At 43.0% G+C, this 115,343-nt stretch carries 102 protein-coding genes (2 of these 102 cut by a window edge); 39 read left to right on the forward strand and 63 right to left on the reverse strand.

Annotated features, from left to right (window positions below):
• Positions 1-638, forward strand: the 3' portion of a protein-coding gene (locus U0035_RS03175; RefSeq protein ID WP_114792895.1) for an endonuclease/exonuclease/phosphatase family protein. It extends 202 nt beyond the left edge of the window; 638 of the gene's 840 nt are visible here — the last part of the coding sequence; its start codon lies beyond the left edge, outside the window; its stop codon occupies positions 636-638.
• A 203-nt stretch (positions 639-841) separates the two neighbouring features.
• Here U0035_RS03175 and U0035_RS03180 read toward each other — a convergent pair whose 3' ends face one another.
• Complete coding sequence (locus U0035_RS03180) at positions 842-1,078, reverse strand: hypothetical protein (RefSeq protein ID WP_114792896.1); 237 nt, start codon at positions 1,076-1,078, stop codon at positions 842-844.
• 265 nt (positions 1,079-1,343) lie between these two features.
• On the opposite strand from U0035_RS03180, the gene U0035_RS03185 reads away from it, so the two are divergent.
• The 3 genes from U0035_RS03185 to U0035_RS03195 all read left to right on the forward strand — a co-directional run bounded on the left by U0035_RS03185 (position 1,344) and on the right by U0035_RS03195 (position 2,940).
• A complete protein-coding gene (locus tag U0035_RS03185; protein WP_114792898.1) occupies positions 1,344-1,595 on the forward strand; it encodes a hypothetical protein in 252 nt (83 codons plus the stop codon).
• Positions 1,596-1,856: 261 nt separating this feature from the next.
• Positions 1,857-2,258, forward strand: coding sequence for a VOC family protein (locus U0035_RS03190; protein ID WP_114792899.1), 402 nt, complete (start codon positions 1,857-1,859; stop codon positions 2,256-2,258).
• Between the two features lie 79 nt (positions 2,259-2,337).
• Entirely contained in the window at positions 2,338-2,940 is a 603-nt protein-coding gene (locus tag U0035_RS03195; protein WP_114792900.1) for a 5'-methylthioadenosine/S-adenosylhomocysteine nucleosidase family protein, read from the forward strand.
• Positions 2,941-2,950: 10 nt separating this feature from the next.
• On the opposite strand, the gene U0035_RS03200 is transcribed toward U0035_RS03195, so the two are convergent.
• The 3 genes from U0035_RS03200 to U0035_RS03210 all read right to left on the reverse strand — a co-directional run bounded on the left by U0035_RS03200 (position 2,951) and on the right by U0035_RS03210 (position 6,432).
• Positions 2,951-3,745 carry a LytTR family DNA-binding domain-containing protein gene (locus U0035_RS03200; RefSeq protein ID WP_114792901.1) on the reverse strand — a complete coding sequence of 265 codons (795 nt, stop codon included), beginning with the start codon at positions 3,743-3,745 and terminating at the stop codon, positions 2,951-2,953.
• A gap of 365 nt (positions 3,746-4,110) precedes the next feature.
• Positions 4,111-4,968, reverse strand: coding sequence for a class D beta-lactamase (locus U0035_RS03205; RefSeq protein WP_114792902.1), 858 nt, complete (start codon positions 4,966-4,968; stop codon positions 4,111-4,113).
• 87 nt (positions 4,969-5,055) lie between these two features.
• Positions 5,056-6,432 (reverse strand): sulfatase-like hydrolase/transferase, encoded by a 1,377-nt coding sequence (locus U0035_RS03210; RefSeq protein ID WP_114792903.1) that lies wholly within the window; start codon positions 6,430-6,432, stop codon positions 5,056-5,058.
• Positions 6,433-6,816: 384 nt separating this feature from the next.
• Here U0035_RS03210 and U0035_RS03215 point away from each other — a divergent pair, with 384 nt between their 5' ends.
• The gene (locus U0035_RS03215; protein ID WP_114792904.1) at positions 6,817-7,266 is read left to right on the forward strand and encodes a hypothetical protein; all 450 of its coding nucleotides are present in this window, start codon (positions 6,817-6,819) and stop codon (positions 7,264-7,266) included.
• Positions 7,267-7,446: 180 nt separating this feature from the next.
• On the opposite strand, the gene U0035_RS03220 is transcribed toward U0035_RS03215, so the two are convergent.
• Positions 7,447-7,608, reverse strand: a complete 162-nt coding sequence (locus U0035_RS03220; protein WP_162818005.1) for a hypothetical protein — start codon at positions 7,606-7,608, stop codon at positions 7,447-7,449.
• A gap of 142 nt (positions 7,609-7,750) precedes the next feature.
• Here U0035_RS03220 and U0035_RS03225 point away from each other — a divergent pair, with 142 nt between their 5' ends.
• The 4 genes from U0035_RS03225 to U0035_RS03240 all read left to right on the forward strand — a co-directional run bounded on the left by U0035_RS03225 (position 7,751) and on the right by U0035_RS03240 (position 15,344).
• Positions 7,751-10,759, forward strand: coding sequence for a SusC/RagA family TonB-linked outer membrane protein (locus tag U0035_RS03225; protein ID WP_211316546.1), 3,009 nt, complete (start codon positions 7,751-7,753; stop codon positions 10,757-10,759).
• Between the two features lie 12 nt (positions 10,760-10,771).
• Complete coding sequence (locus U0035_RS03230) at positions 10,772-12,460, forward strand: RagB/SusD family nutrient uptake outer membrane protein (RefSeq protein ID WP_114792905.1); 1,689 nt, start codon at positions 10,772-10,774, stop codon at positions 12,458-12,460.
• A 78-nt stretch (positions 12,461-12,538) separates the two neighbouring features.
• Positions 12,539-13,513 (forward strand): metallophosphoesterase, encoded by a 975-nt coding sequence (locus tag U0035_RS03235; protein WP_114792906.1) that lies wholly within the window; start codon positions 12,539-12,541, stop codon positions 13,511-13,513.
• Positions 13,488-15,344 (forward strand): alkaline phosphatase, encoded by a 1,857-nt coding sequence (locus U0035_RS03240; protein WP_114792907.1) that lies wholly within the window; start codon positions 13,488-13,490, stop codon positions 15,342-15,344. The genes U0035_RS03235 and U0035_RS03240 overlap by 26 nt, the downstream gene beginning before the upstream one ends.
• Before the next feature lie 38 nt (positions 15,345-15,382).
• Here U0035_RS03240 and U0035_RS03245 read toward each other — a convergent pair whose 3' ends face one another.
• The 3 genes from U0035_RS03245 to U0035_RS03255 all read right to left on the reverse strand — a co-directional run bounded on the left by U0035_RS03245 (position 15,383) and on the right by U0035_RS03255 (position 17,560).
• Positions 15,383-15,886, reverse strand: coding sequence for an anthrone oxygenase family protein (locus U0035_RS03245; protein WP_114792908.1), 504 nt, complete (start codon positions 15,884-15,886; stop codon positions 15,383-15,385).
• Positions 15,887-15,896: 10 nt separating this feature from the next.
• On the reverse strand, positions 15,897-16,712 hold the full coding sequence (locus U0035_RS03250) for an NmrA family NAD(P)-binding protein (RefSeq protein WP_114792909.1): 816 nt from the start codon (positions 16,710-16,712) through the stop codon (positions 15,897-15,899).
• 80 nt (positions 16,713-16,792) lie between these two features.
• A complete protein-coding gene (locus U0035_RS03255) occupies positions 16,793-17,560 on the reverse strand; it encodes a helix-turn-helix domain-containing protein (RefSeq protein WP_162818006.1) in 768 nt (255 codons plus the stop codon).
• A gap of 191 nt (positions 17,561-17,751) precedes the next feature.
• Between U0035_RS03255 and U0035_RS03260 the strand changes: the two genes are divergently transcribed.
• On the forward strand, positions 17,752-18,591 hold the full coding sequence (locus U0035_RS03260; protein WP_114792911.1) for an SDR family NAD(P)-dependent oxidoreductase: 840 nt from the start codon (positions 17,752-17,754) through the stop codon (positions 18,589-18,591).
• Positions 18,592-18,659: 68 nt separating this feature from the next.
• Positions 18,660-19,586 carry a helix-turn-helix domain-containing protein gene (locus tag U0035_RS03265; protein ID WP_114792912.1) on the forward strand — a complete coding sequence of 309 codons (927 nt, stop codon included), beginning with the start codon at positions 18,660-18,662 and terminating at the stop codon, positions 19,584-19,586.
• 24 nt (positions 19,587-19,610) lie between these two features.
• On the opposite strand, the gene U0035_RS03270 is transcribed toward U0035_RS03265, so the two are convergent.
• Complete coding sequence (locus U0035_RS03270) at positions 19,611-20,180, reverse strand: hypothetical protein (protein ID WP_114792913.1); 570 nt, start codon at positions 20,178-20,180, stop codon at positions 19,611-19,613.
• A 234-nt stretch (positions 20,181-20,414) separates the two neighbouring features.
• Between U0035_RS03270 and U0035_RS03275 the strand changes: the two genes are divergently transcribed.
• Positions 20,415-21,350 (forward strand): alpha/beta fold hydrolase, encoded by a 936-nt coding sequence (locus tag U0035_RS03275; protein WP_211316547.1) that lies wholly within the window; start codon positions 20,415-20,417, stop codon positions 21,348-21,350.
• Positions 21,351-21,543: 193 nt separating this feature from the next.
• On the opposite strand, the gene U0035_RS03280 is transcribed toward U0035_RS03275, so the two are convergent.
• Entirely contained in the window at positions 21,544-23,928 is a 2,385-nt protein-coding gene (locus tag U0035_RS03280) for a PAS domain-containing sensor histidine kinase (protein ID WP_114792914.1), read from the reverse strand.
• Positions 23,929-24,131: 203 nt separating this feature from the next.
• Between U0035_RS03280 and U0035_RS03285 the strand changes: the two genes are divergently transcribed.
• From U0035_RS03285 to U0035_RS03310, 6 genes are all read left to right on the forward strand, one after another.
• Entirely contained in the window at positions 24,132-24,947 is an 816-nt protein-coding gene (locus U0035_RS03285) for a helix-turn-helix domain-containing protein (protein ID WP_114792915.1), read from the forward strand.
• Between the two features lie 92 nt (positions 24,948-25,039).
• Positions 25,040-27,493 carry a TonB-dependent receptor gene (locus U0035_RS03290; protein WP_114792916.1) on the forward strand — a complete coding sequence of 818 codons (2,454 nt, stop codon included), beginning with the start codon at positions 25,040-25,042 and terminating at the stop codon, positions 27,491-27,493.
• Positions 27,494-27,578: 85 nt separating this feature from the next.
• Entirely contained in the window at positions 27,579-27,911 is a 333-nt protein-coding gene (locus tag U0035_RS03295) for an ArsR/SmtB family transcription factor (protein ID WP_114792917.1), read from the forward strand.
• A gap of 29 nt (positions 27,912-27,940) precedes the next feature.
• The gene (locus U0035_RS03300) at positions 27,941-28,402 is read left to right on the forward strand and encodes an SRPBCC family protein (RefSeq protein WP_114792918.1); all 462 of its coding nucleotides are present in this window, start codon (positions 27,941-27,943) and stop codon (positions 28,400-28,402) included.
• Between the two features lie 10 nt (positions 28,403-28,412).
• Complete coding sequence (locus U0035_RS03305) at positions 28,413-28,793, forward strand: DoxX family protein (RefSeq protein WP_114792919.1); 381 nt, start codon at positions 28,413-28,415, stop codon at positions 28,791-28,793.
• Between the two features lie 11 nt (positions 28,794-28,804).
• Positions 28,805-29,383 carry a YdeI/OmpD-associated family protein gene (locus U0035_RS03310; protein ID WP_114792920.1) on the forward strand — a complete coding sequence of 193 codons (579 nt, stop codon included), beginning with the start codon at positions 28,805-28,807 and terminating at the stop codon, positions 29,381-29,383.
• A gap of 369 nt (positions 29,384-29,752) precedes the next feature.
• On the opposite strand, the gene tnpA is transcribed toward U0035_RS03310, so the two are convergent.
• On the reverse strand, positions 29,753-30,220 hold the full coding sequence (tnpA, locus tag U0035_RS03315; protein WP_114792921.1) for an IS200/IS605 family transposase: 468 nt from the start codon (positions 30,218-30,220) through the stop codon (positions 29,753-29,755).
• 39 nt (positions 30,221-30,259) lie between these two features.
• Between tnpA and U0035_RS03320 the strand changes: the two genes are divergently transcribed.
• On the forward strand, positions 30,260-30,823 hold the full coding sequence (locus U0035_RS03320; RefSeq protein WP_114792922.1) for a DUF4256 domain-containing protein: 564 nt from the start codon (positions 30,260-30,262) through the stop codon (positions 30,821-30,823).
• Positions 30,824-30,888: 65 nt separating this feature from the next.
• Here U0035_RS03320 and U0035_RS03325 read toward each other — a convergent pair whose 3' ends face one another.
• The 3 genes from U0035_RS03325 to U0035_RS03335 all read right to left on the reverse strand — a co-directional run bounded on the left by U0035_RS03325 (position 30,889) and on the right by U0035_RS03335 (position 32,866).
• A complete protein-coding gene (locus tag U0035_RS03325; protein WP_114792923.1) occupies positions 30,889-31,644 on the reverse strand; it encodes an SDR family oxidoreductase in 756 nt (251 codons plus the stop codon).
• Between the two features lie 71 nt (positions 31,645-31,715).
• Positions 31,716-32,288, reverse strand: coding sequence for a Crp/Fnr family transcriptional regulator (locus U0035_RS03330; protein WP_114792924.1), 573 nt, complete (start codon positions 32,286-32,288; stop codon positions 31,716-31,718).
• Positions 32,288-32,866, reverse strand: coding sequence for a Crp/Fnr family transcriptional regulator (locus U0035_RS03335; RefSeq protein ID WP_162818007.1), 579 nt, complete (start codon positions 32,864-32,866; stop codon positions 32,288-32,290). Before U0035_RS03335 ends, U0035_RS03330 begins: the two co-directional genes overlap by 1 nt.
• A 379-nt stretch (positions 32,867-33,245) precedes the next feature.
• Here U0035_RS03335 and U0035_RS03340 point away from each other — a divergent pair, with 379 nt between their 5' ends.
• Positions 33,246-33,614 carry a response regulator gene (locus U0035_RS03340; RefSeq protein WP_114792926.1) on the forward strand — a complete coding sequence of 123 codons (369 nt, stop codon included), beginning with the start codon at positions 33,246-33,248 and terminating at the stop codon, positions 33,612-33,614.
• A 55-nt stretch (positions 33,615-33,669) separates the two neighbouring features.
• On the opposite strand, the gene U0035_RS03345 is transcribed toward U0035_RS03340, so the two are convergent.
• Entirely contained in the window at positions 33,670-34,050 is a 381-nt protein-coding gene (locus U0035_RS03345; RefSeq protein WP_114792927.1) for a response regulator, read from the reverse strand.
• 621 nt (positions 34,051-34,671) lie between these two features.
• Positions 34,672-34,881, reverse strand: coding sequence for a hypothetical protein (locus U0035_RS03350; RefSeq protein WP_114792928.1), 210 nt, complete (start codon positions 34,879-34,881; stop codon positions 34,672-34,674).
• Positions 34,882-35,064: 183 nt separating this feature from the next.
• Here U0035_RS03350 and U0035_RS03355 point away from each other — a divergent pair, with 183 nt between their 5' ends.
• From U0035_RS03355 to U0035_RS03405, 11 genes are all read left to right on the forward strand, one after another.
• Entirely contained in the window at positions 35,065-35,652 is a 588-nt protein-coding gene (locus U0035_RS03355) for an RNA polymerase sigma factor (protein WP_245957827.1), read from the forward strand.
• Entirely contained in the window at positions 35,636-36,916 is a 1,281-nt protein-coding gene (locus U0035_RS03360) for an outer membrane beta-barrel protein (RefSeq protein WP_114792929.1), read from the forward strand. The genes U0035_RS03355 and U0035_RS03360 overlap by 17 nt, the downstream gene beginning before the upstream one ends.
• Positions 36,917-37,024: 108 nt before the next feature.
• Complete coding sequence (locus U0035_RS03365) at positions 37,025-37,387, forward strand: cytochrome c (protein WP_114792930.1); 363 nt, start codon at positions 37,025-37,027, stop codon at positions 37,385-37,387.
• 17 nt (positions 37,388-37,404) lie between these two features.
• Positions 37,405-37,821, forward strand: a complete 417-nt coding sequence (locus tag U0035_RS03370; protein ID WP_114792931.1) for an OB-fold protein — start codon at positions 37,405-37,407, stop codon at positions 37,819-37,821.
• 14 nt (positions 37,822-37,835) lie between these two features.
• Entirely contained in the window at positions 37,836-38,384 is a 549-nt protein-coding gene (locus U0035_RS03375; protein ID WP_114792932.1) for a YceI family protein, read from the forward strand.
• 2 nt (positions 38,385-38,386) lie between these two features.
• On the forward strand, positions 38,387-39,319 hold the full coding sequence (locus U0035_RS03380; RefSeq protein ID WP_245957828.1) for a DUF5777 family beta-barrel protein: 933 nt from the start codon (positions 38,387-38,389) through the stop codon (positions 39,317-39,319).
• 45 nt (positions 39,320-39,364) lie between these two features.
• Complete coding sequence (locus tag U0035_RS03385) at positions 39,365-39,754, forward strand: COG4315 family predicted lipoprotein (protein WP_245957829.1); 390 nt, start codon at positions 39,365-39,367, stop codon at positions 39,752-39,754.
• Between the two features lie 101 nt (positions 39,755-39,855).
• Positions 39,856-40,077 carry a hypothetical protein gene (locus U0035_RS03390; RefSeq protein ID WP_114792933.1) on the forward strand — a complete coding sequence of 74 codons (222 nt, stop codon included), beginning with the start codon at positions 39,856-39,858 and terminating at the stop codon, positions 40,075-40,077.
• Between the two features lie 1,030 nt (positions 40,078-41,107).
• Positions 41,108-41,677 carry a TlpA family protein disulfide reductase gene (locus tag U0035_RS03395; protein ID WP_114792935.1) on the forward strand — a complete coding sequence of 190 codons (570 nt, stop codon included), beginning with the start codon at positions 41,108-41,110 and terminating at the stop codon, positions 41,675-41,677.
• Positions 41,678-41,695: 18 nt separating this feature from the next.
• Positions 41,696-44,914: a SusC/RagA family TonB-linked outer membrane protein gene (locus U0035_RS03400; protein ID WP_114792936.1), complete on the forward strand. Its 3,219-nt coding sequence runs from the start codon at positions 41,696-41,698 to the stop codon at positions 44,912-44,914.
• A gap of 17 nt (positions 44,915-44,931) precedes the next feature.
• The gene (locus U0035_RS03405; protein WP_114792937.1) at positions 44,932-46,311 is read left to right on the forward strand and encodes a RagB/SusD family nutrient uptake outer membrane protein; all 1,380 of its coding nucleotides are present in this window, start codon (positions 44,932-44,934) and stop codon (positions 46,309-46,311) included.
• Positions 46,312-46,353: 42 nt separating this feature from the next.
• Here the strand turns inward: U0035_RS03405 and U0035_RS03410 are convergent, their stop codons facing one another.
• From U0035_RS03410 to U0035_RS03430, 5 genes are all read right to left on the reverse strand, one after another.
• Positions 46,354-46,806 (reverse strand): hypothetical protein, encoded by a 453-nt coding sequence (locus U0035_RS03410; RefSeq protein WP_114792938.1) that lies wholly within the window; start codon positions 46,804-46,806, stop codon positions 46,354-46,356.
• Positions 46,807-47,097: 291 nt separating this feature from the next.
• Positions 47,098-48,087: a helix-turn-helix domain-containing protein gene (locus U0035_RS03415; protein WP_114792939.1), complete on the reverse strand. Its 990-nt coding sequence runs from the start codon at positions 48,085-48,087 to the stop codon at positions 47,098-47,100.
• A 47-nt stretch (positions 48,088-48,134) separates the two neighbouring features.
• A complete protein-coding gene (locus U0035_RS03420) occupies positions 48,135-48,842 on the reverse strand; it encodes a response regulator transcription factor (protein WP_114792940.1) in 708 nt (235 codons plus the stop codon).
• A 30-nt stretch (positions 48,843-48,872) separates the two neighbouring features.
• Positions 48,873-49,613, reverse strand: a complete 741-nt coding sequence (locus tag U0035_RS03425) for a sensor histidine kinase (RefSeq protein ID WP_114792941.1) — start codon at positions 49,611-49,613, stop codon at positions 48,873-48,875.
• Positions 49,614-50,240: 627 nt separating this feature from the next.
• Complete coding sequence (locus U0035_RS03430) at positions 50,241-50,597, reverse strand: hypothetical protein (RefSeq protein ID WP_114792942.1); 357 nt, start codon at positions 50,595-50,597, stop codon at positions 50,241-50,243.
• A 165-nt stretch (positions 50,598-50,762) separates the two neighbouring features.
• Between U0035_RS03430 and U0035_RS03435 the strand changes: the two genes are divergently transcribed.
• The 5 genes from U0035_RS03435 to U0035_RS03455 all read left to right on the forward strand — a co-directional run bounded on the left by U0035_RS03435 (position 50,763) and on the right by U0035_RS03455 (position 52,747).
• On the forward strand, positions 50,763-51,056 hold the full coding sequence (locus U0035_RS03435) for a helix-turn-helix domain-containing protein (protein WP_114792943.1): 294 nt from the start codon (positions 50,763-50,765) through the stop codon (positions 51,054-51,056).
• Positions 50,996-51,307: a hypothetical protein gene (locus U0035_RS03440; RefSeq protein WP_162818009.1), complete on the forward strand. Its 312-nt coding sequence runs from the start codon at positions 50,996-50,998 to the stop codon at positions 51,305-51,307. The genes U0035_RS03435 and U0035_RS03440 overlap by 61 nt, the downstream gene beginning before the upstream one ends.
• Positions 51,308-51,614: 307 nt before the next feature.
• Positions 51,615-51,857 carry a helix-turn-helix domain-containing protein gene (locus U0035_RS03445; RefSeq protein ID WP_114792968.1) on the forward strand — a complete coding sequence of 81 codons (243 nt, stop codon included), beginning with the start codon at positions 51,615-51,617 and terminating at the stop codon, positions 51,855-51,857.
• 173 nt (positions 51,858-52,030) lie between these two features.
• Positions 52,031-52,264 (forward strand): N-acetyltransferase, encoded by a 234-nt coding sequence (locus U0035_RS03450; protein ID WP_114792945.1) that lies wholly within the window; start codon positions 52,031-52,033, stop codon positions 52,262-52,264.
• An 81-nt stretch (positions 52,265-52,345) separates the two neighbouring features.
• Positions 52,346-52,747, forward strand: coding sequence for a hypothetical protein (locus U0035_RS03455; protein ID WP_114792946.1), 402 nt, complete (start codon positions 52,346-52,348; stop codon positions 52,745-52,747).
• Positions 52,748-53,255: 508 nt separating this feature from the next.
• Here U0035_RS03455 and U0035_RS03460 read toward each other — a convergent pair.
• From U0035_RS03460 to U0035_RS03470, 3 genes are all read right to left on the reverse strand, one after another.
• Complete coding sequence (locus U0035_RS03460) at positions 53,256-53,966, reverse strand: 3-keto-disaccharide hydrolase (RefSeq protein WP_114792947.1); 711 nt, start codon at positions 53,964-53,966, stop codon at positions 53,256-53,258.
• A 10-nt stretch (positions 53,967-53,976) separates the two neighbouring features.
• A complete protein-coding gene (locus tag U0035_RS03465) occupies positions 53,977-55,401 on the reverse strand; it encodes a Gfo/Idh/MocA family protein (protein ID WP_114792948.1) in 1,425 nt (474 codons plus the stop codon).
• Between the two features lie 222 nt (positions 55,402-55,623).
• A complete protein-coding gene (locus U0035_RS03470) occupies positions 55,624-56,724 on the reverse strand; it encodes a Fic family protein (protein WP_114792949.1) in 1,101 nt (366 codons plus the stop codon).
• 626 nt (positions 56,725-57,350) lie between these two features.
• Here U0035_RS03470 and U0035_RS03475 point away from each other — a divergent pair.
• Both U0035_RS03475 and U0035_RS03480 read left to right on the forward strand, forming a co-directional pair.
• Positions 57,351-59,657 carry a TonB-dependent receptor gene (locus tag U0035_RS03475; protein WP_114792950.1) on the forward strand — a complete coding sequence of 769 codons (2,307 nt, stop codon included), beginning with the start codon at positions 57,351-57,353 and terminating at the stop codon, positions 59,655-59,657.
• A 3-nt stretch (positions 59,658-59,660) separates the two neighbouring features.
• Positions 59,661-60,809 (forward strand): PepSY-associated TM helix domain-containing protein, encoded by a 1,149-nt coding sequence (locus U0035_RS03480; RefSeq protein ID WP_114792951.1) that lies wholly within the window; start codon positions 59,661-59,663, stop codon positions 60,807-60,809.
• Positions 60,810-60,877: 68 nt separating this feature from the next.
• On the opposite strand, the gene U0035_RS03485 is transcribed toward U0035_RS03480, so the two are convergent.
• Complete coding sequence (locus U0035_RS03485; protein ID WP_114792952.1) at positions 60,878-61,102, reverse strand: hypothetical protein; 225 nt, start codon at positions 61,100-61,102, stop codon at positions 60,878-60,880.
• Positions 61,103-61,466: 364 nt separating this feature from the next.
• On the opposite strand from U0035_RS03485, the gene U0035_RS03490 reads away from it, so the two are divergent.
• The gene (locus tag U0035_RS03490; protein WP_114792953.1) at positions 61,467-61,784 is read left to right on the forward strand and encodes a GIY-YIG nuclease family protein; all 318 of its coding nucleotides are present in this window, start codon (positions 61,467-61,469) and stop codon (positions 61,782-61,784) included.
• Between the two features lie 223 nt (positions 61,785-62,007).
• Here the strand turns inward: U0035_RS03490 and U0035_RS03495 are convergent, their stop codons facing one another.
• From U0035_RS03495 to U0035_RS03680, 38 genes are all read right to left on the reverse strand, one after another.
• Positions 62,008-63,213 (reverse strand): acetate/propionate family kinase, encoded by a 1,206-nt coding sequence (locus U0035_RS03495; RefSeq protein WP_114792954.1) that lies wholly within the window; start codon positions 63,211-63,213, stop codon positions 62,008-62,010.
• 27 nt (positions 63,214-63,240) lie between these two features.
• Positions 63,241-65,325 carry a phosphate acetyltransferase gene (gene pta, locus U0035_RS03500; RefSeq protein ID WP_114792955.1) on the reverse strand — a complete coding sequence of 695 codons (2,085 nt, stop codon included), beginning with the start codon at positions 65,323-65,325 and terminating at the stop codon, positions 63,241-63,243.
• Positions 65,326-65,355: 30 nt separating this feature from the next.
• The gene (locus tag U0035_RS03505; RefSeq protein ID WP_211316548.1) at positions 65,356-66,513 is read right to left on the reverse strand and encodes an alpha-hydroxy acid oxidase; all 1,158 of its coding nucleotides are present in this window, start codon (positions 66,511-66,513) and stop codon (positions 65,356-65,358) included.
• A gap of 196 nt (positions 66,514-66,709) precedes the next feature.
• The gene (locus U0035_RS03510; RefSeq protein ID WP_114792957.1) at positions 66,710-67,591 is read right to left on the reverse strand and encodes a sugar phosphate isomerase/epimerase family protein; all 882 of its coding nucleotides are present in this window, start codon (positions 67,589-67,591) and stop codon (positions 66,710-66,712) included.
• Positions 67,592-67,687: 96 nt separating this feature from the next.
• A complete protein-coding gene (locus tag U0035_RS03515; protein WP_114792958.1) occupies positions 67,688-69,157 on the reverse strand; it encodes an alpha/beta hydrolase family protein in 1,470 nt (489 codons plus the stop codon).
• A gap of 7 nt (positions 69,158-69,164) precedes the next feature.
• On the reverse strand, positions 69,165-70,721 hold the full coding sequence (locus U0035_RS03520; protein ID WP_114792959.1) for a sodium:solute symporter family protein: 1,557 nt from the start codon (positions 70,719-70,721) through the stop codon (positions 69,165-69,167).
• Positions 70,722-70,808: 87 nt separating this feature from the next.
• Positions 70,809-71,939: a four-carbon acid sugar kinase family protein gene (locus tag U0035_RS03525; RefSeq protein ID WP_114792960.1), complete on the reverse strand. Its 1,131-nt coding sequence runs from the start codon at positions 71,937-71,939 to the stop codon at positions 70,809-70,811.
• A gap of 173 nt (positions 71,940-72,112) precedes the next feature.
• A complete protein-coding gene (locus U0035_RS03530) occupies positions 72,113-72,910 on the reverse strand; it encodes an IS3 family transposase (protein WP_162818026.1) in 798 nt (265 codons plus the stop codon).
• An 11-nt stretch (positions 72,911-72,921) separates the two neighbouring features.
• Positions 72,922-73,314, reverse strand: a complete 393-nt coding sequence (locus U0035_RS03535) for a transposase (RefSeq protein WP_114793349.1) — start codon at positions 73,312-73,314, stop codon at positions 72,922-72,924.
• 73 nt (positions 73,315-73,387) lie between these two features.
• Positions 73,388-74,431, reverse strand: a complete 1,044-nt coding sequence (pdxA, locus tag U0035_RS03540; protein WP_114792765.1) for a 4-hydroxythreonine-4-phosphate dehydrogenase PdxA — start codon at positions 74,429-74,431, stop codon at positions 73,388-73,390.
• 5 nt (positions 74,432-74,436) lie between these two features.
• Positions 74,437-75,342 (reverse strand): dihydrodipicolinate synthase family protein, encoded by a 906-nt coding sequence (locus tag U0035_RS03545; protein WP_114792766.1) that lies wholly within the window; start codon positions 75,340-75,342, stop codon positions 74,437-74,439.
• A gap of 56 nt (positions 75,343-75,398) precedes the next feature.
• Positions 75,399-76,556, reverse strand: coding sequence for an iron-containing alcohol dehydrogenase (locus U0035_RS03550; RefSeq protein ID WP_245957822.1), 1,158 nt, complete (start codon positions 76,554-76,556; stop codon positions 75,399-75,401).
• A 33-nt stretch (positions 76,557-76,589) separates the two neighbouring features.
• Positions 76,590-77,543, reverse strand: a complete 954-nt coding sequence (locus U0035_RS03555) for a dihydrodipicolinate synthase family protein (protein ID WP_114792767.1) — start codon at positions 77,541-77,543, stop codon at positions 76,590-76,592.
• Positions 77,544-77,695: 152 nt separating this feature from the next.
• Positions 77,696-79,264, reverse strand: a complete 1,569-nt coding sequence (locus U0035_RS03560) for a sodium:solute symporter family protein (RefSeq protein ID WP_114792768.1) — start codon at positions 79,262-79,264, stop codon at positions 77,696-77,698.
• A gap of 204 nt (positions 79,265-79,468) precedes the next feature.
• Positions 79,469-80,587 (reverse strand): sialidase family protein, encoded by a 1,119-nt coding sequence (locus tag U0035_RS03565; protein ID WP_114792769.1) that lies wholly within the window; start codon positions 80,585-80,587, stop codon positions 79,469-79,471.
• A gap of 7 nt (positions 80,588-80,594) precedes the next feature.
• On the reverse strand, positions 80,595-81,260 hold the full coding sequence (locus tag U0035_RS03570) for a DUF3826 domain-containing protein (RefSeq protein WP_114792770.1): 666 nt from the start codon (positions 81,258-81,260) through the stop codon (positions 80,595-80,597).
• Positions 81,261-81,278: 18 nt separating this feature from the next.
• Entirely contained in the window at positions 81,279-84,029 is a 2,751-nt protein-coding gene (locus tag U0035_RS03575) for an alpha-L-rhamnosidase (protein ID WP_114792771.1), read from the reverse strand.
• Positions 84,030-85,136 carry a PDDEXK nuclease domain-containing protein gene (locus tag U0035_RS03580; RefSeq protein ID WP_114792772.1) on the reverse strand — a complete coding sequence of 369 codons (1,107 nt, stop codon included), beginning with the start codon at positions 85,134-85,136 and terminating at the stop codon, positions 84,030-84,032.
• Between the two features lie 6 nt (positions 85,137-85,142).
• Entirely contained in the window at positions 85,143-87,899 is a 2,757-nt protein-coding gene (locus U0035_RS03585; protein ID WP_327138723.1) for a glycoside hydrolase family 2 protein, read from the reverse strand.
• 65 nt (positions 87,900-87,964) lie between these two features.
• The gene (locus tag U0035_RS03590) at positions 87,965-89,416 is read right to left on the reverse strand and encodes a sialate O-acetylesterase (RefSeq protein ID WP_114792774.1); all 1,452 of its coding nucleotides are present in this window, start codon (positions 89,414-89,416) and stop codon (positions 87,965-87,967) included.
• A gap of 46 nt (positions 89,417-89,462) precedes the next feature.
• Positions 89,463-90,995 carry an MGH1-like glycoside hydrolase domain-containing protein gene (locus U0035_RS03595; RefSeq protein WP_245957823.1) on the reverse strand — a complete coding sequence of 511 codons (1,533 nt, stop codon included), beginning with the start codon at positions 90,993-90,995 and terminating at the stop codon, positions 89,463-89,465.
• Between the two features lie 3 nt (positions 90,996-90,998).
• A complete protein-coding gene (locus U0035_RS03600) occupies positions 90,999-92,483 on the reverse strand; it encodes an FGGY family carbohydrate kinase (RefSeq protein ID WP_114792775.1) in 1,485 nt (494 codons plus the stop codon).
• 43 nt (positions 92,484-92,526) lie between these two features.
• Positions 92,527-93,498: an ABC transporter permease gene (locus tag U0035_RS03605; RefSeq protein ID WP_114792776.1), complete on the reverse strand. Its 972-nt coding sequence runs from the start codon at positions 93,496-93,498 to the stop codon at positions 92,527-92,529.
• Between the two features lie 4 nt (positions 93,499-93,502).
• Positions 93,503-95,008 carry a sugar ABC transporter ATP-binding protein gene (locus tag U0035_RS03610; RefSeq protein ID WP_114792777.1) on the reverse strand — a complete coding sequence of 502 codons (1,506 nt, stop codon included), beginning with the start codon at positions 95,006-95,008 and terminating at the stop codon, positions 93,503-93,505.
• Complete coding sequence (locus tag U0035_RS03615) at positions 95,008-95,634, reverse strand: DUF2291 domain-containing protein (RefSeq protein WP_114792778.1); 627 nt, start codon at positions 95,632-95,634, stop codon at positions 95,008-95,010. The genes U0035_RS03610 and U0035_RS03615 overlap by 1 nt, the downstream gene beginning before the upstream one ends.
• A 32-nt stretch (positions 95,635-95,666) precedes the next feature.
• A complete protein-coding gene (locus U0035_RS03620) occupies positions 95,667-96,617 on the reverse strand; it encodes a D-ribose ABC transporter substrate-binding protein (protein WP_114792855.1) in 951 nt (316 codons plus the stop codon).
• A 47-nt stretch (positions 96,618-96,664) separates the two neighbouring features.
• A complete protein-coding gene (locus U0035_RS03625; protein WP_114792779.1) occupies positions 96,665-97,627 on the reverse strand; it encodes a transketolase family protein in 963 nt (320 codons plus the stop codon).
• A gap of 29 nt (positions 97,628-97,656) precedes the next feature.
• Positions 97,657-98,481 carry a transketolase gene (locus U0035_RS03630; protein ID WP_114792780.1) on the reverse strand — a complete coding sequence of 275 codons (825 nt, stop codon included), beginning with the start codon at positions 98,479-98,481 and terminating at the stop codon, positions 97,657-97,659.
• 28 nt (positions 98,482-98,509) lie between these two features.
• Positions 98,510-99,925 carry an L-fucose/L-arabinose isomerase family protein gene (locus U0035_RS03635; RefSeq protein ID WP_114792781.1) on the reverse strand — a complete coding sequence of 472 codons (1,416 nt, stop codon included), beginning with the start codon at positions 99,923-99,925 and terminating at the stop codon, positions 98,510-98,512.
• 4 nt (positions 99,926-99,929) lie between these two features.
• On the reverse strand, positions 99,930-101,762 hold the full coding sequence (locus U0035_RS03640) for a sialidase/neuraminidase family protein (RefSeq protein ID WP_162817999.1): 1,833 nt from the start codon (positions 101,760-101,762) through the stop codon (positions 99,930-99,932).
• 62 nt (positions 101,763-101,824) lie between these two features.
• Positions 101,825-102,751, reverse strand: coding sequence for a glycoside hydrolase family 43 protein (locus U0035_RS03645; RefSeq protein WP_114792783.1), 927 nt, complete (start codon positions 102,749-102,751; stop codon positions 101,825-101,827).
• Between the two features lie 120 nt (positions 102,752-102,871).
• Positions 102,872-104,254 carry a glycoside hydrolase family 140 protein gene (locus U0035_RS03650; protein ID WP_114792856.1) on the reverse strand — a complete coding sequence of 461 codons (1,383 nt, stop codon included), beginning with the start codon at positions 104,252-104,254 and terminating at the stop codon, positions 102,872-102,874.
• A gap of 182 nt (positions 104,255-104,436) precedes the next feature.
• Positions 104,437-105,864, reverse strand: a complete 1,428-nt coding sequence (locus tag U0035_RS03655) for a RagB/SusD family nutrient uptake outer membrane protein (protein WP_114792784.1) — start codon at positions 105,862-105,864, stop codon at positions 104,437-104,439.
• Positions 105,865-105,894: 30 nt separating this feature from the next.
• The gene (locus U0035_RS03660) at positions 105,895-109,071 is read right to left on the reverse strand and encodes a SusC/RagA family TonB-linked outer membrane protein (protein WP_114792785.1); all 3,177 of its coding nucleotides are present in this window, start codon (positions 109,069-109,071) and stop codon (positions 105,895-105,897) included.
• A gap of 67 nt (positions 109,072-109,138) precedes the next feature.
• A complete protein-coding gene (locus tag U0035_RS03665) occupies positions 109,139-110,158 on the reverse strand; it encodes a LacI family DNA-binding transcriptional regulator (RefSeq protein WP_114792786.1) in 1,020 nt (339 codons plus the stop codon).
• A 118-nt stretch (positions 110,159-110,276) separates the two neighbouring features.
• Positions 110,277-111,920 carry an alkaline phosphatase PafA gene (pafA, locus tag U0035_RS03670; RefSeq protein WP_114792787.1) on the reverse strand — a complete coding sequence of 548 codons (1,644 nt, stop codon included), beginning with the start codon at positions 111,918-111,920 and terminating at the stop codon, positions 110,277-110,279.
• A 122-nt stretch (positions 111,921-112,042) separates the two neighbouring features.
• Positions 112,043-113,800, reverse strand: coding sequence for a RagB/SusD family nutrient uptake outer membrane protein (locus tag U0035_RS03675; RefSeq protein ID WP_114792788.1), 1,758 nt, complete (start codon positions 113,798-113,800; stop codon positions 112,043-112,045).
• A 162-nt stretch (positions 113,801-113,962) separates the two neighbouring features.
• Positions 113,963-115,343: the end of a SusC/RagA family TonB-linked outer membrane protein gene (locus U0035_RS03680; protein WP_211316539.1), read on the reverse strand. Its footprint extends 1,937 nt past the window's final position; 1,381 of the gene's 3,318 nt are visible here — the last part of the coding sequence; its start codon lies off the right edge, out of view; the stop codon is at positions 113,963-113,965.

The following is a 115,343-nucleotide window of genomic DNA, read 5'->3' on the forward strand; positions in this document are numbered from 1 at the left end:
TGATCCATCAACTGGAAGATATCAGCAAGGCACTACCCGAGTTTGCACGTTATGGCAAGGGGCGTGACGATGGTAAAGAAGGCGGCGAACACTCGGCCATCTTTTACAAAAAAGATCGTTTTAAATTGCTGGAAAGCGGAGACTTCTGGCTATCTGAATCTCCCGATCAACCGGGTAAAGGCTGGGACGCTACCTGCTGTAACCGTATCTGCTCATGGGTATACCTGGAGGATTTGAAGACGCAGAAAAAGTTCTATGCATTTAATGTGCATTACGATCACCAGGGTGTAATAGCCCGTCGTGAGAGCAGCAAGCTGATCCTGAAAAAGGTCCATGAAATAGCGGGTAACCATCCTGTTTTGTTAACCGGCGATTTCAACGGAAACCGTGAAAGCGAGTGGTATCAATACCTGGCTCATTCAAAGATATTGACGGACATTTACACCCAGGTAAAATTTCCATATGCCAATAACTCATCGGCCAACGGTTTTAGAATACCGCGTGGAAATGCCGTTATTGATCATATTTTCATGACCCAACAGTTTAAGGCCAGCAGATGGGGTATTTTAACCGACACTTACTTCGGTAAGTTCCCTTCCGATCACTTTCCCGTATTGGCTGAGGTTGCACTAAAGTAAGATGATACAGTAAACAAAAATAGTTCTCCCGGGCATTAGTCCGGGAGACTTTTTATACCCGCATGAAGTTCACCAGCATCAGGTAACCGACCCGCTTTAGTATTCCGCATTAAATAACCAACCAGGTATGGCTATACACGTAAATGTTCCCCACCTGTATACCTGGTCGAGAACATAGAATTAGTTCAAATGCAAAGTACGGACTATCTACCCAACGAGTCATTGGCAGCACCTTCGAAAGTACTGGTATCTCTACCCGAACTCTGAGTGGTATCCATCCCCGGAGTCGTGCTCATATCACCCGCTCCCGGTGTGGTAGTATTCATGTCGCTGCTTCCCGGGCTCATCGTGGTCGTGTCTCCCATTTCAGCATCCTGATTGCTTTCATTATTACAACTGGCTAAGAATGCCAAGCTCAAGGCTAGGAATAAAATTTTCATAAAATAAAATTGATGGTTTAGAAATAAAGTAAGTTGGTCTCAAATTCCGTACCGCTCCGTTCTTACGTTCATAATTACATGATCCTTTTTATGAAAGGACCGTATTACGGGGAATTAAAGCAACAATGTGGAAGATTCAGCACATCGATAACCTGCCTGAAAACCAGTTACAGGCATGACCAGGATCATACCTTCATAACCGGCACTCTTTTAATTTACACCACTTTCAGAAAGGCTTTTTATAATCATTATTTAAACCACGGTCATGAATTATCCTGCAAGTATTCAAAATGAATTAAAATATATCAACAGCGCTGATTTCAAACTGGGAGCGTACATATACATGGGCATGGGAAAACTCAATGGCAGAACTGTATGTATCGCGGTCGCCTACAAGATCGACTACTGCATCAAGAAGTCTGAACAATTTGTAAAAGATGATCCCAATATAACCTTCGATCATATCAACAAGGTGAGAACGGGCGAACTAACGGCCTGTTGCAGGTTTGAAGTATAAATTCGGTAAAGGGTTGGCTGAACAGGTCAGGCCAGGTGAGTATCCGTTTCAACAAATGCCAGCGTTCCTGCTACAGCCGGCGCTCCCACCGGTTGTGATCGATTAGTTATGTTCAAACGGATGGCTTACCACCCGATAGCCTCAACAGGTTTGATTCTTAAAAGAACCGGTTTGTATCCGTTTCAATACCAGTATTTTGGCCCGGGATTTGTTACGTTTTGGAAAATTGTTTAGCCGAATCCTTCTATTAAACCAATATATATGCAGCTGGAAATTACAAACTGGATCACTATACCTGTAGATAACAGGCAAAGAGCCGGCCATTTCTATGCCCAGGTCTTACAATTATCCGCTGCCCAAACACACAGCGGAGATGTCAATGTCGTTTACTTTCCGGATACCGTCAACGGCGGCTATTGCGGAAGTATGATAGAACGCAATACCGCAGCGGAAGAACTGAAACCGGCGCTAATTTACATTTATGCTTTTGGTGACGTAGACGAGGTAGCCAGCCGTATCACGGCTTCCGGGGGCCATATTCTTTCTATAAAAAATGATGTTTATCCGGAAGACAGCGTTTTTATCATTTTTGAAGATACCGAAGCCAATAAAATAGCGTTTGTAGGCTTGCGTGCCGCGCGAGCCCAAAAACATAGGGCCTGATCTGATAAAACGCGATCATTTGACTTGTCTTAATTTTTGTTAGTTTCGCCTGACTTTAAAAAGTAACAGGCGACAATAAATGATTAAAATAAATTCCACTTTGTCCTACCCCGCAGAAAATGCGGTATTTTGTTTTGCATTGGCTTCTGAAGCGGCTGAAGTATTTACAGGACATCCGGTGCTGATTACCGGTATCGGCAAAGTGAACGCGGCTTATGAACTCACGAAAACTATTTGTTCCCGCAAGCCCGATCTTATCGTAAACCTGGGATCTGCAGGAAGCAGTCATTTCCCTAAAGGCAGCGTAGTATGTTGTACCCAATTTATACAACGCGATATGGATGTAAGAGGATTGGGATATGAATTATATGAAACACCGTTATCCGATATGCCCGTTGTTCTGAAATACGGACTGGCCATGGAAGGCCTTCCTGAAGCAGTTTGCGGAACAGGAGATAATTTCGAAATGGGACATGCGGCTACTATTTATAATGTGGTGGATATGGAAGCCCATGCGTTGGCTATGATAGCCATGAAAGAAAACATACCTTTTCTCTGCCTTAAGTATATCTCGGATGGTGCAGATGGAGATGCTGCAGAAGACTGGACGGTACAGGTACATAAAGCGGCGATGGCTTACGGAGCTATCTTGAAACTAAAAGTGAAAACACCGGCTCCGTAACTCAACCCCACTACCAGGCAGCTCTGCTATCATGTCCGTTACGATCCTGCCCCTTTATATTTACTGAACTGTTTTTTTGTGGGAAGATCTTGTAAAGGCTGCTTAATGCAACCTTACTTAAAGGCCTGCTGATCTCACTGCCATTATTCAATCGCAGCAGGCATTCTCCGCCCTTGATATCTTCCCCCAGATAAGTGATTCGCGACAAATTGATAATGGTGTTTTTGTCTACTTTCAAAAGTTCTCTTGCTTTCAGGTGTTGCTCAATACCCAGGATTCCCTCGTTTACGGTTTGACATTCACCATTCTTCAGGGTTAACTTGGAACTGTTCCTTTCGGACTCTATAAAAACGATATCCAGTTCATTCAGATAAAGCATCGACTGGTGCGATTTAAAGCTTACAAACTGTCCCGGCGTCGGCTTTTCTTCTTCAGCATTGATCTGGTCAACTACTTTCGCAACAGCTCTTGTAAAGGGATTCTGCTGAACAGGTTTCATCACCAAAGCGCTGATGCCTATTTCAATGAATTGCTGTATAGCTTCCATACTTTCTTTGGCCGCCAGTACAATAACCTTTGTTGGGTTTCTATTTAGCTTACCGGCTGTGCCGCTACTAAAATTATTGGAAACAGAGAGGTCGATCACCAAAATATCGGGCTTGCCGGATAAAAATATTTCACCTGCATCATCCGGAGCGACATAAGGCAAAAAAATAAATTTATTAAAGGCGGTGTTTTCAATCCAGTATTTTATCAAATCATACGCCGCTCTGCTTTTTTCAACGATCTGAACACTGATAGCCATCTTATTCCGTTTGGTTTATTGTTCTGTTAGCCAGGTTTCAGTTCTACAGTATTCCCCCAAAAATGTGTTGCAACCTAGGCCCGGGAGAACTGCATATTTTCCAAAAACACAGGCTAATTAAGATAGCCATGCTTCTCTCAAACAACTACAAAATAAAGGACAAAACAGCAATTACACAAATAAATAACCGTTTCGTCCTTTTAAAAAATCATTTGAGCACTCATCTCATTCAGCTACTATGGTAGGAATGTGCCCAAAAGAGAAGACAAAACGGAGAAGAATAATAGCGTAGGATTATCAGGCAGCCAGCCTGTCTTAAATTGTAACAGGCTTCCGGAACTGTTAAAAGATAGCAATATAAGTAGTTAGTTTATTAGCTGCAGATCCTTCAGAACAGCCCTGGTAATGTCTTTACGACAGCGTGAAAAGTCTGCACGGTTATTTTTACGGTCCTGCAACAATTGGGTAGCAAAAAAGTAAACATTGCCTTTTTTCTTGAGGTAACCGATCCACCACCCCGTATTGATGCCGCCGGCCATGGTCCACCCTGTTTTAGCGTGTATAGTGCCTGACGGATTTTGTTCAGTAATCATTACCCGTTTTAGAATATCTGTATTACGCTTTGAGAAGGGCAATTTTCCATCATAGACATTCTTAAGCAACTTTACCTGTTCGACCGGGGAGACACCCAATGGGCCAAAATTCCAAAAATCAGCTTCTTTAAAGGAAACATTGGCATTACCATAACCACAGCGAACCAGGTAATCTTTATATACGCTCCGGTCGATTTTTTTTGCCGTTTCAATAAAAGCCCAGCCTGCGGATACCTCAAATGCTTCTTTCACACTAATATCATGATAAATATCGGGGCGGTAACCATATTTCACAGTGTCCGTAACGCCCGGCCATTTAACGATATAGCGTTCATCTGGAATTGTTTTGGTTTCCAGGAAAATCAACAGATTAATAATTTTAAAGGTAGAAGCAGGTAAATAACGGGAGTTAATTTGGTTAGTGTCCGAAACGGTCCACTGCCGTTTTGCATTATCATAAATAACCACAGAGCCGGTTACGCCACATTGATCAAAATAGCGTTGAATGTCGGACCGGACAATCACTCTTTCTGTTGGCCCATCAATTTTCGCAGACTGAGCCAGCAACTCAAAACTATTAAAGATTATAATGAAAGCAATGCCTGATATTAGTTGAAAAACCTGTCTCATTTTTTACTTTAAATCAACTGCCGGTTAAATAATGCCTGTAAATTTCAGTTATCCCGGTCATTCTGCAAATTAATTAGCCGGTTCATTTTATAATGAGGGAAGCTGTTTGCGCCACAGCAACAGTTTCTTCTTCAATTCTTTGGCTACAGCCGGAAATTCGGTGGCAACATTGTTCATTTCATTGGGGTCTTTTAGGATTTGATACAATTGCAGATGGCCACCATCGTCATTGACCAATAACTTCCATTGCCCCGAACGGATAGCCAGGTTAGGGCTTCTATCCCTGCCTTTGGGATAAGCGTAAGCCATTTCATTCCTGCCATACTCCCAGTACATATCGGCTTTTCTCAGCGATGATTTCCCTTTGAAAACGGAGCTCCGGTCAATGCCATCCCCCTTATAGTTCTTGGGCAATTTTAGTCCGATCAGTCCGAATAAAGTGGGCAAAAGGTCAATACCTGTTATCATCGACGAGGTATCCGTTGTTCCTGCTTTTATTTGTGCCGGCCAGCTTACGATGAATGGCATACGAATACCCCCTTCAAAAAGTGATAGCTTCGTACCCCTTAATCCCGCAGCTCTGCCGGCCTGGAAACTGGGTAAAGGCCCGTTGTCGCTGGTAAAAATAATAATGGTATTTTCTGCAATGCCCATTTCTTGAAGGCCATCCAACAAATGACCGATCTGTAAATCATACTCTTTTAATACCCGTTCAAAAGCGGGTTTTCCCTGCCTGTTTTTAGGATAAGTTGAAGTATCACCTTCGGGCCGTGGTACCCAGGGCGTGTGCACATCATCGGGCCACAAATTGATAAAACAAGGCTGATCGGAATGCTTCGCCAGAAAATCCAATGTACGGTCCACAAAATAGGCAGACCTGTCCCAGCGTTTGATGCTGTCTTTATCCGACCATATCCAATTAGTTGCAGTTAACAGATCGTCCGGCTCGGGACTTTCATAAGTGCTGGCATATTCATCGAAGCCATAACTTGTAAACCCCGGCGCGTTTTTTACATCTCTTCCGCCACCCAGGTGCCATTTCCCGAAATGGCCCGTAGCATAGCCGGCATTTTTAAAGAAACGGGCTATGGATGGTGCATCGGGGTCCAGGAAATCGGCTTGTTCTGCATCACGGTTGTGTTTCTTAGTATCCAGGAAAGTACAGAAGTTCCAACGGCCGGGATAATTTCCCGTAAGAATGCCGGCCCGGGATGGAGAACAAATAGGCGCCGCGCTATAATACCGGGTTAGCTTCAATCCACTTTGTGCTAATCTGTCAATATTGGGCGTTGTGATCAACGAACTATTAAAAAAGCTGCTAACATCTCCATATCCCATATCATCCGTCAGGATAAGTATTATATGAGGAGGACGTTTAACCGTCGCTGTTTGAGCGGCTGCTCCTGCAAACAGCAATAAAGCAAATGTGATTGACAATTGTAACCTGGCAATTAAATAATACATAAACAATGTTTAGAATGACTATTGTATATTAACTGTATTTGCCTTACAAAATAGTGGTTTCCGTCCTTATATGCAAAACAGCTTATCCGCTCCGTTCCGGCACAACAACCCGTTTCCTTAAATAATTGTTAAGCACCATTAATATCTGTTATCAACTGTAACATCTTGACCGTTTGCGCGAATAATAGATATACAACATTTGACGAATGAATATAGCAAATCAACCAGGCATAATAAATGAAAGTAAAGTTGCTGTTCGCCCGGGCAAAACTGCTGTTCGCCGGTAATATGGCAGCGGTTCGTCCTTTTGCTATTGCGCCCGGGCAGTATAGCGGTGTATGTTTGTAAAACAAATAATCAATAACTATCAAAAAAATAAATACAATGAAAAATTTAATCCTCTCTGCCGCAGTAATCCTTTCATTAACCTTTAATGCTGCAGCTGCAATAGCAAAGCCGGTTAATGATAAAGCTCAGAAGACTTTTGACCTGCTTTTCAAAGATGCTGACAATGTAAAGTGGAGCGAATCCAACAGCAATTATGAAGCTTTTTTTGACAGCGAAGGTATCAAGACCCGTGTAACTATCGATGCAAAAGGAAACCTGCTGCAAACCATCCGTTATTATGGTGAGAGCAACTTACCGGCCAATGTGCTTTACAATGTAAAAAATGACTATAAAGGTAAAGAAGTGTTTGGTGTGACAGAAGTAACCAATAAAAACGGTGTGAATTACCGTATTGTATTAAAAGATGACAAGCACTATACTCATATCAATGCCAATAACAGCGGCGATACAGAGTTAGTATCCAAACATAAAAGAGGCGATAAATAAGCGCCCTATATTTTTCTCATGTAAAACAACGGAGGGGATTTTTATCTTCTCTTTTTTTATGTTCAGCCGCGCAAAGCTATTCGCAGCACATTTATTTAAGATTCAGCTGTCACCTGCTATATAGGATATATAAAAGCTCCGGGCTTTCGACCGGAGCTCCAGGTATTATCTTCAAAACAGTTACTGATTATCGGCCTTTGCTTCAAGCTGGTTTTCAATATTGGCAGATAGGGCAGACAACAGATCATAGCCGGTAAGCAGCTCAATCTGGTCTACCGATACCCGGTATTGTTTCCAATCTGCATTTACAGTATTGGTATTTGGGGTGTTGATGGCAATCACGCATTTACAACCAAAAAGTCAGATTTCCTCAGGACTTTCAATTCTTTACAATTAATTCTTTTTTACATAACAGTTCGATAACGCTGTTTAAACATCATTTCGCCGCCAATAATGAACCTTTGGCCCTTTAAAAAAAATGAAGATGATGTTTAAAGTTTTTAAAGGCCGGATACCCGCCTGGTTCTTATTTGCATGGTGTAGTATCATGTGGGTAACCAGTGCCGCACAAAAGGGTCAACCCTCAGTTAAAGGAACGATCACAAATGAGCAATCGATTCCCGTTGCCAATGCTACTGTTGTCATCTCGGACAGTACCAATACCTATAGTAAAACCACACAAACAGATGCGGATGGAAGCTTTTCATTTTTTAACCTGCCTCATAACCGCTACCAGTTGGTAATTTCACATGTAGGTTTTGCTACCAGAACGGTGAGTCAGCAATCTTTCGCCGGCGCCACATTGTCATTGAATGTGGTGCTTGAACTTAGCCAGGGCGCTACCGAAGAAGAGGTAGTGATTGTGGGATACGGCAAATCTAAAAAACAGGATCTTACGGGATCCGTAAAATCGGTAAAAGCTGCTGAGTTCAACCAGGGTATTATCAACTCCCCTGAACAACTTTTACAGGGTAAAGTATCTGGTGTTAATATTACCTCGGCAAGCGGCGAACCCGGTGCCATACAGAATATAACCGTACGGGGACCCGGTGGAATCAGAACCGGTAATACACCACTTTATGTAGTAGACGGGTTAGCGCTTGATAATTCATCGGTTGGAGGCGCCATTAACCAATTGAGCTTCTTAAACCCACAGGACATTGAATCAATTGACGTATTGAAAGATGCATCGGCTACAGCTATTTATGGTTCCCGGGGCGCCAATGGTGTAGTAATCATTACAACCCGTAAAGGCAAATCAGGGTTTAGCTCTCTTAATTACTCGTTTACCGCAGGGGTCAGCAAACTGGCTGGCAAATTACCGGTATTCGATGCGGAACAGTATAAAAAAGAAGTGGTGGCTTTAGGCGGAACACTTGAAGATTTCGGGGGCAGTACCGATTGGCAGGAAGAAGTAACACGCACCGCTTTTACACAAAACCACAACCTGGCCTTATCAGGCGGTAATAACGGCACCACCTATTATGGATCGTTTGGTATGCAGTTACAGGAAGGTGTTCTTAAAGGTAACGATCTGAAAAGATATACGGGCCGGTTAAATATCTCGCAAAAGTTACTGAACGACCGCCTGGTAATAGATGCCAGCATCAGTGCCAATAACACAGCCAATCTGCGACCTAATATCGGTGGATTGATCGGTGGTGCCCTGTCTACCAATCCTACCATACCTGCTTATGGTGAGGATGGCAAGCCGTTTCAATTTGAAAATGGCATCAACCCATTGAAAGTACTGGAACTGGAAAAGGATAAGACTATTAACAACCGTATCATAGGAAACCTGGCGGGTACATTGACCATTTTAAAAGGACTGACGTATAAGGTCAACTTTGGTGTTGATAATTCCAACGCTACACGAGATATACAATCGCTGCCTAATACAGTACCGTTAAGAGACGGTCGCCTCGAAACTTATACCACGCATAATAAAAACTACCTGATAGAAAACTACCTCACCTTTAACCGATCGTTTGGCGACCACCAGTTTACCTTGCTGGCAGGTCATTCTTACCAGAATATATTTATTCAGGGCCGGGGCAATAGTGTCAACAAGTTTCCAATATCCAGTGTAGAGCCTATCTATAACCCGGGCATTGGGCAAGAGCTAACCCTTGCCGGAAACCGTCCGTCGGGTTATGCTTTTGAAAATGAATTACAGTCGTTCTTTTCCAGGCTAAATTATCAATACAAAAACCGTTACTTATTCACGGCAACCTTCAGGGCAGACGGATCATCCAAATTTGGTGCGAACAATAAGTATGGTTACTTTCCCTCCCTTTCGGGCGCGTGGGTAGTGTCTCAGGAAGATTTTTATAACAGCAGTGTCTTAACCAACCTGAAGTTAAGAGCCGGCTGGGGACAAACGGGTAACCAGGAAATTCCGCCCAAAATTACACAGGCCCTGTTTACCTCAACGCTGGAAGCCAGTTACCCCTTGTATACTTCAGGCGCCTACCCGGGCGGAACTACTTATGCAAGGCTCTTTAATCCCGATCTGCAGTGGGAAGTTTCTGCTCAAACCGATATCGGTATTGATTTCGAATTATTGAACGGGAAAATAGGTGGTACGCTCGATTATTTCCGGAAGGTAACCAACAACATCTTGCTGGAAGTAATACCTGCCGACCCTATTCAACCGGCGCCCAGCGTATGGAATAATGTACAGGATATGAAGATCACCAACCAGGGCTTTGAAGTAGACCTGTATTATAAAAATACTTCTGCAGGTGGTTTATCCTATACGATAGGCGGAAATACCACTTTCATTAAAAACAATGTAACCAACTCGCCTTATACAGTGATAGCTACGGGTTCTGCATCAGGTTCGGGGCTTAGCTCAGCTACCATTAACGGCTATGTCAACAACCAGCCGATAGGTACTTTTTACCTGCTGGAATTTATTGGTTTTGATGAAGAAGGTAAAAGCAGGTATAAAGATGTAAATGGTGACAATGTAGTAAATGATAAAGACCGCCAGGCATTAGGAACTGCATTACCAAAGAATATGTATAACTTTTATGGTAACCTGGCTTACAAAGGGATTGATTTTGCTGTTAACTTCAATGGTGTTACCGGCAATAAGATCTACGATAATACAGCCAACGCCAGCTTTTACAAATTGCTGTTATCGAAAGGAGTCAATACCACGTCTGAGGCTATACAATATCCCGAAGAAGATGTCAATAATGCAGCGCCGGTATCTTCAAGATTTTTAAAGAGCGGTGATTTCTTTCGACTGAATAACCTGTCTCTCGGATACACATTTGATGCCAGGGCCCTTGGCTTTGCCAACTGGATCAAAGCCATGCGCATTTCACTTACCGGTCAGAACCTGTTTGTAATAACACCTTATAATGGTTTTGATCCGGAAGTCAATACGGAACGTTCCGTAAACGGGTTTTTGTCCTATGGCATCGACTATCTCAGTTATCCCAAGCCCCGCACCTTTCAGGTGGGACTAAACATTACTTTATAAATCACTTTATATATGAAAACGATTATTTCTACAATATCACTGTGTGTTATTACTGCTGCATTGCTGTTGGCCGGATGTACCAAACTAAACGAAAATATCCTGGATGAATCGTCAGCAGGCGGACAGACAGAAAAAGAAACCGCCGAAGGATTCATTGCACCGGTTTACGCGACATTACCGAACCTATTTCTACACACCAATTACCTGGCAGTGCAGGAGATCTCTACCGATGAAGCCATACTGCCTTACCGCGGCGGCACTGACTGGGGCGACAATGGTATCTATATTGCGCTGCACTCCCATAATTTTGGCACTACCGATGCTCCCGGACGCAATACCTGGAACTTTTTAACCCAGGGCATCTCGCGCTGTGTCAGCGCTATCAGCGTTCTACCTACCTCTACTTTTGCATCAGCCAAAACCTTCCTGGCAGAAGCAAGGGCTATGCGCGCCTATTACTCTATGGTAATGCTGGATATATTTGGCGTGGTCTTCATCAAAGAGAATCCCAATGATTTCTCCCGTGTAGCAAGAGGGGCTGAAGCTTATGAATACATCAAAAGCGAATTTCTTGCAGCAGAACCCGATCTGGCATCAGACGTAACGCACGGCCGTTTGTCGAAGGAAGCGGTTTGGGGACTGCTGGCCAGACTTTACCTGAATGCGGCGGTTTACCGTGATGTGTATGGAACCCCGGACTTTCAAAGGGAAGATATGAACAAAGTGATCGAGTATACGGATAAAGTGATCGCCTCTGGTAAGTATGCTTTATCGCCTGAATACTTCGCTATTTTTGATGATAACAACGATACCAACAAAGAAATCATTTTCGCGGTGGATCAACGCGCTGATCTCAACGGGCATAACCGCATGGCTTATTTTTCTCTTTCCGGCGACCAGTTCCCGCTTCCGCAATATGTTGCAGCCAATGGCACCGATGGCCCGGCCATTACTTCCGATTTTTACCGTAGCTGGGTGGATGCCTATACACCTGCAGATCCGGTAATTGATCCCCGTTTTTTTAAAGACAACCTGAAGATCAGGCCAGGTTCGGGTGATACGTGCATCCCGGCTGCTCAGTTTCATATCAATCGGGGTATCTTAAGAGGTCAGCAGTACGGCCTGATCCGAAGAAGTGGCGCTTTTGTAAAATGTGCCAATGGCGATATGCTCGTGAGCCGGCTGGCCCATGATACCCGCAACCGTCCCGATCTGCCCGTAAACTTCACCGAGCAGGTAGATTTTACAACTGCGGGTAGTAATTATCCTTCAGGCTATCGTGTTTCCAAGTATGAGTTCAGCAGAAAATCGGTAAGCGGCCGTAATTTTGGTGAAGCCAATATTGTTATATTAAGACTGGCTGATATTTACCTGATGAGAGCAGAGGCAAAGCTGCGTGCCAACAATGATGCTCCGGGCGCATTGGCAGATGTGAATACGGTAAGAGCAGCGCGTACGGCCCGTATGGCGCCACCAGCATTAAATGTCATGAACCTTGACCTTTTATTCAGGGAGCGGGGATTTGAATTATACTGGGAATGCCTGCGCCGTACCGACATGATCCGTTTCAGTAAATATGAAGATAGCTGGACAGAAAAAAGCAGTACGGATAAGCAAAAAAGGATCTTTCCTATTCCACAAACCGCTATTGACGGCGCCAGTAATGTACCGGGGTACCTTGTACAAAACCCGGGATATTAGTGCATGCGCATCACTTTATTTTTTAATATTCCTGGTATTGCCTGATAGCTGCAGCCAGGTTTATTCTATACTTACATCATGAAAAAAATTATACTAGTTATTGGCATCCAGCTGTTGGGATTACTCGGTTGGGCACAGGCGCCATTGGTGGATGACCTGGGCTACGCAGGCGGGTCTATAAAAGGTTTGAAGAAAACGCCCGGAGCCCTTGATTTTATTGTAATGGGCGACTGGGGCCGCAACGGTGAAAACTACCAGAAACAGGTAGCAGCCGGTATGGGTAAAGCGGCGCACGATCTCGATGCTTCTTTCGTGATAGCTACCGGTGATAACTTCTATCCCTACGGCGTACAAAGCACGCAGGATTATCACTGGATCAGCTCATTCGAAACCATCTATAACGCCCAATCGCTGCATGTAAAATGGTTCCCGGTACTGGGCAACCACGATTATGCCAGTAACCCCGATGCACAGGTAGCTTACAGCGCTATCAGCAGCAGGTGGCATATGCCGGCCCGATACTACAGCCAAACTTACAAGGCCGACACCAGCAAAGTCTTACTTTTATTCATTGATACAGACCCGATGGAAAAAGAAATGAGGGGTGAGCGATACGATGGTATCAAATATGTACAGGGTGCGGTAAAAACGCAATTGAACTGGATCGACAGCATGCTGACCAACAGCAATGCCCGCTGGAAGATTATAATAGGTCACCACCCCTTGTACACCGGGGGCTGGCGGAAAGACAGGCAGGATACGAAAAACATGCGCCATTTACTGGAACCTGTGTTCCGTAAACATAAAGTGAACATTTATATAGCAGGCCACGAGCACCACCAGGAATACATTAAGCCCGATGGCCCCACCCATTATATTATTTCGGGTGCTGCATCGGAAGCCAGGCCTGCAGGTTTATATCCAAAATACGGTAAGTTTGTTTCCACGGCACAGGGCTTTGCCACATTTTCGATAACTCCCGAAAAAGCAATCATACAGTTTATTAATTATAAAGACGAAATCATTAATGAAACGGTCATTCCTAAACAATAAGGTAGTTAGTTCTGGCTTGCTATGCCTGGCACTCAACTTAATATTCCTATCACCGGCCATAGCACAAAAAAAGCAACCCACTCCTACTACAGCTGCCGCGCATTCACATAACGATTACCTGCAGAAATTCCCCTTCTGGCTGGCATACCATGAAGGATTTGGCTCTATTGAAGCAGATGTCTTTCTGAAAGAAGGTAAGCTGATGGTGGCACATACCGCCGGGGAGATAGAAAAAGAGCGAACACTGGAAACCCTTTATTTGAAGCCGCTGAAAAAAGTGATTGATCAAAATAATGGACGGGTATATGCCGGTAGTTCACGCATCCTGCAATTATTAATCGATCTGAAAACAGAAGCGGTTCCCACGCTAAAAGCATTGCTGGATGAATTATCGCAGTATCCTTCATTGACGGGGTCTAAAACATTGCATATCGTGATCACCGGTAACCGTCCACCCATTGAAAGTTATAAGCAGTACCCATCATGGCTGTTATTTGATGGAGACCTGACAAGTACTTATAACCCGGATGCTTTAAAAAAAGTAGCGCTGTTCAGCGACAATTTTGCCCGCTACTCAAAATGGAATGGTAAAGGGCGATTGCCTGAAGCCGAAAAGCTGAAACTGGAGGCCGCAATATCGAAAGCACATGCACAACAAAAAAAGATCCGCTTCTGGAATGCCCCCGACATCGTCAACAGCTGGTACAGCTACCTGGATATGGGCGTAGACTTTATCAATACCGATCATATAGAATTGCTATCTCAATTCCTAGAAACGCTGCCCAACCGTTATTATGTGGCAGATGCAACACATGTGGCTTATCAGCCTGCTTACCGTAATGACGGCCTGGATAAGCCGGTAAAAAACCTGATTATTTTGATCGGTGATGGTACCGGGCTGGCACAATGGTATGCGGGCTATACCGCCAACAACCAGTCATTGAATGTATTTAATATGATGCAGATCGGGTTATCCAAAACCAGTTCTTACGATAACTATATAACCGATTCTGCGCCGGGCGCCACGGCAATATCTTCAGGTTACAAGGGTAATAACCGTTCCGTAGGCGTAGATCATACCGGTGTAGCCCGTCCTTCCTTAACAGAACTGGTTGCCAGGCAGGGATGGAAAACGGGCATCATCACCAGCGGGGATATGCGGGATGCAACGCCTGCAGCTTTTTATGGCCATCGCGCCGAGCGCAGCAACTTCCCCGGCATGTTGCAAGACCTGGTTAATGCGCCGGTAGATATACTGGCAGGCGCGGGTGCCATTCAAAAAGATCCGGCCTATACCGACTTAGTCAAAAAATTCAATGTGTCAACCTCCCTTGCCGGCACCGGCTGGTCACAAACTAAACCGATCATTATTGCGGATAGTATTGCAGCAATACGAACATCGAAAGGCCGTAAAAATTGGTCATTACAGGTTTTTGAAAAAAGCCTGCAACGTTTGTCGAAGAATAAAAGCGGATTCTTATTGATGCTGGAAGGAGCACAAATTGATCATGGGGGACATGCCAATGTATTGCCGGATGTGGTTACAGAACTAAAAGACTTTGATCAAATAGTAGGCGCCGCCATGCGCTTTGCCGACAGCAATGGTGAAACCCTGGTAATTGTAACAGGCGATCATGAAACCGGCGGCCTTACATTAACCGCAGGCGATTATAACCGCAACTTTATCAGCGGGCAATTTTCTACGGGCGATCATACAGCGATACCGGTTCCGGTTTTTGCCTACGGACCACAATCGCAGTTGTTTCGCGGCGTGTATGAAAACACTGCTATATTTCATAAAATACTCAAGGCGCTCAGCTTTGATAAATAAGTACCTGATGTTTTGGTTTAAAACGCAACTGGCGGCAACTAAATAGTTGCCGCCAGCTTTTTGATGCAGGGTATGATCAACGCCATAAAAGCGAGAATAGCCCCTATGGTACGTACCAGGTTCAGCCTGTTCCAACGCACTTCAAATTTTTGGCGGAACTGCTCCAGTTCAGCTCCCGTAGCAGTTGTAAGATCCAGCCGTGCCAGCTCCTCATTCAGGGGGACATTACCTGCTGCGGTTACTGCAAAAACACCAAGGGCATAAATGATCAATGCGGTAACCAGGTAGGGAAGCAGGTCGCTGATGCTATTATACCAAACCAGGAGCGCCGTCAACACTAACAAGAGCAGACTACCTATAAAGCTGGCAAAGAATACAGGGTTAAGAATGGCTTTATTAATCCCCTGGAAAGACAGGAGGTATTCGCGGGTGGGTAAAACACCCAACCCATTTATTACAGAGCATTGATAGCTGTAAAACAGTCCGGCTGAAAGACCCGTCAACAGCAGGCATGAACCATATAATATGAAATAAATGTTCATAAGAATTTATTTAATGTTTCAACCATAAACCGGCTGCCAATGTCTTTTGTACATATTTGTCAAAACTGCCTGCCGGGCGGCCCAGTACCTCGTTTATATCCTCTTTTACTGATGCATTTCTGCCGTCAAGTGTAGTGGTAAACAAATAACCGATCAATGCTATAATTTCCTCCGGTACCTGGTGTTCCTTCAAGACGATAATGTAGGTTTCCAGCGGAACCTGCTTCAATTGTATATCCCTTCCCGAAGCATCAGCAATTCTAGCAACAGCTTCATTAAACGAAAGCAATTCAGGTCCACTTAATTCATACACTTTGCCCTTGTGACGATCGGTGATGAATGCTTCCACCACTACAGCGGCAATATCATCAGCATCTACAAATGCCTCCCTGGTTACCACTTCCGGCAGCACCAGCTCACCGTTTATAATACCGTCAGTCCAAAATCCTTCGCTGAAATTCTGCATAAAAAAGCTGCAACGTACAATGGTCCAATCCATGCCTGATTGTATCACAATTTCTTCGCAGGCTTCAGCCTCAGGTTCTCCCCTACCCGATAACAGTACAAGATGTTGAATGCCGGCTATCCGGCAGGACTGTATAAAGCAGTTGATAATGTCCACTGCACCCGGCACTGCCAGGTCGGGCTGAAAGCTAATATATACTTTGCTAATACCGGCAAGAGCCTGGGGCCAGGTGTGTTCGTCATACCAGTCAAAAGGAATAGGGCTGTTGCGGGAAGCAGCTCGTACATCAGCGCCTGTATTGGTAAGTGCCGTATATACCCGGCAGCCTGTTTTGCCGGTTACTAAAATTCTGTTGCTCATATTTACTGTTTTTAAATTGATGCAACAAAACTATTTACGCTCCGCCGACGGAAATTGAACAAATGCGACAAAATAAGCCGTTAAAAATAACGGAACCCCCTGGGTGTTTTACCTGTAAAAGCTTTAAATACTCTTATAAAATGAGATTGATCGGCAAAGCCATTAGTATAAACAATATCTGTAAGTTTAGTAAATTGTTTTTCGGCCAGCTGCTCGAGCGATTGCTGGAACCGGGTGATCTGGATAAAATCTTTGGCAGATAAGCCTACTGCTTTTAAAAAACGCCGCTCCAGCGAGCGGGGCGTTAGAAACAGCGCTTCGCAGATCTCTTTTACGCTGATCTGCGCCCTACGGTCCAGTATTAATCCGATGGCCTTCCCTACTTCGGCATCGGGTGCTTTCTTTTTATTACTGACCAGTCCGGAAACGAATTCCTGTATTATACAGATCTGTGCAGTTACATCCTGATTGGATAAGCGTTGTGCAAATGGGGACCAATGATCATGCTGCTCCAGGTTATAGCAGTCATTATTCAGCAGCTGTGGATCTACATTAAAAAGACTATTGAGCACGAAGGGATACAACTGAAATACCATAATACGGTAAGCCCCTTTCAGATGAATATCAATGGGATGGATTGTTTGCCCGTAAAGATAGGCAGGCGGCATTTTTTTATTCTGCGGCTGCACGCACATGCCACCGCGGGTTTCGTGGTACATCAGGCCCGGATAACCATCAGCATAAAATGATAGTACGTTGTCATCCCTGTCCTCCACCTCTTCAAAGATCAGGATCGCTTTTACAAATAAAGCTACGGATGGATCGGGTGATATCTTATTCCATTTCATTGGGGGGACAATATTGATTTGAGCCGGCTTTTCCAGGCAAATGTAAAACGCTCCGGGAAAATATAAGATCAGTTTTTCCGGATCCCGGGCGGCAGCTTTGAACGATCCGCAATTTGAACACAAAGTACCGCAATTAGCTTAGGTACAATTTTATGGCAAAGGCCACCTTTGATCTCTAAATAATAATTAATATGACAGCAACAACAGGTAAAGTATGGTTCATCACCGGTGCCTCACGCGGTTTTGGCCGGGTATGGACTGAGGCAGCTTTAGAACGTGGTGACCAGGTAGCAGCCACAGCGCGCAACGTGACCAGCATCGCCGACCTGAACGAAAAATATGGTAACCGGGTATTAACGCTGGAGCTGGATGTAACCAATGCGGAGCAGGTAAAAACAGTAGTGCAACGGGCTCATGCTCATTTTGGCAAACTGGACATCATACTCAATAATGCAGGTTACTCCCTGGTGGGCACGATTGAAGAGGCTCAGGCCGATGAAATACGCGCTTTGTACGAAACCAATGTACTAGGACCGGTAGCGGTGGTCCAGGCAGCGCTCCCCCTGCTGCGTGAACAGGGCTACGGGCATATATTAGGCACATCCAGCAACCTGGGACATGTAACCCTGCCGGTCATCGGCTATTACTGCTCATCCAAATGGGCTTTCGAAGCAATTCATGAAAGCCTGGCCGAAGAGGTAAAGCCTTTTGGCATTAAAGTAACTATTATTGAGCCGGGCGCCTATGCGACCGAATTCGGCAGCCAGCAGTCCTTAAAATTTGCCAGGGGTATGGATATCTATACCGGTCTGAAGACCAGTTTTGCAGAAAACCTCCAGCATTTAGAGAAGGGCGATCCAGCAGCCACACCCGAAGCTATATTTAAAATAGTAGACGCCGATCAGCCGCCTTTGCGTTTTCTGCTGGGTAACCAGGGCTTGCCCTGGACCCGTGGCGCTTATGAACAACGCCTGGCAGAATGGGAAGCCTGGGCCGAAGTATCGGATGCCGCACAGGGAGCAGCGAAATAATTAATCCGTTTAAACAATAACCGGCATTTAAACCTGTTGCCGGTTATTGTTGTTATATAGTTTAATAAATGAAAAAGGAAGAATTCAGTCACCAGCAGTTTGCTTCAATACCAGAGGCACACCGGCTGATGGGATTGCCGCAGCCGCGGCACCCATTGATTAGTTTGATCAACGGAAAACATTTACCTATTTGTTCGCATGCTTTAGGCAGCTCGCATGTGCTCGGCTTTTACAAAATATCGTTTAAGCCTCCCATAAGTGGCAAGCTTCGATATGGGCAGGATTATTACGATTTTAATGGTGGCGGTTTGATGTTTGCTGCTCCACACCAGGTTATTGGCGGACACACCGCGGCAACCGAGCCTGCGGGCGATTGTTATTTTACCCTCTTGATTCATCCTGATTTTTTCCTGGGACATCCGTTGGCACGCGCTATTAAACAATACGGTTTTTTTTCTTATACTGCTAATGAAGCACTCCATTTGTCTGATGAGGAACAAACGACCATCTTCTCGCTATTCGATATGATGGATAAGGAGCTAAAGAGTCGTATTGATGACTTCAGCCAGGAGATTGTGATCGCGCAGGTGGAGCTATTACTCAATTTTGCCAACCGCTTCTATAAACGGCAGTTTATTACCCGGAAGGCAGCACATACCACCTTATTAGAAAAACTGGAAACCCTGCTTGAAACTTACTTTAACAGCGATGCAGCTTTAAGCAAGGGCCTGCCAACCGTAGCTTATCTCGCCGGCCAGCTCCATCTCTCTCCCAGCTACCTGAGCGATATGCTACGTGCGCATACGGGCCAAAATGCCCAGCAACATATACATGCCCGGCTGATTGATAAGGCAAAACAGATCTTATCTACAACTAATCTGTCGGTAAGCGAAGTAGCCTATTCATTAGGATTCGAGTATGCTCAATCTTTCAGCAAACTTTTTAAAAGCAAAACCAGTCTTTCACCATTAGCATTCAGGCAGCAGTTTAACTAGCATATTCCCTGAACCTATAGTGTGTTATGAAGCCGGCTGCGCAAGCCCCGGGTTTTTGGCCGCATGAAACAAAAGGCCGGACAATAAGAAAAGTGCCGCAAAAAATGCCCCCACTGATACTATTTCGCTGGAGGAACTGCCGGGATAATGATTCATTCCGGAAAGTAAAGCAATCCCGGTTAGTATTATTAGTGACGATACCATCGCATACATAGTGCGTTCCATACCCGAAGACCTGAGCCGTGAAAACAGGATACCAATTACTACCACCAGCACTATGGCAGCATACATAATATTGCCGGCATTAGGCCCGCTGCCAATAAGACCAACAGCCATATTAGCCCAAATCATCAAAAATGTAGTACCCAGCGCAACGATAATTGCTATGCGATACACCCAGTTGGGTGCGAACCGGTTAATTAATACATAGGTGAGACCCGTGCCGGATATCAGGGCACCCATGATTAAAAAATCTGCTACGCTCCAATTGACCTCGCTGGTAAATTGCATCGCCACAAAAGGTATCATTAGTATAGTAACAGTGACCAATGCAATGGTCATCAAAGAACGAGAAAGTTTTACCTGCTTTTTCATAACTATCTTTTTAATGAACTTTACTTAATTTAAAAGCACTTTGAATTACAAAGCAAAAATAAGCATTTATCGGTTAAAAAAAAATATTTTCAATTATAAGCAGCTATTTCTTTCTGTTGAGCTCTAAACTGCCTATTTAGTTGACATGTCGCATTCAACACCAATGATTGTCGCTAACCACCAGTTCTTTTATATGCAGAGATGCTGAGCTTTGTAAGATCAAAAATGTTTTATATGAAAAAGCCTTTTCTAAACTTTTATTGTGCTATGGCATTGGTTGTATCAGTTATAGCCTGTCGGCAGCCGGTTCCAAAAGAAACAGCCGGTAAACAGTCTTCAGATAGTAGCAGCCAGCAAATGCCGGTACCAAAAGACACGGGTTATGCCGATGTAAATGGGTTGAAACTTTATTATGAAGTATACGGGCAGGGACAACCTATCGTGCTACTACACGGGTCTTTTATGACCATACCACTAAACTGGTCACATATTATTCCGTTGCTCGCGCCGAACCGCCGGGTTATCGTAGCTGAAATGCAGGGTCATGGAAGAACCCGCGATATATCCCGTGAATTCGGCTATGAAGCTATGGCGGATGATGTATCCGGCTTGCTGAAGCATCTTAAGGTGGATAGTGCTGATGTATTGGGTTACAGTATGGGAGGCGGCGTGGCTTTCCAGATGGCAGTGCGGCATCCGGCGCAGGTACGACGCCTGATTATATTATCAGGAACCTACGCACATGATGGTTGGTGGCCGGATGTAGAAGCCAGTTATGCCGGGATTAATGCCGAAATGTTCAGAGGAACTCCCATTCAAAAACAGTATGACAGTTTGGGTAACGATCCCGCACATTTTTCCGAATTTGTAAAAAAGGTAATGAGCATCGATCTGAAGCCATACGATTGGACAGCAGCTGTGCAACAAATAAAAGCGCCGCTATTTATGGCAATTGGCGATGCGGATGGTGTGCGTTATGAACATGCGCTTGAATTGTTTCGTGCGAAGGGAGGCGGAAAAATGGGTGACATCCATGGCCTGCCGCAATCCCGTTTAGCTATTCTGCCCGGCACCACTCATATTGGTATGATGCAGCGAACAGACTGGCTGATACCTATGATCAATGAATTCCTGGATGCGGATTTGACCGCTCCTCCTCCGACATTTTAGGTTCAGTTATTGTGCTTTGAAAATCGCCTGCAAATGATCTCACCTCCATTGGGTTAAACGTTTATTGCAAGCTGTTAACAACAAAAAGGCAATAACAACAAGCGTAAAGGCTGACGGCGAACCTGCATCAAAATTTGGAAAGACTGGAACAATACCGGGCTTTTCGCGCGGGAGCCTGTCATAAAATAAAACGCTAAGCAATTGAACTACCTGTATTTTCGAACGGCAGGAAAAAAGAAAAAACAGAGCCCTCTCCTTTTTTACTCTCCAGCGTAAAATGTCCTCCATGGCGATGGATAATTTGCGCAGAGATATATAAACCAAGTCCCATGCCTGGCGCCAGATGGGTATGCCCGTCTGTTGTGCGAAAGAAACGTTCAAATACTTTTTGCTGATCTTGCTCTGCAATGCCCTCTCCCTGATCTTTTACGCTGACCCTGATGCCATTGGCCTGAGTGGCGGAACCAATAGTTATTAATGTGTCGGGCGACGAATATTTAATAGCATTAGATAACAGATTGGTTATTACCTGACCAATCCTTTCCCGATCCACTTTTATCAGCGGAAGGGGCTCCGGGTGTAATACAAAATAGCTGGAAGTTGTGGGCTGTATTTCTTCAATGCGCTCGTGCAGTAATTCGTTGATATCTGTATCTTCAGTATGTAGCTGCAACTTTCCTTCCTGCACTCTTGTGAGATCCAGTAATTGATTGATGAGACTGATCAACCGGTCCACCTGTCCGTTTAACCGTGCAAGTAAATTGGCGTTCTTATGATCTCCGGCCCGCTCCAGATTGGCCTGAACCAGCTGACCATATGCCTTGATGCTGGTTACAGGTGTTTTAAGCTCATGGCTGGCAATACCTATAAAATCGTCTTTTTGTTTCAGGAGCTGTTTTAATTGACGTTCACTCACCTTCAGCTCTTCTGTCGTTTTCTTGAGCTCATTAATATCTGTAATAACGGAAATAAAGCCCAGCACAACCCCTTTATCGTCTAAAAAGGGAATGGAACTAACCCGCGCCCAGATGGGATCAGCATCATCACCGAGATACTGCATTTCAAGAAAAGGCAGAATGGGGTCGCCTTTTAAAGCCCTGGTCCCCGGGTAATCATAGGGTTTTATCCTGCTCCCATCAGGTTGAAAAGCCAGCCACCGGTCAACATTTTTTTTATCCCGGGAGGGCATCATTCCGGTGGGTAAAAAGCGCCGCATCTCATCGTTCAACAAAACAGCCTCTCCCCTGGTATCGAAAAAACCCAGGCCGACGGGTGAAGCTTTAAATATGCTGGCCAGCAGCGATTCGCTTTGCTTTAACTGATCTTTAGCCTTTTGGGCTATCTGATCTTTTAGTTCCAACACCTGCCGCTCCCGATTCCTGCGTTCGGTAATATCCTGGCCAATCATCAGTACCTGGGAGACATTGCCGAAGGCATCTCTTTTAAATACTTTCCCCCTTACAGACAACAATACCCATTCGCCATTACTTTTTCGCAGCCTGTATTCTACTTTATTCTCTTCCTCGTCGGTAAGCGAAATGAAACGTTGATAATATTTCTCCAGAGCCGGCAAATCTTCGGGGTGAAATAAACGCCTACGTTCTGTATAAGAAATAGCAACCCTTTCGTCATCAAACCCCAGGGTAACCAATGCATCACGATTTGCATATATAATATCCCTCGAAGGTAAAGCTACCACCGACATCATATCGGGCATCACATCTGTAACGGCTTGTATTAAACGGGCTTGCTCCTGTAGTGCCTGTTCCGATTGTTTCCGTTCTGTAATATTATCACACGAAAACATCACGCCATCGTCAAGCTTTACAATTTTATAATACAACCACCAATCATATCCTTCCGCAGCATAATGAAGTTCGGTTTGCTGCATTGCTCCTGTTTCAGATGCTTTTACCATCAGCCCGAATAAGCCACTGATTCGAGCGTAAGGAAAAGATGCCAACAGGCTTTTGCCAGCCTTATCAATGCCCATCCGGATAGCTGCATCATTAAGCCATTCGTATATAAAATCGATGATAATTCCTTCCCTATCCCTAACTGCAACCAACTTAGCCAGCGCTATAGCCGAAACGTTGATCACTGCCTCCAGGCGCCTTTTTGCAGCCAGGGTTTCTAAATGATCCTTTTTTTGCGCCGTAATATCCCTGGTTGTCATAGTTACCCCATCCCCCTGTCTGACCAACGCCTGGTAAAACCACTGATCTTTGAATTGTTCATGGTAGTAAAACTGTTCCTGCTCACTGGGTATGCCGGTTTCTACCACCTTAACCATACGCTCAAAAATACCTGACAACATTACACCCGGATTGTGCTGCAGAAGGCTTTTGCCTATTACATCGCCATTCTGCTCAAGCCCTTTTTTATTCTGTACTTTCCATATAAAATCAATGATACCGCCCGATTGATCCCTCACCGCATCAAATGCCTGGATGATGTCAAGAGAGGAGTCTAATACAGAAAGGAGCAAAGCTTCGCCTCCCTGCCCGTGCTCACGGACGCTTACTTCATCAGATTTTTTATCCGAATAGTTCATTTGCTGAGGATCACCAGGGTTCATAACTGTTAAAACGGAATAAGGTGCCGCTAATTTAGTAAACTCTGCTGAACCCTAAATACGTTACCTTAAAAAAACAATTCAACCCGCATCTTTAAAAATCACCTTCTCCCATTTTATACATGTAATAACCTCTCATGCTGGAAACTTTTTTGTATTTTTCAAAACTTCAGTACTGCTCCATATACTGGCCATAAATATAAATAATGAGTTACCCCATTGAGATCAAGGACAAAGCAAAGAATACAAAGGGTATTAAGATAGAAGCCTTCAGAAAAAATGTAAGAACAACGGCGCCACACAAACACCATAGCTATATCGAACTGGTTTATTTATCCGCCGGTTCGGGCAGGCATACAATTGATGCAGACACTTTTATTATCATACCACCGGTTTTACATATCATTCAACAGGACCAACTGCATTTCTGGAATATAGATTCCGATCCGGCAGGCTATGTATTGATACTAAAAAAAACATTTGTCGACCAGTATTTTGATTATGAGCTTAACTATTTGCTATCCAGGGTCAGCACTTGCAGCGCTCTGAATATAGATCCCGAAAAAGCACCGGCTATAGAGTCGTTATTTGAACTGTTAGTGCAGGAAAATAAAGGAATTGAAAAACAAAACGCTGTTTTGATACACCTTATGAAAGCCTTACTTACAAAATTGTTGCAACAGCTACCCACTTCAGTAACAAAATCACCGGGAAATTTATACTTTTCATTTTGCGAACAGCTCTCTGCTTCAAAAAGCCTGATCAATAATGTTGCCTATTATGCCCGTCAGCTGCATACTTCGCCGCAAAACTTAAATGCCGCGTGTAAAAGACAAGCGGGCAAACCTGCTTCTGTAATCATATCAGCTCATATTGTATCTGAGGCATCCAGACTCCTGCTATACACCCAACAGTCCGTTTCAGAAATTGCCTACCGGTTGGGGTTTAAAGATAACTCCCATTTTACCAAATACTTCAAAAAGCATACAGGCTCTACGCCATCGCAGCTCAGACTTCCCTGAAGCAGGGATGTTATACCAATGTATTTTCAAATAGACCATTTTTTGATGTCCTGATTCTTAAATTTTGCTGGTACAGCGAAATTTAAAACATAATGACACGGGTTACTCTTCTTTTTTCAGCATTCCTTGCACCGTTATTTTGCCTGGCTCAAACCATTACTATCAAAGGCATCCTTCTTGACAGCTCCGACCAACAACCCATACGCAGCGTTACAATACATATTGTCGAAAAATCATCAGTTATTGTCGCAGGCGGCACAACTGACCAGCGCGGCACTTTTTCTATAAGTTTAACGGATAGACGGCCCGAAAAAATAAAATTCAGTCATGCTTCTTACAAGGATGTTGAAATAACATTCCCATCCCCCAACGGTTCAATAGCGAATATAGGGACCGTTCAACTGGTTCCACGGGTACAGTCGCTGGCTGCAATAATAGTGGACGGTCGTAAGGCCCCATCCTCATTTAAGATCGACCGGCAGGTATACCAGGCATCGCAGTTTGGCAATGCGGCCAACGGAACCGGAACAGATGTACTGAGAAATTTGCCTTCAGTATCCATTAATGCCCAGGGCGAAATTGCATTCAGAGGCTCGGGTAGCTTTCTACTCTTATTAAACGGCAAACCAACTCAGACCGACCCGGCCCTGGTGCTGGAACAATTGCCGGCTGGTTCCATTGAGCGGGTTGAAGTGATCACGAGTCCGGGTGCAGCCTACGACGCCGATGGAAAAAGTGGTGTTATCAATATCGTCACCAAAACCGGTGTAGAAGACGGATGGATGGTACAAGCCAATATAATGGGTGGAACTCCGCCATTAAATGATTTTGATAACAAACGATACAATAATCCCCAACGCTATGGGGTAGACCTATCCACCAGCTATAACAAAAAGAAATGGAACTGGAACCTGGGACTTAATTACCTGCGCAATGATATAGCGGGTTATCGGGAAGGAGATGTATATACTATAAGAGATGGCATAAAAACAAGCTTCCCCTCTTCAGGTGAGCGCAGTTTCCAACGTTATAATTATGGTGGAAGATTTTCTGTGAATTTTAAACCGGACACCCGTAATAACTTCACTGCAGGTTTTTATACCGGAAAAAAGTTCCAGAGCCGGGTGGCTGATCTTATCTACCACAATACCCGGCAAGATCTGAATACCGGCGATTGGTCGTCTCATACCTATTATAATGAGAATACACAAAACAAGGAAGGCATTTTTACTTTAGCAAACCTGGACTACAGCCACGATTTTAGTGAAGGATCGAGGCTGAGCTTTTCAGGGTTACTTGAGCGGGCGGATCTTTCGGGAACCACTTATAACCTGAATGTTCAATATCCATACATTAAGGACACCATCCAGTATACCGTCAATCCCAATACCAACCCGCTTAATGCTTACCGGGCCAAACTTGACTATCAGAAAAAAATAGGGAGCGGAAACCTTCAAACAGGCTACCAGTTCCGGTACGATCACCAGCAGGGCAATTTTCTCTACCAAACCCGGATCAACGGAAGCAAACAGTTTGAAACAGATCCCCATTTCAGCAGTTCGGTTCGGGTAGAGAACCGTATTCATGCGGGTTACATTCAATACAACGGTTCGTCAAAAGCATTCAACTATGCCGCAGGATTAAGACTGGAACATTCGGAAAGGGATTTGTTACTATCCAATACAGGTCATCAAAACCAATTGCAGCTCACCAACCTGTTTCCCTCTCTTCTGATAAGATACACTCTTTCAGAACATAGCGTTTTGAAGGCAGGCTATAATAAAAGGGTTAAACGTACTAATAACTTTGAACTGAACCCGGTACCCGAAAGGGAACACTCCGAAACCCTGGAGCAGGGTGATCCAAACCTGTTACCGGAGTTTACCGGCACTTATGAAGCGGGTATTGAATACAGTTTTGGAAAGAATACATTATTTGCAACCTTTTATCATCAAAGCATTGACAATCCCATTCAAAGAGTGAATAGTGTATTTGCAGATACGATACTCAACCGGATATTTACCAATGCCGGCCGCGCTTTACAAACCGGCCTGGAAGCTAATCTGAACATTGCGCTAAGTAAAATGTGGCAATTGGTGTTGGGTGGTAATTTGTACGACTACCAGATTAAAGGAAAAATTTTCAACGGGACGTTACCGGTGCAAAACCGCAGCCTGGTATACAGTATCAACAGTACCCAGTCATTTAACCTGTCTCAAAACTGGTTGCTCCAATTCAGCTTGAATTATATTTCCCGGCGGGCTACCGCCCAGGGTGAAGACGGCGCCTTCATCACCCCCCATTTCACTGTCAAAAAAACAACTGCAAATAAGCGATGGTACTTCCAGTTGCAGTGGCTGAATATGGATGGGGGTTTAAATATTTCCAACCGGCAGCGCATCACCACCCGGGGTAATGATTTTTACACCACAACCCATTATATCTATGAGCCCGACCAACTACAACTTTCGGTAGGATTTAATTTATCGCGCAAAAACCGGAAAATAGTACTTCCCCAAAGTGAGATGGGAGAAAAAGAATTTTAACCTTCTGCAGATTCAGGCAAACTTTTCAAAATAAATTTGAGTAGTCAAATAACTACATATATATTTGTAGTCAAATAGCTACACAATGAATCTGAGAAGAGATGTATTTCAAGCCATTGCCGATCCTACCCGAAGGGCCATATTATTATTATTAACAGCCGCTCCGTCGCTTACAGCCGGTGCAATTGCAGCCAACTTTGATACAGCAAGACCGACAGTATCTAAACATTTACAAATACTTACTGAGTGCGAACTCCTGCAGTCGCAACCGAACGGCCGTGAGATGTATTATCAACTAAATCCGAAAAAAATGAAAGAGATTGATGACTTCATTGAACCTTTCCGGCAAATGTGGGACGACCGTTTCAATAAGCTGGAAGCCATTATGAAGCAACGCGGAAAGAAAAAACACGATTAAACAAGCACCCTTAAAATAAACCATTACCGATGGAAAGAAAGACAAAAATACATGCCGAAAATGGCAGGCAGGAATTAACCATAACCCGGGAATTCGATCTGCCGGTTGAATTACTATTTGAGGCGCATACGGATGCCCGAATTATAGAACAATGGATGGGTAACAAGGTCTTAAAATTTGAAGCGAAGCCACATGGAGGGTATCAGTTTGAGACAACTGATCCGCAAGGCAATGTGTTGTTTAAAGCTAATGGTGTTATACATACGTTGATACCCGATCGAAAGATGATACGCACTTTTGAAATGGAAAACGCTCCTTTTGATGTTCAGTTGGAATACCTGGAATTTGAAGCATTAACGGATGATACCAGTAAACTGACCATGCAGGTACTATACCGCTCGGTGGAGCTTCGCGATCAGCAATTAAAAATGCCTTTTGAATACGGTATCAATATGGCCCACGACCGCCTGGAAGCGATTTTAAAAAAATAAAAAAAAGGTTATGCCAAAAAGAAATAAGATCATTTACTGGATTGCCACCATTTGGCTGGCATTAGGCATGTTGTCAACCGGTATCGTGCAGCTTATTCAGTTAGAGGAAGAGACAGAAATGATGAAGAGGTTGGGTTATCCCTCCTATTTATTGGGTGTTATTGGAATATGGAAGATACTAGGTGTAGTGGCTGTTCTGATACCCAAATTTCCTTTGCTGAAAGAGTGGGCCTACGCCGGGTTCTTCTTTGTAATGTCAGGAGCCGTACTATCACATTTTGCAATAGGCGATGGTGCAAAAGAGTTCTTTGGGCCGGTATTATTGTTGGTACTTATATTTATATCCTGGTATTTCAGGCCCGTTAACAGAAAGCTTGTTTCGTCCACTTAATAAACACCTATATGAATCCGAAAGTTGATTTCTTTTTTGATAAGGATGGGCCATGGCGGGCTGCATTTGAGCAGATGAGAGCACTTGCCCTGGATTGCGGGCTTACTGAAGAACTCAAATGGGGGCAGCCCTGCTATTGCCTGGGCAAAGCCAATATTGTTTTGATACATGGTTTTAAAGAGTATTGTGCGCTCCTGTTCTTTAAAGGCGCTTTGTTGCAAGACCCGGAAGGTATATTAATTCAGCAAACAGAAAATGTTCAGTCGGCGCGGCAATTACGATTTACCGGTTTAGAAGAAGTAAAACAAAAAGCAAAGGCGATCAAAGCTTATATTTACGAAGCGATAGAAGTGGAAAAAGCAGGATTGAAAGTGCCTTTAAAAAAAACCGCCGCTTTCGAAGTTCCTGAAGAATTTAAAACAGCATTAGATAAACAACCGGCATTGCAAAAAGCATTTGAAGCGTTGACTCCGGGCCGTCAAAGGGCCTACCTGTTTTATTTTGCTCAGGCGAAGCAGTCCAAAACCAGGGAGGCCCGGGTGAAGAAATATATACCCAAAATCATGGAAGGAATGGGATTGGATGATTAGGGTTTGCGGGCCTACGGCACGCAGAACATCTATCAACATTTTGGGCTACCAATAGATGGTTCCTACGGAACAAAACCATCCTGTTAAAATTCTCTTGGACGCCATTGTTCTTTTCAATAAAGGAAAGAATAGGATGAAAACTTATAAGACCCTATCAAAAAAGGCAGCAGATAAAAACGAAAAAAAAGCCAAAGGCATTATAGTAAGTAAAAGTCGATGATGATACCTACGGCATACGAAACATTTGTCAACATTATAGGCTATAAAGAAAAGCGAAACAATGCCGGAGGCATTACCTGTTTATAGATATATAGCATAAAAATCACGTGTTGCCGCATAGCGGCTACCCGTTAATTTCAAAGTAAGGCTCTATTCGTCTTTGGGATCATGAAAAATAAATTGTTTATTATAGTCAATCTTATATTTTTTCAACATATCTGCATATTCGTCCCGAAACCTGGTATTGACATGATGTTGTTTCTGATTCATAATGTATTTAGCAACAGCATCAATTTGTGAACGGCTATTACTGAAGGTTCCATGCCCTTCCTGCCAGTAAAATTTATGTTTTATAAAATTTTTCTTATTGATAAATTCACTGCTATCGCCTTTTACCTGCCGCATTAAATCAGAAATAGATTGTACACGATTTAATCTGATGAATAAATGAAGATGATCACTAGCAGCATTAATAGCAATAATTTTATGACCATTATTTTGAACAATGCCTGTAATGCATTTGTGCAACTGATCTTCCCAGGCCTGTTCGATCGCAGCCCGCCGGTAACGAACCGCAAATATTATATGGATGTAAATCCGGGTGTAAGTGTTAGACATAGGTTATTTTTGATCAACTTACTAAAATAATTATTCAGTATGAACAATAAAAAAGAACTATCACCTTCTGTAAAAGACGAGCTTCTGGGAATATTGAAAACCCGGTTTGAAAAAAATAAAAACAGGCATAAGGCTATTGACTGGGATAAAGTACTGACCCGGCTTGAAGCGAACCCCACCAAACTATGGTCTTTAAATGAAATGGAAATTACGGAAGGCGAACCAGATGTAGTTGGTTACGACAAAAAAACGGGGGAATATATCTTTTATGATTGCTCAGCCGAAAGTCCAAAAGGCCGCAGGAGCATTTGCTATGATGGCGATGCACTAGCCTCAAGAAAAGAGCATAAGCCCAAAGACAGTGCATTGGGCATGGCAGAAGATATGGGTATTGATATACTTACAGAAGTACAATACAGGGAGCTACAACAATTGGGAGCCTTTGACCTGAAAACTTCCAGTTGGGTTCAAACGCCTGCTGCTATAAGAAAACTAGGCGGCGCTCTTTTCTGTGACCGGAGATATGATACTGTATTTCTCTACCACAATGGTGCAGAGTCTTATTATGGCGCAAGAGGATTCCGGGGTTATTTAAAAGTATAGTTACAACAATAAGCCCGGCGTTTTACAACCGGGCTTACTTATCTTACAACTGAAACTCAGCTAATCTAGCGCTGGTTTGCGGGATCAGCAATCCATTCAGCGTAATGGCTGGCTCCCAAATAAACGGCCGATTGTGGCGCTAACGTATCCTTTTCTAACGGCGCCCCGGAGTACAAGGCTTGTACATCCGATACAACTTGTAAATCCTTACCAGTTGCTTTTGCATATTGACTGATCCAAACAGTCATGTCGAATTTTTCAGGTCCGCCTATCTCTAGTATCGAATTTGCAGGTTGATCCACTGCCGTTTTAGCGAGGAAGCTCACCACATCTTTACTTGCGATGGGTTGAATATTGGCATCAGGTACACTTACTTTCCCGTCAACCGTACTCATTTGTACAATTCCTGCAGCAAACTCAAAGAATTGAGTGGCATGAACAATCGTATAAGGTATGCCCGAAGATTTGATCATATCTTCCTGCACTTGTTTGGCACGAAAATAACCACTTGCCTGTAGCTGGCTGGTACCTACTACCGATAAGGCAATATGATGCTTCACCCCAGCTTCTTTTTCTGCAGCCAACAGATTTTCGTTAGAGGTTTTGAAGAAATTCATTACCGCTGTTGCTTCAAATGAAGGTGAATTAGAAACATCAATGACTACATCTGCATTCACTAAAACTTCTTTTACGCCTTCACCGGTAAGTGTATTTACACCCGAGCTGGGAGAAGCTGCAATAACTTCGTGGTTGGTTTGTTGCAGCTGATTTACTAACTGACTACCAATAAGGCCGGTACCGCCGATAATAACTATTTTCATCTTTGTTTTTTTAGAGGTGATTTGTATAATACAAAGATGAACAGCACCAGCACGGAAAAACTTAAGCTGGTTTAAGAAACGCCGGATTGCTTTAATTGTACCAATTCTTCCAGGTTTACCTGCATATAAGATGCAAAAATAGGATCCGGTATCCGGGCCAGGATGTCCGGATAAGTATTTTTGAAATACTTATAAAAATCCTCTTTAGTAGTGGTGGCATATGTTTTCTGCTTCAGTAAGGCAGCGCCGTAAGCCCGCTCATGAATGGTATTGAAATAGAGAGCCACCATTGGATATTGGTTTAATAACGCTTCGTATTGTTGGCGGTTTATTACAATAAGCTCCGAGTCTTCCATGGCCGCTATGCTATAAACAGCCGGGCCTTTCATAGCAAAAGTTTTATAGTCTGTGATCCACCAGTTTTCCAGTGCAAAATGAATTACCTGTTTTACTGCGTGGTGCTCATAATATAAATAGAGGCAGCCCCTGGCAACAAAATAAAGAGCATCACAGGGTTCATTTTCTCTTAAAAGTATTTCATCCTTTTTTACAACCCTTGTGGTTATAAATGGGGATAGATCTTTTTCACCGGCAGTAAAATCAGGTAGCAGGTTTTGAATATGTTTTACTAATCGGTTTGTCATTATTTTTTCTGCTTTCGGTTTTTGCGTAATTCACTTAAATATTCAGGTGTAAAGCCCAGAAAAGAAGCCAATACTTTTTGAGGGATGCGTTGTAGAAAATCGGGGTACTTCGACTCAAAATTTTCGTAAAATGCCTGCTTGGGTATGCGTGAAATTAATTGGATACGCAATAAGGAAGCAGCATAGGCCCGTTCATACACTTTCCTGAAGTACACCTCCATTAAAGCATTACTCTTTAACAACTGTTCATAATCCCCGTGCGATATGCTCAAAACTTCAGTGGGCTCGAGCGCCTGGATGGAATAACCTGAATTCTTCCCGGAACGAAAAGCGTCCAGGTCCGTCATCCACCAGTTTTCGAGGGCAAACTGTAATGTTTGTTCTACACCATTTGTATCTGTAAAAAATAAGCGAAGACAGCCCTTCACTACAAAAAAATAAGCAACACAACGTTTACCTTCTTCCTGCAACATTTCTTTTTTACGAAATGAGTGCGCTTCAAAGAATGATAGTACCGGTAACGCATCCGTTACAGTACCGGCAGTAATTTTATGAATATGTTGTATTATCGGATGCATACGGTAAAACAGTATACTGATCTGGGAACGCAAAGCTAATTAAAATATAAATCCACCCCATATTGTTACGCTATAGACATGTATTGTAAAACACAAGACTTATTGATATAAGGATACCGGTATTTTAAAGATAAAATATACGTAACCGAGCCCCCGGATATCAGGGAAATATCTTTAAACTGCCACCTTATGTATTATCTGGCAAATAACTCTGTATTTTTGCCGTCCCTGACTTCGGAAAGATGATCATATGTAATGTGCGCCTTCTAAGTTCGACATATTTTGATTTGAAAGAATCGAAAATTCAATGGCAGAAGTTGCCTGATTTAGGTATCAACCCGGGACAGAAATTTATTTTATAAAAGAGCCCCTAAGAAGCATGAGAAAAAGGATCCTGATAGCCGATGATAATCCCGGCATTCTTGAAGTGGTAAGCATTATACTGGAGTCGGAAGGTTACGAGGTGAAATCTACGGCAGACCCTCAACATGTTTTGCAGGTAAAGGAAGATCCCCCTGGTCTGATTCTATTAGACATCTGGATGGGCGGTACCGATGGACGTCATATTTGCAAGCAATTAAAAGCAGACCATTTAACCAGCCATATCCCCGTAATTTTAATGTCTGCCAATAGTGATATCCGCGCAATAGCAGCCGAATCCGGTGCAGATGGATTTATTGCGAAACCTTTTGAAATAGATGATCTGATCAACCAGATACAATCAGTTTACGCTTCTGGTAATTCCTGAGCATTGTTCAACGAAAACCTTACTTAATACCTGGTAGTTAACCAAAATATGCTTTTCAGCAGGTTTTTGGGTTCAAGGCCACTTTGATTGCTTCAGTAAGGTGATCAAGATCGAACGGTTTCGCCAGGAAATGCTCGGCTCCTGCTGTATTGGCCAATTTGGATATTTCGCTGTTGGCAGAAAAATAGATCACAGGAATGTCCTTCAAGTCCCGGTCTTCTTTAATTTCCCGGGTAGCAACAATACCCCCCTTGGGAGGAATCCAGTTGTCCATAAAGATCACCTGCGGCTTACAGGCTTTAAGTTTGTTCACCACATCATCGCAGCTTGCGAAAGTATTTACCTGCCATCCCTGGTCCTGCAGTACATAATGGCAAATAGATAGAATGTCCTCATCATCATCAAAGATGGCTACACTTTTAGTCTCCTCATTCATAAAAGGTGAAGTTAGCATTAATCGCTGATGAATACGTGAACAGGAAAAAAATACAAATAGATATACGGTAATTCGTTTCCTGCAGAACCAAATGCCCATCATTTACGCACCTGGTGTAAGTCCCGGCTTTTAGCGCCGTTCCACCGGCAAATGCGTCATTAACAACCCTAAAAAATGTCAGTATTACTTTTTTTTTCTATTACCATGTGATCCTCTGTAATTTATGTATTTTTAAGCATCAAAAAGCCCCCCTGTAGAGACAGGGGAGCCAGCCTTTACCCGGCGCAAGCCGGGTTTTTTGTGTTAACCCTCTATTAACACAATACGAATATAAGTAATGCGACCTAATATCAGATTATTTTTAGTCAACTATATTGCTTTGAAAAACAGTGTACCTGAAAGTTGTAATAGCAATTAGTAAGAAGTATGACGCTCTATGACAAGAAGACCTGTGCCCAGATAAAATTTGTTGCTTGACCCTGGCTTTAGAACGATAATTGCGAATAAGGAAATAAGCAGTTGAATGGACCAAACAATGGTCTCAAAAGTCACTTGTTATTATGTTAAACTGTCCCCGGAACAAAAATGATGGTACGGTTTTACAATACAATTTGATGGCAGCTAAGCATACTGGTTCACCCGCTTGCACATGTACATTAATTCGTCAATATCTTCCACCCCTTTAACTTTAATATCTGTAACGAATACATTAACAACTACTCCTGCACTTACATGCACTTTTACCATTCCATAACCATACTCGTCAAAAGTGGCCGGATTATTTTTCAATTCGATAAAACCGTTATTAAGAATATCGGAAAGTGTGGTCATGATCGCGTTTTATAATTAGCTTAAATGGTTAACAACAGTAAAAGACAAAGGGTATGCCAAATAATAGTGGTGTAACTTAGAAAATAAGCTTGTTTCAATAAAAAAAGATGAATAAAGCAACCATTTATTTATTCTTGCTGTATATACAAATGTTGAAACATTAATTAAATCACGCAAACACTTTTGAGAATAGCTCTGAGCACTGACCATAGCCTCTACGACCTCATATTGGGCTGCAAGCAAGATATGCCTGTTGCGCAGAAGCTATTGTATGAACGGTTTTTTGGTTTTGGATTATCTATATGCCTGCGTTATGCTAAAAACAATGATGAGGCAATGGAAATACTAAATGACGGATTTGTAAGAGTTTTCAGGAGCATTCCGGGGTTTATAGCACCTGCCGGCCAGGAAGCATTATCCAGGTTATTTATGAGTTGGTTTAAAAAGATAATGATCAATACAGGTATCAACTACTTTAAGGCACTTAACAAAGCCTCGGCCATTCATGTAGCTGAGACATTGGACCATATGGATGGGTATGGTAAACATAACGACTCTGATCAACTGGCCTATGAGGACCTGGTAAAACTGATACAGAAATTAAGCCCCGCTTACCGCAACACTTTCTGTCTTTATGTAATCGACGGGTACCGGCACGAAGAAATTGCGGGCATGATGGGTATTTCTATAGGCGCTTCAAAATCAAACTTACTGAAAGCCAGAAAAAATTTACGCAAAATGCTGGAAATAACCAATGCCGAAAAAGTATAAACATATGACCGATGAAGAGCTGGACCAGCTTTTTAGAGACGCTGCTGAAAGCTTCAAAAACAGCAATCCCCCGGAGGGGGCCTGGGAGGCTTTTTATACAAAAAATGAGCAACAACTAAAAAATAAGGAACCGGAATCAGTACCGGACTTTGATAAAAGACTCTCTCCTTTCTTTACGCTGCCCCAGGCTTATAAAGTTGCGGCAGCGTTATTGGTTCTTTTTGCAGCCTGCACCATCGTTTGGTTAGTCGTTTCAAAACCCGGGAAGCACGAGGCTGGCACCATTACACAAAATATATCCAATCCGGGTACCGATACAGCTGTATCCGTGGCTAAAGACGCTCAAAAAGATACAGCAGGCATCAGCACTCCGCTATCCTTAAAGGACCAGGATCAATTTTCCACAGTCCAAAAGTCAGCTGTGATAACAGGAAATAAACCGGGGCCTATCATGTATCCTTCCTTCAAAGACGAAAGCAACGCACCACTCCATGCGGGCGCCAACCCGCTCATACCACCAGCTTTTCCAGCACAAAAAGACAAAGCTATTGCGAATAATACACAGCAGGCTAATGCAAAAAAAATAGACCTGACCAGGGAGCAGCAGGGATATTCCGATAAAAACAACTACACAGCCAACCCTCTTTTTGCTGCTGCTAAAGAGCCTTCAAAAAGAAGCAGCTCCGGCCGGTGGCAGCTTGGCCTGGTAGGCGGCGCTAATATAGCCATGGTAAAGGGTGATGTCTCAACTACCCCGGGGCTTACCACCGGCATCCTGGTACAGCACCGCATTAACGATACCAGGGTCTCGGTTGAGTCGGGCGTTATTTATGAAAACATGACGTATGCTGTTGAAAACGAGTACTTTAACCCAGGCGGTAAGCCTGTTTCGTCAAAAGTGTCCAATATTTCGGGGGCCTGCACGATGATTGATGTACCGGTTAATGTACGGTATGATATGGTGCATTCTAAAAAAAGAAAAGCTTTTGTAAGCACTGGTGTTTCACCCACGGTAATGGTAAAACAAAGTTATGTATACGATTATACCGACGAAAATGGAGCACGCCTTATAGACCGGGATGTTACGGGACAGGGAAAGAATTTTTATGCCGTAGCAAATGTGTCGGTAGGCTACGAACAAAAATGGAATAAAACTTCGGTGCAGGTGGCGCCTTATCTTAAAATACCTATGGGGGAAATAGGATACGGAAATCTTAGCCTTGGCGGCATTGGCACACAGGTATCTATTAAAAGAGACTTATAGAAAAAGAAATCTTTTAAACTAATCACAGCACAGGTTCAATTAAAAAATTGATGCTATAGCATCAACAGGATCTCTATTGCCCGGCATTTTCTAAACTACAAACTATAAATGATGAAAACTACAAAAACGGTACACTTAAAAATCGCGTTGCTATCCTCTTTATCCCTGGCGCTTGGTTGCTCTGCCGATAAAGAAGATGTGGTTACGCCGCCCCCTACTCCCCCCGCAGCCGAAGTTAAATTTTCTACACAGGTGCTGCCTATTTTTACGGCAAGCTGTGCCGGGTGTCATGGCGCTACCAATCCGCCCAATGGCATTTCACTAACCACGTATGCACAAATATCGGCCAATGCTACAGCAGCTTACAGCGCTATACAGGCAGACCGTATGCCCAAGGGAGGCCCTGCTTTATCAGCCACGCAAAAAGCACTGATCAAAGCCTGGATCGATGCGGGCAAGAAAGACAATTAATCATTAATATCCTTACCATGAAACGAAAAACCGCATGGGCCTTACTGTTGCTGGTAGTAATTACTGCGGCCGGTTTGGCGCTTTACTATTACTACAAAAAGCCACCCGACATCAGGAAGGCTGCAGCCCATTATGAAACAACGGCCCCGGCTTTGCTGGCCGATTTTAATCAAGATGAATCGACCGCAAATGCCAAATACCTCGATAAGGTGGTGGTCGTTGAGGGAACGATCAGCCATATAGAGCTTAATGGTGAAAGCCCCGCTGTTTTCCTCGAAACCGGTGACCCTATGGCGGCTGTCACCTGCAGTTTTTATAACACGGAAAACGCCGCGTTGAAGCCCCTGAAAACCGGCACTCGTATAAAAATCAAAGGCGTTTGTACGGGCATGTTAACAGATGTGGTGCTCAATAAATGCAGCATTGTAGAATAATTTAAAACAGGAACATGAAAAAAATAGTAACCTTATTCACAGTGATCCTATTCACTGCTTACCCCGCTTTTGCTCAAAAGTATTTTACTAAAACGGGTATCATCAGCTTTAGCGCCGGCACTTCGCTCGAAGATATTGACGCTGTAAATAAATCGGCCACCAGTGTAATGGATGCGGCTACCGGAAAAATAGAATTTGCTGTTCTGATCAGGGGATTTGAATTTAAGAGAGCGCTGATGCAGGAACACTTTAATGAAAACTATATGGAAAGCAGCAAATATCCTAAAGCCGTATTTAAAGGCAATATTGTTGAAGCCATTCCTTTTAACAAGCCCGGCACTTATACCGCCACTGTTAAGGGCATTTTGGAGATGCATGGTGTAAAGAAAGAAACTACGGCTAAAGGCACCATTAAGGTGAGCGCAGCATCCATACAGGCCGTGTCCCGGTTCAGCGTTAATACCAGCGATTTCAATATTTCCATTCCCGGCGTAGTTAAAGACAAGGTATCGCCGGTAGTGAATATATCCGTCAACTGCAATTATACACTACTAAACCAATAGCTATGAAAAAAAATAAACAGATATTAAATAAGAAACGAACGGCATACCTGTTAACCCTGTTGTTAGCAGGCTGCTTTACGCAAAACATATCTGCGCAGGACGATCTTTTGTCGCTGGTCGACTCTACCGGTGAAGGATCTGAGCGGGTTACAGGTGCTTTCAAATCCAGCCGCGTCATCAATGGTCACTCCATAGAGTTTATTGGCAAAAAAGTGCTGGATGTACGTATCCTGCACCGGTTTGGAGTTATTAAAGACGGTATAGGCGAGCTATTTGGATTAGACCAGGCCAGTATGCGGCTGGGGTTTGACTATGGCATTACCAAAAACCTGACCATGGGTGTAGGGCGCAGTACCCTGGCTAAAGAGCTGGACGGGTTTATTAAATACGGCGCGCTGCAGCAATCAAAAGGAAAAAGCAATATACTGGTGTCTGTGGTATTGGTAGCCGGAAGCACCGTTGCTACTGCAAAACCGGCCGAGGATGCCACACTCAGGGAAACCAAACACCGGATGGCTTATTATAGCCAGGTCATTATCGGGCGTAAATTCAGCAACCTTTTTAGTTTGCAACTCTCTCCCACTTATGTACACCGGAATGCAGTTGCTGCCACCGATTTTAATGACACTTACGCGTTGGGCATTGGCTCAAGGCTAAAGCTCTCCAAACGGGTAGCTTTTGTAGCAGACTATCATTATGTTATTTCGGGGCTTGATAAAGAGGTTTACAGCAACCCGCTTTCTATTGGTTTTGATATAGAAACAGGGGGACATGTATTCCAGCTGCATTTTTCCAATGCCACGGGCATGAACGAAAAAGCTTTTATTACCAATACCACCAATAGCTGGGGCCGCGGCGAAATAAGGTTTGGCTTTAACCTCTCCCGGGTTTTTACTATTGGCAAAAAGAAAATGTCAAGCCAATCGCAGCTATAATTTCTGAGCAGTACAATAATCAATTTATCTTAAAAAAATAATACCATGTACACACAAATTGCCACCATAGAAAAAAAAGCAGCTATAAAAGCCTGTTTACACCCCATGATCCTGTTGGTTTTTTCGGTTGTTTGGTTGAGTTGTCATCATAAGGATGATTATACCCCACCCCAAACCTATAGCGTTCAATTAAAAATCAATGCCGCACTAGGAAATTATTTAACTGATAAGGATGGAAGAGCCTTGTATTTCTTTGCTAATGACTCTGCTACTGTTAATACCTGTGCAGGGGGCTGCGCGCTGCTCTGGCCCGTTTTTAATGCCCCCGGTATATCTGCAGCCAACCTGGGCAGTGGGTTAAACTTTAGTGACTTTGGACGAATAAATACTGCCGCAGGCGCCCAACAAACTACGTACAAGGGGCGGCCGCTTTGATTCAGTGACTGACTAACGTAAAAATGTTTACTACGTTGTTATAAAGACCGAAATTCATGATGTTATTTTCAAAAGTATTCTAGACTAAGTCAATAACTTATATGAACCACATTCTAACCGAAACCGAAGAATTACTTCGCTACAAACGCCTGCAAAAAAAGCAAGTCTATTATTATATTTTTTTCCTGGGCTTACTGCTTGGTGCAACCAGCATGTACAGCCTTGTTTATTTTGGAAAATTAATATTACCTGCGCAGGCAATAGAAAATCAACTAAACGAGAGCCAGAAAAATACCAAGGAAAGCAAAAGCGAGTTTCAATAACTGGTATATAATGTCATTGCTCGCCTTCTATTTAGTTCTTTTAGGGCTCCCTTGTGTTCTCTTCTTAGTTGACTTTTTTTGATCTTTTAGATCAAATTCATATTGATTTAAAATTAATTTGAGGACATTTTCCCTACTTGTTTCAATTAAGTCAGCTATCCTAAAAATATCATTCAAAAGGAATTGTTCAACTTTTCCTAAAAGGTTATTGAATCGTGTATTATTTATGCCAAGATCTTTGTAGAGGACACTTTTGGGTAGGGTATCAAAAATTTCACTGAAAAGGCTGATATGACCACTTTCAATTAAATTCTTTATTGTCTTATAACGCCTATCCTTAATCATTATTCAAAGGAATAGACTAGTACTTGAATATTTTAAAAAATAGAATTAATGGTTCTATAAAATAGAACCATATGTTCTATAATTAAAAAACATTCACTATCTTTAGGTTAATAAGTTGATTAGAAACTATGATTAAATAATATTTGCAATTACTTCATAAATCATTTGAAGCAATTCGCTTTGAGTCTCGCTTTTGAAACCTCGGAAACTTCAAAAATGGAACGGGATGATAAGTAGAATAGCTCACGTTACGGCGTGGGCTCTCTTATCTGTTCCAAGGCCTCCGAGGGCCTCAAAAGCGGTAAGTTGAGCTCCACGCTTTTTTGTTGCGGTAAGCGTAGCATATTTACCATCAAAGACTCATCCAAATCCAAAACAGATGAGCAAACCTATATCACATAAATTATTTACACCAGCAATTAGTTATAATGCTAAGGCTGCATTTATATATGCCTGCAAGCCACGCCAGCCGCAGTAGCTTTTAGACAGATTACTCCACTTCGCTTCGCTACGGTTGTATGACAGTGGGAGAAAGGTGGAGTGTGCCGGGCCCAACAACAGCCTTGGGTAGGCAGTGCAGCTTCTTCTCATGGGTTGCAACTGCCACCCGGCACTATTTTAAGCAACAACCAGGTTTATAAACTATGAAAGACAATACCATTTACTAATTTTTAAAAACTGATCAATGAACAAAAAAATAACGCTTACCAGCGTAATGGCAATTTTATGCATATGCCTGAGCGCACAACGCCCCCAGGTAACTACTTTGCCGGTTAATGAACGATTATCCAACCTGGTAATTAATAACCTGATCAACTACCCGGGCGATACCGCCAGTATTAATACATTAACGGGAAATAATTCTAAAATGCTGCTGATTGATTTTTGGTTTACCAGTTGTGCCCCCTGTATTAAACAAATACCTAAGCTAGACTCTTTGCAGCAGCAATTTAAAGATCAACTGCAGATACTAATGGTAACCTTTGAGCCTGATAGCCTGGTAATACCCTTTATAACTAAATGGGAGCAGCGGCACTGTAAAAAACTAAGCGTACCTGTAGCTACGGCCGACACACTACTACAGGCACACTTTAACCAGGGCAGCAGGCCCAATTATGCCTTTATAGCAGCCGATAGGGTAAATATGGGGTACACTAGCAAGGCATTTATTAACGCCACTGTTATCAAAGAAGTACTTGCCAAAATGAAGGAAGAGGTAAACCTGCGCGGCTACCAGCGCAATCCACAACAATAACCTACAAAAACATCAGTTATGTTAAAAAAAATAGCAATACTCGCTATCGCAGTTAGTGTAACTACAGCTGCACTATCACAAACAAAATTTACGGTAAGTGGCACCATCACCAGTGCTACTACCGGTGAAGCACTGGTTAGCGCCACGGTAAAAAGCATTAAAAGCAACTTAATAACCATTTCAGCCCTGGGCGGCAGCTACCTGATGCACCTGCATTATTTACCAGACACACTGTTGGTTACGCATACCGGCTACATTAGTCAAACATTTGTTGTAAGCCAGCCGGGTATCTTTAATATACAGATGAGTGTGGATAATGAGGAACTGGAAGGCGTTACTATAAATACAGGCTATCAACGCATAAAACCTAACGAAGTAAATGGATCTTTCGCAGTTATTGATAACAAAACCTTAAATGAACAAACAGGTACTAATATACTGGAGAGATTGAATGGGGTTACGAACGGGCTTATTTTTAACAGCGATAAGCTCAGCAGCGCAGGTCAACCCAACCCCATATCTATAAGAGGGTTAAGCACTATTAACGGCAACCTGGCGCCTCTGATCATTGTTGACAATTTTCCCTACGACGGTGATATCAACAATATCAATCCTAACGATGTAGCATCTGTTACTGTTTTAAAAGATGCAGCAGCTGCCAGTATATGGGGCGCCAGGGCGGGCAATGGGGTAATTGTCATTACCACCAAACGCGGCCAGCTCAACCAACGGCTTAAAATAAATGCCAATGCCAGCACCCTTTTTACTTCGGCACCCGATCTTTTTTATGCACCCCGCATAAACACCATCGATCTTTTAGCAGTAGAAGAAAGTTTATTTACAAGGGGTTATTATGATGATTGGATAATGGATGACTATAATCACACACCACTGCCCTCTCTTGTTAGTATGCTACTCAATAGGCGCAATGGCCTAATAACCGCACAAGACTCCGCAGCTGCTATGCATAGCTTCGCTCAACAAGATACCCGTAAGGAGTACGCCAGGCATTTTCAACAAACAGCTTTAACGCAACAATACTCACTTAGTATCAGCGGCGGTACCGCCAATTACTCCTGGTTATTAGGGGGAAACTATAACCGTGTAACGGGTACCAATGCTGCTACCGCTGATAAAATAAACATACACCTCGACAACCAGCTGAAAATTACCCAACAACTTACCCTTAACCTAAGTGCTTACTATACCAGCAGCCGCTCTAAAACCGGCAAGCCAGATTTCAATGCGGTTTCGCGCATCAACGGTCACTATATACCCTATTTACAATATGTTGATGAGTTGGGGCAGCCAACGGCACTTGATCAATACCGGAGAGAATACATTGATACCGCTGGCGGCGGGCGATTATTAAACTGGGATTATTACCCCCTGACAGATTACCAGCACCGCTACACCAGCACTCAAATGCAGGACATATTGGTAAGAGCAGGTATGGATTACAAAATAACCAGTAACCTGTCCGCCAACCTGCAATACCAGTTTCAACAGCAAAAAGTGGAGACCGGTACCACCAGCGATTTAGAGAGTTTTTATACGAGAAATCTAATCAATCGCTTTACCATAATACCGGGCAATGCTGCAGCGGCTTTAAGTTACAGGGTGCCGATAGGCGACATACTAACACGCTCCAACACACCTGTACAATCTCAAAACCTGCGTGGTCAATTCAACTATAATCAAATATGGCGTAAGCACCAGGTTTCTTTAATTGCAGGCGGGGAGCTGCGCGATGCAGTTTCGGGCCCTGGCGAAGGTTTCACCGTATATGGCTATAGAAAAGACCCACTATCTAACACACAGGTAGATGTAACACAACCCTACCCTATCATTATCAATGGCAGCTATCAGTACATCCCTGGTGGTGCGGGCCTGAGTTCCACCATCAGCACGCGTTTTGTAAGTTTTTACGGCAATGGCTCCTATACCTTATTAAAAAGATATAGTATTAACGGCAGCTTTCGCAAAGATGCATCTAATATATTCGGGTTGGCTACCAACGATAAATGGAACCCGCTTTGGTCCGCCGGGATTGGATGGCTTATCTCTTCCGAGCCATTTTATAAAACCAGTTGGCTACCCTATGTAAAGCTTAGGGCCACTTACGGCTATAGTGGCAATGTTGATGTGGGCCGTACACCCCTGCCGGTAAGCCTGGCTGCTGATAACATAATAAGCCGGTTGCCTTATCAACGTATCAGCGAGTTAAACAACCCCTCATTGCGTTGGGAAAAATCAAGACAGGTTAATATAGGATTAGACTTTGAAAGCCCTGGAAAACGGATCGCAGGCTCTGTTGAGTACTATCAAAAAAAGGGAACCGACCTTTATGGAGAAACGCCCTATGATTATACAGCCTGGGGCCGCCGGCAATTTATTACCGCCAATGTTGCAGGCATGGAAGGGAAAGGCTGGGATGTCTCCATCAATACTATAAATATAAAAAAAACGATGGTATGGACCAGCAGCTTCATTTATAATTATAATACCAGTAAAACCACGGCTTATTATACCGCAACCTCAAAAGGTGTGTTTGATATTAATAGCGGCAACAATATATCACCTATTATAGGGCAACCTCTATATGCTATTACAGCCTATCAGTGGGGCGGTCTCAATAGTAAGGGTGATCCACAAGGCTACCTGAACGGAGAACTTACTACCGATTATCTTGACATTACACAAAAAGTTAGAATTGATGGGCTTAGTGCGGGAGCACTTACTATGATGGGCTCTTCCGCTCCTGTTCATTTCGGGTCTTTTATTAATAGAATTGAATGGAAGGGCCTCAGTTTTTCTGCAAACCTCATGTACAAAGCCGGATATTATTTCTTTAAAAACTCGTTTTCTTCAGTAGAATTGACCGGTAGCAGCCGCGGTCATGCAGACTACTACAACCGCTGGCAACAACCGGGCGATGAACTACACACCGATATCCCGGCATTTGTTTATTCTGATTATACCCAATACCGGGAGCGGGATAATTTTTACCGGTACTCCACTGTTAATGTAATTAAGGGTGACCATATTCGTTTACATTATATCAACCTGGGTTATCTACTGCCATTAAATAAAGGCAAAATAGTGTGTAGTGTTTACGGTAATATGTCAAACATTGGTATTTTATGGCGTGCAAATAAAGAGGGCATCGATCCGGATGCCCCTACTGGCAGCCCAGCTCCGCGTCAATACACTATTGGCCTAAAAGCCGATTTCTAACTTATAAACTTTACTATATGAACCGTTTGTTAATTCTGATGGTACTTTCATTAACCTTCACCGGTGTAACATCCTGTAAAAAGTTTCTGGATAAAAAACAAAATAACGCTTTTGTTACCCCACAAACTATAGAAGACCTGCAGGCCCTGCTAGACGATGCTAATGAAACTATGAACATAGGTACTACTCCATCTTTTGGAGAAGCTTCAGCCGACGATATTTTTGTACCTGAAGCAACGTTAAGAACTTTAAGTGGCCCTACACCATTTGTATATCGCTGGCAAGCATATAACTTTCTCTTTCCAAACGATTGGTCAGTTGCCTACACCCCTGTGTACAATACCAACTATTGCCTGGAACAACTTTTAAAAATTGAAAAGAATGAAGCGAATACCCGCCAATGGAATAACGTATATGGTAGTGCGCTATTCTATCGCTCCTATTACTTTTTAATGTTAAGTTGGATTTATTCTAAAGCGTATGACCGCACGACCGCATCGCAGGACAAAGGGATTGTTATAAGGTTAAGTTCTGATTTTAACGTGCGATCCCAGCGCGCCACCACAGAAGAAACTTTCCAACAAATTCTTACAGACACAAAAATGGCCATTACACACCTGCCGGAGTTACCCCAACATGTATTCAGGCCATCCAAAGTAGCAGCGTTTGCTTTACTTGCCCGAACGTACTTATCTATGCGGGAGTATGACAGCGCTTATCACTACTCGAATTTAGCTTTAAACATTCAAAATAGTTTAATGGATTATAACGGAGATCCTGAAGTAGGCAACCTGACAGCTACCAACCTGTTTAAAAGATTCAATAAAGAAACTATTTTTTACAGTGAAATGGGGACCGGCGGCGTTTATGCCCTGGTAGCACCCGCAAGGTCAAGAGCAGACACTCTATTATACAAATCCTACGCAACAAATGATCTACGCCGAACAGCATACTTCTACCTGTCAGGAGGATACCAGCGTTTTAAAGGCAGTTATGCACAAAGTACTATCCCTTTTACAGGATTAGCCACAGATGAGATGTACCTGGTAAGAGCAGAAACAGCTGCACGCCTCGGTACAGCCGGCCTTGCACAAGCTAACGCTGACCTTAACAAGTTAATGAGCTATCGATATGCAAAAGCATCCTTTGTACCCGTACAACTAAACGATCCGGAACTGTTGTTAAACCATATACTGGAAGAGCGAAGAAAGGAATTAGTATACCGGGGTATACGATTTAGTGATATAAAGCGCTTAAACAAAGAAGGAAGAAATATAGTGCAAAGAAGATTGGCGGGCGGAGAATTATTTGAATTGCTACCCAATGCTAATTATTATGCGCTACCCATTCCTGAAGATGTAATAGAACAAACAGGAATAGAACAAAACGAGCCATAAAAAGCCGGTAGCATAACTACCGGCAATAAAAAAAGATCAGCCTTAAGGTATAATATTACTTTTTGAATGCGTAATAGTTGTAGGCACACCTGAAACATCCTGTTGCACCTGAGATACGTAATAATTATTACTATTGGTATTTTTGGCCGCTTCAATCAATACTTTGGAGGAAGGTTCACTACCATTTAGGTATTGCGACTCCTGCCCGGTTGGCACCGAGATAGTGAAAGAGCATGGCGCATCATCGCTTTCCTGTACGCAGGCTTCTGAGGGATCAACCAGGCTCCAGTTACTACGATCTTCGACATCTGTTTTGCTATAGGTACTATCCCGGTACTTAAAAGTCATATCAGCAAATACAGCCTTGTTGTTGAATGCAGCTTTTGAAGTTTCCACCTTTTTGGGGGTAAACGCAAATACAATGACAACGGCGGACAAAACTGCGAAGGCAGAAAGTGTCCATTTTAATTTCTGCGTAGTAGAGTTAATATTCATAATGGTTGTTTTTATTTAAACGTTATTAAAAAATTAGTCATTTTGCATTGATACGATATGCATACGGGGTATACTTGCTTTAAAGCCGTATACCCTTTCCCTGTAAGAAGCCCGAACGGCCACAATGGTCTTTTGTAGCTACAGCACGGGCAATCCACAAATAGCAACGGTGAAAAATCATACAATTCTTTTGTGCTTAAAAATAATGGAGCAGCAAGGGCAATAAAAGACGGTGAAATGAAAAACTGGAGAGACTTCAGGGTCTACAGGATATTTGAACGTCAGGCGCGATTAGATAGCAACCAGACTAGCGGCATGCGAAGGAGTTACTTTATATTGTTCTAAAAACTGGGCACTAAAATGTGTAGCATGAGGAAATCCGAGGTAATCTGCAGTTGCCGTCACGTTCATTTTCTCAACTACCAATAAATATACTGCCTGATAAAGTCGTAACTGCCGCAAACTTTTCCTGGGCGTACACCCTGCAAAGCGTAACCAATGTTGTCTTAGAGTTGATGGTTGCATAAAAAAGTTGTTACAGAGTGCTGAAATAATAGCTGGCACTGGCCATCGCAAATGATTAGCAGTAAATAAAGCCATTGAAGCATGTAAGTCGGCTGTCGTTTTTAAAACTATGGGATTAGAGGTTTGCTGATGAAAACATAAGATCAGATCGCTTAGGATAGCGCGGAGTTTATGCGCCATTTTAACCGTATTATTCTCTATAAAAGATAACTCAATTAAGAGATTATAAATCTGATTTGAAAGAGGCAGTTGAGCGGAAATGTAAGACTTATCATAAAGTTCATTCAGGTAGCCAGCCATGCGAGCAGCAGCGGTATGCCCCTGTATAAGAAAAGACAATAAAGGGCCTGGAAGAATATAAAGGTAATGATACAACCCCGGCGCTAAAAGTAATTGATGATCGTCTGCCGTAACGTACTGTAAACTATACGTTTTAGAAAACAGGTTAAGCATACCGTAACCTGCCAGATGTACAAAAGAAAAACCTTTCAACACATAGAGCAGAAAACAACTGTCTGTTAAGCATCGCATTCTCATTAAAGAGAACTGTTTTACCTGTATGCTCACAATTCCCATTGTGATGCCCTGCACTTCCTGAAGCTGATGATAAAGATACTGGTCGCCGTTTACTCCCCATCGTTTGCCGATAATATGTGCATCTGCAAGGCAAAAGAACTGCCCTTCCGGAAGCCAGTTAGAATCTAATATTGAAAACCTCCAATGTTGTGGAGGTTCAAATAGAAATGGCGGATTCATATTAGGTGTTTGTATTAACAATTATAGGTTTCCTTCCGGGTGGGCCGTTAGCGCTTGCTACTTGGTACTATATTTTTACTGGGTATGTCTTCCGGTTTAAGAATGCCATAATCCACCGCAAAAGTCACCAGGCCTGCAAACCGGTCGGTACCTATTTTAAATTTTAGGTTAGCCCGGTATTTATTTACTGTATTGGGTGACAGTGATAATTTTCTCGCTATTTCGGTAGTTTTATATTCCTGGCATATTAAACATAGTACTTCCCGCTCGTGAGCAGCAAAAAAACCGGCTGGCAACGGCTTGGGTGTATGATCTAATGCTCCCTGCACAACCATTTGAGCAATCAGGTCGTTAGTATACTCACAATAGTATATATTTCCTCTAAGTACTGTGTCTATTGCATCCACTATTTCAACTTCTTTCGCACTTTTATACAAGAAGCCCTTTGCACCGGCTTTCATTGTCTGTCGGAATAAATCCGCATCCATATATTGAGTCCAGGCAAGCACCTTAATTTCGGGGTGTACATTTTGCAGAATGGAGACAGCCTCCATTCCTGTAAGTTTAGGCATCTTTAGATCAGTTATGACCACATCCGGTAACAGTTCTGAGCATTTTTCAACTAATTGTTGGCCATCAGTAGCTTCGCCGCAAATAATTAGATTTGGTAAATTAGTTAGTGCTAGTTTGAGGCCTTCTAAACTACAAAAATGATCATCCGCAACAAGTATGCGTTTAGGTAAATTGTTTCTCATGTTATACAAACGGTTTAGTGGAGTGGATGGCTAATGAAGCGGAATGCTTACTAAAAACGATGCCCCGTTGATTGTTTTCGTTTCCAGCAAGCCTCCCAACAATGACACCCTATATTGTAAATTGCTTAGGCCGCTCCCTTCCCCTTCCTTCAACAAAGAGGGATGAAAGCCATTGCCATTGTCTGCATAGTAGAAATAGAGAGTATTTCGTTGCTCCCTAAAATTTATGATGGATATGGTAGCCTCTGCATGCCTGATAGTATTATTGATCAACTCCAACAGTATACGATACAAACTACTAACAATAAGAGGTGGAGGTTCTTTTGTCAGTTGATAATGAAACTGGAAATATAGTTGGCAAGCCATGCTATGTTGAGAAATATATCTTTCAATACTCTGCTTCAAACCATTTTTTATAATTCGATGGTCTTCCATGTTCTTTGATATCTCTCCCACCCGGCGAATACTAACTTCCAGCAAGTTTCGTGCAGATACAGCTAACTCTTTTTGCCCGCTGTTTTGATGAGCGATAGCAGCTACTTGCCTATACACTAACTGTAGCGTAGGTCCCAACTCGTCATGTAAATCCCTGGCTATGCGTAGTCGCTCCTGTCTTAAAGTATCCAATTCGCGGGTGCAAACTTTTTGCCGCTGTATAAAAAAACGGCGTTGGGCATTAAATACGATCCAGCAAAGGAAACTTAGAATAGCTCCAAGGCTTATAGCTGTGAGGATCGCCGTAAAAAATACTGGATCTGTAAAGGTGTGCATAGAACAGCAATTAAAAAAATGACATTAACAATTACGTTGATGACAGAATAAATAACTGGAATACAAAATGCATAAATAGCGTTGGTTGACTGAGCCCATATTAAAAAACATTCTGTAAAAATTATGAAAATGTGGAGTACAATAATACCCAGGCAGATTAGCGACGGAGCATCCCTTTGTATATAACAAATACTATTACTCAAATGCCTGTAAAAAAAATGGGCACTCGCCAATACTACCATTGTTGCGTTAGCGATTACCAACGGGGAATAAAAACGCTCCAGCGTATTATAATACATCCACAGACTAGCAAAAACACTTAAAGATACGAGCGTCACTAATATGCAAACAGACGATGGTATAAACCTTCTATTCCATTGATGGAGGAAATACACTATAAAAACAGGCGCTACCATAGTATACAAATTGTTAACCGCAGTGTTATTAAAGAAGCGGTAGCTAGCCCATATACTTAAAATTTCCGTAACAAAGCCTGAAGACAGCCACCATATAAAAGGGTAAAATGCAGGCTGTATTTTTGAATATCTGATCCAGCCTGCTACTGCAGGAATGCCAATAAGTAGGCTTAATATAGCGTTAAGTAAAAACAATATACTTCGTTTTTATTTATTGGTTAAGCTCGCTTGGCTGGGGGCAAAGTGGCGGGCACCTGTTAGCCATTTCCACGATAACGGATTGTTCCTCCTGTGCCCATGGATTTACAGACCCCAGGATGTCCGCGTTATCTTCGTCGGAAGCAACCAATATGGCATGAACGTTCAAATCCTCATCCATACCATAATATATTCGTAAGCTGGTACAGCCAGGTTGCACTAACAGCGTATCTATTGCAGATCTATCAAAAGTTTCACTCAGAGCAAACGGTTCGATACCCTGCTGTCCTGGTATTGTAATCTGTAAGCGATGTGCCCTGTAACGAGCCGTCATTTCTGATGCGTTTTGTAATGAAATAAAATGAGACATTTCTATAAATTTTGTTGAAGCCGCAAATAATGCCATTAAAATACTATTTCCTATATCATTAGTGGTATAGGAAAGGTATTTTTTTTATAATATATTTCCAGACTGTTTATGAACCAGTAAAGCGCTAATATTCCCGAAATATATTGTTAAGTTAACTTTTAAACCATGAAAAATATCCGTCAAAACATGGGTTTTACCCAGGAAGAGCTTGCCATTATCTTGGGCGTCAGCCGGGCTCTCATTTCACTATACGACAAAGGGCTGCGCAGCCTCCCTGCAAAAACGCTTGAGAAGTTGTCGCGAATTCAGTTGTTATTCAATGAGGTTGAAAAAAAAGAACAGCACCTTGCCGGAAGTTATTGGCCCTGCAACAAAAGCACCGCAAACGCGCTCAGGACATGCTGCATAAACACGCTAAAAAGGCAGCGGCTCAGGCTGTTCGCCTCAGCATGGAAATAGCAGAAGCCAGAGAGCGCTTTCGCCAAATGGAGCATAAATTGAATTTAATTCAGCTACTGATCCAGCAAACTGAGGTAGGCAGCCGTGAATGGAAGATACTTAGTAATCTGGAAGAACAAATGCTGCATGCATTTGACGTCTGCAATCCGTCCGGCGAATATGCATGCACTTACAGGCTCGCAATGCTGATCACTAGACAGCAGGTTGCAATGGATATGCATCAAAAACTACAAAGAAAAGACAAACACTGATTGCTATAATAAAGTAGCATCATTTAATACTACTTTGCTACTGCTATAAACTTGTAGCAAAGCCAATTGTAGCATTATAACTTTCCAACTAAAAAATCTATTTCAGGATAGCGCACACGAAGTATTTCACACAGAAGAGCGCTAACATATTTACTTTTGGTATTTTTCAACGATTACGCAATTAATTGAGCACAGCCCGTTTAATACAAGGTTAAATTAAAGATATTGAGAACACAAAACGGTCGTAAATGACCGTGATTTTTTTCAAATAATTGACACCTTGTTTGGCCAAAAATTATATGGCAAAATGGATAAGGAGGAAATTCAAAAACTAAACCTGGCTTTTGGTGAAAATCTTCGAAAAATTAGGGATTCAAAAAAAATTTCATTGCTTCAATTGTCTTACAATTGCTTCATAGATGAAAGCAAGATATCAAAGATCGAGCATGGCAGGTTTAATATCAAGCTATCGACCTTGTTTGAGCTGGCTAAGGGACTGGATGTAAGCCCTGAAAAGCTGTTAGGTTTTCCATTCGACCAGGAGGAATGAGGCTACAGATTAGAAGTAAGAGTTACACTATATCTCCATAATTTATACAATTGCTTAACCACAGGGTTGCTAAGACGCGAGAATAAAAGAACAACCCAGTGTAGCAACTATGTTATTGCTGAATGTTTTACTATCAAAATACAAATTGGTTGAAGGGGTAGAACAACACTTACTTGCATAGTGTAGCTATAAGTAGTCATATCCAGTTAATCCCTAATCTGCTCATCTCCTGCCTGAAGCCTGCTGAAATAGGCTTAAGCACTATCCGTCTTGAAACCCAAAACACCAATGTTACCGCATGCCGGTTTTATGAAAAATACGGCTTTAAACCAGGAGGCTATGACCAGTATTTATATGATGCTATTAAAAGCCAAGACAAAAAAGAGATCGCCTTATTTACTATTTGAATTTATCGGATGCATAAAATGATAATTAAATACTGCTATAGAAGATGGGTAAAAAATAGCTCTTGATGTCACTTTAACTACATGAGCAACTATTTTTTTATTACCTTACTGTTTCCTGGATGTAGCCACTATAGGCCGGATAAGGTCAAAATTTATAATAATACCAACCGACAGATCTGTTACAGTACGGTTGCCTACAATTCTAAACATTCATTAATTACCCTATCGGCGGGTGGATACATATCCTCGCTGGAAACAGGTTCTCCGGTAAGAAGAGTACCGAGCAGTTCTCAACTCGTCCAGAAAACACGCGATAGCAGCTTATACCTGCTATTCTACGACTGTAGTAACAAAGCTAATGTTTATTCCGATTTATCAGCAGCATTGAAGGACCCCATCACCCTGAAGAGAAAATTCTCCAAGAGCCAGCTCGATAGCCTGGGATGGTTTATTGTATTTAATGATGCAGCGCCTTCTCGTTGAACAATTATCAACTTTAAAACACTTATATATGTCGCCCCTACAGGGCTTACCGATGTTTTTGAGGATACTATTACCCATATAGCGTCCCTTCGGGACTACTACCTATACACCCAACATATAGCTACACATCGTTCTTTCATGGAATACAACTTGCGCCTTATGCCATGAAGCAAAACACCGTTAACATAAAGCATCGATCATTAAAGAGCTGGTTTATAAAATCTCAACCCGTTACATTGCCCGGTCCCATAAGGACGCAATATTAGTAACATGCCATTGAATTGGATTTAGGTCCATGGGTGCGACAGTATGGTCCCATAGGGACCACATATTGGTGGCATGTCATTTAATGTTCGGATTTAAGCCCCATAGGGGCGACATATGCATCCAACATCGCTATACCAGGTGTATCTTTCCTTTCATTCCGGTAAGAAAAAGCCCGTTCAGCTACGAACGGGCGAAATAGTTTGACATTTTTATTATCTCGTTACCAACACTGCCAACAAGATCACAATTCTCTCAACTTAATATTTTTAAACCAAACATTATTACCATGATCCTGCAGGGCGATAAAACCAGAGCGCGACTCTCCGCCTGCATTCATAAAATCAGCCCAGTCTTTAAACTTGCTATTTAATACCATGTTTTTCCAATCTTCGTTCCACAAAGTATATTCTACCACTTTCTTACCGTTCAAGAAATGTTGCACATGGCCATCTTTAATAATGATGCGGGCTTCATTCCACTGACCAAAACCTTTATCCACCTGCGGGGTAGCCGGAATCATATCGTATAACGACGCCGACTTGCGATTACCATTTTTACCGGCTTTAGCATCGGGGTGATTTTCATTATCGAGCACCTGGAACTCAGGAGCAGACTGGTATACCCTTTTGCCCGGTAATTCCTGCGCCAGGTATAGAATGCCGCTGTTGGCGCCCTTATCTACTTTATACATCAGCTGCAGCTCAAAATTTTTAAACTTTTGATCAAACAACAGGTCCCCACGCTCATTAGTGGTGGCCGATCTCGCATTGATCTTTAAGGCACCATCTTCAATGGTCCAGGCATTGGGAATACCGGTCATATTATAGCCTCTCCATCCCTTCATTGTTTTCCCATCAAACAGTGTAACCCATTTTCCTTTCTTCTGTGCGGCTGCGTTGAGACCAACCAGCAATAAGGCAAACAGACTGCCCATTATTAACGTACGTTTCATTATTTAGATTTTATAATTGATAATTTACTTCCCAACCGGGCCTGTAGGTTCTTTTTACAAACTGGTTCACGGCGTCAAAGTTAGTCACCCGCATGGCATTTTTATCCCATAATAATTTCAGGTTGCGTGCCGGGTATTTATTGTCGATCCGTAAATCTGCACCCCGAATAGCCAGGTTGGCCATTAATAAAGCTTCTGTTAACGGACCGGCAATTTCAAAGGGCGAGCTTACTTCCTTTTTACCATAACCTGCAATACAGGCATCCACCCATTGCGCCTGGTGGCCGCCCGCCCCACCTGCTACACGTGGATAGCGTTGTTTTACTTTTTTTGCTTTTTCATTTAAAGAAAGCGGTAGCAACCTTGCCTTTTGCCCATAGGTATCAAATAGCATTTTACCTTTTGTACCTATCATCAAAATGCCGTTTCCACCATCACCAAACATATCATTGGCTCCCAGCTCTTCCGGGCGCGTGGGCTGAATGCCGCCGTCCATCCAATGCAACTTAATCGGACCTTTTGTCTTAGCAGTTTTAGGGAAAGTAAGCGTAGCATGGCTCGAAGGCGGACAAGCTTCCGGGAAATAACCCCGTTTAAATTCATCTACATATACAGTACCCACGCTGGCTTCCACATCCTGTACATATTGCAGACCCAACACGCTGAAAGGTACTTCCAGCATATGACAGCCCATATCTCCCAAAGCACCGGTTCCATAATCCCACCATCCCCGCCAGTTAAAAGGAACCAGCTTATCGATATAATCCTTTTGAGGAGCCGTACCCAACCAGAGATCCCAGTCCAGGTGCTTAGGCACTGCAGCCGTTTGTTTGGGCCAGGCAATACCCTGTGGCCAAACGGGCCGGTCCGTCCAGCAATACACAGTATGAATATCGCCCACCAGTCCCGCTTCAAACCATTCTTTGGCTAATCTTGGTCCATCATCCGATGCTCCCTGGTTCCCCATTTGGGTCACCACTTTGTAACGTTTGGCAGCATGGGTCAATACCCTTGCTTCCCATATATCATGCGCCACAGGTTTCTCTACATATACATGCTTGCCCAGCTGCATAGCGGCCAGGCATTGAATGGTATGCTGATGATCGGGTGAGGATATCGCCACCGCATCTATATTTTTTTGTTCCTTGTCCAGCATTTCCCGGTAATCCTTATAATATTTTGCCTTCGGGAATTTGGTTACGCTGCCCGCAGCACGCTGATCGTCTACGTCGCATAAAAAAGCCATATCAACTTTGGCATGGGCTCCAATGCTGTTGGTATTCGCGCTGCCTCTTCCGCCAACACCAATGCTGGCTACCTGCAGCTTATCGCTAGGCGCTACAAAACCTTTGCCGCCCAATACATGGCGGGGTACAATCATAAATGCCGTAGATACTACTGCCGCATTCTTTATAAAGTCGCGTCTATTTTTCATTTGCTGATGTGAATACTCGTTAGGGGTATTTAATAATTGGGTTCTAAGATAATATTATTGGGTTGTATTTGGAACTTAAATCATATTAACCTTTAGTTGAACTAGCCAGACAAGTAAACATTGATAGAATTTTGTACAAAACAGATGGGAAAGTATCGATTGACCAGGAAGAGTGGACGAAAATAAAAGAACTGTTACCTGGCCACAACGGGAGCGTTCATTTTACATATTCAGATCATACCTCACACTTCTACCCTCTCCCTTTTGTATGAGAATATGCTTATACACCAGGTCTTGCAGGTCTCTTGTAGCAGTAGCTCTCGATGCTTTAGTAATTGAAACATACTTTTGAGAAGTCATTCCACCTTCAAACTTTGCAATACCTACATCAAACATTTTCATTATCGCCTTTAGCTGCCGTTCATTCAATTGATGCTTATGGGTGTCCAGAAATTTAGCCTTACCTATTGTGAATAGAACCACATGTTTTGCGTTTTTCTGAGATTCAAGAATAACTTTAGAAAAGTATAATATCCACTCAGTTACATCTAATGTTCGCTGAGCATATTTAAGGGCGTTATAATACTTCTTTCTGTCTTTTTCAATTGTACTTGAGAGACTCATCAGAACTGGCCTTCCCAGAGATTGTGATAAGCATTTTTCAGCAACGGCCCTTCCTATCCTTCCGTTTCCATCTTCAAAAGGATGTATACTTTCAAAATATAAATGAGATATAGAGGTCTTGATAAAAATATTCCTGATATCATTTCCCGAAGTTTCAAAATTGTTATACCATTTCACAAACTTTTTCATTTCGCCCGCTACCTCATTTGAAGGGGGCGCTTCGAAATGACCCACCTCTTTACCGAAAGCTCCTGAAATAATCTGCATAGGTTCTTTACCGGTTCTGTACACGCCTGCATTGATATACGCATTCCCTTTCATGAGGTCGTGGTGCCAGCTTTTTAATGCCAGCTCCGTCAACTTATCCTGGAAAGACTTCCTTGCATTTACTAGCAAAGCTGCAATTCCCTGCGACTTTTTATCTTTTATGTAATTAATATTATCCGCAATGCCCAATTGCTTTTTAAGGGACGACATAATATCCTGCCTGCTAAAAAACTCACCCTCAATTTCAGAAGTTTTTAGCGCTTCCGTAATCATAAACTGAAGAATAGTATCTTGCTGTATGTCAGCCGGTTGAGCGGCCAGCAAGCCCTTTAGTTCGCCCGTTTCAAGGGCAAACTCAGTTATCAAAGGGTCTATCACAGTATCATCATATGTGAAATTCGCCCAGTCAGGAAGTTGCCAATTATAGTGCATGAGGCAATTATTAAAATTAATTGCCTCAAATATAGGCAAAATATGAGGCAATTAGGCGAATTAATCGCCTCATACTGACGAAAAAATGATTGAGAATTACCAATTACCCAGAAACTCTTAAACGTTCACCTTTATTTAATTTTGATCCACTCAAAAACACCATTCTGGTTAATGATTATAGCCGCCACTCTGCCGTCTTTCAGTTTAAATTCGCCGATGGCATCGGGAATTTAGCCTGAAATGAGTAGCGTCCGTGATCAATATATCAAAGCATCCTGTCCAGATACTTTGGCAACTAAACCATCTTTCATCTTTGAAACTGTAATCGTTCTACTCTTATTGCTATCGATCGCAGGCCATTTTATACATTAAAACAACTCTTCGCCGGGTTCTGATAAGGAGTCCTTTGGGCAAAGTGACAGTATATTTTGGATCGACATTACGTAGAGATTTCTCGATTCGCTCTCCAAAGGCTCTAAGAGCTCCTTCGGAGAGCGAATCGCTCCTGCATCACTGGCTCGAAATGACGAGCGTAATTTTTCCCGATCTCGTAAACCCAATATCGTATCTCGTAAACAGGTGCACCAACCTCCCTCCTACATTTGCGCCTCAATAAACCAATATCCATGCGCAAACTCCTCTTTCTACTGGCAGTATTAAGCATTGTCACCCTCATCAACGCACAAACAGGAACGATCACCGGTAATGTTACCACTTCCGATGGCAAACCGGCTGAGCTCGTTAATATCACCCTCGAAAAAACCAACAGAGGCGCCACGGTTAATGCCGCCGGGAAGTATACCATCAATAAAGTTCCCGCAGGTACTTATACCATCATCGCCAGCTTTACCGGATTGGTGAGCCAACAAACTCAGATAACGGTAACCGCCGGACAAGCCACCACGGCCGATTTCAGGCTTACGGAAAGCCGCGAAGAACTGCAGGAAGTGGTAGTACAATCCTCTTCTCATAGCGTTACCAATAAGGCTTCGGATATGATCGCCCGTATGCCTATCCGCAACCTTGAGAATCCGCAGGTATATAATATTGTAGGCAAAGAGCTCATCAAGCAACAAAATATTATTGCCATTACCGATGCCTTCAGCAATGCACCGGGTGTCAATCCTATTTTATATCCCAGTGGTGGTATCGGCGCTTTGTCGAGGGGTTTTTCTACGGATGTGAATGCCCGCAACGGCATGCAATCCACCACCGGCCGCTCCAGTGCCGATATTGCCAATATCGAGCGAATCGAATTTATTAAAGGTCCTTCGGGCACTTTGTTTGGAGGGGGTATTTCCTCCTTTGGGGGCGTGGTGAACCTGGTTACCAAAAAACCATTTGAAACTTTTAAAGGGCAGGTGGATCTTTCTTTAGGTAGCTTTAACCTCGGACGTATCAGCACCGATATCAATGCACCTTTAAACAGCGACAAAACCCTGCTCTTCAGGGCCAATGGCGCTATTCAAAAACAAGACAGCTATAATGAGCGTGGCTTTTATAACAGCGCCATCTTTGCGCCCAGCCTTTTGTATAAAGCAACCGATCGCTTAAACATACTCATCGATGCAGAGATCTACAGCGTCAATTCCGTACAACCCAGCTATACCCGTATTGATGAAGCAGCCGGCTTCCGCTCTTATGCCGATCTGCCCCTGGATTATAAAAGATCTTTATTAAGCAACGACCTGGATGCCAAAAGCACGGGCAGCAAATTCTTTGGAGAAGCCAAATACCAGATCAATGATAACTGGACCTCCACCACCGCCCTGGCTTTTGTAAACGAATATGTAGAACGCAGCTACCAGGACTATCCGGTTTGGTACAGCCGCGACAGCGTTGCCATCGATGTATCCAAATACGGACCCGTAAGTAATACCTATACCAACTTCCAGCAAAACTTTAACGGCAGCTTTAAAACCGGCTCTTTAAAACATACTTTCCTGGCGGGACTCAACTTTACACAAGCAGCCGGCTATGGACAAAGTGGCGGCACGGGAGTTATCCGCAGATTATCTGCCACCAGCCCCGGCAAAGTAGACCGTACTTTGGTGGACAGCGCACTGGTTCCGGGTTCGCTTATGGATTGGGGCACTTTAAAAAACATTACGTATGCCGCCTATGTATCAGACGTGATCAATTTTAGCGACCGCCTCTATGCCATGCTCAGCCTGCGGTACGATTATATGGATGCCCGCTCCAAAGGTCCCTGGGCCAGTCCGTATACACAGGGCTCCTTATCTCCTAAACTAGGATTGGTTTACCAGGTGATCAAAGACAAGGTATCGCTGTTTGCCAGCTATATGAACGGTTTTCAGAACTACCCGCCGGTTAGTCAGCCTGATGGCTCCCAGTTTATGGTAAAACCTATTTATGCGGTGCAGTATGAAGGTGGCGCCAAAGCTGAGTTGCTGGATAAAAAGATCAATACCACATTGAGTTATTATTATATCGACATCAATAATGCCATTCGTTACACTTCTGACTTCTTTGCTTTCCAGGATGGCAGACAGGTAAGCAAGGGTATCGAGTTCGACTTTACCGCCAATCCCGTTGCAGGACTTACCACCATACTCGGCTATGGTTATAACGACAACCGCATCATCAATACCGAAGGCATGGAGAACAATAAAGTTTCCAACTCTCCTACCCACCTGGCCAACTACTGGTTCAACTACCAGTTTCAATCAGGCAAGCTTAAAAACTTCGGACTGGGTGCCGGTGGCAACTATGTATCTGATGCGTATTTTGATGATACCAATCTCTTCCTGCTACCCGCTTATCATATCGTAAACGCCAGCGCGTTTTATGAAAATGATAAATGGAGAGTAGGTTTAAAGTTCAATAATATCGGCAATCAAAGAAGCTGGGGCTTCTGGGGAGCGCCCAATCCCACCCGCAATTTCGTGGCCAATTTCACCTTCAAATTCTAAGGGTTGAAGGCAAAAAAAGCCATTGGCAAAATACACTTCTGGCTCGGACTTTCGTCCGGGCTGGTTGTTTTTATACTCGGCATTACCGGTTGTATACTGGCTTTTGAATATGAGCTCAAAGACCTGTTTTATCATCAACGCATATTTACCCCTCCACCCCACAACCAGCCTATGCAGCCTGCCAGCCAGTTACTTAATGTGGCGGCAGCAGCGCTCGGCTCCGAGTACCGGCCCGACAATATCCGCTACTACGAACCCGGCAGAAATGTGCAGGTAGGCGTATATCAAACCAATGAGCAGGGCTGGAATATGTTCAGCCATATCAAAGCCTATAAAACGGTTTATGTAAACCCCTACACCGCAAAAGTGGTGTATGTGGAAGATACGAAATACGAGTTCTTTTACCTGGTGTTTAGCCTGCATTATGATCTTATGCTGGCCGGTACCGGCGAAAAGATCGTAGGCTGGGCCACGGTTATTTTTATTGTGATGTTGATTACCGGGCTGGTGTTATGGTGGCCCAGGAACAAAGCTGCTGCCCGGCAACGGTTTTCTTTTAAGTGGAAAGCCACCACCAAATGGAAACGCAAAAACTACGACCTGCATAATATACTCGGCTTTTACGCCCTGCTCTTCGCGCTGCTTATTGCCCTTACCGGTTTGGTATGGGCTTTTACCTGGTTCGATAGCAGTGTGCAGTGGCTGGCAAATGGCGGCAAGCATACGCCGGACTGGCCAACCTTTCAATCAGACAGCACTGCCACACCACATGCAGCAGTGTATGATCATATACTCGCGCACATGCAGCGGCAGGCCCCCAATGAAAAAACCTATTATATCAGCGTACCCGCCACTAAAAGTGAAAGCGTCTATGGCTATGCCCAATCCTTCAACAAAAATTATAAATGGACCGGCTTTTATTACGACCAGCAAACCGGCAAAAACCTTTGGCTCAACCGGTTTAAAGACCGCCTGCCCGGCGATCAGCTCCGTAATATGAACTTCGATATCCATACCGGCCTCATCCTCGGTTGGCCTGGTCGTATACTTGCCTTCCTGGTAAGCTTTATTGCCGCAGGCCTGCCCATCACCGGTTTCTATATCTGGTGGGGCAGAAAGAAGAAGCCTTCGTCGGGCTCAGGCCGACACTAAGGTCAGTATCAGCATTGCCCTTATAGCCTTTTTCGATTCGTTAGTTAAATAGTTATGCGGGCCGCTGCCTATTCCCACGCTACCAACTGGCCGCAACAGGGCAGCGCCAGGCTACTGCGGGTATATGCACTCCCTTTTGCCGTTCCGTTAGGCGTAATAGCCAGGGCCACCTGCGAAAGATCGATAGGTGTTTCATCAGGATCGGGCGTGTCTGTTTTTTGGCAGGACATTGCCATGCTTAACAGTAGTAAAGCGAAGAATAGGGAGCCCGTACGGAGGGATCTTGTTTTCATAATTTTGGTTTTATTCAATTGATCAGTGTAAAAGTTTAGGGTACAAATATGGAGAGTTGGGGGTTGGCAGCATATCCTTTAAAAGGGGGATTTTTTGCGATTCGGCAAGCTCTCCGGAGCGAAGCGGAATGCCCGTGCCGGTTCGGGCGGGGAGGTATTTCATGTTACGGAGCGGGATTCGGCTTTTTTTACCGTCATCCCGACCGAAGCGCAGCGTAGCGGAGGGATCTCGAGTTACGGAGGGGGATTCGGCTACACGTAGAGGTTTCTCCGTGCGCTCCTACGTCGCTTAGTCGAAACGACGGCATGGGTGGTCATCCATCGTGAATTAAATTAAGTCCCGATAATTTTGTAAATTACCAATATGGACAAAGGCGGCTTTATCTATATCCTAACCAATAAAAGACTCACCGTGCTTTACACCGGCGTTACAGCTAACTTAAGGAGACGAATATGGGAACACGAGCATCATGAAAAGCCGGGTAGCTTTACTGATCAATATAATGTTTGCTTCCTCATCTACTACGAATGGTTCGATAATATAGTAACAGCTATCGCGAGAGAAAAACAAATAAAGAAATGGAGGAGGGAAAAGAAAGAAGCGCTGATCTCAACTAAGAACCCTGACAGGGAATTTCTTAACGACGAAGTGTATAATGATATTTATAGGTTATTATATTGAGCAAAGGCCTCCCGTTACAGTCATCCAGACCGAAATTCATGCAAAGAACGTGGTGGAGGGATATAGCGTTACGGAGCGGATTTGACTAATAGTAGAGGTTTCTCGGCTCGTTCTCCGAAGGAGTTCTTCGAACCTGAGTCACTCGCTCTCCAAAGGAGTCCTTCGGACGAAACGACGGCATGGGTAATTGTCATCCTGAACCAAACAGCCTCCAACCGTCATGCTACCTTACCACCTCCCATGTCTGTAAAGCAATTTCCAGCTCCTCATTTGTTGGTATAACTAATATCTTTACCGGGCTATTTTCCGCCTGGATTTCTACCGGTTGTTTGGGATGATTTTTTGAAATATTAGCGGCCTCGTTGATCACAATGCCTAATCCTGACAGATTACTGCAGGAAAGCTGCCTGGTTAGCGCGTCATTCTCTCCTATGCCGGCGGTAAATATTATGGTATCTACCCCGTTTAAAACCGCCGTATAGGCCCCTATATATTTTTTGATGCGATGGGTGTACATTTCATAGCAAAGAATGGCATGTTTGTCTCCTTCATGGTACAGCTTGCTGACATCCCTTGCATCATTACTGCCGGTGATCCCCAGCATGCCACTTTGCTTATTCAACACATTTTTGATTTCCTCCAGCGACATATTCATTTCTTCGGCCATGTGAAAAATGATCGAGGGATCGATATCGCCGCTACGGGTACCCATGATCAGTCCGGCCAGCGGACCAAAGCCCATGCTGGTTTCTACGCTCTCCCCTTTTTCATTAATGGCACACATACTGGCACCATTACCCAGGTGTATAGTAATGGCTTTCAGATCGGTTTTATCCAGGTGTTTTGAAGCCTGTTCATATACATATTTGTGACTGGTTCCATGAAAGCCATAGGTTCGAATCCTGTCTTCCCGGTAATATTTTTCGGGTATGGCATAACGAAAAGCTTTTTCGGGCATCGTATGATGAAACGCCGTATCAAATACTGCTACCTGGGTAGCATTGGGAAAGGCTTTCTCTGCCGCATTAATACCTATAAGATTGGCCGGATTATGCAAAGGCGCTAAAGGAATCAATTCTTTGATGGCCTCTTTTACCTCGCTGGTAACGATCTGCGTTTGGGTGTAATGCTCGCCACCATGCACTACTCTATGTCCTATGGCTTTAATATCTTCCCTCTGCTGAATAACACCGGTTTCTTCACTCACCAGCAAGTCTGAAATGGTATTGAAAGCCACTGTGTGATCGGGCAGATCGAGGCATATTTCTTTTTTATTTTCGTTTCCGTTTTTAGTCCAGGAGTGAACGATATTGCTTCCGTCCATACCTATACGTTCAGCAAGTCCCTTAGCCAATACGCCGCCGGTTTCCACATTAATAAGCTGGTACTTTAAAGAAGAACTGCCCGCATTAATCACCAATATTTCCATCAGATCCTTTTGAGTATTTTTATTTGGTTATTGCCCCGATTGTATGGCGGTGATCACTACAGTATTGTAAATATCATCCACAGTAGCACCGCGGCTCAGGTCGTTAATAGGTTTATTTAAGCCCTGCAGCATAGGACCTACTGCCAATGCACCGGTCTCCCTTTGCACGGCTTTATACGTATTATTACCGGTATTCAGATCGGGGAATATCAATACATTCGCCTGCCCGGCTACCGGGGAGTTGGGCATTTTGCTTCTGCCTACTACCGGATCTACGGCCGCATCATATTGTATAGGTCCCTCTACCAGGAGGTCAGGTCTTTTTTCTTTAACGATTCCCGTTGCCGTTCTTACTTTCTCCACTTCTGCACCGCTACCCGAAGCCCCGGAGGAGTAAGAAAGCATGGCCACTTTAGGTGTAGTAATACCAAATGCTTTAGCCGAATCGGCCGAAGACATGGCTATTTCGGCTAGTTGTTCCGCTGTAGGATTAGGCACAATAGCACAATCGCCATAAACCAAAACCCTGTCGTGCAGCAGCATGAAAAATATAGAAGAAACCGTATTGAACCCTGGGCGGGTTTTTACAAACTGCAGAGCCGGCTTGATCGTGTGTGCCGTTGTATTTACCGCACCCGATACCATTCCATCTGCTTCTCCTTTATACACCATCATCGTTCCGTAGTAAGACACATCCAGCATCAGGTCTTCCGCAGCAGCCAGCTCCAATCCTTTTGATTTACGCAGTTCATATAAAGTTTGGCTGTACTCCCCATACTTCTCACTATTCTCCGGGTCAATAATTTTAATTCTTTCATCATCCCAATAAAGGCCCAATTGGGTTACTTTGGCCTTTATAGAATCGGGGTTTCCTAATACGGTGAGGTATACAATTTTATCTTTGGCCAGGTTAGATGCAGCCGTTAATATACGGTCATCTGTTCCTTCGGGTAATACAATATGTCGCTGTAATTTTTTCGCTGTAACCAGCATATTATACTGGAACATACGCGGCGTGATACTCTCTGTTTTTACTGAATTGATCTTTTCACTTAATGCTTCTGCATCAACAGCTCCTTCAAAAAGATCGAGACATAATTTGATCTTATACTGGTTGGCCGGGTAGATACGTGTTTTTATATTGGCTACTTTATTAGCCGTTTCAAAAGTACCGGTTGGCACGGCCAATACAGGTAAAGGCTTCTGAGAGCCATCCATCAGGTTAACGATCGAACGTTCCGGCAAAATACCGGCAGACAATACTATACCCGCTACATTGGGATACTGCGGCGATATATTCGCCAACATGGTACCTACGATGAGGTCGCCTCTGTCACCTGGGATAACACATACACAGTCCTCCTGCATACGAGGCAGGTAATTGGCCAGCTGCATACCCCCGATGATAGAACTTTTGGCTACATTTTCCAGTTTATCGGCTCCGAATAGAACATGCGCTTTCAAATGATCGGCAATCTCCTGCATAGACGGCTTGGTCAGTTCTTCATCATTAGGAATAACCGACACCACAATTTCATTACGCAGGTGCTTATCAATCTTTTCTTTTACTTCCTGTACATCTTTGGTGCACCTGCTTACAAATAATCCGATAATATTCAGATCCTTCGCGAGGAAGGAATGCACTTCTGCTATTACATTGTGCACCAGGTTCGCAACTGTTGCGTAACTGTCCCTGGTAACCAGCAGCACCGGCATGGCGAGACTCTGCGCCACAGAAGCATTAAAATCCGCTTCAAAAACCGAACCTTCTTCTTTAAAATCGCTGCCCTCTACCAATACAAAATCGAATTGCTCTTCGAGCTTTTTATATTTGTTGATGATGGTTTCATACACTTCGTTCAGCTTGCCCTGGTTCTCCATCTCGCTCAGCTCCGACCTCGTGAATGCATAAGCATCCTCATAATTCATATTGATCTTAAAATGTGTGAGTATGGTATCAATATGATTGTCTTTAGGCTCATGGCTATCGATCAGCGGTTTGAAATAAGCTACTTTAGTAGTAGTACGCTGCAACATCTGCATCAGGCCCAGGCTGATCAATAATTTCCCGCTCTGCGCAGTAGGAGTTATTACATAAACGGAACGGTTCATTACTATAAGTTTTGCAGCGAATATGCTGCGTTATTTAATCAGCGTAGCAGGAAAATCATGAACAGTTTCACAACATACCTGTTCCATTACCTGCTTTAACTGTGCCTTGAGCATCGCAATGGTATGATCACCACCTTCCTTTCCTAATGCGCCAACACCGTACATGAACGGGCGCCCCATGAAAGTGAAATCGGCGCCACAGGCTAGAGCGCGGCCAATATCCGGACCCGAACGGAGTCCGCTATCGATCATTACTTTGTATTTGGATTTGAATTTATTGGCCAGGCCTTTTAAAGGTTTGATCGTTGATTCACCCGCTTCAATTTGACGACCACCATGGTTAGAAACAATAATACCATCTACACCTATGTTTGCGCAAATAGTAGCATCTTCTTCGCTTACCACTCCTTTTATCACCAGTTTGCCTTTCCACTTGTCGCGGATCGCCTGCACTTTTTCTGCATCAACCCTTCCTGTAAAAGTGGCGTTCATAAACTTACCCAGCTGCTTCATATCCATCCCCTTCTTCATATAGGGCTTTAATGTAGCAAAAGATGGAATACCCACTCTTAAGGTTTCTATACCCCAGGTAGGGCACATAGCGGCCTGTATAAAATTGTTGATGGTTTGTTTGGGCGGCATCGAAAGACCCGCTTTGATCTCACGATAACGAAGTCCGAAAGAAGGTACATCGATCAGTACGACCAATACATCGCAATTAACGGCTTCTAACCGGCGTAACAGGTCATCACGCAGTTCATTATCGGTGGGGTGATATAGCTGGAACCAGAATTTACTTTCGGTCAACTCGGCAATTCTTTCAATACTACTGGTAGATACCGTACTTAATATATAAGGTACATTATGTTTCAAAGCCGCTTTCGCCAGGATCTCGGGAGCATTGGGCCACATTAAGCCCTGTAAACCTACCGGGGCAATACCAAAAGGTGCATCGTAAGTATGGCCGAACAGCTCCGTTTGCATATTAACACCTCTGTGTTGTTTTAAGTACTGCGGCATCAGGAAAACGTTCTTAAAATCTTCTTCGTTTCTCCACACATTCAGTTCATCATTGCAGCCACCTTCGAGGTAATCAAAAGCAAACTTAGGAACCCTTTTTTTTGCTTTTCTTTTCAGATCCGCTACGGACGGATATTTGGTATTGTATTGTAACAAATTTGTGCTCATAATAATAGATCGGGCAAATTTAACTTTTATAAACCCACAAGATTACTAAACTAATCATTTTTTTGTGTCCTGTACCGTCCGGTGCCGCAATAATATTACTTTATGAGCCTTTATCCGTCACATTAATATCATGTTTAAAGCAAACATTTACAGCAACTCCGTTTATCAACTCTAACACTGTTTATTTAGTTTATTTTTACTCCTGTTCTGGCTGAAATACCTTTTTCAGGTAAGCCACATTGGCTCCATAGTTATATTTCACATTAGTAGGTTGACTGGCGTCGCGACTACGCTCTACTACCAGCCACCCCTTCCACTTCATTTTGTCTAAAACTTTTTTAACCTTATACAAATCAATCTGCTGATCTTTCTCTAACCAAACACTGTCTTTATTGGTAGCATGGATCATGGCGATATTTTTCGCCCCCAAAGTCCTTAGCTCAGCATACAGGTTCCTCCCTCCCTTTAACGGATTTGAAAAATTGAAATAGATCTTAATAGCCGGGGAACCTATTTCTTTCAACAGCTGTTTTTCCTGTTTAGCAGAAAGCGCTGTTTCGATGGCTATCACAACCCCGGCATTTTGGGCCATTTTGCCTACTATTTTTAAGCGGCTGATCACAGAGTCCCTGATACTCTTGCCGGAAGCAATATCGCACTGAACGCCCATAGGAAGGAAAGCCGTTTTAATACCCATCAACTGCATAGTTTTAATACAGTCGGATACTGATTGGAGATACTCTTCCCTGCCGCAAAAAGATTGTGCGTAATAGCCCGTCATTGCCAGCGAGAATAGCTCCACACCATTATCCTTTGCGGCCTTTAAGTATTGCTGCCTGATAGAATCTGTTAATAACTTGTTATCGAAGGTAGGCCGGTTACCCAGGCCGCCCATGTCTACCTCAAGCCCATCTGCTTTTAATTCTTTAGCCAGGGCAACAGCACTCAGTTTCTGGCGTTTCAATAACATCAGGTCTATTAAACCAATCTTGTAACGGCTTTTTTGCCCCATTGCCGGCAGTGCCAGTAACGCGATAACGCTACTTAACAAAAACAGCTTTCTAATTTGTTGCTTCATTTTTAAATAAAAGAGGTCCTGGTTTGCAATGCTAAACTAGGACCAGTGATGAAAAAAAATTATGATTGTAAACAGGTGTCGGCATGAGTGTACCCATTATTTTATAGCGGCTTCAAACACTTTCTCCAGGTTGGCAAATCCTTTTATGGCATGCGCCGGTAATTTTTCGCCCTTATCACCAAACACATACATATCGGTCGTTTTTTCAATGGCAATACCTGATTCATCTATTTGGCCATTCTTCTCAATGGCTGCCAGGTTGAGGTTTAGATTTTTCGCCATAAACCGGTATACGGCTGTTCTTTTATTAATACCAAAATCATGCTTCTCATCGGGCAGATGCACGTTGGTCACATTCTCTTTTTTGCCGTACCAGCTATACATTTTTTGGAGGTAAGGAAAATCATGTTCCGGCATTCTGTCCGTCCAGTCGCCCCCATCAGATACCAATAATTGGGGGTTTGGAGCCGCCATAGCCGCCAGTTCCAGGTTATCCGTTCCGCCCCCGCACATAAATACCGGCATACCACTTTCACAGGGGCAGCCCCCATACATATAAGACGACACTGAAACCACCGGAGCGGACACTTTAATGCGTTCGTCAATAGCGGTCATTAAAACCGTATGACTACCTCCGCCTGACCCTCCCGTAATACCTACACGGCTGGGATCGGCTTCTTTCAAGGTTAACAGGTAATCCAGGATGCGAATAGCGCCCAGTGTTTGTATGGTTTGAGAAAGGCTCTTACGATGGTCGGCATATTCAAACTGCAAACCTGACTCACCCCAGCCAAACAGGTCATAGCTAATGGTGATAGCGCCCATTTTAGCTAGTGCTGCACAACGTATCTGGCAATCGGCGCGAAAACGATGATCGGCCCAGTGTCCATCAGGGTTTAGTATAATAGGAACTTTGCTCCGCCCGGCTGCGCCATTCGGACGGGTCTTGATCTTTGCAGGACGATAAATAGATCCGTTTACCCAAACGCCTTTTAATATTTCGATAGCAATATTCTCTACCGTGTAGCCCTCATGCTTTCTTTTGGGTGTAATAATAGGCTGACTGATGGGATAAGCGGGCAATTTTGATAACTGTAATGCATCCATGATACAGGGACGTAGCAGTTTCTTACGCGCTTCCCATTCGGTAAGATTCTTGTATTGCGCGGCAATGCGATCCAACTCTGCCCACCCTTCGGCCACCGGCCAGCGATAGTACTCAAACTCACTTACTTTGTATTTTTTATTCCCATCGGGTTTTACTTTCAGATCGAAAGGCGCCAGCACGTTTTTTAATGTTTCATCGACATCTGTACGGTAACGCCATTTAGCATATTTCAGATTTTTTCCGGCTACCAGTTTCTCATCAGCCCGAACCGTAACTCCAAAATGCTGTTCTATATCTTTCAACACATCTTTTAAAGGCAATTCATAAGCTCCATCGCTGCTATTGGATTGAGCGAACGATGTGAAAGAACTGACCAGGAGTATTAACACTGGCACCAATGTGCGACCCGCGACGGCAGACAGGCGCAAAGCCGCTGCTGCATATTCAAAAGACTTCATAATTATTTTATTTTTCGTTTACTTCCCGTTTCCTGTTCTTTTTCCAGGTACTGAATAACAGATTGGGCGCCACTTCCGGTTTGGGGAAGAACAGGCTGGCCACATATCCAACTCCAATTAATACCAAATGGCTGTATACGCCCAACATGAGTTTATTATGTGTAAAATTATAGGATCCTAAATCGAGCAACAACTTAGGATCTTTTAAACCAATAGGCGTAGAGGTGAGAAAGGCATACGCTGTAAAAAGAATACAGGTGATAATCCCAATATTAACACCCTGCCGGTTAGCACGTGCACTGAAAAGGCCCAGTAGAAATATGCCCACGATACCACCAGAGAAAATAGCATATATGGTAAATATAATTCCCAATACGCCTTCATCCCCCGACAGAATGTAAAGCGCACCAATACCCACTGTTAACAAACCAGAGATCACCACAAACAGTTTACTGGCCTTTAAATACTGCTTATCCGTCTTACCCGGAACGATCTTTTTATAGTAGTCTTCCACACCTACTGCTGCCAGCGAATTCAGATCTGCGCTTAAACTGCATATTGCCGCAGATAAAAGGGCTGCAATAATAAACCCAATCACACCCGGTGGTAACTGTGTCATAATGAAATGCGGGAAAGCAGCTTCTGCTTTCATACCAACCGGTGCACCATTCTGTTGATAGTATACGAATAAAGCGGTACCAATCAGCATAAACATGGTCCAGATAGGCACTGTTAATGAAATGCCGAGGAAAGAGGCCTTAATAGCATCCTTATCTGTTTTCGCAGTCAAATATCTTTGTACCACTGTTTGATCGGTGGCATATTTTTGAATGGCATAAAAAGCTCCGTTGATGATCATAACGATCAATGTAAGTTGCTTAAAATCGAATTCATAGGGACCGAAACCGGTGCGGTTATTTTCTGTCGCAATCCTTATAGCCTCAGGAATACCGCCTTTAATAGAGCCTAACAGCACCGTTAAACATACGATACCACTAAAGAAAAGCATAAAGCCCTGGAATACATCCAGCCAGATTACGGCCTGTATACCTCCCTTCAAATTCACAATTATTAATATAACACCTACTACGGCTAATACAATAAAAGGATTGACATGAATCATCTCTTTAATGGCAATGGCAATCAGAAACAGCACAGTACCCATTCCGGCAAACTGCCGTATGATAAAAGATAGAGAACTATAGTATCGTGCGAAACTTCCAAACCTTTTTTCAAAGTATTCATAGGTACTTAACCCAATCGATTTCCTGAATAAAGGCACAATAAACCATATACATCCCAACAGTACCACCGGAACCATTAGCCCTTGTACGAGCAGGATCCAGTTGCTGGTATATCCCTGTGCGGGATAACCCAGAAAAGTGACACTACTGATCAAAGTAGCCAGCAATGATAAACCTAAGGCCCAGGAGGGAATATTGCCTTTAGATAAAAAGAAGTTTTGAGTGGAAGTTTGCTTTTTCGAAAACTTAAAGCCCAGGAATACAGTAATTCCCAGAACAAGGATGATAATGGCAAAATCAATAAAGTGCAATCGGCTCATGTCATTATTTATTTTTGCTGGTCTTAACCAACTTTTGGCGTATTACTTTAGAGGTCTCTATACGGAAGGCGGCTTCAAGAGTTATCCTTACACATCTTCATATAATTTATATTGTTGCCTGATGGGTTCCGGTAGGTTATAACTACCCGGCTTAACGGTAATTAACATGTCGCCTGCTTTCATTTGAACTACCCCACGTTCCCATTCATATACCGGCTCAAAACAGTTTATACCAAAAGCGTGGAAAATAGCGGCAGCCGTAGCCCCACCCTCTATTAGTAGTTCATCTATTCTGAATTGACCGGCGAGCCTTTTTACTTGTTCTGCCATTTTTAAACGCAGGTGTGCAGCTTCAAACGCAGACGGGTTAATAGTTTCATCAAATGCAACAATAAGCTGCTGATGTTGTTGTAAAATCTGCATCGCCTTTTCAGCCCATATATCCAATCCCCGGCTTCCATTCATTATACTACTGCCTATATAAGCGGTATAACTACTACCAAAATACCGGATCAGCTCTACACTTTTATTAAATGATGTACCACTAACATATACATGAGCATTGCTTCGAAAAGGCTGGCCTGCTCTTATTTGTTTTTTATAACTACGCTTTAACAGAGCTTCAAAAAAATCGCCAGATCCTGCGGCAATACAGCACGCATCTACACGCGCCGCCCATTGATCTACTTCTTCACCGCTTGCAGCAGACGATACTATGTTTAAGCCCATGAATAGTTCTTCACCTTTATGGAGTACTTTGACAGGGTGATCCAGCATTTCAGCAATATCTGAGGACTGTATGGCAAATTCAGGATCTTTTGCAAAGCCGGTGTGGCTGATTGCAATACCATCGATCAAATACTGCCCGTTCCTGATTGTTCTGCCTAAGGAAGGATTAGCTGGTAAGATCAGGGCTTTCGCTATACCCAGCACTTCCATCTGTATATTCAGCTCATCAGCAACATAGCCTCTTAAAACAGAATCGGTCTTTTTGAATATGAAATCCGGTTGCAGTTGCACAGCCACCTGTGTAGCTAATTTCACAGCCTGCAAGGCATCATCCTTTTGCATTGACCGGCTATCTGTTGAAATAATATATACATCGGCATCACCCTGCAGTGATCCGTCGAGGCAAAGCGAAACCTTTAAGCCGTAGCCCAGGCTTATACCCGCGAGCTCAGCCGCCCCTGTAAAATCATCTGCAATAACTACGATCATAAAGTGAGTGATGAATGGTGAATGATGAGTAGTGAGTGGTGAATAGTGTCATGTCCTGAAAAAAGTGGACATTTTTCTTGTTAATAATATTGTTTCAAATTTCATTATTTAATAAAAGTTAACCTTAGAATTACACCGCCCGCGCGGCGAGCGCATCTTCCTGGTTTGACATACTATGCTGCATTGTGTAACTGTATAGGTATTCTTAAATTTAAAGACCAATGGGGACGGCGGTAATTATAAGTATATATGGCCTCTTTCACTGCTTTAAATGCTTCCTGCTTATCGGCAAATACACTATCTAAAAGAAATTCCTGTTTCAATATCCCATTTACCCTTTCTGCCTGTGCATTCTCGTAACAATGATTTTCTTCAGTCATGCTAATTTCCATTCCGGCCTCCTGTAGTGCTGACACATAAGCATCACAACAATACTGGATGCCCCGATCGGAATGGTGGATCGTTCCCAGCGTCGAAGGATACTGCCGGATACTCATCTCAAGAGCTTTTAGTGCTCCAGCAATACCCAAACTCTCACTCAAATGCCAGCCGGTGATCTTTCGAGACCAGGCATCTGTTTGCAAAAACAGGTATACAAACCCGCTCGACGTCCTCAAATAAGTAATATCACTTACAATTACCTGGCCGGGTCCTGTAAGTAATTGATCTTTAACCTTATTGTTATACTTGCGAAAGCGATGATAAGAATCCGTTGTAGTAACATACCTCCTTCTTCTTTTTATCAGCAACTTCTGCTTGCGTAGTATATCAAAGAACTTATCGCGACCAACTCTACTGCCCGGTTTTGCCAAATCAGCTTTTAATAACGAATACAGTTTTTTACCTCCTATCATCGGCTGATAACGCCGAACCGAACCTACTAAATCTACCACTACAGCCTCTGTTAAATCCGATTGAATAATTGTTCTCAGCGATTTATAATAACCCGAACGGCTGTAACCAAAGTACAAACACAGCCGATTTACTTTTTGCCCTTTCTCCCCACACATGCGGATGACTGCTGTGCGAAATTTTTTTTTACATCTGTATCATAATGCTCATCCACTATGTCGATTAGTGTCTCCAAAGCTTGCTTCTCCAACATGCTGTCTGCCAAGGCCAGCTTCAGCTTTTTTACTTCAGCTTCCAATTCTTTTAAACGGTCTTTTTCTTCAAGCGTCTCCACTCTTAACACTTTACTTAATAAATGATGTTTACCAAATTGTCTGATCCAATTTTGAATAGTACTGCCCCCGCCGATATTATACCGCCTGCGAACAGACTCTACTGATAACCCTTTCTCCACTTCTCTGACAACTTTTTGCTTAAAGCTAATACTATACCGAACCTGTTCTCTAATGGATATCTTCGTCATCCGTCAGTTTTTTAATATAAAAACTGTCAACCTATACCAGGACAAGACATAGTGAATGAACACTCATTACTACTTACTGATTACTCATTTTCTTATTGTTCGCCAGCTGGACAGCGCTTTCTATCGCCAACACCATGGCATCCGGACTTGCGATGCCCTTACCCGCAATTTCAAAGGCTGTTCCGTGATCAACTGATGTTCTTATTATCGGCAAGCCCAGGGTAATGTTTACACCTTTTACGCTTTCCATCTGCTGCTTCTCAGCGTTCCACTTAAATCCGGCTAATTTGAAGGGAATATGTCCCTGATCGTGGTACATAGCTACTACCCCACCGTAAGCCCCCGTAGCTGCTTTGGCAAACATAGTATCCGGGGGTACAGGACCTTCCACATCATAACCACGGCTGCGCGCCTCTTCAACTGCCGGTAATATTTCCTGGTCATCTTCTGTACCAAACAGCCCGCTATCACCAGCATGCGGGTTTAAACCGGCCACACCAATTTTAAGGTTAGTCTTACCCAGACTTGTAAGCCCATTACGTAGTAATTCTATTACTTCCAGTATGCGATCTTTTTTAACCAGGTCACAGGCCTGCCTTAATGAAACGTGTGTGCTTACGTGAATAACATTGATATGATCCTCCACCAGCAACATAGCGTATTTTTTTGTATTGGTGTAGTGCGCATAAATCTCGGTATGGCCGGCAAAATGATGACCGGCTTCATTGATCGATTTTTTATTGATCGGTCCGGTAACCGTAGCATCTACTTCACCTGCCAATGCCAATTGTATCGCTTTTTCCACCGACCTAAAGCTGGCTTCGCCGCACATGGCATCAATCTTACCGTACTCGAGTTTCGACGTATCCACGTTTTTCAAATCCACCACATCGATCGTACCGAAAGCAAAACCAGCATCCGCTGGCTTTTCAATACTATTTACTTTTACATCCAGACCTAGTTCAGTAATGATCTTTTCAAATACCCCTGCATCACCAGTAATCAGTGGTCTGCATATCTCGTATATCTTTTTATCTTTTAAAGCTTTTACTGAAATCTCAGGACCAATACTGGCAGGATCGCCCATTGTAATAGCTACTATAGGTAAAGTATTCATTATTTCTAGTTGAAATTAATTTGCTGTAAATGTTGAATTAATTGTGTTGCCTGCTCATCGCTCTGTGGCTGCAATGGAGGCATCACCACCGCTTCGCAAAGTCCGCGTTGCTGCATCAACACTTTTAATGCCCAAAGGCTCTCACCCAGGGTTCTGCCGGATTGGTACAGGTTTCCTCCTGTATCACTATGCTGCTGCATTTCATAAGCCAGGTCCTTATTTTCTGCCTCTACAGCTTCCTGCATTTTTTGATAAATGCCTGGAAATACATTACCAGTACTGGGTATCAGGCCATCACTCCCTCCCAGCAATGCATCTGCCGACCTGGCGGCCCATCCCAGGAAATGGCCAAAGTCGCTGCGATTCTTCCATAACTGCAATGATTGCTGCAACCTTTCATCACTGCGTTCAGAATCTTTTGTAGCTACGATGTTAGGATGATGGCTTAATTCGTCTATAACGGATAAAGGAATGCTCATATGGGTAGTAGCCGGTATATTGTAGATGATCAGTGGCACGGATATCGCATTGGCCAAATCTTCAAAATATTGTTTCATCTGGCTTTCTGTTAACACATAGTAAGAAGGCAAGGTAGCAGCCACTGCATCTACCCCCTTATCGGCGCAGTAATTTGCAAAATCAACAGACTCACCGATGACATTAGAGGAGACTCCTGCATAAAGAACAGAGCCTGGTTTTTTAAATTTCACAGCTGCCATTACATAGTCTTTCTTTTGCTGAAAAGAAAGAGAAGGAGCTTCCCCGGTAGTGCCTAAAATAAAAGGTGATGCATTATGCGCGTAGAAATTATTAAATATTCGCTCTACGGCAGCTTCATCTATGGCCCAATCCTCTTTAAGCGGCGTTACAGCCGGCACAATTATTCCTTTAAATTTGTTTTCTATACTCATTGATCATATTTTATTTGTTTCGTGCCGACACGAAACAAGGCTTGGTTTCATGGCTTTTACCCCATTGCAGCCTTATAAATAGCTATTGCATCCTGCTCTGAGATCTCTCTCGGATTATTCTTTAATAAACGTTGCACTTTCATGGCATCTGTTGCCATTTGAGGAATCGCCTCGCCTGGTACATTTACCTCTTTTAATGTAAGCGGGATACCACAAGCTTTAATAATCGACTTGACACGCTCCACACCGGCTGCTGCTGTAACTGCATCATCTGCTTGTTTGTCGCACCCTAAAGCTACAGCCACTTCAGCGTACTTCTTAGTAGCTGATGGGATATTATACTCCATCACATACGGCAATAACAAGGCATTAGACAAGCCATGTGCCAGGTGAAACATACTCCCCAACGGATAAGAAAGTGCATGTACGCCCGCAGTATTAACGGGACCAAGGCAGAAGCCTCCCAACAGGCTGCCCATTGCTACTTTCTCTCTGGCTTCTACATTATCCCCCTGCTTTACTGCCGTTTCGATATGGGCTCCAATTAAACGCATACCCTCGTAAGCCATCATATCTATAAACGGTTGCGCAAATTTATTAGTATATGCCTCCATGCAATGCGTCAGCGCGTCAATTCCTGTAGCTGCGGTAATTGCAGGTGGAACTGAAATCGTCAGCAAAGGATCTACATACACAATATCGGGAACCAGGAAAGGACTAATGATTCCTTTTTTCTGATTATCGGCATCATCTACCAGGATCGCATTAGGAGAAGCCTCGCTGCCCGTACCCGATGTAGCCGGTACGCAGATCAGTTTCTTTTTCCTGCCTTTTAATAACCCTATACCAACATACTCTCTTAATTGCTGCTCATTATCCAGCTGGGCTGCAACCAGCTTGGCAATATCCAATACACTACCACCACCAATGCCAATTACCACATCAGGATTGAACTCCTGAACAGGCTGCATCAGCTTTTCAAAGTCGCTAAACGTAGGCTCCTGAACAATACTGGTATCCGTCTGTACCGCAATACCTGCATCTTCTAATTGCTTTACAAAACCTGCTATTGCATTCTGCAAAGGTTCAATCGTTGCAATAAATGCTTTAGACAGCTGTAACCCTTGTACTTCTGCTGCCAGTTGCTCTAAACTTCCATTGGCAAAAACCAGTTTGCCGGGAAAAAATATTTTTAAGTTATTCGTCAGTTCCACTCTTATAATTGTTCGTTCTTTTAATCTTTTTATTTATGCAAAGTTCTTTGCGGAAACAGGCTCAATATTTAACCGCTCGCACCAGCATAAAAATTTATCATGCAAGGCATCTACTTCCTTTTTCTGATCGGGTGTTAAATGCAACGCATAAGCACGACTGATCGTTCTCACCGGCAAACCTCTTTTTTGCAAGAAATATTTAGCGCTCATCGGGTAGGCAATATGGATCATGGGGTCAACTGCAGTTAACTCCTGCTGCAGCCATTGCACTTCCGCCTGCTTTCCCGGATTATTAGCATTCTCCACCATCCACACCAATACTTCCGGATAAAAGTTACCCGATATAGAAGACATACCTATAGCACCATGCTGCATACTAAACATCACATTGGGCGTATGTGCATCATAAAACTCCAGCTTATTAGGTACTCCCTTCAGTATATCCAGTTTCGCTTTCACATTCTCATGTGTAATAGATGTGTCTTTATGATAGATCAGACGATCGGCCAGTAATAGTTTCCTGAATACATCGGCTTCGATGATGCGCTTGTATGGCGCAGGACATTCATACATTCCCAATGGGATGTTGCCTGTAAGCGCAAACATTTTCTCAAAGTTCTGTAACAACACTTCATTACTATCTTCCACTTTAGCATAGTGCCCAGTAATCAATATCACCGCATCAACACCTGTGTCATAAATGCGTTTGGTAAAGTCAGCCTTATCTTCGATTGTGAGACCAAATGATCCGGTTGCTACAATGGGAACACGCCCATTGACATATTTTACGATATGTTGTGTTAGCTGCAATCTTTCTGCCTCGCTGATGCTGAACATTTCACTGCTCAGGCAATTAGCAAAAATACCTTTCACGCCTGCCTGGAGGTAAAAATCCAAAAGGGTATTTACTGCATCGAAATCTATATTAGCCTTCAGGTCGAAAGGCGTAATCATTACTGGCACAAATTTTCCGGCAATCGTTTGCATCGCTTTTTGCGTTAAAGTTGAAAGTTTTTATGTATAAACTCATGTAGGAAACTATTATTGTAATGGAAGATTTTGCTATACCATAGATCATTACAAAATATTATTTCCCTGCTGTCATCATAACTCATTTGGAACATAGTTATATGTATGTATTAATTAAAGGTTGAGGCCTTCTCTTTTTTAAAAGCAGTTAACAATACACCTGTCAGGAATATGGTTAACGTGCCAACTACAATAACCATGTTGATATGAAGCACTGATTTAAATGCGTCATATGCAGGAGGCAACTGTGGGGAAAAAGTCAACCACAAGATCACCAATATACCCACTATTACAGCTACGATTGCCTGACCACTTTTTGTCTTCTTACTCATAATACCCAGGAGGAATAATCCAAGCATACCTCCGGCAAAAATACCCGACAATTGCCACCAGATATCCAGCACACTTTTTATGCCCAGCATGGCCAGTCCGGTTCCTAATCCAATCAAACCAAATATAACCGTTGTGATATAAAGCAATCTCAACTCACCCTTACCGGCCAGATCCGGTTTAAAATAACGTTGGTAAATGTCTTTGGTAAATACGGTGGCACATGCATTCATACCGGAACTGATTGTGCTCATGCCAGCCGAAAGAATGGCAGCTATAATCAAGCCCAAAAATACTTTAGGTATTTTATGTACCATAAAATGCGGCATTACTTTATCGCCGTAGTCCGCTGGTTGTAAAGTTGCCGCCAATGCACTAACCTGCTCGTTAGTAGCACCTCCGCCCAGTTTTTCTGATGCCACTGTATGTTTTAAGCCGTCTATCAAATCCGGATTTATCTGGTAATAGGAAAACAATGCGGATCCGATAATAAAAAACAATAATGACGCCGGTACATACATGGCTACGCAAAGCCATATAGATTTTTTTGCCTGTGTGGTATCTATCGCCGTATGATAACGCTGCACATAATTCTGGTCCATGCCAAAATTATTAAGGTTGATAAAAAAGCCATACAGGAACACTACCCAAAAACCGGATGTAGTAAAATCTAATTTCATGGTACCCAGGCTGAACTTATCCTGCGCCATTCCTATTTCATAAGCTTTTTCTATACCACCGGGAATTTCCCTGATCACCAGGTATAGGATCAATAATGCCCCCAGCGTTTTTAAAACACCCTGTACCACTTCTGTCCAGATCACGGCCTCCATCCCCCCCATCACCGTATAAATAATGATGCATACACCCATCACAATCATAATAGATGCCATGGAAAACCCTAACAGCGCCTGCAGACTTAATGCCATCCCAAAGAAAACCGAGCCCATACGCGCAAACTGTGTCAATACAAAGCATACTACAGCATAGGTACGCGCCCAGGGACCAAAGCGATGCTCCAGGTGTGTATAAGCCGAGACCTCACCCGTACTCCGATAAAACGATACAAAATATTTAGCGGCAAAAAACGCGGCAAATGGCATCGAAATGCTGAATACAAAAGAGTTCCAGTTGCTACCAAATGCCTTACCTGGTACTCCCAAAAAAGTATTGCTACTTAGGAAGGTGGCATAAATGGACAGGCCTATCGCCCACCCCGGGATACGTCCCGAAGCTTTAGTAAACTGGTCGGCATTTTTATTCTTACGCGAGAAATAAAAACCAATCCATACCATACCAATAAGATACAGTACAATGATACAAAGGTCGATGAGCGGTATATTTTTCATACCTGTTTTTTATATGACAAGATTCAATTTGGTTTAGCAATCCTATATTAATACATAATAGCACCATGCCAAACTTAACCGCAAAGCCGCCAGGACGCCACGAAATACAATACTATTTCCTATACCGAAATACCTCGCGCCTTGCGTCGTTGCGCCTGCCCGACCTGCTGGCGGGGCCAAGCTTTTGCAAACAATAGGCACCCATTAATCATCTGTAACCACACCCTTACTCACTTTAATCTTTCCAGGCCATTTTTGATCTTTGATTTCGGTAAGTTTCAAGTTAGACGGATCAATCCTGACATATTTGATCCGCTGCCTTCTCCAGGTATACACCACGTGAACTATCCCGTCTTTACTTTGAATGATTGACGGATAAGAGTACTGGCTTATCGGTGAATCTTCCAGCACCAAAGCTGCATACCATTTTTTGCCATCTTTAGATACCGAAATATTTAAAGGTGTGCGCGGTCCCTTTCCTTTAACCCACGATGAATCGGGCAACACATGATTGTATACCAGCAAATGCCTTCCATCCTTTAAAGTTACCGCATCGGTACCTGAATTGTTATTAGGCATATCGAGCGTCGTCATTTCAGACCAGGTTTTACCACCATCCTTACTCCAGCTCTGGTAAAGCACTGTATTCCTGGTACGCCCTAAGGTTTGCAGATCCCCGTTTTTATATTTTAAGATAGAAGGCTGAATAGCCATTATTTTTTTACCATCATTGATAGGATCTGACTTGGTCCATGTTTTACCCCAGTCCTTTGTATATTCAAAATGAACTTTCCAACCATCTTTCTCCGTGCTTGAGGGACAAACTAATACACCATTAATTAATTCAGGTTTATTTTTTACGGGTCCGAGAAACCCTGAAGGTAAAGCCTCCCGAGCACTCCAGGTATGTCCATGATCCGTTGAACGTTTTAACCAGCCCGTCCAGCCGGCAACATTTGGACCAATTTTATAGAACAGGATCAATTCCCCACCTGGCACCTGGTATAAAACCGGATTATAACAGGCATAGCGTAAAGTATCATTCAATACACCGTCCGCTGCCATGGCTGGCTTCGACCAGTTCCCATTTTTCAAATGACTGGTATAAATACAAACATCCTTATTTCCCTCCTTTGTCCCACCAAACCAGGCGGCTACCAATCCTTGGGGTGTTTCTGCTATGGTTGCCGAATGACTCGACGGAAAGCTGGCGGTATCGAATATAAATTCGTCTGTAATGATACCCTGCTTCCAACGATCCTTTTGCGCGTTAGACGATATAGCTAACAATAAAAGGCAAAAAGAAATTAAACTAATCTTCATTGAAATATTATTTTTTATTCTGGGCTGCTTTTTCAGCGTTTCTTTTATTCACATAATCTTTGAATAATTGTTTCCAACTGCGTCCGTTACTATTCAGGTATTGTTCGCATTTAGTTTTGTAGATCTCAAAAATGGCCGAGATCTCTTTCATGCTTTTATAATCGATCGCCTGTTCACGCGCCTGTTTCAGATTTTTCAATATTTCAGTATGCTCTTTATCCGTAAGATCGGGCACTATGGCTTCATAGCCTTTCAACGTAAAAGCTACTTTACCTATGGTATATTGATCTAAAATGGCTTCAACCTGCTGTGGTGTTAACTCTGCTTTCAGGATATTCATCAGGTTTTCATGAACCGCTTTCGGTTTTTGCGAACAATAGATTACTTCCCAGTCTAAATTGCTCAAGACATTCCCTGTACCAGGATTGATCCCGCCCGGATTATCTTTTACCGGATGCGAATTGTGCCAATCTCTTACTTCCGTAAGATGTTGAGCAATAGCGGCCTGAACTTTTTGTTTTTTACTTTCGTCGGATAACTTTAAGTCATTCACCCATTCGGTAGCTTTTTTTTGTAATTCCTGGTTGTCGGCAGGCACTTGTGCATAAAGTCGGCCAGACGCCATCGCCACGGATAAAGCTATTATGCTGATACTTTTTTTAAGGCTGATCATATGAGCTGTTTATGTAGATTAATTAGTAAACTGATAATTACCGCTGCCTATACGTAGTGTAGCTATTCCATTTTCCCATTTTAGCAAAGAAACCCCTTCGGCATTGCTTATAGCTTTCCCCTCCTCTTTTATAGATGTTGCCGTAGCTGCAGGAATATGAATAATTGCGGAACTGTTAGCCGGTACTTCTATTTGCCATTGTATTTGGTTTCCGTTTCTTTTCCACTGGCTTTTAATATCACCCGCGGCAGATTGATAAGCTGCTTCAACATTATTGAGCTGTTGCACAAAAGAAGGCTTCATCTCTATTTCTTTAAATCCGGGCGCTGCCGCTTTTATACCTCCCAGGTCCTCAAACATCCAAATCAGCAAATCGCCTAAAAGCATAATATGATTTTGCGAGTTCATTTGCGGATTCGCGGTATTGCCATTCCATAGTTCCCAGATGGTTGTTGCACCATTCTCGATCATATACCCCCAGCTCGGATAAGTCTTATTGGACGCCAGCGTTAAAGCAGCATCAGCTTTCCCATGTTGTGTTAATCCACGCATCAGCCACTGCGTACCAATAACCCCGGTGCTGATATGCATATTATCTGACTGGAGCTTTTTAACAATATTTTCAAATACCTGCTGCTCTTTGCCATCAGGTGTCATACCAAAATACAATGGCAATAAATTGGCGGTTACAGTACCATTGTCATATTGGGAAGTTTGTGTTCGGAAAAATTTTTTGTTGAAGGCTGATTTGATATTGGCTCTCAAAGCAGTAAACGCTGCAATGTCTCGATCGTTACCTGATATTTTTGCAAACCGTTTCATAATACCCAGCAACCGGTAATAGTAAGCGGTTGCCAGTAACTGCCCGTTGGTCGTACGTGTGCTATCCTGCGATTTGATCATTTTCAGATCTTCGGGCGGTACACACCAATCTCCATATTTATCCTTAGTTACAATGAAATTTTTCATGTACTTGCCTTTCATGTAAGCCAACCATTTTTTCATGGAAGGATAATGCTTTTTGATGCTTTGCTGATCTCCGAATTGCTGGTGCAACATATCTGCTACCAAAATATAAGTGCCGGGCCAGGTAACATTATCACTATAGTAATTCCAATATGCAGGCGCTACATCAGGAATCGCGCCTTCTGTCGTTTGCGACTCTTCAATATCATCCAGCCATTTAGCATATAGCGATGCATTGTTAAAAAGGAAACTTTCACCGTAAGCGCCCTGCGCCCGATCACCCAGCCAGGGCTGCCGCTCGTTACGTTGCGGACAATCAACCGGCATACCTTTGTAATTGGAAGCTATTCCCCACCATGCATTTTTGACAATATTATTGACCACTTCATTTGAAGTTTTCAGGGTTCCGGCAGTTGTCATTTGGTCATACACCAGATGTCCTTCAAAATCGCTAACCGAGGGCGTTCCGGGCCAACCCATAATTTCTACATAACGAAAGCCATGGTATATAAAGGTTGGATGCCAGGTTTCTTCGCCTTTTCCTTTCAAGGTATATACATCAGTGACACGGGCATCACGAAGGTTGGCAATATACAGTTGTCCATCGGGTTGCAGGCTTTCGGCAAACTTCATCTTTACTTGCGCACCTCTTTTACCTTTCACTTTTATTTGCAACCATCCCGATAAATTCTGACCCATATCCAGTATATATATATCCTCTTTCAATTTATTAATCGACACAGGAGCCAGCTTTTGCATCACTTTCATATGCTTTGTTGGCTGCGGCGTTACTTTGCCTAAAGGAGCTGCAACCAGTAGGGCTTTCAACCATTGACCATCATTATAACCCACATCTGCCCATCCACTCAATTCTTTCGTGGCATCATATTCCTCTCCGTCATATTCGTTATTGGTGCGTATCGGTCCATCAGCTGTAAACTTCCAGCTTTCATCAGAAATGATCGTTTGAGTTGTTCCATCATCATAAATAAGATCCATTTGGAACAATAGCTTGGGGAAGCCGAAATTGTTGATTTTTTGAGGCTTGTAGTTCTGCCTCATGGTAAAGAAACGTCCGTTACCCAGCACAACACCAATAGCATTCTTACCTGATTGAATATGCTCCGTTACATCAAATGTGTTACTCAAAACAGACTTCCTGTAATCCGTAGGTGCTGGTGCTAATACCTGGTCACCCATTTTTTTACCATTGATGCGTAGTTCATACATGCCCAGGCCCACCAGATTAACAAAAGCCTTTTTTAGTTTTTTTACCGAACTAAATTCTTTACGATAGTAGCGGGCGGATAATCGAGACCACTGAGAAACGCTGTCCCAGGGAAATGCCTTGTCGTAACCAATCCATTTAGCTTTCCAATCCCCGTTATTTACAAAGCCAAGCGTGAAAAACATGGGTTTACTCCAGGCCTCTTCTCCTTTATTGGTAACAACTTTTATTTTCGTATAATAATATTGATTAGGCTTCAGTGCACTCCCTTTATATGGTATCAATAACGCATTGTCACTGTTGATCTTTCCTGAAGACCAGGCATCACCAATATTTTTCTCCAGGTCGGCCTTAGAAGTTGCTACCAGTATTTCATAAGCTACCTGTTTAACAGCTCTTTTGTCAGAGCTGATCTGCCAACTGAAACGTGGCGTTGCGGTACCAATGCCGATGGGATGCGACTGCTGTTCTATCTGTACATTCTTAACTTCTAAACTCTGTGCGTCAACCTTATTTTGCAGAACAAAAATATATGCGGTTAAAAATAAAAAAGCGTATTTAAAACTGTATTTCATTTATAATAATTCTTTTAATGCTTTAGGATCTGGTAAAATACCTTTGTACTTCGCAGGAAGTTCTTTACTTGTTTTATAAGTGGCAACACCCATAGATTTATTAAAATCACGGAAGGAAAACTCCACCACCTTATCTGTTTTGCTTTTGCATAGTACAATTCCTATCGAAGGATTTTCGTGTGGCTGCTTCACCAAGTCGTCCAAAGCTGACAAATAAAAATTCATTTTACCCAGGTACTCAGGTTTGAACTTACCCTTTTTTAGTTCGAAGGCAACCAGGCATTGCAATTTTCGATTAAAGAAGAGCAAGTCAATAAAGAATTCTTCATCATCAACGATAAGCCTGTTCTGATTGCCAATAAATGCAAAATCGCTCCCTATTGATAATATAAATTTTCTAATGTTACGAACAATAGCATCTTCCAATTCCCTTTCATCAACCAGATCAGGATCTTCTATATTTATAAAATCCAACAAATATTCATCCTTAAAAATCTGGAGTGCTTGTTCTCTCTGTATTTCATTATTAATAGTAGCAGCGAAGTTATTTTTCAGCTTACCTTGCTTTTTATGAGCCTGGCTTTTAATAGCGTGGATTAACGTATCTACAGATAAAAATTCTTTGGCTGTCTTTGCAATATAAAAGACACGTTCTCCGACTGTTTTTGTCTTTATTAGTATTTCATAATGATGGGTAAAGCCGATAGACAGAAAGTCCTTCCTGAATTCGTCCGTTGACAACGGACCAAATTCATCGGCTTTAACAGTTTTCTTTTTTGTTGCAGTTCTTACTTTTTTTTCCAATTGGTCCGTTACTAACGGACCAATTGGAAAAAAGAATTCCCATTCCGTATAGAATACACGCATCTTCTTCAAACTGGTAATTGAAAAACCTCTTAACCCCGGAAGCTCTTTTTGCAGATCCGTTGCAATTTTATCCAGGGTGCCCGATCCCCATTTTTCACTTTTAGATTTCTCCACAATCAGCTTACCAACAGAAAAGTACAATAGCAATAATTCCTTATTAGCCAATGCTGCAGCCCGATACCTGCTGGTCAGTATCATGGACTTTAATTCCTTAATGGTTTGTTTGTAGTGGGATAACATAGGTTTTTATTTATCTCCAAATTTAAACCATAAAACGATTCTCAGCGCCCGTGTAGGATCCTTCTCGTAATCGTAATAAATATTATCCTGGCCCATGGGACCGGTAGTTTCCCGGGTTTGCGTTCTGGAACCAATTGACGGGATTGCATTCATAAAAGAGATATCACCTTTTGGAAACCAGGGCTCATAATTATGCCATTGATCAGTTTTCCATTTGGCGCCATACAAACGCAGAAACAGATCCTCCGTCTCTGTAGCTATTGCAAAACTCTGTCCTTCGGTGTTAATGATTCCACCGTAAAAGTTTGCGTGATAACCTTTAAACTCAGGATAGTCCCATTGCTCACCTGTTTCGGTATTGTTGTATTTTTTATTCCACACATCAAATGCGCCTCCTTTTAACCGGTTCTTCCATACACGATAAGGTCCTTTACCCATATAAGTTACAGACCGCATCTGGTTCTCAGGCAGATCGAAATTAATACCCAGCATTTTTGTATGTAATGAATCGGGGAAGTAATTCACTTGTAACTGAATCCAGCCATTGCGATAGATTACCCATTGCAGTGTATTGAAGCTTTTCTTCTTATCAAAAGCAGAGCTGATCACTAAATTCTTATCCTTGTCATATTTATAAGAAATTTTCGAAAAATTATTCACGCCTTCCTGTATCACCGGGCCATTCGACAATGGAACAATGCCCTTATCGTTACGAACGATCTTTAATAGGCCATTGGTTCTATCAAACGACAATTCAATATCTTTTACTTTTACATCATAAGTCTTACTGGTTTCACGAATCTGTATATCCTGCTCATCTTTATTCAAGGCCACTAACTCTTTTGCCTTTTGTGCAGGCCTGCTAATGGTAAAGCTCCAGGTAAACAACTCCTGTTGGTATTGGTCCTTTACAGTTATATATAATACATCATAAGATTTCCAGTCTGCTGGTAATATTACCTGCAGCTGTCCTTTGCCGCCAGCAGCTATGTCAGGCGCTGAGATCTCGCCATCCAATACCTGTTCTTCTTTCATACCTATGCGTTTTAGCTTCCAGGTGTAAGTACAGCTATTTGCATTAGCAAACTGATAGCGATTTTCTATATTGAATCTGCCGTCAAATCCAGCTGCTATTTCTCTGCGCTCAATTAATATCGGACTCCACACTTCTTTAATCGTAAAAAAGCTGCCTTCTTTTTCGTGATGAGGTCCTACTATTCCGTCAGCGCCACGATGCTTATCGGTGTCCAGCGAATCCTTCTTATCCTTTCTTACCACACCCTGATCAGCAAAGTCCCAAAGAAAGCCGCCTGCACTTAAAGGATTATTCCACATTTTATTCCAGTAATCGTCTAACCCCGCGCCATGTCCGCCATCGAACCATCCATGCAAAAACTCAGTAGGCATCACTATTTCACGGCCATTTTCAAAATTGCTCACACCATAGTTGTACTGGCGGTAGTGCTGCGTTTCGATACCATTATTCAATTGCCAGGGATGAATTACCACGCGCTTCTGTAAATCGTATTCACCAAAAAGTTGATCCAGTTCCGGATTACTGCCACCTTCATTACCATTCGCCCAGATAACAATAGAAGGATGATTACGATCGTGCTCAACCATTTCTTTCACGCGTAATGAACCGGTGGGCGTATCATAGTGGCCATGCCAGCCGGCTAACTCATCAATCACATACAGGCCAAGTGAGTCACAAACATCGAGAAAATGCCCGTCTGGCGGATAATGGCTCATGCGCACTGCATTCATATTCATTTCCCTGATCAGCAATACATCTTCAACACTGTTTTGATAACTGGTGGTTCTGCCACTTTCCGGTCTGAAAGAATGCCTGTTAACCCCCTTAAACTTCATTTTTACGCCATTCACATAAATGCCATCCCGCTGTTTAACCTCCACGGTTCTAAAACCAAATTTCTTTTCGACCGTATGAACCGGTTTTCCTCCGCTGGACAGAGTATACACTGCCTTATACAAATTGGGAAATTCGCTGCTCCATAAGTCAGGTTCCTTAACCGCCAACGCGTACTCCTGCATATTATCCGCTGCGGATTCTTTTTCAGCTACCAGTTTACCTTTCTTATCAAAAATTTTGATGCTTAGTGTATTTTGCTTACCATGAGCAGTAGCTTTTGTACGGAAGCTTCCGTCAGCTTTTGCATCAATACTGATATCGTCGATATAAGTTTGAGGTAATACCTCCAGCCAAACGGGTCTGAAAATACCGCCAAAAAGCCAGTAGTCGGCTTCACGCTCAGCAGCATTAACACTTTTGTTAGATGAATGCTTATCTACCTTTACCTCCAGTAAGTTTTCTTTCCCATAGTTCAATAATTTTGAGATATCATATTTGAAAGCATAGAAAGCGCCCTGGTGTTTCGCGCCTGCCAACCGGCCATTGATCTTTACTTCAGCATCTGTCATAACACCTTCAAAAACGATATTGATGTTTTTACCTTTCCATGAAACGGGCACTTTAAATTTCTTTCTATACAACCCTGATTCTTTTCCCCTGACACTGTCCTTTGCAAAACCATAGTCATACTTGCCAAAGCCCTGCAACTCCCAGCAAGAAGGTACACCTATTGTAGTCCACTTACCAGAATTCATTCCCGCGGTACAATAAAAGTCCCACTGTACCATATCATTGTTACCTCCACCACTCAGGTACTGCACTTCTGTTTGCTGAGCCTGTGCCTGTGCTGTAATCACTAAAAGAAAAATATATAAAAAACTACGCATCATTATTATTTAATCAACCTCCAAATTCTGTCGCTAATCCCAGCGCTTATCCATCAACCAGCCTTTAACTATCGAGGATTAAATTGATCCTTTAACTTATTATTGGTTCTAAAGGGCAATGCCGGCAATCCTTCCGCATTAAACAAATTTGCCTTGGCATCCTCCCTCCAGGCAAAACGAACCGAATGAGGATTTTTTATACCAGCAGCATTTACCCAAACCTTGTTATTTTTTATCATCGCAGTCGCCGCATGATAATTACCTTTTTCATCTGCTACTTCAAAATAGCTCAATGCAGCACCGTCGTTGCTTTTGAGCCCTGTTCCTTTATAATCAAAATCGATAATAAAGGATTGACCTTTTTTTACAGCCGACTTAAACAGTGGACCCATGGCAGGTTGGCTATCCACCTTGTAAGTATTACTTAATGCAGAAGTTGCCAATCGTTCGCCTACATCCCATTTATTTACCGGGTGCAGGTCTGCCGGATCTTCAATCAGATCAGTAGTGGCTATCATAACTGTATTAGAAATTGCAAGCGCCGCAGCCTGTGCTTCCCAAAACTCGGGTTCGCTATACACGGTGTAAGGGCGATCTTTTGCTTTGGAATAATAATAAGGCGCAATCTGCACGTAATAAAACGGCAGCTTGTTATTCTCCCACTTGGTTCTCCAGTAGTTAATCAGCGATTTCATTTTGTATGTGTACTCTAATCGCTCCTGCAGGAAACAGTTGTTCTCTCCCTGGTACCATAAAAACCCTTTTAATGAAAACGGGATCAGGGATTCTATCATTGTCGTATAAAACTTACCCGAAGCATCTTTGATCCTGTGTGTGGAATCACCGTTAGTATTATTGAAGAAGTTTTCTTTCAACATGGCTTCAGCCGGCATCCAGGGCTCTATGCCACTGCCTGGAATGGCAGCGGAGATAACTCCAACCGGCACCTTTAATTTTTGCTGAAGCTCCTTGGCAAAAAAATACCCCACGGCAGAAAAACTACCCAAAGCAGGAGCGGTTGCTTCATTCCATCCACTGTGCGTAGAATCCGGATTCATTTTCTTTCTTTCTACCAGGAAAATACGCAGTGACTTATTGTTAGCCTCGGCCACTTCATTAACAGGCCAGTTGGCTCCGGCCGGCGGTTTCAACTTTGCAAGCTTGCGCATGGCGAATTCCATGTTGGATTGTCCGGAACATAACCAAACTTCACCAACCAGGATATGATTTAATAGTATCTGTTCCTTCCCCGCTTTAATATAAATAGAAGCATTGTCGAAAGAAGCCTTCAGAGGGTTTAAATAAAGCTTCCAGGCTCCTTTAGTATCTGCAATAGCTTTTTTATGCTGACCTTTAAACTCAACAATTACCTCCTGTCCTGCATCCGCCCAACCCCATATTGCCACGGAAGCACCTTGTTGCAATACCATATTGTGCCCTAATATTTTAGGGAGCACCAGTTCTGCATGGCTGCTTTGTGCCAGGAAAAGGATTAAAAATATGGATAAAAAAAGTTTCATACTGATTTGAAAATTGACGGATTCAACCGCGCAAGTTAAGACATGCCTATAAAGTACCAGTTACTTTTAAAAGCTTTTTTGAGCTGGCTACCAGCTTACCATCTGCCCATACAGATAAGCCTTTGCCTTTCCCGTATTTCTTGCCGTTTTTATCCCAGATAATCGTTACAATTTTCCCATGATATAAAATATTATCCAAAGCAAACCAGTTCCACTTACCTGAAGGCAGCAAAGGGTTCACTTCAATGATATTATCAGCCCTCGGACGCAAGCCTATCAGGCCACTTATTACGAGGTCGTTAAAAGTGGAATGATTATAATAGCGACCACGCTTATCATCAGTTAACCACTGCCCGGTTTTCTCATCCATGTATTCCCCTATGTAAGGCTTACCGTCTCTATGCTGAGACTGCGCATACTTTTGCAGCTGCGTATAGTAGTCGTTCTTAGAAACATAGGACTGTTTATAATTATTCAATAAATTGGCCATTGCCGTTAATGTTTGCGCACTGGCAAAGGGCCATACGGCGCCGTCCCATTCGCATTTGCAACAGCCATGGGTTCTAAAGCCGGGGTGACTACGATCTGCAGTAGTAATACCAACAGGCGCATTAAAATGTTTGGCATCCATAAGGTTCTTCCATGCAATGCTATATTTTGAATCGGGTAAATTAAAGTACCAGGGAATAAATCCAATCTCTTCCATTACCTGCGCCAAAGTATCGCCTTGCTCTTTCCGTACTTCGAAAAAATTACTTTTTGCATTCCAAAGCTTTTGCTGCGCATTCACTTTAATGCTATCTGCTTTTCCTGAGTATAAAATAGCACCGGTTTGATCACCTGCCAATTTTGCAATGGCCGATAATGCCCGGGCATTACCATACATATAACCATTTATAGAAGGTCTGGGGTTCTTTTCTTTCCGTCCGCCGCTAATGGTCTCTTCCATCGCGTCCCTTACATCAAATTGCCAGAAAATTCCGCGGGGACTACGTTTTTCAGATTCCCATCCGGCATAATCTGCAGTTAAATCAGGATAGTAATCTTTTAAAAAACTGGCATCGCCATTTACCAGGTAGCGATTATAAATCGCGTCCATATTCCAGCTGCTATAAGCGCGCAATTTTTTTAATGGCTTACCGTCATTACCCCGGTACCATATACGCAGGTTATCATTCAGATATTGCTGATCGTGCAGCCAACGGGATTCATAGATATGATGTCCCAGGCCACTACTGATCAGGTTATACTTATCAGCATAAGAACGTTGCACCAGGAATTCGGTTAATGCATAGCCCTGCTCTGTTTTACGGATATGTTTCCTCAATGTCCACCAACGGAAATAAAATATTTCCTCGAAATTCTTATCAGGAGTTTCCAGGAGCGGGATATTTTTTTGCATCCACTGCCAGGACTCGCTATTCGGAATCGCCTGTACTATCGGTTCATCCTCCATGGTGTTGAAGCGATCTGCATAATGTTTGAAGTTTTCAAACTTCAATACAGATGGTTGCGAAAAACCCGCCGTTACTGCAAAAACGCTCACTAATAGTAATATCCGTTCTTTGATCATCTTCATTGTTTAGTTTTTATTATTGATAGCCTGTAACCAACCCCGGTACCATTCCATTGCATTATTCGATTCGCCTGACGGCTCCAGTACTACCTTATCACTTTTGAGATTTTTTAGTGTGGCTATGTTGTGAAATATGCCTTGCTGCAGACCAGCCATATAAGAGGCGCCTAAGGCCGACACGTCGGGCATACTACTTCTGGATACCGGTTTGGCCAATACATCAGTGAGCAACTGCATCACGAATTCATTCGCTGTTAAGCCACCATTGGTCATTAGCTGTTTTAATGGTATACCCGTATCCTTTTCCATTGCTGAGATTACATCAGTGATCTGGTACGGAATAGATTCCAAAGCTGCACGTACAATATGATTTTTGTTGGTACCGAAAGTCATCCCTGTTATAGACGCTTTTCTATTCATTTCCCAGTGGGGCGAACCTAATCCGCTGAAAGCCGGCACCAGGTAAACGCCTCCGTTATCAGAGACGGTATTTGCCATGCCTGTCGTTGCTTTCACATCATCAAAAAGACCCAATTCATTTTTCAACCATTCGATGGTACCGCCACAGGTAACAATCACTCCTTCCAGCGCATAATCAACTCTGCCTGGAATACTCCAGCAAATAGTTGTAACCATTCCATTTTGAGATGTAACCGGCTTATTACCGATATTCATAATAATGCTGGAGCCCGTTCCCAATGTGGCTTTGGCAGTACCTGCATCAAAACAACCTTCGCCAAAAGCTGCGGCATGAGAATCACCGATTAAAGCAGTAACAGCTACAGGATCAGGTAATAATCCATTAATGGTGGAAGCTCCAAAATGAGCCGAAGAGGATTTCACCTCCGGCAATTGTAGATTGTTTAAACCAAAGGCCTCCAGCAATTCAGCATCCCACTTTAAATCATGAATATTGAAAAACAGAGTACGGGATGCATTGGTATGGTCCGTGGCATAACTCTTACCATTCGTTAATCTATACAACAACCAGGTATCAATGGTTCCGAAAAAAGCTTTCCCGGATACCACTGCTTCCTTTATGGCCGGATCATTTTCAACCAGCCATATGAGTTTGGTAGCCGAAAAATAGGGATCAATCACCAGGCCTGTTTTAGCCGCAATTGTACTGCTTAGTCCCCGCTGCGCCAATGCTTCGCATACTTTTACTGATCGTTTGCATTGCCATACAATAGCGGGGTGTAAAGGCCTACCCGATTCATCCCAAAGGACGAAAGTCTCCCTTTGATTGGATATACCAATCGCGGTAATCTGCCTTTTTGAATATCCGTTGATCTCCAGATCATTCAAACAATTACTAACGGCTGCAATTACGTTGTTGTAAATGGCTTCCGGATCCTGTTCCACAAAACCTTCGCCAAAATAATTCGTTTGCAAAGGTGCTGCCCCCCTGGCAATTGCCTGCCCCCCTGCATCAAATACTAATGCCTTGGTGCCGCTGGTGCCCTGATCTATAGCGAGAATGAAGTTCATTTAAAGTTTAAGATTTTAAATTCAAAATTGGGCATTCCGACCGCTAATCTTTCTTATCAATTTTATCAATCACCACTGCTAACAGAATTACCCCTCCTTTCACTACCTGTTGCCAGAAGGGCGATACATTTAACAAAACCAAACCATTATTTAAAACACCGATAATAATAGCGCCCATCACCGTTCCCCAGATAGTACCGCGGCCGCCACTGAGAGAAGTTCCGCCAATTACTACAGCAGCAATAGCATCCAGCTCATAGCTATTACCAGCGTTAGGTTGCGCTGAATCCAAACGGGAGGTAACAATAATACCACCAATTGCTGCCATCGCACCTGCCAGGGCATAAACGATCATTTTAATATTGGATATTTTTATTCCGGAGAATTTCGCTGCTGTTTCGTTGCCGCCGATAGCATAGATATAGCGCCCCAGCCGGGTTTGACGGGTTATAAAAACCGCAAACAATACCACCACCAAAGCAATCCACACCGGAACGGGTATTCCGAAGAAAGATCCCGAACCTATAAAATTAAATTTAGATCCCAGGTTACTGATTGGCTGCCCTTTAGTGTACAGCATGGTGAAACCACGGGCAATCGTAAGCATGGCCAATGTGGCCACAAACGGTGGCACATTAAACTTAGTGATCACAAAGCCATTAAACCAACCCAAAACTCCGCCAATAATAATAGCAGCCAATATAACACCCAAAACAGTAAAGCCGATATAGGTATCAGTTGCAGCAATAGGAATTCCATTTTTTAGCAACCCAGCAGCCACTGCGCCGCAAAACGCCAATATGGAACCTACAGAAAGATCAATACCGGCTGTTAACACAACCAGCGTCATACCTGTTGCAATACAAATATTTACCGCGGTTTGTCTTAACACGTTTAAACCATTATCAGCAGTAAAGAATTTATCCGTAAGTATCGACAGAATAATACACAATAACACCAATGCAATCAGGGATTGCAGGCTTTTAATTCTTTGTTTATAGTTAACGGTGGACATTAGCTTAATTTTTATGGATAGCTTTGGTTAACAAACTGGCTTCGGTGGCATCAGCAATGGGAATATCGGCTGTAATCTCGCCTTCACACATTACCAATACCCTGTTAGCCAGTGCTAATATCTCGGGTATTTCAGAAGACACGACAATAACACCCACTCCACCTGCAGCCAGATCTTTGATCAATTTATAGATTTCAGATTTAGCTCCAACATCTATACCCCGTGTTGGTTCATCTAATAATAAAACCTTGGGATTTTTAGCCAACCACTTTGCAATGACTATTTTCTGCTGATTCCCACCGCTCAGGTTTTTGGACAAAGTATTTTGTGAAGCTGTTTTTATATTTAGCTGTTCGATATAGTCTTTTGCCAGCGCCGATTCTTTACGTGCGTTTAAAAATATCCCGTTTTCTTCCAGCTGCTTTAATACAGTTACGCTGATATTTTTCTTCACGCCCAAACCCAGGCAAAGGCCTTGTAGCTTACGGTCTTCCGGAACCAGCATAATACCCGAAGCGATCGCCCGAGCAGGCGAATTGATCTTCTTCAGCTCTCTTTCAACTTGTATTGTACCTGAACCCAGTTTGGGATGTAATCCAAAAATGGTTTCGATCAACTCTGTGCGTCCCGCCCCCATTAATCCGTACAATCCCAATATTTCACCCTTATGCAAAGTAAATGAGGCGTCTTTAACCAGGAACCCGCTCATATCTTCTCCATTCTTCAGGTTGACATTTTTTATCTCTAGTAAAGGCTCATTGAAAATAACATCAGATATATTCTTCTCAATCACAATCTTACGCCCTGCCATTTTCTCTACCAGCTCATCCTGGGTAATAGTAGCCATATTTCCTGACGCAATCGTAGCCCCATCTCTCAACACCGTATAAGTATCAGCCTTCTGGAACAGTTCCTTTAACTTATGAGATATATAAACAATGATCTTTCCCTCTTCTTTTAGCTCGTCAATAATTTCGAAAAGATTGTCGACTTCTTTATCGGTAATCGCCGAAGTAGGTTCATCCATTATAATCACTTCAGCATTGGTATGTAAAGCCTTTGCGATCTCCACCAGTTGCTGTTGTCCCACTTTTAATTTGGAGACGAGCGTATCTGGACTGATGTCCAGGTTTACTTTTTTAAGTAACTGTGTGGTATACTTACGCATGGCGCCCTTGTCCAGGATACCCAGCGCGCTGGTTATTTCACGACCCAGAAAAATGTTTTCAGCAATACTCAAATGTGGTACCAGGTTCAATTCCTGGTGAATGATGGCGATACCCGCATCCTCTGCATCTTTGGTTGAATTAAACTGCACTTTATTTCCGTGAAAGATGATATCCCCATTGTATTGTGTATGTACACCCGACAATATCTTCATCAGGGTAGATTTACCCGCACCGTTCTCCCCTACGATGGCATTTACTTTACCCGGGTACAATTCCAGGTTTACATTGTTTAAAGCCGTGACGCCGGCGAACTTTTTGGTTATGTTTTTCGCTATTAACATCAGGGAACAATTTTTATGCTTACAGGAATCAATTCAAGGTCATCAAAATGGATATGCTCTTTATTTAACTCGATAGCTGCTGTAAATTCTATCTGATCACCTGTCTTTAAAGCCGGCTTGAATGCCGGAACTACTTTTTGCCGGACTGTTTTATTTAATTCTTCAGAAATGCTGTTTAGGTCGCTGGTATTGGGAAATTCTTTTAATTCAACCAGAGCGGAAGCATCTCTCAAGGCGTTGCCATAAACGAACTCGGTAACCAGGCTGGCTTTAAGTGGTGTATTGCCATTTGTTGTTATTGCTACATCGTCTGCTCCTATTTTATCTACCCTGGCTGTACCCTTTACCAACGCGTACCGGTAATTACCAATCGCCAAAGCATTCGTATACTTCTCAAAAGCTCCGTCCGCATCTGATGCTATAGCTGTTTTTAAGGTATTGATATCAATTGCCGTCTGAAGGCGCGCAGGCAATTTTTCCCTCCACAATTTGGCCACGTAGCTTACTGCGTCAAATTTTTCACCGGCAGTGGCTTTTACGTCGCTGAGTTTTTTTATATAAATAGAATTATAACCCAATAGCCCAATGGCCACTAATATAATCCCGTATTTTAAAAACCTGTTCATTGGAATTGTTTTAAAAGTTCAGCGTTCGTTGGTTATTTCTTTCCGTAGGCCACATAGTCCTGCACATTCTTTTTGGTAACCATTTCCACCGCTACCGGTATTTTTTGAGGAAAGTCCCTTTTGCCTTTTATGTACTCGTCTGCAAATACGGCAGCTGTCTGTGCCATCACCAATGGAAACTGCATACCGGTAGCATATACTTTGTTATCATTAATAGCAGCAATCACATCATCGGCGCCGTCGAAACCAAATACTTTTACCTTATCTGCTTTTCCTGCTGAAAGCAATGCCTGGTAAGCGCCCATTGCCATGGCGTCATTACCGCAAAAAACACCGTCGATATTGGGATGCGCCTGGAGAATAGATTCCATTACTTCCATAGCTTTATTACGATCGAAGTCGGCACTTTGCTGTGCCACCATTTTCAGATCTTTATAATTATCTATCACACTATGAAAGCCTTTTGACCTTGCCCAGGTGTTGTTGTCCCCAACTAGCCCCAATAGTTCAACGTAATTGCCGGTTTTATTCAGCTGCTGTACAAAGTATTTACCAATGGCTACAGAACCAGAATAACTGTCTGAAAGTATTTGTGAAGTAGCTGCATCCAGCGAATTAATTTCCCTATCCATGCAAAAAACCGGTATGTCTGCAGCTTTAGCCTTTTTAACGTTGGCTACCGAACCGTCTGCATCTGTGGGATTAAAAAGAATGGCATCAAAACCCTCCACTATGATATTATCAAAATGATCGCTCTCCAGGGCGGAGTTATTTTGCGAATCGAATAATTTAGTTTCATAACCCAGTTCCTTTGCCTTGGCAGCCGCTTGCTCGCCCAGGAATACAAACCAGGGATTATTTAATGTAGAAATGACTATCGCCATTTTCTTTTGTTGCTTGCTTCCGGGTTCTTTGCTTTTACATTGTGTCAGCAGCAATCCCATCGTCAGTAACAAAAGTCCGTTGTAGAAAAGCTTTTTCATATTAGGCATCATTAAATCGTTTTAGGAAAATAGAAGTTCTGCTAAACTTATTTCGAGCGCAACAATTCCTTTGCCGTTGTAGCAATCCCATCCCTACTGATACCATAGTGCCCCAGGATCTCGCCCTGTGAACCGGTTACTGTGTATTCATCCGGTATACCCATTATTTTAAAGGGCTTGCTGATACCCTTTTGTAAAAGGTAACCGGCACAGGCTTCTCCGAGCCCGCCATATACGCTATGCTCTTCTACAGTAAGAACAGCTTTAGAAGCACGGGCTTTTTCAGCCAAAAGTTCAGTATCCAAAGGTTTGATCGTATGCATACTAACTACAGTAGCCGCAATACCCTCTTCTTTTAAAAGTCTTGCTGCTTCCAACGCGGGATATACCGTTTCTCCACAACCGATAATCAATACATCATCTCCCTCGGTTATGATGCGTCCTTTGCCAAAAGCAAAAGCCTCCTCGTTGACCTCTTTTAATGACGGCATCGGCTTTTTGCCAAAGCGCAGGTAAACAGGCTCTTGGGTTCGTGCAGCGAGTTCAATGGCTTGTTCCGTTTCCCAGTTATCCGCCGGCGCTACCACTGTTATATTATTGATAGCCCTGAGCGCTGCGTAATCATGCAGACTGTGATGCGTGCTACCTAAAGCGCCATAGCTTACACCGGCACTAATGCCTATCACATTAACAGGGTTGTTACTATAAGCTACATCGTTCTTGATCTGCTCCAACGCACGCGCTGTTAAAAAGCAAGCGGGAGATGTTGCAAATACCTTCTTCCCACAGGATGCCAATCCGGCTGCCACACCCACCAGGTTTTGTTCTGCAATACCCACTTCCACAATCTGGTCGGGATATTTTTTGCCAAAGGGAACTAACTTGCCCGAGCCACGGCTATCGCTGGTTACAGCTATGATATTCGGATCTGTCTCCGCCAGCCTTTGCAGTGTTTCTGAATACACGTCCAGGTTGGCTTTATAAGGTAAAGTGTTGATTTGTTCTGCCATTGTTCAATTATATAAATGAAAGTCAAAACCTAAATTGCTAATAATGCTTCATCCAGTTCCTTAATAGCCTGCTCATACTCGTCTGCAGAAGGAACACCGTGATGCCATTTCAATACGTTCTCCATATAGCTTACACCTTTGCCTTTAGTAGTGTGCGCAATAATAACACTGGGCTTTCCTTCTTCAAAAGGTATCTCCTTCAACGTTAATTTCAGCGCCTCTATATCATTTCCATCTACTTCTCTAACTGCCCAGCCAAAAGCTTTCCACTTTTCGTCGAGGGGATCCGTATTACATACATCTGCTGTTGGCGCTGTAATCTGCAAAGAGTTTTTATCAACAATAGCACAAAGATTGTCGAGCTTATAATGCGCCCCTGTCAAAGCCGCTTCCCAATTGCTTCCTTCGGGCATTTCTCCATCGCCCATCAGGGTATAAACCTTATAATCCTTTTTATCCAACTTGCCGGCCAATGCAGTACCGACCGCAATGGGCAAACCATGACCCAGGGCACCGGTATTCTGCTCTACGCCATTTACTTTACGTGTAGGATGGCCAATATAATGCGACTGGTATTGGCAAAGGGTGTTCAATTCGTCTTCGGCGAAAAATCCTTTATCAGCCAATACAACGAACAATGCTTCTACTGTATGACCTTTACTTTGAATATAACGATCCCGGTCAGGAGATTCGAAGTTTGCCGGCGATACGTTCATGATCTCATTGTACAATACATTCAGGATGTCCGTGCAGGAAAGGCTCCCGCCGGTATGCCCAGCTTTTGCCTTTACAATATATTGGAGTATTTTTTTTCTATACTCAATGGACTTTTGTTGAAGTTCTTTTGTTGTCATATCAAACTGTTGTTTGAAGTTTAAAATGCTAACTGTGTAAATAGGTTTCCCAGCCCAGATAGTTCTCCATGGCCTCTTTCAAAATACCTGCTGTTTTGCTGGCATTCATTACTACGTGATGCTCAAAACCATTACGACATACATGTTTCATCAGCCCTTGTAAATCATCTATCTGTGCTACCGCCCGGTTACCAAAGGTTTTTAATTCATCGTTGGTTAATTCGCCCTCGCCTACGTATGCTTTGATCACACCTTTACAGTCATCGGTACTGATACGCCCGTAAGTCAACGGCATCGCAGGCGTGCGGCCATCCAAAGCGCCGTAAGTATTTTCTGTACCCACCGTTGTTCCTAAGATCGGTGCGGTACTGATACTGATATCCGGCAGGAAGGACTTTGCCCAATTACCACAATGGAACAGTACACACTTGGTATCATCATCAGCATAATTATTATTCCAGTCTACCAATGCGCTGGGTGAGCCACTGGCCAATTGCATGGCATACATGCTTAAAGTACCCGTCACATCTACTTCACAAGCGCTGGGCAACATATTCTCGCTCATCATGCTCATGCTCGTACATACATTACAACCATAGTTTTGCTGTATCGAGGTCCAGCATTGGATAGCAGTGCAATCCAGTGCATTGGCTTCCATAAAATCAGCCAACACTACGTCCAATTTTGCTATCTGCACCAGCTTATCACTGGGTGTTTTCCCTACAGAGGTATAAGCATGGATTTTCTCCAGTTTTTCTTTTACCGACCTATCATCTGCTGTAAGCTTGTTTGCATTACCCAGTATTTCAGAAAGATCAACTGTTGTAACTGAAATGCCATTACGTTGCAATATCTTTTCACTATAGCGAACGGTATTAAAAGCTGTAGGTCTTGCACCTACGGCACCAATACGCACTTTCCGTAAACCTTTCACCACGCGACAAACGCCAACAAAATCGAGCAGGTCCTTCCTGAAAGTCTCATCTTGTAGCCTGTTTACATGTTTGGTAGTCAACGTATATTTAATACCATATTGGTATAGATTATTACAAACCGAAATCTTACCACACCAGGCATCTCTCCGGTTAACTACGTCCAGTTTGTTCAAATCATCAGAATACGCCTGTATCAACACGGGAACATTTAATTCGGCAAGTTTCAAGGTTTCTGCCACGCCTTTTTCATCACCAAAATTGGGCAACACCACGAGCACCCCATCTATGGCATCGCGGTGCTCTCTAAACAGAGCCGCACATTTCTGTGCTTCAGCAAAAGTTTCTACGCCACCCAGCTTCGAATCGGTATCGCTAAGCATGATGGGAGTGATATTAAGCTCTTTTAAAAAGTCGAGCACTTCGATACGGGCTTCAGCAACCAGCTTATCAGGAAAAAAATCCCTGTTGCCGATAATGACGCCCAGTGTGGCATTTTTTTGTGATGACATAGTTTTATAGTTTCGAGTATTTGAAATAGCTGATATTATAAACGGCTTCTTTATCCTTTTCCCCTGCATTGGGTAAATCGTACATCTGGTCGGTAGGTGTATCCGCATTAGGAAAACGTCTTACTCCCCCTGTTCTGAAGCTCACATGATGAACCTTATGTATGGGTGCAAATATGATATTATTGTTAGGGTTACTACCGTTGATGGAAACCGTATATAACCTTGTAGCGGTATTCAGTTCAATAATAAAATTGTAGGTTTTACCTGCTTCATATTTTGTCAATGCTTTATCGCGGTAACCCGCTTTGGTTATAATAGTACCGGTAGAATCGAAAGACAAACGCAGACAAGGCGTGTTGCGGGCATCCTGTACTTCAATATCCAGGCGGCCATTGGCTGTTTGCTGTGGTGTAACGCTAAACTCTATCTTCACCCTGCTGGCTTCCGGCACTACGCGCTCTGCTTTACCCAGGTCAAAAGGATCAAAATCTTTTAAGGACAAAACCTTTTTACCACTTTCTTTCACAATGGAAACGGGCGCCCAAAGCGGGCTATACAAATTCCAGTTCTTTAATTCTTCCCCGTCTTTCAATGCAGAAAACTTGTCATCCACATTTCCTTCTACCTGGCTTTGAACAGGCATGGGAATTTTGGCTACCCACATATCTTCCTTATTGACGCTGTAAGTAACCCAGTTGTTCTTTCCGGGAGGTATTCCGTTCATTTCCTGGATGCCACGTACATATTGAGGTCCGTAGGATTTATAGTTACCGCCATAACGCATGGAAGTGATCTCGCCGTTTACTAAAAAGAGATTCTTATAGTTTAAACCATCATCACTGACAGATAATGCCAGTGGCCATCGGAATTCACTCGGATTATATACCGTCATGTATTTTCCATCGATCGTTTTCTGTCCCCAGATCTTGGCATTAGAGTTCACAAAACCCGGCGCTCTTAAAGGATTATATAACCAGGTTTTACCATTGTCCGCAGACATACTGGTTAAAGCATTTTTCCAGAAACCAATGACACGACCATTCGGCAGGTGATAGTAACTAAACGCCTTTACTTCTTTCTGCAGTGGAATCAAAGGATCATTTCTATCCGCCTCTTCTACCCATTGCTGCATCTGCAGAGGTTGCGCTAACAATTCATCACATGCCGCTATAAAGGATTTATCTTTTGATTTTTTATAGAAAGGGTAACTGGTATTCTTCTCATTAAAGTCGTGGTTGTACCTTATAAAATAGATGGGGCCTAAACTACCATCTTTATTGATTTCCCGCACCACACGCCCCACGCCATTACCATCATTAGGATCGTCTTTGGCGTACAGCGCAATACCATAATAACCCAATGCCAGCAGCTTATTATTTTTAGCAGTATAAAACCCCATGCGCTGGTGCATTACTGCATCAATATCTTTGGCGATAGCCGTATCTTCCTTCTTTTTAAACCCGTTGGGCAGGCGATAAACAGGAAACAGGTCGATAGGTTTAGACCAGTTGTAGCCATCTTTGGAAGTGAACAAATAAGTTGCACCCGGAGCTATATGCTCCCCTACCGGGTTGCTCAGAAAATGCATGTAAAAAGTATTGTTCCAATAAGCCAGCATGGGTTGATGATTATAAGTCCAGTTCATACCTCCAGCCCATTCAGGATGCTCCCGGTTGGCCCTGAACACCTGGATATTATGTACTCCTACCACGGGCGTTAGCTGTCCGTGGTGATAATCTACGTTAGACAAGGTTGGCCCGATATATCGCGCTGTATCCTGCTGCGCGAAACCTGTCAATGCACTAATACTTAGTAAATATGTAAAAAGAGTTTTCATAATAATGTTTTTGTTGTTCATGGTTGATGGTTCACAGATGATAGAAAAGCCATAGCTATGAACTATGACCTGTTACCCCCGACCTGCTTCACTAACTGCTTCACTAGTTTCTTCTTCACCGGTACAATAGTGCCGTGTTTATGCCCTTCGGGAATGCTTATCCTGTTATTAGCATTTTCAAAGTGAATGAAATCTTTTGTTGCCACCGCTTCGTAAGTTTTCTTGCGGTAAGAGTCAAAATAAATCAGCCATTCGTCTTTTACTTTTACGGTGTTGGGGCCTTCTGTAAAATTCTCAGTAAAAGGTTTGGAAATATTTTTCCAGGGGCCCATGGGCGAGCTTCCAAAAGCTACTTTAACATTCCTTTCCGGCCTGGTGTTGTCTTTTAGAATCAAGACATAGTCATTGGCTTTTCTTTTAACAATTTGCGCATCAATTACACTAAATTTCGGATCCAGGAATAACCGGGCTGGCGTAAATGTTTGAAAATCTTTGGTAGTGGTGGCATACAGGCGATGATTATTGCTATCTGGTTCAATACCTCTTTCGAAACGGCCAGGTATTGTTGTAGCCCAAACAATAATATACTGATCTTGTACATCGTCGTAAAACAATTCAGGAGCCCAAACATTTACAGCGCCAGGCTCATGCTCCATTACCGGAACATGTTTTTGAGCGGTCCAATGAATTAAATCTTTTGAAGAAGCAGTGCCAAATCCCTTATCCTTCTGCCAGCTGCTCGTCCATACCAAATGAAAAACACCGTCGGGTCCCTGCACCATTGATGGATCCCTCATTACTTTTTGTGTTCCCACTTCAGGTTTCAGAAAAACCGTATCAAAATCCTTCCAGTGATATCCGTCATAACTATACAACATCCGTAAACCAGCGTCAGCAGGCTCGTGAAAAGACGTAAACAAGTACGCCTTATTTGAACAGGATACTAACGCGAATACTATCGCAATCAATATGGCTATATTTTTTTTCAAATCGTTTATTTTTTTACTTGTCTGTAAAAAAGATGTCAGTTCAATTCCAAATGTGGTTCGTCATGCTCTCCGAGGGAGTCCTTTGGACACCACGACATCCGTTTTTGATTTATCAAGAGTCTATTTCTTCAATACCAATACCCAGTCATTACCATTCTTTGGTTGCCCCGGCGGATCAAAACTCACAATACCTGTTTTTGCTTTTAAACTAACAGATTGTGTAGAACCATCAACAGGACTATACCATTGTGCCGAAGCCAGCTTAAAACCCAACTTTGCAGTATTTATTTTAAATGTTCTCCCCGTATAAATGTAGGCCATAGCATAAGCAGGGCCCTTTGTGGCTATGATATAATTATATCTTTTCTGGGTATTATCTGCAATAATTTCCTGGGCAGGCTTACGATCGAAATAGCTGTAAGAGAGCATCAGGTCTTTCAGGTACTTCATTTGCAATGCACCCGGTGCATTGATGGTCTCTTTCCAGTTATTAAATACACCAAAATTCGCATCGGTATCACCCATTTTGTTGAACTGCATAATGGCGTTCTCTCCATAAGTGAATCCTGCACCACCAGCAAAAACGCTCCAATATCCATAACGGCGTACTTCTGCAGCGGTCCAACGCGGTTGCAAACTATCATGCAAGCCGTAGGGAATGTTTTCGTAAGAAGGCTCGCCGTCCAGCACAGGCTTGGCAGGCTTCATATTATAATCTGTAACCACGAATTTCCAGTTATCTTCCCCATGGCGATGTTTCTCTTTCATTGAAGTATCCTGTGCATAAGAACGATGCCCGCTCTGGAACATATTAAAGTCAAGCCACTTCCTGGTGTGGAACCAATCTGTAGAAGAATAACGGCCTCTCGGGTGATAAGTCATTAAATGATGAGCATCGTATTTTTTGATGGTGGTCCCTATAGCTTCCCATACATCCGCTTTAGCATTACCTTCAATATCGCCACCGTTCAGCCAGATAATATTGGTATTACCTTTATAACGCTCAGCTAAAAATTTAGCAAAAACAGCAGCTTTCGGGGCAGTTACTGCTTTGTCTTTGGCAGCCGATCCCCAAACCGGCACCAGGGCCATATAAATACCCCGCTTCTCTGCCTCCCGAACAACGAAGTCTACATGGTCCCAGAAATCATAGGCTGCTTTATCTTCAAAAGAGGCTCCCGGTGTTCTTAGCGGCTGACTGATATCTCCCTCCTTCAGCGCTTTGGCGCCATATACATTCTTTGCTCCCAAAGTATGTAATACCATCGCCTGCACTACATTAAAACCCTGTTGCTGGCGTGTATCCAGGTATTGCAAAACTTCTTCCCTGCTGCATTTTATAAAGAGCAGCCAACCGGTGTCACCTAACCAGAAGAACGGTTTACCGTCAGCCGTCTGGAAAAAGCGCTGATTCTGCGAAATTTTCAACGGCTGCATGGCCTGAGCCACCCCGTCATTACATAAATAAATAACTAAAAAAAGCAACACAAAGAGTCGTTTCATAACACAAGCAAATATGAATTCGTAAATTAAAATCCTGCCGGTACCCAACCCAGGTATTCGGCGTTTCTAAGGTAAAGCAGATGGGGAGAGAAATTGTATATCTAACAATTATTTCCATCATCTTGGAAATTTATTCCATCTCCCCCTGCTGCTCAACGAATTATTCCCATTTCTTTCCGGATTTAATAACCTGTATTCTGTGTAATCTGGCTGTTTTGCAAACGCACGATATCAGGGATAGGCAGTACCAGTTTTTCTTCTGTAACCGGCTTCCCTTTTGCAGTAAGTACGGGTATCGCCCGATTCAATCGCTTCAGCAAAAACCATCTTTTAAATTCGCCTGCCAGCTCCATACGCGCTTCGTGCTCAAGGGCCAGCGCCACGGTTCCGTATTTGCTTACAGGGTAGCCGGCGGTGCCCCATAATGGCAACCCCACTCTACTCCTAACCTGGTTCATGTACTGAACATCGCCGGTGGCTTCAGTTAACATCAACAATACATCTGCAAAACGGTACACCATAAAATCATTATTGGCTAATAAGGTAGTACCGTTAATAGCAGCATTGGGATGTGCCCATTTCTGGAAATGCTTCTGCTGCAGAAAAGTAGCACCACTTTGATAACCCAGCGCTATAGTGATATCCCTTCTTGGGTCACCTGATTCATATTCATTATACAGGTCATCAGTAACCTGGTTCATACCTACACCCGAAAATCCGAGAGCGTTTACGTTTGGAAAAAAGAATTGGTGATAAGGACTATGAGTACCCGTGGCAGCATTGGCTGCATATTGAATCTCGAAAACAGCCTCTTTTGTATTTTTAACCGTAGGCCCCCAAACACCGGCAAATGTGGATTGCAACGCATACTGTCCACTATTATACACTTCAAGTAAATTGCTTGCAGCAGCCTGCTTATCCCCCAGTGTCAGGTACACTTCTCCCAATACAGTTTGTGCGGCGCCCTTGGTTGGACGACCCACTAATTTTACATTGGCCGAAACGGGCAGGTTATCCACCGCGTATTGCAGATCAGCTTTTACCAGGTTGTACACTTCCGCCTCAGAAGACCTCAAAATACTATAGGCTTCCTGCGCAGCAACAGCTTTGGTTACTAACGGAACTCCTCCCCACAAGCGAGCCATATTAAAATAGTAAAGTCCCCTTAAAAAACGCATTTCTGCTTCGGCTACTCTTTTGTATTCTACATCCAGTTGAGTAGCAGCGGGAAGTTTATCCAATACTGTATTCACGGCGAATAAAGCACTATAAAACTGTCTCCAGAAAGCGTATACCATAGTGTTGGGAGTTTGAATGGCATAGTCTCTAAAAGCATGCTTATCTGCTTGCGCACCCGCTATGATATACAAAGTGGCATTATCACCCATCAACTCTCCTGTATAGGAAACCGGGCCTTCCGGCGCATATACTCCATACAAGGTATTCATGGCGGCGGTTATACCCGACTCAAAATCGGCTTCTGTCTTATAAAAATTATTGGTATTGGCATTGGAAATAGGCGCCAGATCAGTAAATGATTTTCCACAACTGACAAAAAGAACAACCAACAGCGGTAATGCTATTTTATTGAAACATAGTATCCTTTTCATAATTGATTTTTTAAACGTTGTTGAAGATTTCTAAAATGAAGTTTTCAAACCAAAAGTGACTACAAGCGGCAACGGGTAAGAACCATAATCTACGCCCAGCATCGAGCCTGATGGCAAAGAAGAACTGGATACCCCTGTATTAGCGGCCGTGGTGCCGGAACTATAATTGGTAGCTTTATAGGTGGTATTCTCCGGGTCGTACCCTGTATACTTGCTAAACAACTTCACATTGTCGGCGTTTACATATACCCTTAAATTATTGAAAGGTGTTTTACGTAGAACCGTTTGCGGGATATTATAAGACAAAGTGATATTCTTTACCCTGAGAAAAGATGCATCTTCTACCCAAAGTGTAGAAAAGCCCTGCTGAAACGGACGCCTGTTTGCGGAGGGCCGGGGATTAACGCCATCGCCCGGGTTTTGCTCAGATTCCCAGAAGTTAGCAGCGCCTGCATATAATCCTCTGCCGCTATTCCAGAACCCGAGGAAGCGGTAATTTTGATTTACAATTTCTCCCCCGTAACGACCTTGTAGTAAAACAGACAATTCAACGCCTTTGTATCCAAAGCGATTGGTAATGCCCGCAATAAACCTGGCCTGATTGTTTCCTATAACCGTTCTGTCATCAGTTGTGATCTTACCATCTCCATTAACATCCACTATAACCGGATCGCCGGGTCTGGTAGTGGCTTCGTGAGGACTATTCTGTATTTCAGTTGCGTTATTATAAACGCCGTTAAATACATAGCCATAGAAATCTGAGATGGGTGAGCCAACAGCCGTGCGTACGGTAGTTTCCCAATCGGTATAATAAATAGGCGCATTGCCGGGGCCCAGCTGCAATACCTTATTCCTGTTCAGGCTAAAGTTTACATCCGTAGCCCAGGTAAATTCCCGTTGTATATTCTTGGATGATACCAGTACTTCTAAACCCGTGTTGCGCATTTTACCAATATTGGTCAATTGGCTTGAGAAGCCAGTAATATCAGGTATGGGCACATTTAACAACATATCCTGTGTAATGGACCGATACACCTCGATAGTAGCAGAAAGCCTGTTCTTTAAAAAAGCTATATCAATGCCAATGTTGGCCTGGTTAGTTTTCTCCCAACGCAAACCAGAATTATCCAGGGTGATCGGCTTTAAACCTGCTATAATATTTCCATTCGATACATAGTTCACGCCTCCCAGCAAGCCAATAGCACCATAGTTGGGTATCTGGTTATTACCCACGCTACCATAGCTCGCTTTCAGTTTTAAAAGATTCAATGCACCTGCTTCTTTCAAAAAGTTTTCGTCAGATATCACCCATCCCGCCGAAACCGATGGAAAGTAACCCCATTGATTATTGCGGCTAAACCTTGAACTGCCGTCGCGACGTATACTGGCCGATAAAAAATACTTATTACGGAAGTTATAGTTTACCCTTCCCAGATAACTTTGTATCGCCCATTCGGTTGCTGTAGAAGTACCGCCGGTAACCGTACCTGCGTTTATTGTTTGTACCAGGTCGTTAGGGAAATTAGCTGCTGTCAGCGATTGAAATTCGGTACGTTCTTTTTGAGAGGTATAACCCGCCAACACGTTGAAATTATGTTCGGCTACAGAGAAATCATATGTGGCTGTGTTTTCCCAAAGCCAGTTTAGCTTATTGCCGGCACTGGCAGTTGCAGTTGAAGTTGCCAGGTCCTGGTTATAACCATATCCCTGGTTTTTGAACCGGTAATAATTGTATGAGTTATTAGAGACATTAGCACTCAGGCTCGACTTAAATTTCAGGCCTTCAATAATATTATATTCAAGATATCCTAAAGCAAAGGTGTTATAAGCCTTATTCTTTTTATTGGTAAACCTGGTGGTAGCATAAGGATGCCAAAGATTTACAGGGTTATACTGCAGATAACGGTTCCACACCGAATTAGGATCTACAATCCCCAGGTTTCCATTTTCATTGTATATAGGAAAAATGGGATCACTTTGCAAAGCCAGGCTAATCACATCACTCTTTCCGTCAACACCATCTGTCCTGTCATGGATGCCTGTTAAACTCAGGTTTAAGCCAACGGATATTTTCTCCGACAGTTTTTGACGGATATTGGATCTCAAAGCCAATCTGCGATAATAATTCTGATCCAGCACCGCATCCTGGTTGAGTAAACCGGCAGAGAACAGGTACTGGGTTTTGTCGGTACCACCTGATACAGACAACTGCGCGTTAGCCATGGGTGCTGTTCTGAACATCACATCCTGCCAATTAGTACCTGTGCCAAACTGCTCAGGGCTGTTGATAAACTCTTCAGGTATCTTATATAGGGTAGAGCTGCCGCGGGCGCTATTAGGATCTGTGGCCTTATTGACTGCAGGATTCAGATCCACCCAGGCATTATTTTTGGCAGCTACAAAATAGCGGATCCATTGCTGTGCATCCATCATATCGATCTGGCGTGTTACTTTTTGAATGCCGTATTCGAAACCAGCGGTAACAATGGCTTTACCCGGCTTACCTAACTTAGTGGTAACCATTACTACGCCGTTCGCGCCTCTGGAGCCGTAGATAGCCGCGGACGAAGCATCCTTTAATATTTCTACTGACTGAATATCCTGCGGGTTGATCATATTCATATTAAAATCCTCGAGTGGTACACCATCAACTACAAACAAAGGGTTCGTGCCGGCCGTAATGGAGCTAATGCCCCTGATCTGAATGACCGGCGCCGCGCCGGGCGCGCCCTGTGACTGGGATATATTCACTCCGGGAACTGTACCCGTAAGCGACTGTACCACATTGCTGAAGGAGCGATCTTTAAACTGGTCGTAATTAACTGAAGCCACCGACCCCGTGATCGATTTCTTTCTTTGGGTACCGTAACCTATTACCACCACTTCATTAAGATTGCCGCTGGTGCTAGCCAGAAGGATATTCAAACTGGTTTCCCCGCTAACGTTTACTTCCTTTGTTACATACCCGACATAACTAACCATTAAAACAGTACTGGCATTAGCCACCTTGAATGTAAATTGTCCGTCTGACGCAACGGGAATATTCTGATTGGTACCTTTTATCACTATGTTGGCCCCGGCCAAAGGCTGTCCGCTCGTTTCATCGAGCACCTGGCCCGTCACCGTTCTTTCCTGGGCTATAGCCGCAAGGGAGCCAAAACACAGCAATAACAGTAATGCTTTTCTAAAAAAGTGTAGATATTTCATATGCTTTACAATTATTAATGACAAATTATTCAATCGTGTAAACGTTTACATAAATGGTTAAAAAAAATCAACGTGTGCCACATGATTTTCTAACCATCAATTCGGGCTTTATAATAAGACTTGCCGGCGGGGCCTGCGGACTGGACAATCGTTTATATAGAAGCTCAGCTGCCTGCTGTCCCATTTCGTAGCCGAATTGTTTTACAGCCGTTAAAGCAGGATTCAGCGAGGTGGCCCAATAAACATCATCAAACCCAACTATAGCTACCTCCTTTGGAATCTTAACCTTATGCCGGTGCAAAGTTTCCAGCGCACCCAGTGTCAGCAGGTTATTCGCCGTAAAAATTGCGGTGGGCCTGCTTTTGGGCGCCAGTATCTTTTCCGTGAGCGCTACCCCACTTTCATAATCAGATTTTCTGCTGAGGATAAGTGAGGGGTCGATCTTTAGCTTATGTTTCTTTAAAGCTGCCTTATAACCTGCAATACGTTCGTGAGTAGTGGGAATCTCCATATCACCAGCAATATGGGCAATGCGCTGATGGCCAAGGCTGATTAAATGCTCTGTTGCCATGATAGCACCCAGTTCATTATCTGTTTTCACTACATCAGCTTTCAGGCTTTTCAACCCCCGGTCAATACAAACAACGGGAATACCATCTTCTATTAATTGCTCTACTTTTTCCTCTGTAACCGGCGTAGTGGCTACAATCAAACCATCCACTGACTCACTCCGCAAAATATCAATATATAATTCTTCCTTGGTAGGATCCTGGGAAAAATTCCCGATGATCACCGTTGTGTTCTGGCTGTAAGCGAACTCTTCCACTCCCCTGATTATATCTACATAATACGGGTTTTGTATATCGGGTATTAAAAGTCCCACCAGGCGCCGCCGGGCTGTTGTTGCTCGCAGGCGTTGCGCTACCCGGTTGGGTCGGTAACCCAACTCTTTGATGGCCTTCTGCACAGCTAAGGCTGTCTCTCCCTTTACCTTGGGGTCTGCATTGATCACCCTTGATACAGTGGCGATAGATACAGCAGCACGGCGCGCTACCTCCTTTAAACCGGATGAAATAGTTTTCGGCATGAGAACAATCGTTGAAAAATGTAAACGTTACCAAATATAACACTTTAATGCACAAACCACAAGCTTTTGTCAATTAAAATTATGAGCCCTTACTCCAGGGTTCTTTTTAATTTTACCGTTATCTATCCGTAACTTCTGTGATCGCCTCGCCAATGCACCCACTGGGCGCCTGTATATGTAAAAGAGCTGCAATTGTAGGAGCAATAGCGGTCATTCCGGTTTTCCTGTTGGTGAAGCCAGGCTTTATGCTCCATCCCATCCAAACCAAAGGAATATGAGTGTCATAAGTATACCAGGTACCATGAGTGGCACCCTTAACACCTCCCATCACCCAGGTAGGTTGTAAAATGATCATATAGTCGCCACTCCGCCTGGCATTAAAACCGTTTATCAGCATGGTCTTGGGCAGTCCGGGTAAAGATGCCCCGGATAAATCATCGGAAGGCTGCACACGCGCAATTCCCCGTATGGGCCGTAAAGCTGATACAATAACATCGGTTATACTTTTCCTTTCGAATGATTTGCTTTTAAATGCGTCCCAATTGATATAGATCTGTGAATTGCTGATGGCAAGGACCGCATCTTTTACATCAAACTTTTCCTGCAGTGCCGTTGTAACAAGCTTGTACACCTCTTTATCCGACACCGCCCCTGATGGCATCCTATTCTCCATATAAAAGCCCGGTGATTCAGCTACGCCATGATCTGCAGTAATAAAATACAGATAATTACCCTTACCAAACTTATCGTCCAGATATTTGAAAAAAGACGCGAGCTCTTTATCAAGCCTAAGGTAATTATCCTCCATTTCAATCGAATTGGGGCCATAAGTATGACCTATAGCATCTGGGCTGGAAAAACTAACTGCTAAAAAATCGGTAACGGTTTCACCACCCAGGTTATACCCTTCGATAGCAGCTTTTGCAAATTCAAAAGTCAGCGTGTTACCGTAGGGTGTTGTTTTTACGGCATTGTAATTTTTCCCGGCAAACTGCGTTAGCTGATGTGGAAAAACGGGTTTCGCCTCTCCGTTTGCAGTGCCCTCGTACCCTTTATCATCAGCAGTACTTAATGCATAAGTGCTGATGGGATACAATGTGTTCCAGTTATTTTTATAGTAACGATCTACTATTTTTTGCTGGTTAAACTTAACTGCCCAATCCGGCAGCTTGTCCATATAAAAAGTGCTGGTCACAAAGCGTCCTTCATCTCCTTCATACCAAAATGCCCCGGTAGCAGTATGTCCTGCCGGTAAAATGGAAGCCCGGTCTTTGATTGCTACGCCTACCGTTCTGCTCTTAAAATTTGTGGCAATACGCAACTGGTCTGTTATGGTTGTAGCAAGATTCTGACGCGGCGATTGCCCTTCAGCAGATCTTAATGTACCCACCAGTTGTACCTCTTTATCATCTACACAACCCACGTTCCGCCCCAGGCTTTTGTCGTACCAGGAATTACCAATAATACCGTGTATAGCCGGAACCGATCCTGTATACACGCTGGTATGACCACAAGCTGTAATGGTAGGTGAATAGTCGATATGCGTGTTTTCGCAGGAAAAGCCATCCCTGAGCAATCTTTTGAATCCACCATCCGTATACCGGTCCCTGAATTTGTATAAATAGTCCCAACGCATCTGATCAACCATCATACCCACTATAATTTTAGGTTGAGCCCTGGTATTCGCTTTTATATTGCTTTGACCTTTTAAATGAGCCGCGCTTAAAAGAATGGCGAAGCCCAAGCAAAATTTTAATTTCATTCTTATCATTTTTTTGACCACCGCACAGTTGATATTAATAAAAGTGCATACAGGCTAACATTTTGCTGGAACGGTAATTTTCAAGAGCGGTCTGGATAAATCATCAGACCGGACACTGATTTCTAATACCCAGCATTTTGTCCAAATTCCGCAGCATTGGTAATCGCATCCATGAACATCTGCGGTATGGGTCTCAGTGTATGAAAGGTTTGGATCAGTGGGATGTCTTTATTAAATGCCTTTACGTAATCAAATAGCTTACCAGCTCTTTTCAAATCGAACCATCTTAAATGCTCACCACACAACTCCCTTCCTTTTTCTTCCAACAGAAAATCATAGGTAAGCTGCGATTCCGTAATTAACATGTCATTTTCTTTGCCTGCAAGCGCCGACCTTTTCCTGATAACATTAATTAATTCAGTTGCTTTTGCTTTGGAACCGCCCGACATCAGCAATTCGCACTCGGCGGCAATAAAGTACATTTCGGGTAAACGCATTGTAATTACATCCTTGGTTCCGAAGCTTGAATTAGCCGTAGGCAGGTTTGGATCGTCAAATTTAGTTAAAGCCGGAAAGCAGATATTAAACCTTGCATTAGAAGAAACCCTGTCGCCTGTATATATATCATCAATATCTACTACAGCATAAGGCTTGTTCCGTTTATCCGCTATCTTTTTCTTGGTGTATAGTAAAGCCAGTTGCCCTGAGGCGATTGACGTTCCTATCATGCTGGAGGGTTTTTCGAATGCAGCCAGATCATCTGATGTCCACGAATAGCTTGCCTTGTTAAGATAATACTCTTCCCTGAACCAGGCCTTGTATCTTGCATCTATCTCATCATTATACAATTCGAGCAGGTGGCGTGTGGGCATCAGGCACATACTTCCCGACCGGGCATTATTGTCGTTACCATAGTTGAAATCCTGTACCATACCAGCTTTTGCTGAGTATTTGGCTTTATACCACATATGAAGCCGGTTGGGATTATTCGGTTGCGGGTTGAGTGAAGAAATGGTAGAATGTGTTACTACAAAAAGCGCTTCTTTATTTGTTTTGTTATTTGCCGGTGCAAATACCTCTGCCGGAGTATTGTATAATGAGATTTTAAGGCTTGCCTGGTTATTGATCACATACATAGCAGCATCTCTGGCTATCTGATAATATTTGTCTTTTTCTGCAGGTGACGACTCATAAGCAACCCTTGTAAGAGCAATACGTGCTTTTAAGCCATATGCCGCTTTTAGCGTGGCCCTGCCAATATCTGTTACCGGATAAGGATCTACCGGAAGATTTTCTATCGCTGCATTCACATCCTGTATCATGAGGTCATAAAAAGCAGCTACCGGACTACGTTGCGCTGTTAATACGGCTGTTTTGGTTTCAGTGGTTCTCAAATCCACGCCTCCATACATCTCAACTATATGCCAGTAGGTATAGGCCCTTAAAAAATGTAGTTCCCCTTTACGCGATTTCTTCTCTTCGGCGGAGCTGTAAACCACATTATCGATCCTTTCTATACCGGTATTACAGTAATTAATGATTTCATAAAGACGGTTCCAGGTATTTCTTATTTGTCCTGTGCTGGCAGTTAGCTCTTCATATTTGGTCATTTGACGTCCATAACCACTATTGGCGATATTGATCCACAAATCTGTCCCCCCCTCTGTTAACATTACAATATCTTCACGGCCATAAAATTGTCCGCCATAATTTACATAGGCGGCGTTAACGAGCCCATTCATTCCCTGCTGACTGGCAAATACGACATCGGCGGTTGTTCCGCCCGGGTTGTACTCTTTCAAACTGCAGGAACACAAAAGCGCTATACACCAAAAGTGCACCAGTTTTATTTTTGGAAAAAAGTGAGTAAAACTTTTCATATAAATATTATTATATTTTTTGAGTATAAGGAATTCTATAAAAAGTCCATCAAAGAAGTACTGTTCTTTTAAATGGAGACAGCTATAAATTCCGATAAAATTTTCATCCTTTGCAAATCAATCCCCTGATGCAGCCAGATATCCGGCTGTACCTGGCCGGTATTATAAACTAACATTAAGTCCCAGTACAAACTGACGTTGTAACGGAGATTTGGCAGAGCCCCCTCTTTCAGGATCATAATTCTTTACAAAGTGGCTTCTGGAATATGTAAAAAGATTATTTGCCGAAGCATAAACGCGCAAGTCTGACATCCCCCATTTACTGACCACCGGTGCGGGGAAGCTGTATCCCAACGCAATTGTTTTAAGCTTTATATAAGATGCATCAATATAATTTAAAGCCTGGTAGCCAAGGTAGTTGTAAAAGTTAGTTCTGTCGGGACGAGGAAAATCATTGGTAGGGTTTTCCGGTGTCCAATAATCCAAATAGGCAGGCTGATTTCCTTTCCCGGAAGGATCATACGCGCCGGTAAAATCGTAGGTCATCATGTGTCCCCACCTGCTAAGAATATAAACCGTCAGATCAATATTTTTATAACGGAATGTATTGTTCAAACCTGCTGTCCAGCGAGGAGAGGTTGTACCAATGTACTGCACATCATTGGTTTCATCGATGATAAAATCGCCATTCAGGTCAGCCAGCTTTATGTCGCCTGGTTTAAAGGGCTGCGTTTTTCCGGCGTCTTTAAAATATTTTGCGGCCTCCTCAGCTTCATCCAGCTGCCATATACCCAGTCGCTTGAAAGTATAAAAGCTGGTCAACGGCCTGCCGATCAGAAGACTTTCCGTAGACCTGGAAGAGGCACCGATAATATCCCGACCATCAATAAGGTCGACAATCTTTTCCTTATTATAAGCGAACGTTATATTAGATTGCCAATTAAAACGTTGCTTTCTAATATTTACGGTATTTATATTTACTTCAACACCCTTGTTGTTAGTTGATCCTATATTCTGATAGATCTTGAACGGCGTATTATTGCCACTTCCCAAAGAAGTTGGAAGCGTTCTGGGCAAAAGTAAATCTGTAGTTTTGGTATTGTAAAAATCAACACTTCCGGAAATCCTGTTGCTAAAGAAACCGAAATCTAAACCGATATTAGTTGCAGCCGATCTTTCCCATCCCAGGTCTACATTACCCAGAAATGGATTGAACACATAATAAGAGTATCCGTAATCCTGGAATGCAGAGTTAGATAGCGAATTGAGGTAAGACTGCGTACCATACTCACTGATTCCCGAATTACCCGTCATGCCCCAGCTAAGCCGGAATTTTAACTCGTTGAGATTTTTAGCATTTTCAAACCAGTTCTCATCAATTACCCTCCACGCAAAAGCCGCCGAGGGAAAAGCTGCCCATTTATGCCCTTCAGCCAACCTCGAGGCTCCATCCCACCTGTTAGAAACCGTAACAAGATATTTACCCAGGTAATTGTAATTCAGCCTGGCTGCATAAGAAAAAGTCTGACTTTGAATATAATCG

The organism is Niabella yanshanensis, from assembly GCF_034424215.1.
Taxonomy (GTDB): domain Bacteria; phylum Bacteroidota; class Bacteroidia; order Chitinophagales; family Chitinophagaceae; genus Niabella; species Niabella yanshanensis.

What these genes read in the sequence shown, in the direction of transcription:
- U0035_RS03180 (WP_114792896.1), bottom strand. Translation starts at nt 1,078, where the DNA reads ATGAAAATTTTATTCCTAGCCTTGAGCTTGGCATTCTTAGCCAGTTGT.
- U0035_RS03185 (WP_114792898.1), top strand. Translation starts at nt 1,344, where the DNA reads ATGAATTATCCTGCAAGTATTCAAAATGAATTAAAATATATCAACAGC.
- U0035_RS03190 (WP_114792899.1), top strand. Translation starts at nt 1,857, where the DNA reads ATGCAGCTGGAAATTACAAACTGGATCACTATACCTGTAGATAACAGG.
- U0035_RS03195 (WP_114792900.1), top strand. Translation starts at nt 2,338, where the DNA reads ATGATTAAAATAAATTCCACTTTGTCCTACCCCGCAGAAAATGCGGTA.
- U0035_RS03200 (WP_114792901.1), bottom strand. Translation starts at nt 3,745, where the DNA reads ATGGCTATCAGTGTTCAGATCGTTGAAAAAAGCAGAGCGGCGTATGAT.
- U0035_RS03205 (WP_114792902.1), bottom strand. Translation starts at nt 4,968, where the DNA reads ATGAGACAGGTTTTTCAACTAATATCAGGCATTGCTTTCATTATAATC.
- U0035_RS03210 (WP_114792903.1), bottom strand. Translation starts at nt 6,432, where the DNA reads ATGTATTATTTAATTGCCAGGTTACAATTGTCAATCACATTTGCTTTA.
- U0035_RS03215 (WP_114792904.1), top strand. Translation starts at nt 6,817, where the DNA reads ATGAAAAATTTAATCCTCTCTGCCGCAGTAATCCTTTCATTAACCTTT.
- U0035_RS03225 (WP_211316546.1), top strand. Translation starts at nt 7,751, where the DNA reads ATGATGTTTAAAGTTTTTAAAGGCCGGATACCCGCCTGGTTCTTATTT.
- U0035_RS03230 (WP_114792905.1), top strand. Translation starts at nt 10,772, where the DNA reads ATGAAAACGATTATTTCTACAATATCACTGTGTGTTATTACTGCTGCA.
- U0035_RS03235 (WP_114792906.1), top strand. Translation starts at nt 12,539, where the DNA reads ATGAAAAAAATTATACTAGTTATTGGCATCCAGCTGTTGGGATTACTC.
- U0035_RS03240 (WP_114792907.1), top strand. Translation starts at nt 13,488, where the DNA reads ATGAAACGGTCATTCCTAAACAATAAGGTAGTTAGTTCTGGCTTGCTA.
- U0035_RS03245 (WP_114792908.1), bottom strand. Translation starts at nt 15,886, where the DNA reads ATGAACATTTATTTCATATTATATGGTTCATGCCTGCTGTTGACGGGT.
- U0035_RS03250 (WP_114792909.1), bottom strand. Translation starts at nt 16,712, where the DNA reads ATGAGCAACAGAATTTTAGTAACCGGCAAAACAGGCTGCCGGGTATAT.
- U0035_RS03255 (WP_162818006.1), bottom strand. Translation starts at nt 17,560, where the DNA reads ATGAAATGGAATAAGATATCACCCGATCCATCCGTAGCTTTATTTGTA.
- U0035_RS03260 (WP_114792911.1), top strand. Translation starts at nt 17,752, where the DNA reads ATGACAGCAACAACAGGTAAAGTATGGTTCATCACCGGTGCCTCACGC.
- U0035_RS03265 (WP_114792912.1), top strand. Translation starts at nt 18,660, where the DNA reads ATGAAAAAGGAAGAATTCAGTCACCAGCAGTTTGCTTCAATACCAGAG.
- U0035_RS03270 (WP_114792913.1), bottom strand. Translation starts at nt 20,180, where the DNA reads ATGAAAAAGCAGGTAAAACTTTCTCGTTCTTTGATGACCATTGCATTG.
- U0035_RS03275 (WP_211316547.1), top strand. Translation starts at nt 20,415, where the DNA reads ATGAAAAAGCCTTTTCTAAACTTTTATTGTGCTATGGCATTGGTTGTA.
- U0035_RS03280 (WP_114792914.1), bottom strand. Translation starts at nt 23,928, where the DNA reads ATGAACCCTGGTGATCCTCAGCAAATGAACTATTCGGATAAAAAATCT.
- U0035_RS03285 (WP_114792915.1), top strand. Translation starts at nt 24,132, where the DNA reads ATGAGTTACCCCATTGAGATCAAGGACAAAGCAAAGAATACAAAGGGT.
- U0035_RS03290 (WP_114792916.1), top strand. Translation starts at nt 25,040, where the DNA reads ATGACACGGGTTACTCTTCTTTTTTCAGCATTCCTTGCACCGTTATTT.
- U0035_RS03295 (WP_114792917.1), top strand. Translation starts at nt 27,579, where the DNA reads ATGAATCTGAGAAGAGATGTATTTCAAGCCATTGCCGATCCTACCCGA.
- U0035_RS03300 (WP_114792918.1), top strand. Translation starts at nt 27,941, where the DNA reads ATGGAAAGAAAGACAAAAATACATGCCGAAAATGGCAGGCAGGAATTA.
- U0035_RS03305 (WP_114792919.1), top strand. Translation starts at nt 28,413, where the DNA reads ATGCCAAAAAGAAATAAGATCATTTACTGGATTGCCACCATTTGGCTG.
- U0035_RS03310 (WP_114792920.1), top strand. Translation starts at nt 28,805, where the DNA reads ATGAATCCGAAAGTTGATTTCTTTTTTGATAAGGATGGGCCATGGCGG.
- tnpA (WP_114792921.1), bottom strand. Translation starts at nt 30,220, where the DNA reads ATGTCTAACACTTACACCCGGATTTACATCCATATAATATTTGCGGTT.
- U0035_RS03320 (WP_114792922.1), top strand. Translation starts at nt 30,260, where the DNA reads ATGAACAATAAAAAAGAACTATCACCTTCTGTAAAAGACGAGCTTCTG.
- U0035_RS03325 (WP_114792923.1), bottom strand. Translation starts at nt 31,644, where the DNA reads ATGAAAATAGTTATTATCGGCGGTACCGGCCTTATTGGTAGTCAGTTA.
- U0035_RS03330 (WP_114792924.1), bottom strand. Translation starts at nt 32,288, where the DNA reads ATGACAAACCGATTAGTAAAACATATTCAAAACCTGCTACCTGATTTT.
- U0035_RS03335 (WP_162818007.1), bottom strand. Translation starts at nt 32,866, where the DNA reads ATGCATCCGATAATACAACATATTCATAAAATTACTGCCGGTACTGTA.
- U0035_RS03340 (WP_114792926.1), top strand. Translation starts at nt 33,246, where the DNA reads ATGAGAAAAAGGATCCTGATAGCCGATGATAATCCCGGCATTCTTGAA.
- U0035_RS03345 (WP_114792927.1), bottom strand. Translation starts at nt 34,050, where the DNA reads ATGAATGAGGAGACTAAAAGTGTAGCCATCTTTGATGATGATGAGGAC.
- U0035_RS03350 (WP_114792928.1), bottom strand. Translation starts at nt 34,881, where the DNA reads ATGACCACACTTTCCGATATTCTTAATAACGGTTTTATCGAATTGAAA.
- U0035_RS03360 (WP_114792929.1), top strand. Translation starts at nt 35,636, where the DNA reads ATGCCGAAAAAGTATAAACATATGACCGATGAAGAGCTGGACCAGCTT.
- U0035_RS03365 (WP_114792930.1), top strand. Translation starts at nt 37,025, where the DNA reads ATGATGAAAACTACAAAAACGGTACACTTAAAAATCGCGTTGCTATCC.
- U0035_RS03370 (WP_114792931.1), top strand. Translation starts at nt 37,405, where the DNA reads ATGAAACGAAAAACCGCATGGGCCTTACTGTTGCTGGTAGTAATTACT.
- U0035_RS03375 (WP_114792932.1), top strand. Translation starts at nt 37,836, where the DNA reads ATGAAAAAAATAGTAACCTTATTCACAGTGATCCTATTCACTGCTTAC.
- U0035_RS03380 (WP_245957828.1), top strand. Translation starts at nt 38,387, where the DNA reads ATGAAAAAAAATAAACAGATATTAAATAAGAAACGAACGGCATACCTG.
- U0035_RS03385 (WP_245957829.1), top strand. Translation starts at nt 39,365, where the DNA reads ATGTACACACAAATTGCCACCATAGAAAAAAAAGCAGCTATAAAAGCC.
- U0035_RS03390 (WP_114792933.1), top strand. Translation starts at nt 39,856, where the DNA reads ATGAACCACATTCTAACCGAAACCGAAGAATTACTTCGCTACAAACGC.
- U0035_RS03395 (WP_114792935.1), top strand. Translation starts at nt 41,108, where the DNA reads ATGAACAAAAAAATAACGCTTACCAGCGTAATGGCAATTTTATGCATA.
- U0035_RS03400 (WP_114792936.1), top strand. Translation starts at nt 41,696, where the DNA reads ATGTTAAAAAAAATAGCAATACTCGCTATCGCAGTTAGTGTAACTACA.
- U0035_RS03405 (WP_114792937.1), top strand. Translation starts at nt 44,932, where the DNA reads ATGAACCGTTTGTTAATTCTGATGGTACTTTCATTAACCTTCACCGGT.
- U0035_RS03410 (WP_114792938.1), bottom strand. Translation starts at nt 46,806, where the DNA reads ATGAATATTAACTCTACTACGCAGAAATTAAAATGGACACTTTCTGCC.
- U0035_RS03415 (WP_114792939.1), bottom strand. Translation starts at nt 48,087, where the DNA reads ATGAATCCGCCATTTCTATTTGAACCTCCACAACATTGGAGGTTTTCA.
- U0035_RS03420 (WP_114792940.1), bottom strand. Translation starts at nt 48,842, where the DNA reads ATGAGAAACAATTTACCTAAACGCATACTTGTTGCGGATGATCATTTT.
- U0035_RS03425 (WP_114792941.1), bottom strand. Translation starts at nt 49,613, where the DNA reads ATGCACACCTTTACAGATCCAGTATTTTTTACGGCGATCCTCACAGCT.
- U0035_RS03430 (WP_114792942.1), bottom strand. Translation starts at nt 50,597, where the DNA reads ATGTCTCATTTTATTTCATTACAAAACGCATCAGAAATGACGGCTCGT.
- U0035_RS03435 (WP_114792943.1), top strand. Translation starts at nt 50,763, where the DNA reads ATGAAAAATATCCGTCAAAACATGGGTTTTACCCAGGAAGAGCTTGCC.
- U0035_RS03440 (WP_162818009.1), top strand. Translation starts at nt 50,996, where the DNA reads ATGCTGCATAAACACGCTAAAAAGGCAGCGGCTCAGGCTGTTCGCCTC.
- U0035_RS03445 (WP_114792968.1), top strand. Translation starts at nt 51,615, where the DNA reads ATGGATAAGGAGGAAATTCAAAAACTAAACCTGGCTTTTGGTGAAAAT.
- U0035_RS03455 (WP_114792946.1), top strand. Translation starts at nt 52,346, where the DNA reads ATGAGCAACTATTTTTTTATTACCTTACTGTTTCCTGGATGTAGCCAC.
- U0035_RS03460 (WP_114792947.1), bottom strand. Translation starts at nt 53,966, where the DNA reads ATGAAACGTACGTTAATAATGGGCAGTCTGTTTGCCTTATTGCTGGTT.
- U0035_RS03465 (WP_114792948.1), bottom strand. Translation starts at nt 55,401, where the DNA reads ATGAAAAATAGACGCGACTTTATAAAGAATGCGGCAGTAGTATCTACG.
- U0035_RS03470 (WP_114792949.1), bottom strand. Translation starts at nt 56,724, where the DNA reads ATGCACTATAATTGGCAACTTCCTGACTGGGCGAATTTCACATATGAT.
- U0035_RS03475 (WP_114792950.1), top strand. Translation starts at nt 57,351, where the DNA reads ATGCGCAAACTCCTCTTTCTACTGGCAGTATTAAGCATTGTCACCCTC.
- U0035_RS03485 (WP_114792952.1), bottom strand. Translation starts at nt 61,102, where the DNA reads ATGAAAACAAGATCCCTCCGTACGGGCTCCCTATTCTTCGCTTTACTA.
- U0035_RS03490 (WP_114792953.1), top strand. Translation starts at nt 61,467, where the DNA reads ATGGACAAAGGCGGCTTTATCTATATCCTAACCAATAAAAGACTCACC.
- U0035_RS03495 (WP_114792954.1), bottom strand. Translation starts at nt 63,213, where the DNA reads ATGGAAATATTGGTGATTAATGCGGGCAGTTCTTCTTTAAAGTACCAG.
- pta (WP_114792955.1), bottom strand. Translation starts at nt 65,325, where the DNA reads ATGAACCGTTCCGTTTATGTAATAACTCCTACTGCGCAGAGCGGGAAA.
- U0035_RS03505 (WP_211316548.1), bottom strand. Translation starts at nt 66,513, where the DNA reads ATGAGCACAAATTTGTTACAATACAATACCAAATATCCGTCCGTAGCG.
- U0035_RS03510 (WP_114792957.1), bottom strand. Translation starts at nt 67,591, where the DNA reads ATGAAGCAACAAATTAGAAAGCTGTTTTTGTTAAGTAGCGTTATCGCG.
- U0035_RS03515 (WP_114792958.1), bottom strand. Translation starts at nt 69,157, where the DNA reads ATGAAGTCTTTTGAATATGCAGCAGCGGCTTTGCGCCTGTCTGCCGTC.
- U0035_RS03520 (WP_114792959.1), bottom strand. Translation starts at nt 70,721, where the DNA reads ATGAGCCGATTGCACTTTATTGATTTTGCCATTATCATCCTTGTTCTG.
- U0035_RS03525 (WP_114792960.1), bottom strand. Translation starts at nt 71,939, where the DNA reads ATGATCGTAGTTATTGCAGATGATTTTACAGGGGCGGCTGAGCTCGCG.
- U0035_RS03535 (WP_114793349.1), bottom strand. Translation starts at nt 73,314, where the DNA reads ATGACGAAGATATCCATTAGAGAACAGGTTCGGTATAGTATTAGCTTT.
- pdxA (WP_114792765.1), bottom strand. Translation starts at nt 74,431, where the DNA reads ATGAATACTTTACCTATAGTAGCTATTACAATGGGCGATCCTGCCAGT.
- U0035_RS03545 (WP_114792766.1), bottom strand. Translation starts at nt 75,342, where the DNA reads ATGAGTATAGAAAACAAATTTAAAGGAATAATTGTGCCGGCTGTAACG.
- U0035_RS03555 (WP_114792767.1), bottom strand. Translation starts at nt 77,543, where the DNA reads ATGCAAACGATTGCCGGAAAATTTGTGCCAGTAATGATTACGCCTTTC.
- U0035_RS03560 (WP_114792768.1), bottom strand. Translation starts at nt 79,264, where the DNA reads ATGAAAAATATACCGCTCATCGACCTTTGTATCATTGTACTGTATCTT.
- U0035_RS03565 (WP_114792769.1), bottom strand. Translation starts at nt 80,587, where the DNA reads ATGAAGATTAGTTTAATTTCTTTTTGCCTTTTATTGTTAGCTATATCG.
- U0035_RS03570 (WP_114792770.1), bottom strand. Translation starts at nt 81,260, where the DNA reads ATGATCAGCCTTAAAAAAAGTATCAGCATAATAGCTTTATCCGTGGCG.
- U0035_RS03575 (WP_114792771.1), bottom strand. Translation starts at nt 84,029, where the DNA reads ATGAAATACAGTTTTAAATACGCTTTTTTATTTTTAACCGCATATATT.
- U0035_RS03580 (WP_114792772.1), bottom strand. Translation starts at nt 85,136, where the DNA reads ATGTTATCCCACTACAAACAAACCATTAAGGAATTAAAGTCCATGATA.
- U0035_RS03585 (WP_327138723.1), bottom strand. Translation starts at nt 87,899, where the DNA reads ATGATGCGTAGTTTTTTATATATTTTTCTTTTAGTGATTACAGCACAG.
- U0035_RS03590 (WP_114792774.1), bottom strand. Translation starts at nt 89,416, where the DNA reads ATGAAACTTTTTTTATCCATATTTTTAATCCTTTTCCTGGCACAAAGC.
- U0035_RS03595 (WP_245957823.1), bottom strand. Translation starts at nt 90,995, where the DNA reads ATGAAGATGATCAAAGAACGGATATTACTATTAGTGAGCGTTTTTGCA.
- U0035_RS03600 (WP_114792775.1), bottom strand. Translation starts at nt 92,483, where the DNA reads ATGAACTTCATTCTCGCTATAGATCAGGGCACCAGCGGCACCAAGGCA.
- U0035_RS03605 (WP_114792776.1), bottom strand. Translation starts at nt 93,498, where the DNA reads ATGTCCACCGTTAACTATAAACAAAGAATTAAAAGCCTGCAATCCCTG.
- U0035_RS03610 (WP_114792777.1), bottom strand. Translation starts at nt 95,008, where the DNA reads ATGTTAATAGCGAAAAACATAACCAAAAAGTTCGCCGGCGTCACGGCT.
- U0035_RS03615 (WP_114792778.1), bottom strand. Translation starts at nt 95,634, where the DNA reads ATGAACAGGTTTTTAAAATACGGGATTATATTAGTGGCCATTGGGCTA.
- U0035_RS03620 (WP_114792855.1), bottom strand. Translation starts at nt 96,617, where the DNA reads ATGAAAAAGCTTTTCTACAACGGACTTTTGTTACTGACGATGGGATTG.
- U0035_RS03625 (WP_114792779.1), bottom strand. Translation starts at nt 97,627, where the DNA reads ATGGCAGAACAAATCAACACTTTACCTTATAAAGCCAACCTGGACGTG.
- U0035_RS03630 (WP_114792780.1), bottom strand. Translation starts at nt 98,481, where the DNA reads ATGACAACAAAAGAACTTCAACAAAAGTCCATTGAGTATAGAAAAAAA.
- U0035_RS03635 (WP_114792781.1), bottom strand. Translation starts at nt 99,925, where the DNA reads ATGTCATCACAAAAAAATGCCACACTGGGCGTCATTATCGGCAACAGG.
- U0035_RS03640 (WP_162817999.1), bottom strand. Translation starts at nt 101,762, where the DNA reads ATGAAAACTCTTTTTACATATTTACTAAGTATTAGTGCATTGACAGGT.
- U0035_RS03650 (WP_114792856.1), bottom strand. Translation starts at nt 104,254, where the DNA reads ATGAAACGACTCTTTGTGTTGCTTTTTTTAGTTATTTATTTATGTAAT.
- U0035_RS03655 (WP_114792784.1), bottom strand. Translation starts at nt 105,864, where the DNA reads ATGAAAAGGATACTATGTTTCAATAAAATAGCATTACCGCTGTTGGTT.
- U0035_RS03660 (WP_114792785.1), bottom strand. Translation starts at nt 109,071, where the DNA reads ATGAAATATCTACACTTTTTTAGAAAAGCATTACTGTTATTGCTGTGT.
- U0035_RS03665 (WP_114792786.1), bottom strand. Translation starts at nt 110,158, where the DNA reads ATGCCGAAAACTATTTCATCCGGTTTAAAGGAGGTAGCGCGCCGTGCT.
- pafA (WP_114792787.1), bottom strand. Translation starts at nt 111,920, where the DNA reads ATGAAATTAAAATTTTGCTTGGGCTTCGCCATTCTTTTAAGCGCGGCT.
- U0035_RS03675 (WP_114792788.1), bottom strand. Translation starts at nt 113,800, where the DNA reads ATGAAAAGTTTTACTCACTTTTTTCCAAAAATAAAACTGGTGCACTTT.